This is a genomic window from Levilactobacillus tongjiangensis (assembly GCF_003946345.1).
Taxonomy (GTDB): Bacteria; Bacillota; Bacilli; order Lactobacillales; family Lactobacillaceae; genus Levilactobacillus; species Levilactobacillus tongjiangensis.
This window is the reverse complement of record NZ_RHNY01000002.1, coordinates 1-115343: the sequence shown is the minus strand read 5'-3', so window position 1 is coordinate 115343 and position 115343 is coordinate 1. Positions and strand designations below refer to the sequence as shown.

The window sequence follows — 115343 nt, the reverse complement described above, 5'->3', positions numbered from 1 at the left end:
TGGGGTTATCTTCTCTGGCGAAATGCTGTTGGGGGTAATCTGGAATTTGGCAGTTTCACACGGTATCGTGACAATGATTGTTGCGTTGCCGATTGAAATGGCTTGGCAAGGGTTCTCCGCTTTCTTGGGAGCAATTCAAGCCTTCGTTTTCGTTACGTTGTCATCAGTTTATATTTCTCAGAAATTAGAAGTTGAGGGATAGAAAAAGGTTTATTTAATTTAAGGAGGAAACACAGATTATGGGAGCTATTGCAGCTGGTATTGCTATGTTTGGTGCCGCCATTGGTGGGGGTATCGGTGATGGTATCGTCATCTCAAAGATGCTTGAAGGTATGGTTCGTCAACCTGAATTATCAGGTCAATTACGGACGAACATGTTTATCGGGGTTGGGCTGGTTGAAGCCATGCCTATCATCTCCTTCGTTGTTGCTTTGATGGTTATGAACAAGTAGTAACAATGAATCAGTTTGGTTGTAAATATCTGATAGCAAAAGGAGGTGTCAATAGATGCTCTCACATTTAGTGATTGGTCAGATGCTCTATTATGGAGACACAATTTTCTACGTTATTTCATTTGTTCTGTTAATGTGGATTATTAAAGTCCTTGCTTGGGGTCCTGTTACGAAAATGATGCAAGAACGTGCCGACAAAATCAGTAACGATATTGATTCTGCCGAAAAGTCACGGAATGATGCTGCTGGCTTAGTTCAGAAGCGGGAAGCCGCTTTGGCTAACTCACGTTCCGAAGCACAAACGATTGTGAACACCGCGAAGACCAATGGTCAACAACAGCGTGAACAAATCGTGACACAGGCGCAAGCGGATGTCCAAACGTTGAAGCAAAATGCCCAGAAGGACATTGAACAAGAACGACAAGATGCTTTGTCAGATGCTCGCAACGATGTGGCAGACTTATCTATTGAGATTGCTTCCAAGATCATTCAACGGGAATTAAAAGCTGACGATCAAAAGGCATTGATTGATTCTTATATTGAAGGGTTGGGGAAGCAACATGAGTCTTAATAGGGCAACGGTAGCAAGTCGCTACTCACGAGCATTATTTGATGTGTTGTCCGAACAAGACGAACTGGAGTCAGGCTTTTCAGAATTAAAGGAACTTCGGCGTGTCTTCCAGGACAACCCACAGTTGAGCACAGTTCTCTCAGATGCTAGCCTGAAGGCCGATGAACGAGCCGCATTGCTTGAACCTTTGTTGAAGCAGGCGTCGCCCCACATCAAAAATCTGATTCAAATGACTTATGACTACGGTCGCATGGAAAACTTGGTCGATATTATTGACCAATTCCAAGCCCTGTACGATGAAGCGCACAATACGGTGTATGCTGAAGTGACAACTGCGGTGGCACTTTCTGATGACCAATTGGCCAAGATTGAAGCCGCTTATGCTGAACGCGTCGGTGCTCAAAAAGTTATTTTGAACAGTAAAGTCGATCCTGATGTGATCGGCGGAGTCATTGTTAAGGCCGCTGATACGGTTCTTGATGGTAGCTTACGGACTAAAATTAATCGTTTACGGCAGCAACTGCTAGCATAACGAATTCGGTGATAAAGAGGTGAAACTTTCATGAGCATTAAAGCTGAGGAAATCAGTGCTCTAATTAAACAACAATTAGAAAACTACAAAGATGAAATCTCAGTTGAAGAAACTGGTACGGTTACTTACGTTGGTGATGGTGTCGCTCGGGCCCACGGTCTGAACAACGCTTTGCAAGGTGAGTTACTGTTATTTGATAACGGGGTTTATGGAATGGTCCAAAACCTCGAAGCCAGTGACGTTGGTATCGTTATCTTGGGTGATTTCACTGGAATCACTGAAGGCGATACCGTCAAGCGGACTGGCCGAATCATGGAAGTTCCCGTTGGCGATCAACTGATTGGCCGGGTTGTTAACCCATTGGGTCAACCAATCGACGGTAAAGGGGACATTTCCACGGACAAGACGCGTCCAATTGAACATAAAGCCCCAGGGGTTATGGACCGGCAAGGGGTTAGCGAACCTCTACAAACCGGGATCAAGGCCATTGATGCCTTAGTTCCAATTGGTCGTGGTCAACGTGAATTGATTATCGGTGACCGGAAGACGGGTAAGTCTTCAATCGCGATTGACACGATTATTAACCAAAAAGATCAAAACATGATTTGTATCTACGTCGCAATTGGTCAGAAGGCTTCTACGGTTCGTGCACAAGTGGCTACGCTGGAGAAATTTGGCGCCATGGACTACACCATCGTCGTAACCGCTGCACCATCTGAACCAGCACCATTACTGTACGTGGCGCCTTATGCCGGTGCAGCTATGGGTGAAGAGTTCATGAACAACGGCCAACATGTGTTGATCGTCTATGATGATTTAACCAAGCAAGCCGATGCTTACCGTGAACTTTCTCTGATTCTGCGGCGTGCGCCAGGTCGTGAAGCATATCCTGGTGATATTTTCTACACCCACTCTCGTTTACTTGAACGGGCAGCTAAGTTAAACGATAAACTTGGTGGCGGTTCAATGACGGCCTTACCTGTCATTGAAACCAAAGCTGGTGACGTTTCAGCTTATATTCCAACCAACGTTATTTCCATCACCGATGGTCAAATCTTCCTGAACAGTGATTCCTTCTATTCAGGTGTTCGGCCAGCCATGGATGCCGGGACTTCCGTTTCCCGGGTTGGTGGGGACGCTCAAATCAAAGCCATGAAGAAGGTTGCCGGGACTTTACGGTTGGACTTATCTGCCTACCGTGAACTGGAATCCTTCGCTCAATTCGGTTCTGATTTGGATGCTGCTACTAAGGCACGATTGGACCGTGGGGCCCGGACTGTTGAAGTCTTAAAGCAAGGCTTACACGAATCCGTTCCCGTTGCTAAGGAAGTTATTATCTTGTTTGCTTTGACCCATGGTCATTTGGACAAGCTCGAAATTGCTGACGTCTTACGTTACCAAAACGAATTGTTTGATTACATGGACGCTAGCCACCAAGATCTCGAAGACACAATTACCACGACTGGGAACCTGCCAGAAGGCGACTCCCTGGAAAAGGCCATTGCTGAATTCGATACGACTTTCCAACCAACTGCCAAGGCCGACGACTCGGCTAACGCGGCTGATTAAGAGTACTTGAAGGAAGGATGGTGAGAAATAATGGCTGAATCAATTCATGACGTTCAACGTCGAATTACGTCCACGAAAGCAACTCGTCAAATTACGGCGGCGATGCACATGGTCTCGACGGCGAAGTTAAATAAGATTCAGAAACAAGCAGTCGGCTACCAAGACTATGTTTCTAAGGTTAAGGCTGTCGTCATGCATCTTTCGCAGTCTCATCTGTTGGATAATTCCTCAAGTAACCTACAGTCGAACCGTCCAGTAAAGAAAACCGCATATTTAGTGATCACCTCCGATCGTGGTATGGTGGGAAGCTACAATAGCAGCGTCTTACGGGATGCCAATGCGTTCATTAAAGAACGGACGCCCAACCAAGACGACTACATGGTGTTAGCCGTTGGTGGTACGGGTGCTGATTTTTACCGGCACCGGGGTGTTAACGTGGCTTATGAATATCGTGGGGTCAGCGATGTACCTGAATTCAATGAAGTTCGGGAGATCGTGAAGACCGTTACCACGATGTTTAACAACGAAGTGTTCGATGAACTCTTCGTGTGCTACAACCATTATGTTAACCGAATCTCATCTCGTTTTCGGGCTGAGAAGATGTTACCAGTCGACAAGGAAACAATGACGACTGATGCGGCAAACGATACGCAAGTATCACCATTAACTGCTGAATACGATACGGAGCCCTCTGAAGAAGCTGTGCTCCAAGTTGTGTTACCACAATACGCTGAAAGCTTAGTTTATGGTGCTATCTTGGACGCAAAGACGGCTGAACATGCATCAAGTACCAATGCGATGCAGTCTGCCACCGATAATGCTGATGATTTAATTGCGACTCTGCAGCTGCACTATAACCGTGCACGTCAAGCAGCGATCACGACTGAAATCACCGAAATTACCGGTGGGCAGGAAGCCTTAAAAAACTAATGACGGGAGGAATTAACGAATAATGAGTGCTGGTAAAATTGTTCAAGTTATCGGACCTGTTGTCGACGTTGAATTCCCGTTGAATGATGAATTACCTGACATCAACACCGCCCTAAACATCAAAAAAGATGATGGTAGTGTCCTTGTAACCGAAGTTGCCTTGGAATTAGGTGACGGGGTTATGCGGACGATTGCCATGGACGGTACCGATGGTCTTCGTCGGGGACTGGAAGTAGAAAACACTGGTGCTTCTATTTCTGTTCCTGTCGGTGACGACACACTGGGTCGGGTGTTCAACGTTCTCGGAAATCCAATTGATGGCGGTGCCGAATTTGGACCAGACGCAGAACGGATGCCAATTCACCGTGATGCACCTAAGTATGACGAATTAAACCCTTCAACTGAAATCCTGGAAACGGGTATTAAAGTTATCGACTTGCTCGAACCTTACGTTCGTGGTGGGAAGATTGGGTTGTTCGGTGGTGCCGGTGTTGGTAAGACCGTTTTAATTCAAGAATTAATTCATAACATTGCCCAAGGCCATAACGGGATTTCCGTCTTCACCGGTGTTGGTGAACGGACTCGTGAAGGTAACGACATGTACTGGGAAATGAAAGGTTCTGGAGTTCTGAAGCAAACGGCCATGGTTTATGGTCAAATGAACGAACCTCCTGGTGCCCGGATGCGGGTTGCTTTGACCGGTTTAACGATTGCGGAATACTTCCGTGATGTTAAGGGCCAAGACGTGCTGTTGTTCATCGACAACATTTTCCGGTTCACGCAAGCCGGTTCTGAAGTTTCTGCCCTGTTGGGTCGGATTCCTTCAGCCGTTGGTTACCAACCAACGTTGGCTACTGAAATGGGTCAATTACAGGAACGGATCACGTCAACGAAGAAGGGGTCAATCACCTCTATCCAGGCCGTTTATGTGCCTGCCGATGACTACACCGACCCTGCTCCTGCTACGACCTTCGCCCATTTGGACGCAACGACTAACTTGGAACGTTCTTTGACGCAACAAGGGATCTATCCAGCCGTTGACCCATTGGCTTCTACTTCTACTGCCTTGGCCCCTGAAATCATCGGTCAAGAACACTATGAAGTTGCTACCGAAGTTCAACACGTTTTGCAACGGTACCATGAATTGCAAGATATCATCTCTATCTTAGGGATGGACGAATTATCCGATGAAGAACAAACAATCGTTAACCGTGCTCGGCGGATTCAATTCTTCCTGTCACAACCATTCTCCGTGGCTTCTCAGTTTACGGGTATGGACGGGAAGTACGTCAAGTTGGAAGACACGATTCGGAGTTTCAAGGATATTCTTGATGGTAAGTACGATGACTTACCAGAAGATGCTTTCCGGAACTGTGGTGCCATTGAAGACGCCATTGCTAAAGCTAAGCAAATGAATGACGCCGTTGCCAACAACTAGGGAGGGATTCTAATTGGCTGATAATCAATCAGTGTTATCTGTTAGTATCGTTACCCCTGATGGCCAGGTGTATGAAGAGAACGGCGATATGCTTGTCGTTAAGACGACTATTGGTGAATTAGGTATTTTGCCTAATCACGTTCCCTTGATTGCGTCACTCGTTGTCGATGAGGCACGGGTTAAGCACGGAGATAATGAAGATGAAATTGCTGTTAATGGCGGTTTTATTGAATTCTCTGACAACGTGGCGACCATTGTTGCAGACAGTGCGGAACGTCAAGACGATATTGACGTTAACCGGGCGGAAGATGCTCGGAAGCGGGCTGAAGCAACGATTAAGAAGGCTCAGGAAGCTCACGATACCGACACCCTTGCACGGGCAGAGGTTGCTTTACGGCGAGCTGTCAACCGGATCAACGTTGCCAAGCACTAAAAACAGTTGATGTTTCTTTGAAACGTCAGCAAGCGGTTCTCCCAATTGGGAGGCCGCTTTTTTAGTCTCATTTTTTGGTGCAGGTTTGTGTTGAGGGCGACCGTCGGTTAATTTTGACAGGTTTTACTACCAAAGATGAGCTTGAAAATTAGCTATTCTGACTACTTGGTAACTGGCAAAATGGTTTAGCTGACATTGCCAGCTGGCAGTATCCGCTGACCTAGAGTTGACTAATACCCCTACAATTTTTAAGGTGTTAGATGCTTTTACACTGGGGCTAAGGCGTGGAGCCGTAGTCAGCGGATGTTGACCTTGCGGAATTTGAACCGTTTTTTTTGACTGATCAAGTTGTGTAAAAATATGGTTGAATGAATCATGATTTAGCCCCTAAAAGCTTAAGGCTTTTTTAGGTTAGTCCAAGGGATATGTTAATTAATAAGCTTAACCAGGCTAAATGTAATATTACAAACGCTGATTTTATGGGAATCTCAAGGACAAGGGTGAGAATTTATGCTATAGTTAGTGGGAATGTTTAGGAAGGATTGAGGTAATGAGACTCATCGGGCTACAGGGTATCTTAACAATTGTCAGTCATTTATCGTTTATTGCTCTGGCTTTTTGGGCAATATCAGCACTCCATATTGAGCGTTTAATGACTTTTTACCCCCGTCAATCTCGCGTGTTGATCGTGATGTTAGCGGTCGCCATCGGATTTGGGTGTAGCTCATTCTTCTTAGACTTCATCGATAACGTTCGTAACCTGGGCTACCTGTTACGGTAGACCCTTAATAATCTTTGGAGGTATCCCATGGAAAAAATTATCGTTCATGGTGGGAACCGCTTAACTGGTGTGGTCCACATTGAAGGGGCCAAGAATGCCGTTTTGCCTATTTTAGCTGCGTCTATTCTTGCCTCAGATGGCATCACTCACTTAGCAAATGTTCCGGTTTTGTCAGATGTTTATACGATGAACAAGGTCTTACGCTTCCTGAATTTGAAAGTTGATTTTAACGAAGGTAAGCGTGAAGTCACCATTGATGCTACTAAGCAAGTATCTAGTGAAGCACCATTCGAGTATGTCTCGAAGATGCGCGCTTCAATCGTTGTTATGGGGCCATTATTGGCTCGGTTGGGTCATGCCCGGGTTGCGTTACCAGGTGGTTGTGCCATTGGTACGCGACCAATCGATTTACACTTGAAGGGCTTAGAAGCCTTGGGTGCTCGAATTGAACAACATGATGGCTACATTGAAGCTTTTGCCGATCGTTTGCAGGGGACTCACATCTACTTGGACTTTCCAAGTGTCGGTGCGACCCAAAACATCATGATGGCTGCCTGCCTCGCTGAGGGGACAACTGTCATCGATAACGTTGCCCGTGAACCTGAAATCGTTGATTTGGCTAACATCCTGAACAAGATGGGGGCTAACGTCCGCGGTGCTGGGACTGAAACCCTGCGGATCGATGGCGTTGCTAAGATGCATGGCGCTGAACACAGTGTGGTTCAGGACCGCATCGAGGCAGGAACCTTCATGGTCGGTGCCGCTGTGACCCACGGAAACGTGTTGATCAAGGATGGTATCGTTGAACATAACAAGCTTTTAATTTCTAAAATGCAAGAGATGGGTGTTCAGGTTACTGAAGAACCCGATGGCATTCGGGTTATCGGCCCAGAACACTTAGAAGCAACGGACGTCAAGACGTTGCCTTACCCCGGCTTCCCAACTGATATGCAACCGCAAATGACGGTCCTACAATTAGCTGCTGGTGGAACCAGTACTATGACGGAAACGGTGTTTGAAAACCGGTTCATGCATTTGGAAGAACTTCGGCGGATGAACGCGCAGTACCAAGTTAACGGACGGACGGTCGTTATGCACGGCCCAACTGATTTTAACGGTGCTGAAGTGGCAGCTACTGATTTACGAGCAGCTGCAGCCCTAGTTTTGGCTGGGTTAATCGCTGATGGATATACTCAGGTCACCAACTTGAAGTACTTAGATCGCGGTTACTATGACTTCCACAAGAAGTTAGCGGCCCTCGGTGCTGAGATCAAGCGGGTCTCCGTGCCAGATAACGATGCGGTAGTTTTAAAGAACTCGCACGTAAATAACTAGCAATCATTTAGAGGTGGCGTAATCAGCCGCCTTTTTATTTTGGTAACTAAAGGTTGAAAGCAATGAAGCACCCACTGTGCTTGATACAACAAGAATTGGGTATTGGGGTTTAATCAGACATAGTTGAAAATTACCGCCTTACCGTTCGCCAAATTTGGACTGGAACGCTGTGGGAAGGACGGGACAAGCCAAAGAGCGGTCTTGACCCTCACTTGAAGCCGCAAAACCCGTCTTCAAGTCGCCATTTTCAAGAAAATCACTTGAAAATTCCACGGCTGAGTCCAAATTTGACTCACTCTTGGCTACCTAGTGGAGCGCTAATAATATTGAGCAAGTGCGATCATTCAGGTATTTAAGATAGCTTAGAACCTATTTAACCGAAGGTGGTCAGAGGTGGAGCCAACTGTGTCGACGGTGTTAGCCGATTTTGGCTTACAGCGTGGGACGTGTTTGGAGACTGGTGGTTTTTCCAGACTTCAAACCGAGCCGAAGGAGCGTTTTTCAGGCCGGAGGCGTTCCCCACAGCAGGCGGAATCTCTGACCGCCGCAGGTGGCTGGGTGAGACTAATTTCAAGTCTATAACGCCTTATTATTCTTGGTTTGACAACGGTTTTTGAGCTTTCAACCTTTAGTTTGGTAATGTTTGCGTAAATTGGCTGTATCCCGTGAGAAACCATTTAGAGTTCGGGCCGTTTATGGTATAATGAAATGTTGAAAATTGGCAGAAAAATCAGGAGGACACATAAGTATGGCGAAAGATATTGGAATTGATCTGGGTACTGCGAACGTTTTAATCTTCGTGGTCGGCAAGGGTATCGTATTAAATGAACCATCCGTCGTTGCAATTGACACGAAGACTGACAAGGTTTTGGCAGTGGGTTCAGAGGCTTACCGGATGGTCGGCCGGACTCCTGGTAACATTCGGGCAATTCGTCCGTTAAAGGATGGGGTCATTTCTGATTTCGATATTACCGAAGCTATGCTCTCCTACTTTATCAATAAATTAAGCGTCAAAGGCTTCTTATCTAAGCCAAACATCATGATCTGTGCACCAACGAACATTACTGAGATTGAACGGAAGGCCATTGTTCAGGCTGCTGAAAAATCTGGTGGTGCCAAGGTCTATTTGGAAGAAGAACCCAAAGTTGCTGCGTTGGGTGCCGGGATGGACATCTTTAAGCCCAGTGGTAACATGGTGATCGATATGGGTGGGGGAACGAGTGACATCGCTATCCTCTCCTTAGGGGACATCGTTTCCAGCCGTTCCATTCGCGTTGCTGGTGACCGGATGAACTCTGAAATTGTGAACTACATGAAGCACAAGCATAATTTGATTATTGGGGAACGGACGGCTGAAACGGTTAAGATTAAGATTGGGACAGCCTACCCAGATCCTGATAATGAAAAGAAGACGATGGAAGTTCGTGGCCGGGATTCAGTGAGTGGTATGCCAACCGAAACCACCATTACGGCCGCCGAAGTGGAAATTGCTATCCACGATACGGTAGAACAAATCGTTGTAGCAGCCAAGACTGTTTTGGAAACGACGCCGCCCGAATTAGCTGCGGATATCATTGATCGGGGAATTATGCTGACCGGTGGGGGTGCCTTGCTGGATGGCATCGACAAGCTGTTCTCAGAACGTTTGACGGTTCCCGTCATCATTTCTGAAGACCCATTGGACAACGTGGCCAAAGGTGCCGGGGTTCTCTTAGAACATATGGATACCAAGACTGCTAAAGAAAATAACTAATTTGTGAAAAGGGGGGCTGACAATGCGTCACCTATTACGCTTTCTGGTCCGGGGCTATCAGCGGTTCATATCACCGTTGTTTCCACCGACCTGTCGGTATTATCCGACGTGTTCAAACTATATGTTGCAAGCGTTAGAGAAGCACGGGGCATTTAAGGGAAGCTTAATGGGGATTGCGCGAATTTTACGTTGCCAGCCATTTGTACGAGGTGGTATTGATCCTGTGCCGGATCACTTCACTTTGAAACGCAACGTTGCTGCCGAGCGCGCTTACCGTCAGGCAATGAAATTGGATGACCCCCCCGTAAAATAAAAGGAGAGTTGGCATGAGTAAACGAGAAAAATCAGTCCAAGTCACAATTGATGAGCAGAAACTACCTGATGGTGGGAGCATGTCCGTCTTAAAAATCGGGACCGAAACTATTGGGACCGTTACACCGGATGAAGATCGGTTTGAGGCCCAATTGAACGATGGGGACGTCTACCGGGTCAAGTCCGTTGACGAAGGTGTTGAGCTCCTGTTACGGGACTATCACCTGCATCGCGGTTAATAAATTTTAGTAAAGTTGGCCGGAGCGAAACGATGAATTTCACTTCGGCCTTTATAATTAAGACAAATCTTAGTTTTGATTAAGGAGCAATCATTGTGGCAAAGAATGCGACAGAAAAGCGGGGCGACAGCGAGTCACGCATCGACTGGGGGATCATCTTTTGTATCCTGATGTTGGCGTTGATCGGGTTAGCCTCCATCTACGTGGCGGCGACCCACGACAGTAGTGCAACCAGTATTACGTCCGCCGTGGTATCTCAGTTAGCTTGGTACGTGATTGGGACCGTTGCCATCATTATCATTATGCAATTTGATTCAGAGCAACTCTGGAAGGTGGCGCCAGTACTATATGGAATAGGAATCTTCCTGCTCATGGCAGTGCTGGTCTTCTATAGTCGTGCGTACTTTGCAAACACTGGTGCGCGGAGTTGGTTTGCGATTGGGTCATTGACCTTCCAGCCATCTGAAGTCATGAAGCCAGCCTTTATTCTGATGCTGGCCCGAGTGGTTACTGAACATAACAATCAGTTTCCAACACATGAAGTGCGGTCTGACTGGCTATTGATTGGGAAGTTGATTCTCTGGACGTTACCAGTGGCAGTGTTACTGAAACTTCAAAATGACTTTGGGACCATGTTGGTGTTTTTTGCTATCGTTGGTGGGGTCATCTTGGTTTCTGGAATCACGTGGAAAATCATTGCACCAGCCTTTAGCGCCATTGCGGTGGTTGGTGGTGGGGCGCTAGCCTTAGTCACCACGGATGGTGGGCGTCAGATTTTGGAGAAATTTGGGTTCCAAGCCTATCAATTCTCTCGGGTCGACACCTGGTTACATCCTGCTCAAGATACCTCCAACGAAGGTTACCAGCTCTGGCAGAGTATGAAGGCCGTGGGTTCCGGGGGAATCTTCGGAACGGGATTCAACGTTTCCCACGTGTACGTGCCAGTTCGTGAATCCGATATGATTTTTTCCGTAATTGGTGAAAACTTTGGGTTTATTGGTGGCTGTGTCCTGATCTTCCTGTACTTCCTGTTGATCTATCAAATGATTCGGGTCACGTTTGATACTAAGAACGTGTTCTATGCCTACATTTCAACTGGGGTCATCATGATGATTCTCTTCCACGTGTTTGAAAATATTGGGATGAGTATTGGCCTCCTACCATTGACGGGTATTCCGTTACCATTCGTCAGCCAAGGGGGGTCCGCGTTGATTGGGAACCTGATTGGGATTGGCTTAATCATGTCAATGCGGTATCATTATAAGAGTTACATGTTTAGTCGTAATGAATCGTTCAAGTAGAAGGAGAATGTTTACACATGAGTGAAATGGTAAAGTATTTCTGGACCAAGGCTGTTAACGATGGTACGCGAATCGGTTTGACCTCTGAAGGCCAAGACGAATTAGGAACGGTTAAGTTTGCCAAGTTACCTGAAGTTGGGGACGACGTGAAGAAAGGTGAAAACCTGTTAAGCGTTGAAGCCGACAAAGCGGTTTCTGATATTCCTAGCCCAGTTTCTGGTAAAGTAACTGCTGTTAACTCTGCCTTAGCAAGCGATTTCGATGCTTTAAACGGTAGCGATATCGATGCAGCTTGGTTTGTTGACGTTCAAGAAAACTAAGATCATCGATTGATGAAGCCGGTCGGACAATCCCGTTGGGGGTCCAATCGGCTTTTTTGTTATCGCAGATTTACTAAAATATGTAACCTTCTTAGGGGTTTCAGCCCGAGTCGGGTATAATAAAGAAGACCAGCTTAGTTGTGACTTTACTCACAGCTAGTTAGAAGTGCGGCAATTAGTTGACTTAAAATTAAGGGGAATGGAGTGAGTCACATGGCAGAAAAGAATGTGTTTCACATTAATGGGTATTTAGGCCTCATTATTGTCTTAGCGCTGTTACTTGTCGGTGGGTACTTGTTTGCAACGGCCCAACTGATTGTGCTAGCGGTTGTCCTGATCTTTGTGGCAATTTTAGCTGCTAGTAGTTTGACGATTATTAGCCCCAATCAATCAAAGGTATTGACCTTCTTTGGTCGGTATATTGGGACGATTCGGGAGGCCGGCTTGTATTTAACCGTACCACTGACGAACAAGGCGACGGTGTCCTTACGAGTTCGAAACTTCAACAGTGCTATTCTGAAGGTCAATGACCTTCAAGGAAATCCCGTTGAAATTGCTGCTGTGATCGTGTTTAAGGTTGTGGATACCAGTAAGGCATTGTTTGCTGTCGAAGACTACGAGCAATTCGTTGAGATTCAAAGTGAATCAGCCATTCGACACGTAGCTTCAGAATACGCGTACGATAATTTTGGGGATGGGGAAGCGTTAACGCTGCGAAGTAACCCAACAGAAGTCTCCAATCATCTGACTGAAGAATTGCAAGAACGGTTAGATGTCGCAGGTGTTCAAATTATGGAGACACGGTTGACACACTTGGCCTATGCGACTGAAATTGCATCGGCCATGTTGCAACGGCAACAATCACAGGCCATTCTGTCCGCTAGAAAGATTATCGTGGAAGGGGCTGTTTCCATTACGGAAGGGGCCATTGAACGGCTGTCGGCTGAAACCAGTCTGAACTTAACTGACAATCAAAAGATTCAACTGATCAATAACATGATGGTTTCGATTATCAATGAACGTGGCTCTCAACCGGTGATCAATACCGGTAAGGTTGCCGAGTAGGTTTAAATTAATGGAGGATGCTCGATGGATGAACAGATAGGAACGTTAATGCAGGAACTTGCCGCACTCAATGACCAGGTCAGAGGCGGGGATATTTATCAATCTCTCAGCACGCGATTGGGCAAACTGATGGATGATATTCACCGTCGCCGGCGAACTGCGGTCACCCTGCCAGATGACGATGATGGCGTCGCTGCCATTTTGACGGGGATGCGGCATCAACTAGAAGAAAACGTTCCGGTGACGCTGACGGGCGAAAAGCTAGACCTGTTATTAGCACATCTGTCGTCCACTGATCCCAAGGTCCGTTACGAGGGCATCAACTTCACTGTTTACGACGCGTTACAACAGGATGCGTTTGATTCCAATCAGATGAAGGTCTTGCTGGAGAGTCTTCAGAATCCGGACGGGCTATTTAACCACATCCTGGAGCCTGCCAACGTGGGTGTCTTTGGCCGAGCTGCCCGAGTGGCGATGCTGGCGGCGATTCTTCACTTTGTGCCAACTGATAACTATGGGGAACAGGAACTCCGCCACACGGTGTTATTAGCGGGCACATACATTTGCTTGGAGACCGATACCCGAGGGTTCGTGAACCAACAGGGCTGGGCGCATGCCTTTTCTGCTGCGACGGACCTACTAGCAGTGTTGGCTGGGAATGAATCGTTACCCCGAGCGGACAAGTTATTCCTGATGATGACCCTATTGGAACGAATTAAGCGACTGAATACGCCATTGATTTATGGCGAAAATGACCGGATGGCGACGTACTTCGTTGAACTGGTGAACCGTCATCCACTTTATGAAGAGGCGTTCCTGCTGTCCTTGAAGCAATGGCGGCAGCGAGTCGCGCTGCACCGACGTCCAGACACCATCGCCGGCTGGAATCGGTTCTTTAATCGAAAGCGGCTCCTGGATGCGCTACGACTTCATGGCGACCTGCCCAAGAGTATTCACGATTATTTGAATTCATCCATCGATTTTTTAGGATAATTTCATTCTAAATTATTTTGAGAAATGGTATACTGAAGGCTAACCGAAATATACGAGATAGGATGAGTGACAAAATGGATACAAAATCAAAGCTACACGTAGGTCTATTATTCGGTGGAAATTCCTCTGAACATGATGTTTCGAAGCGTTCGGCTCATAACATCTATGATGCAATGGATAAGGACCGCTACGACGTTAGTTTATTCTTGTTGACGCGTGATGGGTTCGTTCTGAGTGACGAAGCTTCCCGCCGCGTATTTGATGGCGAGGATGAATTAGAAGTTGCGGCTGAGGAACAAACGAAGGTAGACGCTGCAAACCCATTGGCACCCATTTGGAATTTGTCCCAAGCAAAGAACATTGATGTTTTCTTCCCAATTATTCATGGTAACTTGGGTGAAGACGGCACGATCCAAGGACTTTTCCGTCTGTTGAAAAAGCCCTTTGTCGGGAGTGGTGTCTTGGCATCAGCTGTGTCCTTTGATAAGGATATGACCAAGCAAGTCTTAACGGCGCATGGTATCCGGAACACGAAGTACCTCGTGTTGACTCCTGAGAATCGCGCGGACTTTGACTACGCAACCGTTCAAGCTAAATTGGGCGACAACGTCTTCATCAAGCCTGCTAACCAGGGTTCTTCCGTGGGAATTCATAAGGCTGGTAATGAACAAGAATTTGAAGATGGTATCGAAGATGCTTTCCGGTATGACTTTAAGGTCTTAGTGGAACAAACCATCGACGGTCCTGAAGAAGTTGAAATTTCTATTTTGGGGAACGAAAAGCCACTGGCTTCTAAGCTAGGCGCAATTCGCGTACCCAAGTCGGACGTTTTCTACGACTACAACAACAAGTTCGTTGATGCTAGTGGTGTGACTTTTGAAGTTCCCGTAACGTTGCCAGAAGACCTGACTAAGGAAATTACCGAGATGGGCCTGCAAACTTACGCTGCGTTAGGGCTTAAAGGAATGGCTCGGATCGACTACTTGGTTTCCAAGGATGGCGTACCTTACGTTGGTGAGGTCAACACTTTACCTGGGTTCACGAACATCAGTCTGTACCCACAATTGTGGCAGGCAACGGGTATTAGCTACGAGGACTTGATCGACCGATTGATCTCATACGCCATGAATGAATTCAATTACCAAGATGAATTGGCTTATGATTTCATCCCATTGGACGACAACTCAGCGGCTTCTACTTACAAGCCCAAGAACTAGATTACGTGTTAGTCGGTAGTGAACGGAGACGTTCCTACCGGCTTTTTTTGAACAATTGACAGGGGAGGTGTGAAACGTGCATAAATGGTGGCAAGAATTGCGACGGAGCTGGCGATTTGGCCTTATGAATCCAGGGTTGCTGTCAGGTTGGTTAGGGGTGGCCTTAGGTGGGCTGAGCCTGCGATTGGTGGGACAATTACCCAACACTGGCTGGTTGGCAATGGCTATGGTTATTTTGACTGGGGTATTAGTGGCTGGTCAGCTGACTCGCCTTGCGTTGGGATTGGTGACGGGGCGGCTACCTCGCTGGCGATTAACTGGCCACTTGGTTGCCAAGTATTGGTTGAGATGGGTCAGTGGCTTACTCGCACTGGCAGTGTTGGCTTTGCCATTTGGCATGTGGGGCTTGGGTAGCCAGTTCTTGGTTCACTTAACCTTACCGGCCGATTGGATTAACTTTGTCGGCTTAAATCGGCGGACAGTCTTGACAGTTGTCGCGCTGATTTACTGTGGGCTGGCGGGCTACTTTCTGTTATGGGGCCCGGTCCACTTTCACCATGTTCTACCAATTGGTTCTCGGCCGGGAACGGTTAAGCAGATGGCAACGGGCCTTGGTGTCAGTGCGCTCATCAGTGGCCTTTGGCTGATGGGGTCGGAAGTATTAGTCGTGATCAACCGGGACTTAGCGGTTAGTCGAGGTGTTGCTTGCTGGCTAGTGAGTGGCTCCCTCGCCGTGGTTCTGCTGGGTTATTTGATCGGGGTCGGTTTATTGACAGTGACCCTAGTCTGGTGTTGGTGTGGCCAACCAGTTATTTCTGGTCAGGTGAAGCCAACAGCCAGGCCGTGGTTACAGGTGAGCCTGGTACTGCTGGTGGGAGTTGCTATCGGTGGCGTGGCTTGGCAGACAGTTCGGCAACAACCACAATTCGTCCGAACGTTGACCATCAGCCACCGAGGCGTTGACCAGGGAGTTGGCGTGCAAAATACGTTGGGCGCACTCCGACACGTTCAGCATCATCATCCGGATTATGTTGAAATGGACCTCCATGAAACGCGGGACCATCGCTGGATCGTGCTTCATGATGAAAATTTGCGGGCTTTAGCCAAGCAAAACGTCACCCCACATCAAGTAACGCTGGCACAGCTAGAACGGCTGGTAGTGCACGAAAATGGCTATCAGGACCATTTGGTGGGTTGGCCGACTTATTTACGGACGGCCGAACGACGCCACCAAAAGTTGTTGATTGAAATTAAGACGACCCGACAGGACTCATCGGGGATGGTAGCCCGCTTTGCGAAAGAGTATGGCTCCCGGTTGATGGCGGATCACGATGCGGTACATTCATTGGATTATCGCGTCGTTCGTCAGTTACGGCAACGGGTACCTCAGTTACGAGTAGGTTATATTACGCCATTTAATTGGGTGGCTCCTCGGTCAGTGCCCGCCGATTTCTACTCTTTTCAGCAGATTTCGATTAGCCATCAATTTATTCAGGCAGCCCATCGCATGGGCGCACCGGCTTATGTATGGACGCCAGACTCGGTTTCGGCAATGACCCGAAGCTGGGCGTTGGGAGCCGACGGGCAAATTACCAATGAGGTGAGTCGATTGCAGCGGGTCCTGAAGGAGGAGTCATGGCATGCCAATTGGGCGGTCCTACAAAACTTCATTTTTAGCTATGCATAGATTGTTGGATAATCAATTGAATGGGTAATATACGAACTTAGACAATTAATATTTTGAATAAATTCGGACTGACGGCAGCCATTTATAAATTTATTTGTAGTGAAATGAAGAAACGGCCTAGACAAATTAGAGTTCTTTCATAATCTAGTATATTGCTTGTAATCCCTTAGAAATCCCTTATTATTAGACTTAATGATAAAGGCAACCGGACTAGGCCATTTATATTCCGGGGTAGGAATTTAGCGATTATTATGTCTTATAGTTAAAAATAATTGCCGCTCGTAATTCGAGTAATGTTCGGCTTTATCAGACAAACAGCCACTGCCAACGTTACCATACGCGAGGAGGAGCACATGCGATTATTAGGAAGTAAAGTGAAACAATATCGTAAGCAAAAGAATTTATCCCAGCAGGAATTAGCCGATGGTATCTGCACACAGGCCACGGTGAGCTTGATGGAAAAGAAAAATAAGGTGCCAAGTATCAAAATTATCTTGCAGATTTGTCGGCGATTGAACATCTCGCTAAGCGACGTCTTGTCTGGTCTTGGAAGTGGGATGGACGAACAGTTTGAGGCCATTTCTGTGGCAATTCGGCGGGAAGATTACTTGGTAGCTGCTAGCCTCTTGGGGAAGCTAGAAATGACCAACGTTCAAAACTCGTTTGACCGGGAACGGTATCACTACTACCGGGGCTTCGTAGAATTGGGAGCTCATCGTCGGCCAGACGAAGCCATTTTCCACTTTAACCTGTTGTTGCACAAGACGTTCAAGATGCCTTGGGACCTCTATGCCATCGTGGGGAATGTAGGGATGGCGAGTGCCTACTTGTCACGGCACGAATTGGATAAGGCCCGCTATTACTTGAATGAAGCCGTGTCCTACCTGGATGATTTCGAGTGGCATGACGAATCCACCTTTAAACGGTTGGTGTGGGCGCGCTACCAAATTGCCAAGATGTACTTAGAATTACAACTGCCGCAACTGGTTATTGAGAGTGTGGAAGCAGCTTTGTCCGCGGTTAAACACCAGGCGTCACTTTACCTGATTGACGTCTTGTATGAAGTGAAGGGGCAGGCGGAGCAGGCCTTGATGTCTAAAGCTGCTGCTAAGCGGAGTCTAATGATTGCGAAGACTTTGGCTTTAGTGACGCATAACGTGGCCTTACAAGAACGTTTGGCCCCGGCAGTGGGCTCAACCTTATTGGAGTAACACCTTAACTGATCTGAAATTGAACAGCTCATGGGACGCGTCCCATGAGCTGTTTTTGTCGTTGTTAACTATTTGCGGGTGGTAAACGTCGCTTATTCCCGATAGACCAACAATCCAAGACCAGGATTATTGGTCTATCGACGTTAATGCTGATTGACTAACTGCCTTTTTCTCACTCTCTACAGACAAAAAAACACCGTTGCTAAAGCAACGGTGTTGGGTTTATCAAAATTAACTTAGGCTTCCGGACGAGAAACCTTAGCGGGTTGGTTGTCCAAGTCAGTCCGAACAACGATAACGTCGCAGACAGCGGTCCGAGTAACGTATTCGGTCACGGAGCCAATCAGGAGCCGTTCAACGGCATTTAAACCAGTTGCACCAATCATAATCAGGTCAGTGTCGTTATCCCGTGGAACATCGCGAGCGATAATGGTCTTAGGAGCCCCATATTCGATAGCGTAGTCAATGCTCTTTAAGCCATCAGCCTTAGCATCAGCCACGTACTTGTCGAGCGTCTTCTTAGCAGTTTCTGTGACTTGTTCAACCATGCTGGTATCGAAGCTAGAAATGTTTTGGAAGGCCCGCGTATCAACAACGTGAACGAGATGTAAATCAGCATCGTTACGCTTAGCAACAGCGACCGCTTTCTTGAAGGCTAATTCTGCTTCGTAAGAACCGTCAACTGGAACTAAAATGTGCTTGTATTGTTGTAACATATTGTTCACCTCTCATTACTTTATACTCTTATCATACGTTATTTATCATGAAAAAAACAGCGAAATGACAAAAAAGGTGACAAATTTGTAAACGGTTACCCCTTGGGAAACCAATGTAACAAGATTAGTTGCAGGACAATAATAATGACAACACCTACTAATAGGGTGCTGGCTAAGAAGATACTGTTATTGATGATGGTAGCGGCGCCTGCCACGACCCCTAAAAGCATCAAAATAAGTCCGGCAGCTGTGACAACTCGACTGAGAGCGGGCGTCGTTTCTGGATGGAAGACGAGGAAGGGCCTTGAACGGTGGCTGAACAGGTACCAGCCGATACCAAAGGCCAAGAGGGTGTAACAAACCATTAAAATCGTAATAGCCAAGAGATGGATCCTCCTTAAATATTTTGCGTTAGATAAAGTTGGGATAATGTGGAAAAATTGGTCGTAGACTTCGCGTCACTCAGTAGGGAAGCTACCCAATCAATCACGTAAGTAGGTTTAAGTATACATGAATTTTGGGGGCTTGGGGCGAAGAAGTATGAATTCATAAACAGTGGTCGGAATTTTACGTAATTTGCTTAAAAAGAAAAGGACCATTCAATGGAATGGCCCTCAAAGCAAAGCTTTGGTTGATCTAAGTGGTGCCGTTAATTGTCCAGTCATGTTGACCCGCGATGACAATGCAGGGGGGAAAGCTAGCAAGAGCGTCTGACTTCCAAGTGAAAAGGCATGTCATGTTCTCAAGCATCTTGCGATCCCGTTTAAGAATTACTTGTTCGGCAACTTGTAGTGAGACAACGCGTACACCTTAGAACTACTTGTATATTAGCATACAAAAGATTAAATATCAATTTATCAATTTTGATTAGCAGAACGAAGCTTACGATACTGTTCAGCCAATTGACTTTCAAACCGGCCGTTGGTTTTCGGATGGTAGTACTCAGCGTGCTTCAAGGTATCTGGGAGATATTGTTGCTTGACCCAGTCCCCGGGGAAATCATGGGGGAATTGATAGTTGTTGCCATGGCCCAGCTTTTTGGCGCCACTATAGTGGGCATCCTTTAGGTGAGCTGGAACGGCACCGTTGTGGCCGTTTAAAACGTCAGCTAAAGCGGCGTCGACCGCCGCGATTCCAGAGTTGGATTTCGGTGAGAGGCATAATTCAATTACGGCATCGGCCAGGGGAATCCGGCCTTCAGGTAACCCTAGTTGTTGTGCTGCTTGGACTGCTTGGACTGTTCGAGCCGCTGCCGGTAAATTGGCCAGGCCAATATCTTCATAGGCAATGACCATCAATCGGCGGCAGATGGCCGGCAGGTCACCGGCCGCGACCAGTTGGGCCAGGTAGTGGAGGGCGGCGTCAGTGTCGCTCCCTCGAATGGATTTTTGAAACGCCGAAATAACATCGTAGTGGGCGTCCCCGTTCTTATCGCCGACCAGAGCTTTGCGTTGGAAGCAGGCTTCAGCCACCGCGAGGGACACGTGAATCTTACCAGATTCCGCATCAGGTGGGGTGGATTGGGCGGCTAATTCCAGGCCGTTCAAGGCACTACGCAGGTCGCCATTGGTGGCTCCAGCCATAAAGGCCAGTGCGTCTTTGTCCACCACGAGGGGTAATTTACCCAGCCCCCGTTCCTCATCGTCAATAGCCCGTTGGAGAGCAGTTTGAATGTCAGCTAGTGACAAAGGGTGCACCTCGAAAATCTGGGTTCGGCTCCGAATGGCAGGATTAATGTTGATGTAGGGATTTTCCGTCGTGGCGCCGATTAGGATAATCCGGCCACTCTCCAGGTGGGGGAGTAGAAAGTCTTGCTTGGTCTTGTCTAGGCGATGAATTTCATCTAATAAGAGAATCACGGTGCCACTCATCTTAGCTTCTTCCGCGACGACCTGGAGGTCTTTCTTAGTGTCCGTGGCGGCATTCAGCTTGCGAAAGGCGTATTTAGTTGAGCCGGCGATGGCGCTGGCAATACTGGTTTTACCAGTGCCAGGCGGTCCGTAGAGAATCATGGATGATAGTAATTTAGCCGCAACCATCCGAGCAATGATTTTACCCGGACCGACCAATGCTTGTTGGCCGACGACCTCTTCTAGTTTCCGAGGTCGCATGCGGTAGGCTAATGGGTGTTGAGCCACAAATGGGACTCCTTTCTCAGTGATGTAATAATTTATCGAGCCAGGAGGTCTTGGCCGGTGTTTTAGCGTTCGTAGTGGTCAGGTCCCGATTAGCGGGATACTTCTTGGCCAGTAAAATGGGATTTTCGTTGATGGCGTGGTCACTGGCAACGACTAATCCCAAATCAGTGTCATTGACACCGTAGATTTCGTCTTGCTTGATGGTAAATTTCAAGTTATGTTGGCTTGCCAGTTTCATGTAAGGTCCTAGATCAGTCTGGTCAATGTGGCCGTTTAAGATGACTTGAAAGTCTGGGTGAGCGGAAATCTCAGTGATGAAGGCGTCCAAATTTTTTCGGTCAGTCACCTCGGAAATGGTCATCGCCAGCGAGACGCGTTCCCGGAAAGTTCCGAGGTAGTGGCGTTGCTCATCGGGATTGATTTTCGGTGTGCCGTAGACGGAATTTTGTAAATGTTGTTCCATTTGACTCTTTTCAGCCATACAGTTCCCTCTTTTCAAATTAGTCTTACCAGTATAACATGGAATCAGAGTCACGTTTAGCAAGGAGGCCTTGTCATGTATCTGGATCAAGATTTTCACGTTTTTGACGACCCGACGTTACCAGGACGGTTGGGGAAGATTCAAGCTCAGATTGATCCTAAGTTTCTAGAAACAGTGGCGGATCTGCAGGAAACATTTGCGCAATTGGCGGTGCCCATCTATGATCACGTTTCACAGCACCGTCGGCGAACCAAGAATCCACCAACTGACACGTGGGTGGCTTTTAGTACCTCTAAACGGGGGTATAAGATGCTACCACACATTGAAATTGGGTTCTGGGATGACCGTTTCTTTATCTGGTTGGCGGTGTTGCAAGAGGCCAAGAATCGGCAGGCACTGTTGAGTGGCCTCAAAGAAGATCTCGTTTTACAACTGCCAGCTGGTTTTGCGTGTGGTGGTGATCACACGGACAAGAATAGTGGGGTGCCGTTGAATCGGGAGACCTATCAAGCGTTGATGGCGACTCAAGCCAACCGCCATGCAGAGTGGCAGGTTGGTCGGAACTTTCTGCGCGGGAGTGACTTCTTCACGGGGTCACCGGCGGAACAAGCGCGCGTGATTCGAGCGACCGTGCAGGCTTTGCTGCCAGTGTATGATCAATTGATTCGGGTGTGAGTCGTCGCCGATATGCGTAAGTCTGAGACAAACTAATCCTTGATGGAAATCATGGCTTAGAAAATTTGAGGGGGAGTTTGTGTGTTTGAATTGATGAAACGGTTGTGGCGCAACCCATTGACCGCGTTTTACATAGCTTTGGTATTGTTAATTTTAATTGCCTGGGAAGCCCGGGCATTTCTGTCGCTGGCATTGTTCACCATCATTTTTATTTATCTGGGGAATGCCGCGATTACTAGAATTGAGGGACGCCTGCACCTGCATCACTTGTGGGCGACGCTACTGGTTTATCTGTTATTTTTAGTAGTCTTGGTGGCGGCGTTCTCGCAGATTATTCCACCGTTGGTGTCGGAGGCGGCTCACTTACCGCATACCATTGATAAAATAATTGTGACGTATCCGCAGTTACAGACGATGTTTACAAAAATGGTGAAGAATCTTTCCCAGAATGCCTCTGTCATCAGTAACGGTAAGACCTTGTTTACCAGTGGGCTGGGTCAAATCTCACGGTTTAGTTCGGGGGTTGAAACGATTTTGTTGGCCTTCTTCTTTGGATTTATCTTTAATTTAACGAAGGGGCAGTTGCAGGTGTTTGCCCACGCCTTCACCAAGAGTCGTTTTGCCGGATTGTTCGTGCCTATGGGCCAATTGATTATGAAATTTGTTCAAATCTTTGGCACGGTTATCGAGACGCAACTCTTAATTTGTACAATCAATACAATCCTGATGGTCTTAGGCTTATGGCTCATTGGTATGCCTAGTCTTCTAATTTTAGGGATTATGGTCTTCTTCTTAGGATTGATTCCGGTAGCGGGAGTCTTGATTTCACTGATTCCGTTAAGCATCGTGGCTTTTGTCACGGGTGGCCTTATCCGGGTGATTGCGGTTCTAATTATCATCGTGTTGATTCACATGTTTGAATCCTACTTCCTGCACCCACGGTTGATGGCCAATGCCACCAATTTACCGATCTTCGTGACGTTCATTACGTTAATTGTGAGCGAACAGATTTTTGGTGCTTGGGGCCTGCTGGTCGGTGTCCCACTGGTCGCTTTCTTACTGGACGTGTTCGATGTTCAGCTGAAGCCTAAGCACGTGGCGGCGGAGTCGAAGGATGCGTAATTTTCAGGATTAACAAATAAAAATCCCTGCCAATTGGCGGGGATTTTTTAATCGGTTAATTGAAAAGCGGATGAGTAAGACCTTAATTTAGGCTTGATCGTGATAGTGCTTGCCAGTCTTTAAATTAACGTAGTCTAAACCGTAGGCGTTGCCGCCATCAAATGTTTTTGATCTGAACATAGCATAGGTGCCCTTGTGATGAATGGTAGGGAAGGCATCGACGTCGGTTGAACGGTGTTGGTAGGCGCCTTTGGTCGTAATACCATAAAAGTAATTATCTTTGGTCGTATAGCCATAAAATTTGGATTTTTTATATTTTAAATGATACTTCTTACGCATCTGTTTGATTGTATATTTTGATTTGTATTTTTTGCAATGCCATTTGATATAGTGAACGGATGCATGAGCATCTACGGGCGTCGTTGTGGTAGCGGTGAAAATACCGCCAAAGGTTAGCACGGCGACGAAAACCATTAGGGTTCGTTTGAGCATTACTAGAACTTCTTTCTTGAAACATGAAAAGTATATAGTTTGGAGAGCGTGAATCTCATTTATAGTTATTTAATTTTCGTCATTTTATCTGCTTCGTTGTAGTAAATTCTAGAGGGGTGCTTATACAATGTGCCTGAACTGACAGTCAGTTTTTTCTTACTATGTTTGATGACCTTAAGCGATGGGTAACCTTCAGCGTTCTTATCAAACTTTCCTCTGATAATAAAGTGCGTGCCCTTCTTAGTGTACTTACAATTCGAGAGCTTCATACTGTATTGGTGACCACTGAATTTAATGGTTGTTTTGTATGTATGAATTCCTTCGTACAGACGACTCATGGTTTTGTATTTCTTGCCGTCAATTATATGATACTTTGGTTCAAGCTTTGTTCGATAAAAGCTGTGTTTTAAAAATGACGGGACACCTTTGTGCCAAGTGGCCGCTTGTGCATTAGTTTGGAGAAAGACTCCAGAGAATGATAAGCCAATCCCAATGAGAAAAAACAGTTTAAACTTTTTGAGACGCATAGTAATGGTCCTCCTTATGTATTAATAACCTTAATCATGCTAAAAATAATAATAGGTTATCCTGATTGATTGTGCAACTGCAAAATTGTTTCTGGATTCTCTTTTTAAGGGGAGGTTAGATTCAGAAGCTATGGTGATTGTTTTGCAGGCTGCAAATAAATGGCGAACTTATTGCAGAAATAAGAAGTGTCGTCCAAATGGTTAACCAACAAAAAATCCCCGCCAAGTGGCGAGGATCTTTTCAAACCAATTAAAATCGAAATCTTAACGGTTGTAGTATTCAACGATAAGAGAATCGTCGAGTTCTGCATCGAGTTCTTCACGTTGAGGGAAGCGGGTAAGGGAACCTTCCAGCTTGTCAGCGTCGAATTCGACGTATTGTGGACGACCAACAACGGCTTCAACAGCGCCCTTGATGATAGCCATGTCCTTGGACTTTTCACGTACGGAGATGACTTGGCCAACTTCGACTTCGTATGAAGGGATGTCAACGCGCTTGCCATCAACAGTGATGTGACCATGGTTAACCAATTGACGAGCTTGACGACGAGTCGTTGCCAAACCCAAACGGTAAACCATGTTGTCCAGACGACGTTCAAGTAAGATCATGAAGTTCGTACCATGGGTACCTTCAGAGATCTTGCCGGCACGCTTGAACAAGTTGTAGAATTGACGTTCAGTCATACCGTAAGTGAACCGGAGCTTTTGCTTTTCACGCAATTGCGTACCGTATTCAGATAACTTTTGACGACGACCTTGACCATGATCACCAGGTGCGTAAGGACGACGGTTTAATTCTTTACCAGTGCCGGAAAGGGATACCCCTAAACGACGGGAAATACGCCAGCTTGGGCCAGTGTAACGAGACATAGATAGTTCCTCCAATAAAATATTATTTGGAGTAAAATAAGCTGTATATAAGTTTAGTATTCGTGCAGGTTGCTTTGCAGGTTTCACCGTATGCAGCCGCAGGTTACTTCCTGAACCAATCGAACGGCAACAATCTGTTGACGAGCTTACCACTTATCGCTGCATTATTTTACACAACGACCAGTATAACCAGAAACCCTAGTCCTTGTCAACGTGTTTCAACAGAACCTGGGCAAACTCTTCGAGAACGGCTTGGTCTACGACACTAAACCGGTCCTTGGTGGGGGAGTCAATGTCCATGACCCCCAGCTTGGTACCATCAGCTAAGGTTAGTGGCACGACGACTTCGGCGTTGCTGGCGGAGTCACAGGCAATGTGGCCCTTAAACTGATGAACGTCGGCAACCCGTTGTGTTGTTTGCGTCGCTAGTGCGGTACCGCAGACACCACGATTATTTTCAATGTGAACACAGGCAACGTTTCCCTGGAAGGGTCCCAAGATGAGATCGTCGGTTTCTGGTTGATATAGGTAAAAACCAGTCCAGTTGACGTCAGTAAGTGTTTGCATCAATAGGGCAGAGGCGTTGGACAAGTTTGCCACTAAGTTCTTCTCTTCATATAGCAATGCATCGAGTTGTTCCGTAATTATGGGGTTAATTGGGTCACTCATAGAAAGGCCTCCAAAGTTTAGTACATAAATTATTCGATTATCGTAAAAACAGCCAGAGAATCACGAAAACCTAGTGAAGCCCAAGTGTTACTTATGCTATAATCGAAATTAGATTAAATTGTAAAATTAACTGGGCTGTTTTGCAACCCATGAATGAAACGTTGAAATGTGGATGAAGGATGGGGTCAATATGATAGGTGTGTTAATCGGAATCGTCATACTTGCCATCGTTGCCTACGTGGGTGTGCTAGCCTACCAGCAACGGGTACGGCGGCAGGTCGCGACGTTAACCGCAAAAAAAGAAACCATGGTGGCTATTCCCTTAACGGATGAGCTGGAACTGGTTGGGCAATTAAGCCTCACTGGCCAGTCCCTGGAACAGTATCAACAACTTGAAGATGACTTCACTGACATCACCGAGAACCGGTTTACGCGTATCGATGAAGCACTTACCAAGTTGACTGCTGATTCACGGGGAATCAATTTGGTACAACTTCGACAGGATCTGAACAAGGTCACCCTGTTGGTTAGCCAAACTGACGAACTCGTGCAATCGGTTCAAGCCAAATTGGCCGGCTTACAAGAAGTGGATAAGCAACACCGACAAGCCGTTCATGACTTGGAACAAAAGTACCAGGGGTTGCGGAAGACGTTGTTGGCTAAGAACTTTGCGTTTGGCCCCAGCATTGACGGCTTGGAAGAACGCCTCAGTCAATTGGAAGATAATTTTGATACGTTTACCCGTTTGACGCAAGAAGGGGACCACGAGCGAGCAGCTGATGTCCTGAGTCAACTAGATACGGATACCGATGAGCTGGAAGGTTTAATTAAAGCCATCCCACCACTGTATAAGGATTTAACGGTTGTTTATCCGGATCAGCTGAAAGAATTAAAATCAGGTTACGACCAACTGACCAGTCAGCATTTCCACTTTGGTGAGCAAGATATCCCGCAAATGGTGACGGACATTAACAACCACGTAACCGAAAACTTGGAAACGTTGGGTGATTTACGGCCTGACGATGCCAAGGTCGTAAATGATCGCATTGCTAAACAAATTGATCAAATTTATGATCTGATGCAAACGGAAATCGATGCCAAGACACCGGTCGAAAAAAATCTGGATAACGTGGCCAAGTTTATTGGGCACGCGCAGAATCAGAGCCACGCCTTGTTGAATGAGTTGGACCGATTGAGTCAGAACTATACGTTGGATCACCAAGAACTGGAAACAGCCCGTGAGCTCAACGAGCAGTTACGGAACATTGATGGCACGTATCAACGGGATGTGCAGGACCTGACCGGTCAAACGGCGACATATTCCGTTATTTTGGAACACCAGCAGCAACAGGAAAAAGATCTACAGCAGATCGAAGAACAACAGGCTGACATTTTAAAGAGTGTGGCTGGGTTGGCTGATGAAGAGCGGCAGGCCAGAGACACTTTGCAACAATTTGATTTTGATCTACATAGTTTACGCCGTCAGGTTGAAAACTTGAATCTGCCCGGGATTCCCCAGGAGTACTTAGACTACTTCTTCGTGGTACGGGACGAAGTGGCCCAATTAGCGACTGACATGGATCAACCGCAGATCAATATGGAACGGATTACCAAGCAACTATTGATCATTCAAACTGATTTAGATACTCTGCGGGAAAAAACAGAGGATCTAATCGACAGCTCGCAATTAGCTGAACAGTTGTTACAGTACGCTAACCGTTATCAGACTAGTCACGACAATGTGGCTGAAGCGAGTGAAAAAGCAGCCCAATTGTTTGAACATGACTTCCAGTACGCACAGGCGTTGGAAACAATTGCGACAGTGCTTGATGAAGTGGAACCTGGTTCTTACAAGCGTTTAGAAGATGCCTACTATGCCCGTAAAGGGACGGCTAAACCTAAGCGACGAACTGAAGAAGAATAGCCAAAAGGCTTACCCAAACGGAAACGGGGGTAAGCCTTTTCATTTATTTGCTCGGCGTGAAAAGCTTGTGGTTGGTTGCATTTGTGTTTATAATGAAAAAGAATTTCTATCGGAGTCGAACCAATAGAAAAAGATAAGAGGGTTCAGTATGATTTATTTTGATAACAGTGCAACGACCAAGGCAGCGCCCGAAGTTGTTGATACTTACGCCAAGGTCAGTGAGCGGTTCTGGGGTAACCCATCAAGCCTGCACAACGTTGGTGAACAGGCCTTCAATCTGCTTGAACAGTCGCGACAACAGATTGCTGACCTCGTCGGTGCCAAGCTGAGTGAAATTCTATTCACTAGTGGTGGCACCGAGGGTGATAACTGGGTCATCAAGGGGACGGCCATCGCTAAACGCGAATTTGGTAACCATTTGATTACGACTGAGGTTGAACATCCTGCCGTTTACAACACCATGGCACAGCTGGAAACGCTGGGCTTTGATGTGACTTATTTGCCAGTTGATGAGAATGGCCGCGTGTCCGCCGAAGACTTGCGGGCTGCCATTCGCCCATCAACGATCCTGGTATCCACAATGGCCGTGAACAATGAAATTGGGGCCATTCAACCACTGGATGAAATTGCCGCTGTGATGCGCGACTTTCCTCGGATTCATTGGCATATCGATGCCGTTCAAGGTATTGGTAAGGGGCTGATGGACCATATCTTCAACGACCGGGTGGACTTTGTGACCTTCTCTGGTCATAAATTCCACGCGCCACGCGGGATTGGATTCATGTACAAGCGTCAGGGTCGGAAGATTGCGCCACTCATGACTGGTGGGGGTCAGGAACGGGATTTACGTTCCGGCACTGAAAACCTCCCCGCAATCGTGGCGATGGCCAAGGCGTTACGGTTATTGCTGGACGATGAGGATGAAAAGGTCAAGCGCCAACGCGAGATTCGTTTAGCCATTCTCCATCACGTCGAAAAGTTTCCCAAGGTGACAATTTTTTCAAAGGAGTCGCCACTATTTGCACCGCACATTCTGTGTTTTGCCATAGCGGGGGTTCGAGGAGAAACTATCGTGCACGCCTTTGAACAACATGAAATCTACATTTCTACAACGAGTGCTTGCTCGTCCAAGAAGCACATGGAATCCAGTACGTTGAAAGCTATGAAGATTGACGACGGCATCGCTACGAGTGCCATCCGGATTTCTTTGGACGAGCATAACACGATGGCCGAAGCTGAAAAGTTCAATCAAGTCTTTGATGAACTCTACACGCAATTTGAAAAATTAAGCTAATTAACGAAAGGGGTCGCGCCATGGAATACAGCGAGATTATGGTTCGTTACGGCGAGTTGTCGACGAAGGGAAAGAACAAGAAAGACTTCATCAAGCAACTTGGCCACAACGTTCGCAAAGCTCTGAGTAAGTTTGACGACTTAGATATCAGTGCACAACATGACCGGTTACACGTTACCCTGAACGGTGCGGATTCGACAGCCGTTATGGCCCGGTTAAAAGGGGTCTTTGGGATTGAAAACTTTTCCCCTTCTGTGAAGGTCGAGAAGGATATTACGGCCGTCAAGGCTGCAGCCATTGCCATGCTGAAAGAAAACTATCAGCCGGGAATGACTTTTAAGATCAATACACGGCGACAGGACAAGGAATTCCCTTACGATACGTACCAGCTGAATGAACTTTTGGGTGATACGCTTCTGGATGCCTTTCCTGACTTAGTGGTCAAGATGAAGCACCCTGACTTGGAACTCCGAGTTGAAGTCCGAGTAAACGGGGTCTTTCTTTCCGGCCAAACGATCCATGGAGCCGGCGGACTGCCCGTTGGGACCGGTGGCAAGGCTGTGATGATGTTGTCTGGTGGAATCGACTCTCCAGTGGCTTCCTACTACGCATTGCGTCGTGGGGTCAAAATCGACATGGTTCACTTCTTCAGTCCACCTTACACGTCGGAGCAAGCCTTGGCTAAGGCCAAGGAGCTGACGGCACGGTTAGCTGGGTACTCTGGTGGCATTCAATTCATCCAGGTACCGTTCACCAAGATTCAAGAAACTATCAAGGAACAAGTTCCTGAAGGCTACCTGATGACGGTTCAGCGGCGTTTAATGCTCCGGTTGACAGCAGCAATTGCTGAGAAGCGGCATGCTAAGGGGATTTTCAACGGAGAATCTCTGGGACAAGTTGCCTCCCAAACCTTGGAAAGTATGGCGGCCATTAACGATGTGACCTCGATGCCAATTTTGCGGCCACTGCTGTCAATGGATAAGACGGAAATTATCAAGGTTGCCAAAGACATCGACACCTACGATCTTTCTATCCTGCCATATGAAGATTGCTGTACCATCTTCACGCCGCCGGCACCTAAGACTCACCCTGACTTGGAAAAGTCACGGCGGTTTGAAAGTTTTATTGACGTAGAAGGCTTGATGAAGGAAGCACTCGATGGCATCACCGTTACGGAGATTCGACCAGGGGATAACTACCTGAATCAAGACGAAGACGTCTTTGCAGAATTACTTTAATATGAACGTGTGACGCCAGGCGGTTGAGAGTAAATCTCAGCCGCTTTTTTGTCTGAAAACTGGGACTTTAAACACCAGTTAGGTTTGTTGTACCAACCATGGTAGCAGCTAAATTAGGCAACCTAGTGTGTTTTCACCTTAGTGGCCGCCAGCTTATGTAGTTAACTTTATGATCTACACAAAATCTATTACTGGTTGGCTTGTACAGAGTGGCATATTGGAGCATCAGTGGTTGTCATGATAAAAACGCAATCAGAGTCGGAGGAGGCCAGGGATGTAGCCCGTCGTGAAGGTGGTGTTGGCTGGTGATTTTCCAGCGTACAGCACGGGCGACTTTGAAGACGCGTGAATTTTCGCGGCTTCAAAGCGAGCGAGAAGCCCGCTCTTTGGCTGAAGCGTCCCCGCGGCAGGCGGAATCCCTGGCCACCGGAGCACAACCAATTTGTCTTTAACTTGAGTTTTTCGTGATTTTATATCAAAACGCTTGTCAGGACCCCCTATGTTGCGTGATAATTGAACCAATCAATCGGCATAGGGCCGATAAACAACTTGAAGGGGTTGATCTGCGTGGAAGTTACACGACTCGGCGATACATTTTCTCTCTCTGGCACGTTACCAGAAGTGGGGAATCAGTTACCTAAATTTAAAGTATTTGATCAGGAAAACACGAAAGTAAAAACGGCCAACTTGATTGGTAAAGTTACTTTGATCAGCGTTGTTCCCGACCTCGACACGCCAGTTTGCACGCTACAAACGCGGAAGTTTACCCAGCAGGCGGACCATTATCCAGCAGCACGGTTCTGTACGATTTCTAACAATTCAATCGCAGAACAAACCGGCTGGTGTGCTGCTCAGGGTGTGGAAAACGTCGACCTGTTATCCGACGAAGAGTTATCATTCGGTTACGAAATGGGCCTGTACGTTCCTAACCTGGGAAACTTAGCACGGTCCATCTGGATCATTGATGACACGGGTAAGATCGTTTACCGGCAAGTGGTCACTGAACAAAGTGACGAACCAGACTACCTGGAAGCTATCGAGGCCCTCGAAAAATTAGTTCCCCGAGTTGACGTTTAGGGAAAAGTTGAGTAGACTATCTAAGAATAGCTAAGAACAAGTCAGTAGCGAGAACGAAGTTGTCTAGAGAGCCGGGGATGCTGAAAACCGGTCGGCTTGGTTCACGTGAACGTAGCTTGCGAGCTGACGGACTGAAATGAAGTAGGTCCGTTCCGGAGCACTCTCCGTTAACAACGATGTTAAGTGGGGCATGAACGCCCAATTTAGGTGGTACCGCGAAGAATCTTCGTCCTAATTTTTAGGACGGAGATTTTTTTGTGTCCATCCACTAACGTCAAATCAGAAAGGAATTGATTTCATTGGCAGACAAGCAAATCGACATGCCAACCAAGTACGACCCAACAGCCGTTGAAGCCGGCCGTTACCAGTCTTGGTTAGACGAAGACGTCTTCAAGCCTAGCGGCGACAAGAAGGCAAAACCTTACTCAATCGTTCTCCCACCACCTAACGTGACTGGGAAACTCCATTTGGGGCACGCTTGGGACACAACTTTACAAGATATGATCATCCGGCAGAAGCGGATGCAGGGCTTTGACACGCTCTGGATTCCAGGGATGGACCATGCTGGTATCGCCACGCAAGCCAAGGTGGAAGCCCGGTTGCGCGAACAAGGTATTACGCGGTACGACTTAGGTCGGGAGAAATTTGTGGATAAGGTTTGGGAGTGGAAGGACGAATACGCCGCTACCATTCACAAGCAATGGGCCAAGATGGGTCTTTCCATGGACTACTCTCGTGAACGGTTTACGTTAGACGATGGTCTTTCAGATGCTGTTAAGAAGGTCTTTGTGAGCCTCTACAAGAAAGGCTTGATCTACCGTGGGGAATACATCATTAACTGGGATCCCCAAGCACGAACTGCGTTATCTGACATTGAAGTTATTCACAAGGATGACAAGGGTGCGTTCTATCACGTGAAGTACCCATTTGCTGATCCTGACTTCACCTTTAACGGTAAACACTACATCGAAATTGCGACGACGCGTCCCGAAACGATGATGGGTGATACGGCGGTTGCCGTGAACCCCGATGATGACCGGTACAAAGAACTGGTGGGCAAGGAAGTTGTCTTACCACTGGCTCATCGGAATATTCCAATCATTGCTGACCAATACGTTGATATTGACTTCGGAACTGGGATGGTTAAAATTACGCCAGCCCATGACCCTAATGACTTCTTAGTTGGAAATCGGCACAACTTGGAACGAATCAACACCATGAACGAAGACGCAACGATGAACGCCCGTGCCGGCAAGTATGAAGGCATGGACCGGTTTGAAGCGCGGAAGGCCATGGTTGCTGATTTGGACGCAGAGGGTGTCTTAATCAAAGTTGACCCAATCGTCCATTCCGTTGGGCACTCAGAACGGACGGGTGTTCAGGTCGAAGCTCGGCTCTCCACCCAATGGTTCGTGAAGATGAAGCCATTGGCTGAAGCCGCCATCAAGAACCAAGAAGGCGACAATGCCGTCGACTTCGTCCCAGAACGGTTCGAACATACCTTTACGCAGTGGATGGAAAACGTCCATGATTGGGTTATCTCACGGCAACTCTGGTGGGGTCACCGGATTCCAGCTTGGTACAACAAGAAGACGGGTGAAGTCTACGTTGACGAACAGGCACCTAAGGATCCCGAAAATTGGGAACAAGATCCCGATGTTTTGGATACCTGGTTCTCTAGTGCCTTGTGGCCATTTTCCACGATGGGTTGGCCAGATGAAAATAGTGCAGACTTTAAGCGCTACTTCCCAACGGACACGTTGGTTACTGGTTACGATATCATCTTCTTCTGGGTTTCCCGGATGATCTTCCAAAGTCTTGAATTTACGGGTAAAAAACCGTTCAAACACGTCTTGTTACACGGCTTGATTCGGGATGAAGAGGGTCGCAAGATGAGCAAGTCCCTGGGTAACGGAATCGACCCAATGGACGTTATCGACAAGTACGGGGCCGATGCCTTACGGTGGTTCCTGTCTACTGGGTCGACCGCGGGCCAAGATGTTCGGTTCAGTTACAAGAAGATGGATGCTTCCTGGAACTTCATCAACAAGATTTGGAACGCCAGCCGTTACGTCATCATGAACTTAGGTGACAATACGAAGCCGGTGGTCCCTGATGCTAGTCAATGGGACTTAACTGACAAATGGATTTTGAGTCGGTTGAACGACACCGTTAAGCACGTCACCGGAATGTTCGACAAGTTCGAATTCGGTGAAGCTGGCCGGGCCCTCTACAACTTCATCTGGAACGACTTCTGTGACTGGTATATCGAAATGAGTAAGGAAGTTCTGACCGGTGATGACGAAGCCGCAAAGGGGCCTAAGCAGGACCTGTTGGCTTACGTGCTGGATCAGACTCTGCGTCTGTTACAACCAATCATGCCATTCGTGACTGAAGCCATTTGGCAAGCAATGCCACACAAAGGCCATTCTCTGGTAACGGCGGCTTACCCAGTCGACCATCCAGAATTTGACAATCCAACGGCAGAAGCTGACATGACCAGCTTGATCGACCTGATCAAGGCTGTGCGTAACATTCGGGCAGAAGCCAACGCGCCAATGTCTACACCAATTGACCTGCAGATCAAGACGCAAAATGCCCAACTGCAAAGTGTCTTTGAGAATAACCGTGATTATATTGACCGGTTCGTTCACCCTAAGGACTTTGCGATTGGTGCTGATCTGGTTGCACCAAAACTGTCGATGACCTCCGTGATCACCGACGCTGAAGTTTCCGTACCGTTAGCTGAATTGGTTGATTTAAACGATGAAGCTGCTCGGCTGGATAAAGAAGTTGCCAAGTTCACGGCTGAAGTGGATCGGGCGACTAAGAAGTTAGGTAACGAACGCTTTGTGGCCAACGCGCCAGAAGACGTGGTGAACGCTGAACGTGAAAAGCAAGCTGATAACGAAAAGAAGTTAGCCGCAACGCAACAACGTTTAGCTGACATTAAAGCACAGCTTTAAACCGCCTTGAATCGGGTTTTGTCGATGAGTAGGCTTGATGACGATGTGGTTCCTCTGACGGGAACCACATCGTCTTTTTGTGTTGTGAGGGCCGTCTACTTAAACTAACGAATTTGTCACCGGGTTCAGCTAATTTTCGTAATCAATCAATGATTAGTGAGGTGACTTAACTATCTCATCATCACTGGGGTCAGGTTGGTAAGGGAAGTGTTTGCAGAAAATAGCTAGCCGCCAAGTTTGACCATAAATTGGCTGGTAAACTGGCGTTCTTTTTCAAATGAAATCTGCTAAACTGGAAGGCAGTGACAAATCGGGAGGTTTTAAATTTGGTGAAGACGTACGCCGAAGCTTTACAGTTTATTCATGGTCGTGATCGGTTTAAGAAGAAGCCCACGTTGACACGGATGCGTGAGTTTATGCGGTTGCTTGGTGACCCACAAGATAAGTTAGAAATGATTCACGTTGCTGGGACAAACGGCAAGGGGTCCACAGTGGCCTTTTTACGAGATCTGTTCATGGCTGACGGGCAAACGGTGGGCACGTTTACGTCGCCATTCATTACCCGGTTCAACGAACGAATCAGCACGAACGGCGTTCCTATCAGTGACGCGGATCTGTTGGCCACGGTCAATCAGATTGAACCAGTGGTTGCTAAGCTGGACGCGGAGTTGGGGGACCAGGGACCCACAGAATTTGAGATTGATACAGCACTGATGTTTTGCTATTTTGCACAGCATCCAGTCGATTTAGTTGTGGTTGAAGTTGGCTTGGGTGGGCTCTACGACTCCACGAACATTATGACACCAGCCATCTCGGTCATCACCACGATTGGGTTAGACCATATGAAAATATTGGGGGACACCATCCCCGAGATTGCGGCCCAAAAAGCGGGAATCATCAAGGAAAAAGTCCCTGTGGTTTGTGGGCGCTTAACGCCCGATGCTCTGGCAGTAATGGATGAAACGGCCCAACGCCAGAACACTCAAGTAACGGCTTTGGGACGGGACTTTACGGTCCAGAATCAACCAGAATCGACGTGGGGCGAGCGTTTCGCCTATGAATTTGGCACGACCCGCTGGCAACACTTACAGGTCGACCTCTTGGGTCAGTACCAGATCGATAACGCTGCGGCGGCGCTAACCGCTTATTTGACTTACCATGCGTTGCGGCAATTGCCAGTGAGTGCTGCCACGGTGCGACAGGGACTGCAACACACGGCTTGGCCGGGTCGCTTCGAGCGCTTGAACGAGCAACCCTTAATTGCCATCGATGGGGCACATAACGAGCCGGCGATGGTCGAAATGGCCCGGCTCTTGCGGCAACATTTTGCGACCAATGACGTGTATATTGTGCTAGCCGTGTTAGCTGACAAACAGTATCAACAAATGGTCCAAACGTTACTAGCTGTGCCGAACGTTCACTTGATTTTGACGCAGTTCCAAGGACCCGGCAAACGGCAGGCAGCCACGCCACTCGAGTTGGAGGATGCAGTTGCCAACCACGACCGGATGACGGTTGCGTCAGACTGGGCGGCGGGGTTGAAACAAGCCTTGAATACGATGTCGGCGGAAGATCTACTCTTATTGACTGGCTCGCTCTACTTTATTTCAGAAGTACGGCAATACTTTAAGGGAACCGACGTGTAAATCAGACTTTCTTACGGAGTTAATCTGTAAGGGGATGAGAGAATGCAATGGTGTCAGGTAACGGTTAAGAACGAACGACAGCTGGTAAGTCGCGTACTAGCCAGTTTAGGTTTAACCGATGTTCAGGAATGTGATCGATTTTTCCGGTACTTCCAAACGGTCGCCCGCCTGCGTTATGCTAGTCAACGACAGTGTCGGGCTTACGTAGCGGGACAGCATCAGCGGCAGGCCTTCTTGCAGGCATTGGCACTGGGACGCTGGTCACAGCGCGCTCCTCGTGAAATTCTGGGAGAAGTTCAAGCCAGCAGTCAGATTGGGCAGGCTTTGATGGACGACTTGCGATTCTTACCGCAGGAACAGTTGGAGGTGCTGGCGTTAGATGTCAAACACCAGATCATTGATCGGCAAACGGTGTTTCGGGGTACCCTGGACAGCTGTCCCGTGCATCCTCGTGAAATTTTCCGAGTCGCTCTGGTGACTGGTGCGGCTGCCTTGGTCGTCGCACACAATCATCCTAGCGGGAATGCAACGCCATCGGCGAATGACTTAGCATTTATGAACCGGTTGGCTAAGTGCGGCCAATTGATGGGTGTGCCACTACTAGATGGCTTTGTTGTGGGCCTGAGTAGCTATTTTAGTCTCCGCGAAAATGGCCAGTTACCCGTCGAAATTGACCAAAGTATCTCAGAACCTTTAAAAACTGATTAAAATCACTTTTAGGTATTTCTTTCTCGTTAAAAGTTCGGTATTCTTAACCTTGACGACGTGTTCTCACGTAGATAGGTATGTTATAATACGTCTATCAATGAATAAGACAAAAATCCATTAATAATTTTGTTGACAATGAAGGGATGAAACACAGTGTTCGGATTAGGAACGAAAAATATTGGGATCGATTTAGGTACCGCCAATACAATTGTATACGTTGACGGTAAAGGAATCGTTCTTCGCGAACCTTCTGTTGTCGCCAAGAACACAAAGTCTGGGGAAATTGTGTCCGTTGGTGAAGACGCTCGTGCAATGATTGGCCGTACGCCGGCTAGTATCGTTGCCATTCGGCCCATGAAAGATGGGGTTATCGCTGATTATGATACGACTGTTGCCATGATGAAGTACTTCATCGAAAAAACGGTTGGTAAATCCAGTGGTAAGCCTTACGTCATGGTCTGTGTACCGAGTGGTGTAACGGAAGTAGAAAAGCGGGCCGTCATTGACGCAACCCGTGTTGCTGGTGCTCGTGACGCTTACGTCATCGAAGAACCATTTGCTGCAGCTATTGGTGCCGGCTTGCCCGTCATGGACCCAACCGGGAGTATGGTTGTTGACATGGGTGGTGGAACGACCGACGTGGCAACGATTTCCCTAGGCGGAATTGTTTCCAGTCGTTCAATCCGAGTTGCTGGTGATAAGCTGGACGACGCTATTGCGACGTACGTTCGGGCCAACTTCAACCTGTTGATCGGTGAACGGACTGCTGAAAAGCTGAAGATGGACATTGGTTCCGCTTCAGTTGAAGATGCAGAAAACATTGAAGGAACGACGATTCGAGGTCGTGACTTGATTACCGGTTTACCTAAAGGTGTTGAAGTATCTGCCGTTGATGTAGCTAAGGCCATCCAAGAACCCGTTCAGGATGTCATTACTGCTATCAAGGAAACCTTGGAAGAAACGTCACCAGAAATTGCTGCTGACGTCATCGATCATGGGATCGTCTTAACTGGTGGGGGCGCTTTACTGAAGAATTTGTCTGAAGTAATCGCTGATGCCACGAAGGTTCCGGTATCCATTGCCACCGATCCACTGGATTGTGTTGCTGCTGGTACTGGTGAATCATTAAAGAGTATCGATGTCATGAAGAAAAAATAGGGACTAGCGGGAAGGCAGCTTCCCGCTTCTTTATTGTGACGGTATGCTAATTACCAACATACCGAATCAGATGGAGGTCAAACATGCAGAAATTTTCTTTCAATCGGCGACTGGTCATCATCATTGTCTGCGTGATTGTTAGCTTTGCTTTGATGACGGTATCCGTAACCATTCGGAATAAGAAGTCCACGCCACCATTGATTCAACAATTCGGTAACGATATTGTTGGCTTTGTGGACCGCGTCGTCGCCATCCCAACTAACGGTCTCAGTGGTTCTGTCAGTTCACTGTCAGAGCTATTGAACACGTACCAAGAAAACCAGCAATTGAAGAAACAAGTCAGTGAGCTCGCCCAGACCAAGGTGCGCGATCAGACGTTAGCTAAAGAAAACAAACAACTCAAAAAAGAAATTTCATTGAATAATTCATTAACCGACTATTCAGCCGTTACAGCGGCAGTAATCACGCGGACGCCATCTTCTTGGCAAAACCAAGTGGTGATCAACAAAGGATCATCCGCAGGGATTGTGAAGGATATGCCAGTTATGTCTGGATCTGGACTGATTGGTCGGGTTGCCGAAGTCAACAAGACGAATTCTAAAGTTGAATTGATTACGGACAACAATGATACGGCTAACCGATTTGCTGTTCAGATTACGACTAAGTCTGGCAGCACCGTTAATGGTGTTCTAAGTGGCTACAAGTCCACGACCGGTCAGATTACGATGAACAACATCACCACGAAGGCTAAAATCAACAAGGGTGATAAGGTCGTTACCAGTGGACTCGGCGGTGTCACGCCAAAGGGTTTGTACGTTGGTAAAGTGGCGAAGGCTAGTGGGGATGACTACGGTCTGTCTACGAAGCTGTACATCACACCCGCTACTGATCTGAGCGACCTGAACATTGTGACGGTTGCCGTCACGAAACAGTAGGGGGGAACCAATCGTGTATCGATTATCCAAGTTGCGCTTTGGCTTTCCCGTAGGTCTATTCCTCATGCTGTTGATTGACGGGGCCATTAGCCAAGTATTTAGTGTTCACATGTTTCGGGCACCAACAGCCATGGTTAGCCATTTGGTGGTCCTATGGCTAGTGTGCGGTGCAATCTTTGAGGCTGATTCATCGGCATTTGAGATGCCGTTGGCTCGGTGGGCAGCGGTTGCCGGGGTAATTTTTGACTTGTACTATACGGGGATTTTTGGGATTTATATCTTCATTTTTCCCGTAGTCATTTACCTGACCCGGTTGATGGTGGCCTACATTCGGCCCAACTTTTTAAGCGGCTTGTTGATCTACTTTATTGACATTACCGTTGTAGAAGCGCTAGGTTACGTGGCCAGTCGTGCCATTCATCTGAATGACATGGCAGGGAGTACCTTTTTGGTGAACACGTTGGGGCCAACATTGGCCTTTAACTTAGCAATGTTTGTCCTTTTATATTTCCCGATTCGTTGGGTGTATAATTGGCTAAAATAGGTGTGGAGGGAACGAAAGCTATGCAAGCTGCCGTATTACGTGGAACACAAAACGGCTATGATTTGGTGCTCAAGCAATCAGCGAGTTTAGACCAAATCCTGGTTGACTTAAAAGCATTATTAGAAAATCTGAAGGTTGATCCGCAGGCGTTGGCGTCGGCCAAGGTGTCTTTGGACGTGTTGACGGAAGATCGCATTTTAACCGCCGATGAGCGAACCCGTATCGAGCAGCTTGTGGCTAACTACCCACGCTTCGAGATTCACAAGATTTCGGCCAACGTCATGACGATTGACGACGCACTGCAGTTGAAAGAGCGTGACAATGTTCATTTGTTGAGTAAGATTATTCGTAATGGGCAAGAAGTCAACATGAAGGGGGATATCCTGTTCCTCGGAACTATTCATGAGGGCGGTAAGCTGGTTACAACGGGGAACATCTTTTCAATGGGGGACGTTATGGGTATTCTCCAAGCGGGATACCCCGATGACGAATCCAAGCTGATTATGGGGAATCTTCAATCAGCCCAACAGGTTCGAATCGCAGAACAATTTGATATTATTGAACCAGATCAGTTGACCGATTCTGGCCAGACGATTGCGTACGTCAACGACTTACACGTCTTGTCGTATGGCAAGTTGGGCCAACTTAAGAAGATTAATCCAAAGTTGTATAACCAGATTGGAGGAATTTAGACATGGGAAAAGCAATTGTTATCACCTCCGGTAAGGGTGGTGTTGGGAAAACAACCACGAGTGCCAACATCGGAACGGCCTTAGCCTTAATGGGCAAACGGGTCTGCCTGATGGATTTGGATATCGGCCTCCGGAACCTGGACGTGGTCTTAGGCCTCGATAACCGCATTATTTATGATATTGTGGACGTTGCTGAGGGCAGAGCTAAGTTGCCACAAGCACTGGTCAAGGACAAGCGTTTCGATGACAAGCTGTACTTGTTGCCAGCTGCTCAGAACACGGACAAGACTGCCCTGGATCCAGAACAAGTCAAAGAAATCGTTGATGAATTAAAACCCGAATACGATTACGTCTTAATTGACTGCCCAGCCGGGATCGAGCAAGGGTTCATGAATGCCGTTGCGGGTGCTGATGCTGCCATTGTTGTGACGACACCAGAAATTTCCGCTGTACGGGATGCCGACCGGGTCGTGGGTTTGTTGGAACAACATCCGTTGACTGAGGCACCTCGTCTGTTGATCAACCGGATTCGCCGGAATATGATGCAGGACGGGTCGATGATGGATATTGATGAAATTACCCATCACCTTGGTATTGAGTTGTTGGGAATCATCTTTGATGATGACGCAGTGATCACGACGTCTAACCAGGGTGAACCAATCGTGATGCAAACTGACAATCCAGCTTCTCAAGGCTACCGTAATGTAGCTCGCCGGTTGGAAGGTCAAACCGTGCCACTGATGAAGATTGAGGACCAGGAATCTACTGGTTTTTGGCACCGGGTCAGCAGTTGGTTTCACCGTGGTTAGAAATTAGGGGTTGACGGTGAGTCAAAAAACTCGTACTATATTGGCAATGAAATAAAAAACTTTGAACGGAAGAGTAGACTGACTAAGAGACGACAGAAAGCCCGGTAGATGGAAACGGGTGGTCTTAGTTGGTCGAACCACATCTGTGAGTTGATCGTCTGAAACAAGTAGGATGGTTCGGGGTAGCCCGTTATCGCTGGAGTTGCTTGCAACTCGCTGAGGTCGTTTTAGTGATAGAACGACAAACAGAGGTGGAACCACGATGTTATCGTCCTCTTAGGTCCTCGGGCCTAAGGGGACTTTTTTAATCCCACTCTTTCTTCAGCGGTGCTGGCAACTCGTTGAGTCGGCGTGGCGTGAGCTTCGTCGAGAACATGAGGTGGCACAGCGTACAAACGCCCTCTTGAGAAATTTTCTCAAGGGGCTTTTTTTGTGGCAAAAGGAGGAGAATTGTTATGCACTATGTTGAACAGATTTTACCATCACTGATTTCCGGGACCGGAATGACGTTGTCGATCTTCTTCTGGACGATTATAATCTCAATTCCATTAGGAATTCTGGTAGGTCTAGGAATGACGACCAAATTTAAACCCCTAACTTGGTTGATCAATGTTTATGTCTGGTTAATGCGAGGAACGCCATTATTACTGCAATTAATTTTTGTCTTTTATGGTCTTCCCATCGTGGGCATCGTCTTTCTGCGTTATGATGCAGCACTCTTCGCCTTTATCCTGAACTATACGGCATACTTCGCCGAAATCTTCCGGGGTGGGCTACAAGCTATTCCAGTTGGTCAGTACGAAAGTGCCCGGGTGCTGCGGTTAACGAATTGGCAAACGTTACGGCGAATCGTCATTCCGCAAGTGGTCAAAATTGTGTTACCTTCCATTGGGAATGAAGTTATCAACCTGGTTAAGGATTCATCTTTGGTTTACGTTATCGGGTTAGGTGATTTATTACGGGCCGGAAATGTGGCTATGGCACGCGACGTAACGTTGCTGCCAATGCTGTTGGTCGGGGTCATCTACTTACTCCTGACGGCGGTGTGCACGTTGGTCCTGAAACGGTTAGAGAAGCACTATAGTTACTGGCGTTAAGGAAAGGATGGGTCAAACATGTTAGAACTTAAAGGAATTACGAAAAAATTTGGTGGTAAGACCATCCTTGACGACGTGAACTTAACCGTTGAAAATGGTCAGATCTTGACGATCGTTGGACCCTCTGGAGCCGGTAAGACGACCTTGCTGCGGTGTATCAGTGGACTAGCCACGGTGGATGCTGGAACGTTTTTGCTAGATGGCGAAGCCTTTGATCCTGCTACAAACCGGAACAACGATGCCGTGATTGGGGTCGTGTTCCAGGACTTTCAATTATTTCCAAATTTAACGGTTTTGCAGAACGTTACGTTGGCACCAACCATGGTCTTGAAGAAGTCTGCTGCTGAAGCGGAAAAAGAGGCCCGACAGCTGCTTCATCAGCTGAACTTGGAAGGGAAAGCAGACTTATTCCCGTACGAACTGTCCGGTGGGCAAAAGCAACGGGTCGCGATTGTTCGGGCGTTGGCTATGCATCCTAAATTGTTGTGTTACGATGAACCGACTTCAGCGTTAGACCCCGATCTTCGGCGGGAAGTTGAGCAGATTATTTTAGACCTGAAACAAGAGGGAATGACCCAAATTGTGGTCACTCATGATATGCCATTTGCTGAATCAATTGCTGATCAGATGTTGCGGGTCGAACCCAAGAGCTAGGAGGGACCAATTGAATGAAATTTAAAGCAATTCGAATTTGGGCCCTGTTAGGACTCGTGGTTGGATTGGCAGGCGTTTTAGCCGGTTGTGCAACGGTCACGCAGCGGGCAGATACAGCGGATACCTGGTCGACCATCAAGAAGAATAAAAAAGTGGTAATTGGGCTGGACGATAGTTTTGTTCCTATGGGTTTTCGGCAGAAGAGTGGCAAGTTAGTTGGCTACGATATTGACTTGGCCCGCGCTGTCTTTAAACTTTACGGGGTGAAGGCTGACTTTCAAAGCATCGACTGGAACATGAACGTTACTGAATTACACAATGGCACGATTGATTTGATTTGGAATGGTTTTTCCATTACCCCCCAACGGGAAAAGCAAGTGGCATTCTCGGATACTTACCTGAATAATGATCAGGTGTTGGTTACTCTGAAGAAAGACAACATTACGTCCTATGCTGGCATGCAGGGGAAGGTTTTGGGCGCCCAAACCGGTTCGTCGGGAGCGAACGATATTGATACGTATCCCAAACTGTTGAAAGACCGCATCAAGAATCATGAGGCAGTGACCTATGATTCCTTTACCAATGCGTTTATTGACCTGAATGTTGGCAGAATTAAGGGACTGTTGATCGATAGTACCTACGCGAACTACTACATCAAACACCAAGCACATCCCGAGGATTATCGGGTGACTGTGGGTTCCTTCCCCAAGGAAAAATTTGCCGTGGGCACGCGGAAGGGCGACGTGACGATGCGTCGGAAGATTAATGCTGGTTTGAAGCGGTTAGCCGCTAACGGCCAATTGAAAAAGATTAATGAAAAGTGGTTCGGTAGCAATGTCGATACGCCACTTTTGAAAAAATGACGGACGTGTTGTTTAGACACGTGACGCAGTGAAGGGACCGGACGAAATACGTCGCGGTCTCTTTTGCATTGGTATGAGGAGTGAAAGATAAATTGATCGCACTCTGGTCTCGATTGCGTTTTAGCATACTCGCCGCTAAAAGGCTAATGCACGGTCATGTGTTCTAGGCTAACTGATATAGTTGTCAGAGGAATACTGTGTACGCCGAGAGATCGCCAGATATGGGGTCAGATGCGTCGTTTTGTTAAGAATGGGCCTTTAGAAACTTCCAACTGTTAGACATTAGTTAGGGAGCACAAGCTTCGCCGACATCTGGGCATCGTCAGGTACTTTTTACTTGATAATGGACTGACCCTTCTGGATGAATTTAGTCGGCTCGCTTGTATTTAGGTGGCAGTTCCCTTAGAATTAAACATCGATTAGTATTTTGTCAGAGGAGGCAATAACGCGTGCATTTTCGCATTCGAGATGGGGTAACTTTAGACTTGTTACCCTCCAAACAATTTAAAACTATTGGGATTAAGGTGGACTTTGTTGCGCCCTTAAGTGTCGACGCCATTACGGCGCGGGCGTTACTAGCTCAGGTCTTAGAGACAAGTACGGCCGCCTACCCGACCCAAACTGCTTTAGCGCGGCAACTTTCCCGAATGTATGGTGCGGTCTTTGGAATCAGCGTCTTAAAGCTCGGGACCAAGCACGTGATTCGGTTGACCTGTTCAGTGGTTAACGAACAGTATCTCAATCAATTTGCTGAGAAACAACCTTTATTTGAACAAGCAATGGACCTATTGAAGGCGGTTATCTTTGAACCGCTCTTACCAGCTGGAAATTTTGATGCACCAACCTTTACACAACAACGGCAAAATCTGCTGGCTGCCATCAAGTCCTTGGACGATGACAAACAGTACCTGGCTAACCGCCGGGTACAGGAATTAGTCTTTACCGAACCCGCCCAAGCCATGAGTGCTTTAGGGGATACTGAAAAGTTGGGTCAGTTGACGGCGACCGATATTTTACAGACGTATCATGAAATGTTAGCCAATGATGACGTTCACGTGGCAGTGGTAGGGGATGTGGATGCCGACCGGGTTCAGAAGTCCCTCGCTACTTGGCCACTGACGGGTCGCACCGTGGTAGACGCTTCGCCGTACTATCACTGGGATGCCCGTTCGACCGTGACCCAAGGGGATGACCAGGCAGATGTGGTTCAAGCAAAATTGAATCTGGCGTACCACCTTCCCGTTTATCGTGATGACCCAGATTTTCTGGCCGCCGTTGTCTTTAATGCGGCCTTTGGGGGAACCCCCTTATCACTGCTCTTTACCAACGTGAGAGAGAAGGCCAGTTTGGCTTACTATGCTAGTAGCAGTTACAACCCGTTCACAGGAATTATGGGTGTGCAATCAGGAATTCAAGCAAAAAATCAGGAACGGGTCGTTGCCATTATTGGTGAACAGCTCGCTGATTTACAGGCTGGGAAGCTCTCTGCAGAACTTTTGCATGAGGTTAAGGCCAGTTTACTCAATGCTCGTTTAGCGGGGTTGGATAGTCCACAACGACGATTGACCGGCTTGTTGAATACTCAGCTCACACATATGACGGAACCACTTAAGAGCTGGCAAGCCAAGTTAGACGCAATTACGGTGGCGGACGTTCAGCGGGTCGCACAAAAAGTCACGCTTCAAGCCACATATTGTTTACATGGAGGTGACCAAGATGCTGAATAAACAAGCGTATACTCGACTGGGGGAAGCCGTTTACCAGACGACATTAGCAAACGGGTTGAAAGTTATTTTGGTTCCGAAGCCGGATTTTCATAAGACCTTTGCAGTCATGACCACTGATTATGGTTCCATGGATAATGAGTTCGTGCCCCGGGGTGGCAGCCAACCGGTCCGGTTCCCCGATGGGATTGCCCATTTTCTGGAACATAAATTATTTGAGAAAAAAGACCATGATGCTTTCGACCTGTTTGGTCAGTATGGGGCCAGTGCCAATGCCTTTACCAGCTTTACTCAGACGAGCTACCTGTTTGCGACGACTAGCAAACTTCGTGAAAACCTGGATATTTTACTCGATTTTGTGCAGGACCCATACTTTACGCCGGCAACGGTGAATAAAGAAAAGGGCATCATCGGTCAGGAAATTCAGATGTACGATGATGATCCGGGCTGGCAGAGTTACTTTGGCATGATTGGGCGGTTATATCCTAAGGAACCGTTGCACATCGATATTGCAGGTACAGTTGACTCAATTGATAAGATTACAGCCGATGATTTGTATGCAGCATACAAGACGTTCTATCATCCTGGTAATATGAGCTTGGTCGTCGTGGGGCAGCTGGATCCCGAAGAAACGTTGTCGTGGATTACAGCTAACCAGGATCAAAAGACGTTTGCGCCGAATGAACCGATTCAACGGATACCTTCACCACAGGCCGAGCCGGCTGAGATTATTCCGACTACGACACGTCACCTGACTGTTACCCGGCCAAAAATCAGCATCGGTCTCCGTGGATTTGATCAGGTTCCAACTGGTCGGGCGGGATTAAAATATAGTGTTGCCGTGTCGCTTGCGATGGACCTGCTATTTAACGATACCAGTGACCACTACTTGCGTCTGTATGATGCAAATGTTATTGATGATAGTTTTGGCTATGATTTCCAGGTTCAGCGGGGGGCGCACTTTGCTCAACTCGCGGGCGATACGGATCAACCAGAACAATTTGTTAAGGAATTGACGGCGATTCTGAACGATGCCCCGGCACAGTTGCAAGCTGCTCGAGACCAGTTTGAACTCGTGAAGCGTGAAGCCATTGGCCGCATCGTTGGGGCCATCAATTCCGTCGAAGCCATTGCGAACCAGTATGATGGACCGTTATTTGACGGGGCCACGATTTTTGACGAACTGGCCACGCTCGAAGGCCTGACGTTCGCTGATATCTTACCAGCGGCTGAAGCATTCTTGGGCCAGGGTCGCCAAACGGTTTATACGATTCTGCCCTAAATGGGGAAGTTAAGAAACCGTTAAATCCCGAAAACTGGGTGCTGTCGCTAAAAATGTGACGGTGCCTATGCTATACTGCATTGTAGAGAAATTTTGAACAGGTGGAGAATTTAAAATGAGTGATAACAGCAAAATAACATTGGGAAAAACGCTGCGCGATGCACGAATCGCGAAGGGGTACACGCTGGATGATCTGCAACAGACGACGAAGATTCAAAAGCGTTATCTGATTGCCATCGAAGATCAAAACTTCGATGAATTACCTGGCGATTTTTACGTGCGGGCATTTATCAAGCAGTACGCTGATATGGTGGATCTGGACGGTGCCGAACTGTTGAAGCAGTTTGACAGCACCCTACCAAGCACCCAGACACAGGAATATGTGGACAGGGTCAATGAAAACAATCCGGAGACCCGTTCACAGCAACGTCAAGTCGATGAACGCTACGTTAAGTTACGCCGCATGGTTCCCATTGTGGGAATTGTCATCGTCGTCTTAGCAGTCTTGGTGGGTATCTGGATTGCTGCTTCTCGTAACAGCAGTTCTTCGACCAACAACAATGTGGATAGTAGTTCAGTCAGCGTTTCTGGTAGCAGTTCAAGCGCTAAGAGCAGTTCTAAGAAGAGCTCATCCAAGAAGTCTTCTTCTAAAAAGACTTCAACGGCCAGCTTTAAGAAGATCAGTTCCACGACGTCTGGTTCAACTTGGGAAATGAAGAACGCTTCCTCGAAACCTAAGCTTAGCTTATCTGCCACTGGGAGTGCCTGGATGGCCGTTAAGGTCGGTGGGTCGACTACTTGGCAAGGAACCTTGTCTAGTTCGACAACCCATTCCTTGACGTTGCCAAGTGGAACCACCAGCGTGACGTTTAACTTCGGTAACGCACCGGCTACTTCTGTAAAGGTGGACGGCAAGAAGTTTGACTTTACGACGGCTACTAGCACCAGTGCCGCTTCGAGTTCAAGTACGACGACCACGTCTGATTCAACGACTGGGACGACTACGACTAGTAGCAGTACGACTTCTCAGGTACAAACCGTAACTTTAGAGTTCAAGTAGACTCAAGGCGGGTCGGTCCGTTGCGGCCGGCACGCCTTTTTACGTTGAGATATGTTTAAGGAGGAAAATTTCGTGAATCTACCAAATCGCTTAACCATCGTTCGTATCATCTTGATTCCAGTCTTTCTATTGCTGCTGGTATTGCCGTTGAACTGGGGGGAAGTCACCTGGTTAGGAACGGCTATTCCGGTCACCCAAATTTTAGGGGCGATTGTCTTTGCAGTTGCGTCAATCACTGACTTTTTGGATGGGCAAATTGCACGGCGTCAACATCTGGTCACAAACTTCGGTAAGTTTGCGGATCCATTAGCGGATAAAATGATTGTGATGACGGCCTTCATTTTGTTAGTTGCCATGAAGGCCGTCCCAGCCTGGGGCGTCGCCATCATTGTTTGTCGGGAACTGGCTGTGACCGGATTACGGTTGATCGTGGTTGAAACGGGTGGCCAAGTGTTGGCTGCTGCTTGGCCAGGTAAAATCAAAACGACCACACAAATGGTCGGAATCATTTTACTACTGCTGAATAACATTGGCTTTGGCGCAATCAACGTGCCAATGGCACTGATTTTCTTCTACATCTGCTTATTCTTCACGATTTACTCCGGTATCGATTACTTTGTTCAAAACCGACAAGTATTTGCAGAATCTTCAGCTGAATAAAAATTAAAAAAAGAAAAAAATAACGCTTATTTTTTACGGAGTTAACCTATGTCATCTCAGGAGGGGTAGCATGCAAGCAGAAGTTATTGCGGTTGGAACGGAAATCTTACTCGGACAAATCGTGGATACGAACTCAGCATTCATTGCCCGAGGACTAGCAGATGCTGGTATTGAAGTCTATTATCATTCTTTAGTGGGCGACAACGCGGATCGGCTGACGACAGTCGTCAACCAAGCCCGTTCTCGCAGTGATCTGGTCGTGATCAGTGGTGGTTTAGGACCAACTAAGGATGACCTAACGAAGCAAACGGTGGCCCATCTCTTGGGTGTGAAACTAATTGAGGACGCTGCTGCAATGAAAAAAATCCAGCAGCACTTTGAAATCACAGGACGAGAAATGACGCCTAATAACCGGTTACAGGCACTTTACCCGGATGGAAGCCTACCACTCAAGAATGAGACTGGCATGGCTGTAGGAGCCTTCTATCGCGATCCAGACGCTGCTGATATCATGCTGCTGCCAGGGCCTCCAAGTGAAGCTGAACCAATGTTTGAACACCAAGCCTTACCACAGATTATTGCGGCTTATCATCGGCATGAGTTCTTGGTCTCGAAAGTGCTACGGTTCTTTGGCATCGGCGAAAGCAAGTTGGTTACGGAGTTAAGTGATCTAATTGACCACCAAACGAATCCAACCATTGCCCCATATGCTAAGGTCAACGAGGTCACGTTGCGCATCACAGCGCGGGCAACGGAAAAAGCAGTGGGCGAGCAACTTTTACGTGATATGACGACCACGATTATGGCGCGGGTTGGTGATTACTTCTACGGTTTTGGTGATGACAACAGTCTGGCACAGGTCGTGGTCAACGAATTGATTGATCGCAAGCTAACAATTACCGCTGCTGAGAGCCTTACTGCTGGTAAGTTCCAGAGCACGTTGGGGGATGTTCCCGGTGTTTCAGCCGTCTTTCCTGGTGGCTTTGTCACTTATGCCAACGATGCCAAGCGCGACCTCTTAGGGATTCCCCAAGAGGTGATCGACGCGCAAGGCGTGGTCAGCGAAGCCACTGCTAAGGAAATGGCCGAACGTTCTCGAACAAAATTGAATACGGACTTTGCACTCAGTTTCACTGGGGTTGCGGGTCCCGATTCGTTGGAGAATCAACCGGCCGGGACTGTTTGGCTGGGGCTAGCGCAACGAGGTAAGGCACCAATGGCGAAGCTGGTCCATTTTACGGGGAACCGTGCTAAGATTCGGGAGCGGTCTGTCTTGGCTGGTCTCGATTGGTTACGCCGAGTTTTACGGGACTTAAAATAAAAGGGGAACTATTGTTCTACTTTTACTTGCATTTTGCGAACAAAACCCGTATAGTGTTACTTGAATATTGATGCATTTGAGGAGGATTTGAATGGCTGACGAACGACAAGCAGCGCTGGATAAGGCGCTGAAAAAAATTGAAAAAGATTTTGGTAAGGGCTCCATCATGCGGCTAGGTGACAATGCGAACATGGAGGTTGAAACCGTGCCATCCGGCTCGTTAGCCCTTGATGTGGCTCTGGGCGTTGGGGGATATCCCCGCGGTCGAATCGTAGAAATCTACGGTCCAGAATCATCAGGTAAGACGACGGTTGCGCTTCACGCCGTTGCTGAAGTACAGAAGCAAGGTGGGACGGCAGCTTATATTGATGCCGAAAACGCTTTGGACCCTGCCTATGCAACTGCGTTAGGTGTTAATATCGATGATCTCTTGTTATCTCAACCAGATACTGGTGAACAAGGTCTGCAAATTGCAGATGCTTTGATTTCCAGTGGTGCGGTTGATATCTTGGTTGTCGATTCCGTTGCCGCTCTGGTTCCTCGAGCTGAAATTGAAGGCGAAATGGGTGACGCTCACGTTGGGTTACAAGCCCGTCTGATGTCACAAGCCTTACGGAAATTGTCTGGGTCCATTAACAAGACGAAGACGATTGCTTTATTTATTAACCAAATTCGTGAAAAAGTTGGGGTTATGTTTGGTAACCCTGAAACGACTCCTGGTGGTCGAGCTTTGAAGTTCTACGCAACGGTGCGACTTGAAGTTCGCCGTGCAGAACAAATCAAGGACGGTACTGATGTTATTGGTAACCGGACGCGAATCAAAGTTGTTAAGAACAAGGTGGCTTCACCGTTCAAACGTGCCGAAGTAGACATTATGTATGGCCACGGGATTTCCCAAACTGGTGAATTGATCGATATGGCCGTCGAAAAGGATATCATCGACAAGAGTGGTTCTTGGTACTCTTACGGTGAAGATCGAATTGGTCAAGGTCGTGAAAATGCCAAGCAATACATGGCTGATCATCCGGACATGATGGCTGAAGTTAACAAGCGTGTGCGGGCTGCATACGGTGTTGGCGACCCAGCTGATGATGCGAAGGATACGGATAGCGCTAGCAAAGCTGCTACTGACGATAAGAGCAAAAACACGAAGTCATCCAAGGATGGCAAGGGTAAACCTGAACAGATTGAGTTAACTCCAGGAAAGACTGGTAAGTAACTCGGTAAAAGCCTTTCCATGCAGAGACGTGGGGAGACTTTTTTATTTACTGAGCGAATTAGACGATGGTTTTTTGGACGGAAAGGCAATGTCGGCCAACTTGGTGATGAGAATCGATGGAGTTTAGTTGACAGGGTTAGTGGCAACCATTAAAATTGAAGTTGCGTCAGTTATGAAATCAACATCTTGAAAAGTCTGATTTTTAAATTAGTCATTTTTGATGATGCGGAGGTGGAATCATGAGTGTTCCAAGCATAATCCTCGCAATCATCGCTATCGTTGTTGGTGTTGTGGCCGGGTATTATTTACGTAAATCCGTCCACGAACGGAAGTTAGATGCTGCTAAGTACACCGCAGAAGGTGTGTTAGTAGAAGCTAAGAAGCAAGCTGAGACTGCTACCAAAGAGGCCTTGTTAGAAGCCAAGGAGGACAGTCATAAGTACCGTGCAGAGGTCGAACAAGAGCTGAAAGAACGTCGTGCCGAAGTTCAGAAGCAAGAAGATCGCTTGATTCAACGGGAAGAAACGTTAGACCGGAAAGATAACTCTCTGGAAAAGCGTGAAAATTCGTTAAATCGTCGGGACAAAAAGCTAAGTGCGGAAGAGCAAAATTTAGCGAAGAAACAGCAACAAGCAGACTCACTGATTGAGAAACGCCAAGCAGCGGTTGAAGAAGTCGCTGCGTTATCCCAGGACGATGCACGTGACCTGATTATTTCGGAGGCCAAGACGGCTCTGGCGGGGGAACGCGCAAAAATGATCAAGGAAAGTGAAGAAACAGCACGCAAGACGGCCCAGGCTAACGCCAAGGACTTGATTGTGTCTGCCATTCAACGGAGTGCCGCTGATATGGTCACCGAGACGACGATTACCGTGGTCACGTTGCCAAATGACGACATGAAGGGCCGAATCATCGGTCGTGAAGGGCGAAATATTCGGACGTTAGAGACGCTGACCGGGATCGACCTGATCATCGACGATACGCCAGAAGCTGTTGTATTGAGTGGCTTTGACCCATTACGGCGAGAAGTTGCCAAGATTGCTTTAGAGAAGTTGATTCAAGACGGGCGGATTCATCCGGCTCGGATTGAAGAAATGGTTGCGAAGGCCAAAAAAGAACTGGACGAACATGTCCGGGAACTTGGCGAGCAAGCAACGTTTGACCTAGGGATTCATTCTATGCACCCCGAATTGGTCAAGCTGGTTGGTCGCTTGAACTTCCGCATTTCTCACGGGCAAAATGCCTTGGCCCACTCAATTGAAGTTGCCAAGATCACTGGGGTGCTGGCTGCTGAATTAGGTGAGGATGTTGCGTTAGCAAAACGTGCAGGATTACTACATGATATTGGCCGTGCTGCCGAGCACGAAGACGATAGTTCTTATATCACAACGGGAACGGAACTCGCCAAGAAGTACCGCGAGAGTTCTGTTGTGGTCAACGCTATCGCTGCTCAGGCGGATCAAACGGCGCCGCAATCCGTGATTGCGGAACTGGTCGGGACCGCTGACATTATCTCAGCGACGCGGCCAGGCGCACGCTCAGATTCCTTGGAAAGTTACATTCATCGTTTGGACAAGTTGGAAACTGTTGCGAATGCCTTTGATGGTGTTGACCACAGTTTCGCCATCCAAGCGGGCCGAGAAGTTCGAGTGATCGTGCGGCCAGAAAAGATTTCCGATACGGATGCCGTTGTCTTGGCACGAGACATCAAGAAACAAATTGAGGGCGACTTGGATTATCCAGGTCACGTCAAGGTTTCCGTCATCCGGGAAGTCCGGTCAGTTGAATATGCGAAATAAGTCAGAGAAGCTAGGCCATTGTGGTCCTAGCTTTTTTACGTTGTTGACGCTGATGAGCTGGTAAGTCGACAGTCATTGCTAACTAGGATGGCAATCGGGGCGTCAATCGCTCGGTCCAGCGGATTTAACTCACGCAGAATCCAAGGAACCATGGTAAAATAGATGTTATTTAATAATACTGGAAAAACCAGCTAGACCTTGTGAGGTCTAAGATAGGGGAACGAAGATGCGAATTCTGTTTGTCGGTGACGTTGTTGGGAACTTGGGTATGGATATGATTCACGAGTACCTCCCACAATTGAAACGCGATTTGAAGCCACAGGTCACCATAGTTAACGGGGAGAATTCGACCCCGGTTGGTCGCGGAATCAGCCAAAATATTTACAAGCAACTCTTGAAAGATGGTGCAGACGTTGTCACCATGGGAAACCATACCTGGGACAATGCCGAACTGTATGATTTTATTGGTGATGCCAACCGGTTGGTGCGGCCCTTGAACTTTCCTGGTGATACACCGGGACAAGGGTGGACTAAGGTAAAGGTCAACCAACAGGTGCTTGCCGTGGTCAACCTGCAGGGACGGGTATTCATGAATCCCATGGATGATCCGTTTGCGATGATGAAGGACCTATTGCCCAAGCTCGACACGGACTTTGTCTTCGTAGATTTCCATGCGGAAACGACTAGTGAAAAACGGGCCTTTGCTATGCGTTATGACGGCCAGCTGTCAGCCGTCGTCGGGACTCACACCCACGTCCAAACCAGTGACGCACAAGTATTGCCACACGGAACGGCCTTCTTGACCGAAGTGGGGATGACTGGTCCCGCCAACAGTGTGCTGGGTATGCAGGCTGATAGCGTGATTGAACGCTTTGAAAACCAACGACCAACCCGGTACACGGTGCAGGAGAAGGGCCCAGGGCTCCTCTCAGGCTGTGTGATTGATATTAATGATAAGACGGGGCACGCAACGCGGATTCATTCAATCTTGATTAGTCCGCAACACCCGTACCAGAGCTAAACGACAACGGAAGGATGAACCATTTTTCATGACGAAAGCGAACACGACGCCCATGATGGTGCAGTATCAAAAAATTAAAGATCAGTATCCCGATGCCTTTTTGTTCTACCGGCTTGGGGATTTCTATGAAATGTTTAATGAGGATGCCGTCAAAGGCTCCCAACTCTTAGAATTAACGCTGACGACGCGGAGTCACAGTGCTAAGAATCCAATTCCTATGTGTGGGGTACCACATAAGGCTGTGCAGAGCTATATCGATATTCTCGTCGATCAAGGTTACAAGGTCGCTATCTGTGAGCAGATGGAAGACCCTAAGCTTGCTAAAGGCATGGTTAAACGGGAAGTTATCCAACTGGTGACACCTGGGACACAGACCGATACGGGTGCGGCCGGTGCGAAGCGCAACAATTACCTGACTGCACTAATCATGCCAGCTAAGGATAACTTTGGCTTAGCCTACACCGACCTGTCGACTGGTGAGCTGAAGGCTGCCGAGTTGAGTAGTGTGGATGCAGTGGTGAATGAATTAATGAGTTTGCAAACGAAGGAAGTCGTCGTGGATGATACGGTGACGACTGAGTTGCGGGATCGACTCAAGCAATTAGGAATCTTGATTTCTACGCAAACGGACGTCCAAACTAGTTCTGAGCTGAGTTACGTCGAGCAGGACCTTACCACGGATCGCTTACGTGGCGTGGTGGGCGTCCTAGTGACCTACGTTACGGTCACTCAGAAACGTAGCCTGGCTCACCTGCAACGAGCAGTGGCTTACCAACCGACTGCCTTTTTGAAGATGGATCATTCTTCTCAGACTAATCTGGAGATCACGCAGAACCTGCGCACCAAGAAGAAGTCTGGGACGTTGCTGTGGCTGTTGGATGAGACCAAAACGGCGATGGGGGGACGACTTCTCAAGCAGTGGCTTGACCGTCCTTTGATCAATCGTCAACAGATTGAAGACCGACAGGCCAAGGTCGGCGCTCTATTGGATCACTACTTTGAACGTAACAATCTACAGGGTGAATTGGTCAAGGTCTATGACCTGGAACGGTTGGCTGGACGAGTGGCCTTTGGGAGCGTCAACGGTCGAGACTTGATTCAGCTGCAAACGTCGTTGGAGCAGGTTCCACAGATTCAGCATACCATCGCGGAATTGGGCGAAACGATTTTTGATCCGATGCTTAACAACCTGGATCCCGTGGCAGACGTAGCGGATACCATTCGAGAGACCATCGTACCGGAACCCCCACTGTCAGTTGCTGACGGGGGCGTCATTCGCGACGGGTTCAACGAGCAACTGGACGAGTACCGTGATGCGATGCGTAACGGGAAGACTTGGTTAGCTGAGATGGAAACCCACGAGCGTGAGGTCACGGGGATCAACAACCTGAAAATTGGCTATAACCACGTTTTCGGTTACTACATTGAGGTGACGAAGGTCAATCTCGATAAGTTACCAGCTGATCGTTACGAACGTAAACAAACCTTGGCGAACGCGGAACGGTTTTCAACCCCGGAATTGAAGGAAAAAGAACAGCTCATTTTGGAGGCTCAGGAGAAGTCCAAGTCTCTAGAATACCAATTATTTGTCGACCTGCGTGAAGAGGTTAAGAAGGCCATTACTCGTTTGCAAAAGCTGGCTGCGACGATTGCTAGCTTGGATGTTTTGCAAAGCTTTGCTGTTGTCAGCGAAGACTATCACTTCGTTAAACCAACGTTAGTGGCAGGTCACACGCTGAAGATTACACAGGGGCGGCATCCCGTGGTCGAAAAGGTATTGGGTCGGCAGTCATACGTGCCAAACGATGTGACGATGGATCAAAATACCAATATTCTGCTGATCACTGGGCCTAACATGTCTGGGAAGAGTACGTACATGCGGCAGCTGGCTCTGACTGTGATCATGGCACAGATGGGGTGTTTTGTGCCTGCTGAGGCTGCCGAAATGCCCATCTTCGATCAAATTTTCACGCGAATTGGTGCGGCGGACGACCTGATCTCTGGTCAGAGTACGTTCATGGTTGAAATGCAGGAAGCCAATCATGCCTTGAGTCAGGCGACAGCCAATAGCCTGATTTTATTTGATGAAATTGGCCGGGGGACGGCCACCTATGATGGGATGGCGTTAGCACAAGCCATCATTGAGTTTGTGCATAATCGGGTGCACGCTAAGACACTGTTCTCGACCCACTATCATGAGTTGACGGCACTGGATCAGTCGCTCAAACAGTTACGTAACGTCCACGTTGGTGCGGTGGAACGTGACGGCGACCTAGTCTTCTTGCATCAAATGCAGCCAGGTCCAGCCGACAAGTCTTACGGGATTCACGTGGCGAAGCTGGCGGGGATGCCAGATAACCTCTTACAACGGGCTGAGGTCATTTTGCAGCACCTGGAAGAGGAAGCCGCTGAACAGCCTGCTGTAGCAGTTGAGTCGACGAGCACGCCGGTTGCGACGCCCGAATCACAGGCGACCGTGTCGGTTGAACCAGCTCAGGACACGGCACAAACGTCGGCTTCGAGCACGCCAGCACAACCCGAAAGTGCAGCGCCTGATCAGGATCAACAGTTGTCTCTGTTCTCAGACGCACCAGAGCTAAGTCCGGCACAGAGTAAGGTTCTTGGTCAGTTATCTGAATTGAATCTAATGGGGATGACGCCCATGGCGGTCATGAATCAGGTCTATCAATGGCAGCAGAAGTTGGGCAAGAAATAGTGTGAGTTGCCTCTAACTGGCTGGTTCAAAATCAAAGTATGAGGAAATCATTTTAAGAAGGGAAGGGTCGTTATGGCCAAGATTCATGAGTTAGCGTCGGTTCTGGCCGACCAAATCGCAGCGGGTGAAGTGGTTGAACGGCCCGCCTCAGTAGTTAAAGAATTAGTTGAAAATGCAGTGGACGCCCACAGCCAGCAGATCGACATTACGGTCGAAGAGGCTGGTTTGAAGCGGATTACCGTCGTCGATGATGGGGATGGCATTGCGGATGAGGATACTGAAATGGCCTTCAAACGCCACGCTACCAGTAAGATTACGGAACGCCGCGATTTGTTTCGAATCAAGTCGCTGGGGTTCCGGGGTGAAGCTCTGCCGAGTATTGCGTCCGTGGCCGATGTGACGTTGTCCACGTCTACAGGTGGGGTTGGCACACTGATTCATAACGTTGGCGGTATCATCCAGGAACACACCGCTGCGGCGGCTCGTAAGGGGACAACGGTCACGGTGAAGGATCTCTTCGGTAACGTGCCAGCACGCTTGAAGTATTTGAAGTCACCGGCGACCGAATTGGCTCGGATCACTGACATTGTTAATCGCTTGGCTTTGAGCTACCCCAACATTGCTTTTTCCCTGGTCCACAATGGTCGTGAGTTAACCCGGACGACCGGACGCGGTGATCTTCAACAGGTGATTGCCGGTATTTACGGAGTTCAGAGTGCCCGCAAAATGGTTGCTATTCAGGGTGAGAATCCGGACTTTAAAATTCACGGTTACGTGAGTCTGCCAGAACTGACTCGGGCTAGTCGGCAGTACATTTCGCTGTTGCTCAACGGTCGATTTATTCATAACTTCCAGCTGAGTAAAGCGTTGATTGCTGGGTATGGCTCCAAATTGATGGTCGGGCGTTATCCGTTGGCGGTGTTGGACATCACGATGGATCCACTCTTGGTTGACGTGAACGTTCACCCAACCAAGCAGGAGGTTCGCATTAGTGAGGAACCAGAACTGACGCAATTGATTCAGGACACAGTTTTTAAACGGTTATCGCAAGAAAACTTGATTCCGGATGCGCTCAGCGAAGGGGCGCCTACCAAGCGGGAAGAGCGCAATACAGATCAGCTGACCATGGCATTGAACGACGTATCAGCTAAGTATGAGATGCCGACCCAGGCGCGTTTTCAAACCCCTGAACCTCAGGTTGCTCAACCCATTCAGCCAGTGTATCCGGCTGCTGATCCGGAGGCTCCCGTGGCGGGACCGCAACCGCTACAGACCCCTGAAGAGGTGCCGGTGGCGCCAGTTGTGGTTCACGACCGGGCGGACTTTTCACAGCCAGCTGTGAAACAATTCGACGAAAAATATCGAACTGAAACGGTGGCTGCACCGCTTGGAAGCTCGCAGGCAACTGCTAAGGAGGCAACTGCTACTACGGTGGCAGCGACCAACCATATGACCGCGGAGCCACCCGTCCAGCGTTTTCCACAGCTACGTTATTTGGGTCAGGTTCACGGAACGTATTTACTGGCGGAAGCGGATGATGGTCTCTACCTGGTTGACCAACATGCCGCGCAGGAACGTGTCAACTACGAGTTTTACCGTCAAGCAATCGGTGAGGTCAGCGATGACGAGCAGAAATTGTTAGTTCCCATTGTCTTAGACTACCCAACCACAGATGTTTTGGAACTTACCAACCATCTGGAAACGTTGAGCAGCGTGGGGGTTCACCTGGAGTCATTTGGTCCCAACAGTTTTATCGTTCATGAACATCCCACTTGGTTCAAGGCTGGTCAGGAAACGGATACGGTTAAGGAAATGGTGGATTGGGTGCTGAAGGATGGCAAGATTTCCGTGGCAGCTTTCCGAGAAAAGGCGGCCATCATGATGAGCTGTAAGCGCGCTATCAAGGCTAACCATCACTTGGACGATCAGCAGGCCCGAGCACTGCTGAAGAAGCTGGCAACGGCTGAAAACCCGTTCAATTGCCCTCATGGGCGACCTGTCTTGGTCCACTTCACTGATCAAGACTTGGAAAAGCTCTTCAAACGGATTCAGGATCCGCATCATAGCGGTGATGACTGGGAAGAATAGATTTCTTCCAGTTTTATTGGCCAATGTGGTACAATTTGTAGAGCAAACATATGTTTTCTTAAAGGAGATTAGACGGACCATGTATGAATACCTCCACGGGACCATTACGGCTGTTTACCCGGATCACGTCGTTGTTGATGTTAACGGCGTGGGGTACCTGGTAAATACGGCCAATCCCTACCGCTACCAAGTGGGCAGTGAAGCCACCACGATTTACGTGTATCAAGCTGTTAGTGACAGTGCCCAAACGTTGTACGGCTTTGTAGATTTTGCAGAAAAGCAACTCTTTTTGAAGCTGATCAACGTGAACGGTATTGGCCCCAAGAGCGCCTTGGCCATTCTGGCAAATCCGGATCACCAGGGATTGATGTTGGCTATTAAGACTAACGATACAGGTTTTCTCACGAAGTTTCCCGGTGTCGGTAAAAAGACGGCTGGTCAGATTGTATTGGATCTGCAAAATAAGTTGGATGATTTAGCTCCGGCTGATGATGGCACGCTTTTCACACCGGAAGTGGCGACAACGGATGGCGAGAATCCTCAGTTGGCCGATGCCATTGCTGCCTTGACTGCACTGGGTTATCGAGCCACCGCAGTTAACAAAATTAAACCCAAACTCATGAAGTTTGCTGGCGAGTCCACGAATGATTATCTGAGCGAGGGCTTACGATTATTAACCAAGTAATGATGGAAAGGAGGGGCAGTTATGGCGGATGACGAACGAATCGTTTCACCGGAACCTGAAGATCAAAAAGAAGATTCTATTGAAAAGTCTTTGCGGCCGCAGACGTTGGCACAGTACATTGGGCAAGCTCCCATCAAGCATGAGCTGTCGGTTTATATTCAGGCGGCTAAGCAGCGTGAGGAATCGCTTGACCACGTACTACTATACGGGCCACCTGGTCTAGGGAAGACGACCCTCGCCATGGTGATCGCCAATGAGATGGGTGTTCAGATTCGCACGACCAGTGGTCCGGCCATTGAAAAGCCAGGCGACTTGGTGGCACTCCTAAATGAGTTACAACCGGGCGACATTCTCTTCATTGATGAAATTCACCGATTACCTAAAATTGTTGAAGAAATGTTGTATTCAGCGATGGAAGACTTTTACATCGACATTGTGGTTGGCCAGGGGCCAACGGCGCATCCCGTTCATTTTCCCCTTCCACCATTTACCTTGATTGGGGCCACCACGCGGGCTGGCCTACTGTCCTCACCGTTGCGGGATCGTTTCGGTATCGTTGAACACATGGCATACTACGAGACGGCTGACCTGCAAGAAATTGTGACGCGTTCAGCAGACATTTTTAACACGACGATTGCAACCGAGGGGGCCCATGAAGTGGCGCTCCGTTCGCGGGGGACGCCGCGGATCGCCAACCGTTTGTTGAAGCGGATTCGTGATTTTGCAGAGGTTTCGCCAGACCATTCGATGATTGATTTGGCCATTGTTGACCACGCCTTAAAACTGTTACGGGTGGATTCAGCGGGCTTGGATTCCACAGATATCAAATTGTTGGAAACCATGATCGATTACTATAATGGGGGCCCAGTAGGCTTGAACACGTTGGCGGCTAACGTTGGGGAAGAGACGGAAACGGTCGCGGCGATGTATGAACCCTACCTGCTACAGCGCGGCTACCTGAAACGAACCGCTCGGGGGCGAGTCGTGACCGCCGCTGGTTACGCCCACCTAGGCCGGGAACTTCCACCGACAGCCAATTCGTAAACGCACCGCCGCACCAGTGTGTGCTGTCAGGCAGGATGGTTGCTGAATTTAGATACTAAACCGAACTAATTAAGAATTTCTAGAAATAATTGGACGGATTCCCGGTATTCTGGTAAAGTTGTCCAATAGATAGATTATAAAGGGGTGAACGAACGTGTTAGATAGTTTTAACGTTGCCGCATCAACTGGTGGGTACTCAACGCTGATCATTTTGGTGGTCTTCTTAGGCTTGATGTACTTCTTAATGTTACGGCCACAACAAAAGCAACAGAAGAAGCACAAGGACATGATGAGCGAGCTTAAAAAGGGCGACCACGTCATCACGATTGGCCGGTTACACGGTGTGATTGATGAAATCAACCAAGCCGACCAAACGGCTACCTTGGATTGCGATGGAATCTACTTGGTCTTTGACCTTCGGGCCATTGCGCAAGTAACTTCCCAAGCACCACAAGCAGTAACTGCCCCAGCTGCTGAAGAAGCAACTAGTGAAGCTGCTACTGAAGACAAGCCAGCTGAAAACGATACTGACGATGCTGCCAGTGACGAAGCTGCTGAAAAAACTGACGACGAATCAGCTAAATAGTGTCAAAAGTTCGGTCTCTCGGAGGCCGTTTTTTTTTGCTGAATTTTAAAGATAAACAACCGGTGATGTTATTGGTTGGGCTTAAACAAGTGAATCGTTAATAGAATAAGCCACTATGGGTAGCAGGGAAAATTGGTGACTGAAAAAAAGGATGATGACAAGTTGTGAGACAGTATCATCATTGTCAACAATGTAAGCGGAGGTGGTCAGGACGGGCGCCAGCGGTGAAAATGGCGTTAGCTAACGGTTTTGGTTAGCTTAGGCCATGGGCGCATTTAAAGACACGGGTTTTTCGTGGCTTTAAATCGAGCGAGAAGCCCGCCCTTGGGCTGAAGCGTCCCCACAGCAGGCGCCCGCCCTGACCACCGGAGCGGATGTTATTAGCAACACCTATTGACTATTCAATCAAAACCGTTGAAGGCAAACGGATGTTTGGGTACAATAGGATTAGAAATTTGCTAAGCTGGGAGGTGACCGCGGTGGTACCCGCAAAATATACGCAACGAAAGATTATTCACGTTGATATGGATGCGTTCTACGCATCGATTGAGGAACGGGACCACCCGGAATTTAAGGGTCATCCCCTGATTATTGCGCGGGACCCCCGGCGCACGGGTGGGCGGGGGGTTGTGACCACCGCTAATTATGTGGCGCGCCAGGCGGGGGTTCATTCTGCTATGAATGCTAATGAGGCGTTAAAACTCTCACCCAATGCCACCTTTAAGGACCCAGATTTCTCCCATTATCGAGAAATTTCGGACCAAATTCACGCTATTTTTCATGAATATACGGACAAAATTGAAACTGTGGCGTTTGACGAAGCCTACCTTGATGTGACGGAGAATAAGCATCACATTCATTCGGCGGTTCAAGTCGCTCATGCCATTCAGGTAGAAATTTTTGAAAAGACTCACCTGACGTGTTCAACGGGGATCTCGTACAGTAAGTTTTTGGCCAAGGAAGCCTCCGACTTTCGGAAGCCAGTCGGGGTCAGTGTGATTTTACCGGAGGATGCCCACGATTTTCTCATGGCGTTGCCGATTGAGCGGTACCGGGGCGTGGGTAAGAAAACGGTGCCTAAGATGCACGAACTGGGGATTATGAACGGGGCGGACCTTTTTCAACGGTCACAGTTGGAGTTGATTCACGATTTTGGTAAATTTGGCTATGTCCTGTACCAACGGGTTCGTGGGATTGACGAACGGCCAGTGGAGTATTTACGAGAACGTAAATCGATTGGCAAGGAGCGGACGTACGGTCCGCCTCTGACCTCAGTGGGAGAAGTTGAAAATCAATTACAACGGTTAGCAGAAATGGTCGCCACGACTGTCAAGCAAAAACAACGTCATGGTAAAACCCTGGTACTGAAGTTCCGGGATAGTGAATTTAATACCATCACTAAGCGGATTACCCAGGATGACTTCATCGACAACGACGCCCAGGTGTACTATGATTTGGCGCTGGACTTGTACCATAGTGTGGCTAAGGATGAGGAACCGGTCCGTTTGCTGGGAATTACGATTACCGGCTTGGCGGCACAGACGTTTGAAAATTTAAAATTACCGTTATTTGGCCAGAATCGTGAGAAATAACAGACTTTCTTTGATATTACCCCGTAAAACTTGTATACTGAAACGCGGTATCGACGCGTCTTGGTCGAAAAAAACGGATAGAAAACGGGTGAACTATATTGGCCATTGAAACTGCCATTTTAGAAGAAATTAAAAAGTATGAAACGATTATTATTCACCGTCATCAACGCCCAGATCCTGATTGTATCGGGGCTCAATTGGCTTTACGGGACATTTTAAAAGCCAGTTTTCCTGATAAAAAGATCTTGGCTGTTGGGAAACATTATCCTGGCTTTGACTGGATGGGTCAGGCCGACCAGGACGTGGCTGATGAGGCCTTTCAGGATGCTTTAGTCATCGTGGTCGACACGGCTAACCAGCCGCGGATCGATGACGAACGGTGGCAGTCGGGGAAGGCGGTCATTAAAATTGACCACCATCCTAACGATGACGCCTTTGGTGACCTTCAGTGGGTATTGGATCAAGCGTCCAGTACGTCTGAGATTATTTATGACTGGTACGATGTGAACTCAGCTGAACTGACCATGCCTGACGATGCGGCTCGACTACTGTATGCCGGCATCATTGGGGACACGGGTCGGTTTATGTACCCGGCTACTTCTGCCAACACTTTTGCGGTAGCTAGCAAGCTTCTGACCTACAACTTTTCCATGACCGCCGTCAACCAGGCGGAAGATGAAATTTCGCCGGCCATGGCCAAGTTGTCCGCTTACGTTTACCAGAACCTCGAAATTCTGCCTAGTGGGGCAGCGTACCTGAAGCTGACCGATGAAATCGTCGAGTCCTTTGGCTTAGCAGCCAAGGATTCAACGTCTGCCGTGGTACCATTGCCCGGTAAGATCACGTCGGTCGTTGCCTGGGCAATTTTCGTTGAATCTAAGGACCAGACCTTCCGCATTCGGTTGCGGTCGAAGGGACCTTCCATCAATGAACTGGCGAAGAACCACGGTGGGGGCGGTCACGCTCTGGCCAGTGGTGCCACTGCCCACAATCAAGCAGAGATTGACCAAGTTATCCACGAGCTCGATGAGTTAGTGGCTAACGGTAAAGGAGAAAATGAATGAGCAAGGATTTTAAAGAATTTAACCTGCAGCCGTATTTAATGACGGCCTTGCACAAGATTGGCTTCGTGAAGCCTACGGCGGTTCAGGAAAAATTAATTCCCATCATCGCTTCGGGTAAGGACGTTGTCGGCCAATCACAGACCGGGAGTGGGAAGACCCATACGTTCCTGCTACCGATTTTTAATCAACTAACTGAAGAGAACCAGGTTCAGGCGGTTATCACGACCCCTAGCCGGGAACTCGCTTACCAAATTCACACGGCTGCGGAACAATTAGCAGCCGAAGCACCTTTTGAAATTCGAATTGGGAATTACGTTGGGGGTACTGATAAGAAGCGGCAGATTGAAAAGTTGCATCACTACCAACCCCAATTGATTATTGGGACACCTGGTCGGGTCAAGGATTTAATTGACTCACAAGCGCTGGACGTGCACACCACGCGGCAGTTTGTCGTCGATGAAGCCGACATGACGCTGGACTTAGGTTTCTTGGACCAAGTCGATAAAATTGCTGGACGGATGCCAAAGAACCTACAAATGATGGTCTTTTCAGCGACGATTCCTCAACGACTGAACCCGTTCTTACGTAAATATATGAACCATCCAGTTGTTGAAGAGATCCCAACTGATACCATTATTTCAGACACCATTGATAACTGGTTGATTTCAACCAAGGGGCAGAACAGAAACCAACTGATCTATTCCCTGATTACGATGGGCGAACCTTACCTGGTCTTGATCTTTGCGAATACCAAGACGCGAGTTGAACAAATTCACGACTTCTTGAAGAATCAAGGCCTCAAGGTCGCTATGATTCACGGGGGTATCAAGCCTCGTGAACGGAAGCGGGTCATGCGTGAAGTTAAGAACTTGCAGTATCAATTTGTGGTGGCAACCGACTTGGCTGCTCGGGGAATCGATATTGAAGGGGTTTCTCACGTGATCAACGATGATATTCCAGAAGACTTGGACTTCTTTATTCACCGGGTTGGCCGGACGGGCCGTCAGGGGATGCCTGGAACGGCCATCACCCTGTACTCACCAGATGAAGAAGCGAAGATCAGCCAGATTGAAGCGTTGGGGATCAAGTTCCAACCTAAGCGCATCAGCAATGGCGAAATTGTTGACTCCTATGACCGGAACCGCCGGACTAAGCGGGCTAAGAGTACTGCTAAGCTGGATCCAACTCTGATTGGGATGGTCAAGAAGAAGAAAAAGAAGATCAAGCCTGGTTACAAGCACCAAATCAAGCAGATTATTCACGCCAAGAAGGACCAAGAGAAGCGGATTGCGGCACGTCAAAGTGCGCGTAACGAGCGAAAACGGCGGAAGCGCGAATCAGACCGGTACCAATAATCTGAGATTCGTCAGTGAGCTGGCGCTTCAGAATTGACAAGGTCAGCTCGGCCACCTATAATTTTGAATGGACAATTAAATATATCTCGAGGACATACCCCCGGTTACGGATTTTAAGAAACGTTTTGGTTGCTGTGAAAAACGAGTCGGTGACGGGGTGGCGCTCCCTCAGTAACATCGCGACTCAGCGTTATGAGTTCAAGAGGTAAACGATTAAAACATCGTTGCAAGTAAAGTGGTACCGCGCTTCGGCGTCTTTACGGGCAACGGTGTTTTTGACATTTTTTGGAGGTTTTTAAGAGATGAAAGAGTTATCAAGTAGCGAAATTCGCCAGATGTACCTCGACTTCTTTAAGTCGAAGGGGCACGCAGTGGAACCAAGTTCTTCACTGGTTCCCCAAGATGATCCCTCATTATTGTGGATCAACTCCGGGGTTGCCACGATGAAGAAGTACTTCTCCGGCCAAGTTGTGCCAGAGAATCCCCGTATGACGAGTTCTCAAAAGAGTATCCGGACGAACGATATTGAAAACGTTGGGAAGACGGCGCGTCACCACACGCTGTTCGAAATGCTCGGGAACTTTTCTGTGGGTGACTACTTCAAGAAGGAAGCCATTGGATTTGCTTGGGAATTATTGACGTCACCGGATTGGTTTGGCTGGGACGCTGATAAACTGTACATGACGGTTTACCCTAAGGATACGGACGCCAAGGATGCTTGGGAAGCTGTGGGCGTTGCCCCTGACCACATCATTGCCGTTGAAGATAACTTCTGGGATATTGGTGAAGGTCCTTCGGGTCCTGACTCTGAGGTCTTCTATGACCGTGGTGAAGCCTTCAATAATTTGGCTGCCGACGACCCAGAGAACTACCCTGGTGGCGAAAATGAACGCTACTTGGAAGTTTGGAACATCGTGTTCTCCCAGTTCAACCACGAGCCAGATGGTAGTTACAAACCATTACCTCGTAAAAACATTGATACGGGGATGGGCTTAGAACGGGTCGTTTCCATTTTCCAAAATGCTCGGACGAACTTTGAAACCGACTTGTTCCTGCCAATTATTCATAAAACGGCTGAATTAAGTGCTGGTAAGAAATATGGTGACAACCACGAAGACGACGTGGCCTTCAAGGTGATTGCTGACCATGCACGGGCCATTACGTTTGCCATTGGTGATGGCGCCTTGCCTAGCAATGAAGGTCGGGGCTACGTTATCCGGCGGCTGATTCGGCGGGCAATCGTTAACGGCCAGAAGCTGGGCATTAACGGGGCCTTCTTGGACCAACTCGTCCCAGTGGTTGGTGAAATCATGCAGTCCTACTACCCAGATGTCTTGAAGCAAGCGGACTATATCGCTAAGATCGTTCGCTCTGAAGAAGACCGGTTTGGCGAAACGTTAAACGATGGGTTGAACCTGCTGAATAGCGTGATTGCTGATTTGAAAGAACAAGGTGGTACGCAAATTGACGGTGCCGATGCTTTCAAACTGTATGATACCTATGGTTTCCCCGTTGAATTGACTGAGGAATACGCGGATGACCAGGGCATCACGGTCGACCAAGCTGGTTTTAAGGCTGAAATGCAAAAGCAAAAGGACCGGGCTCGTAACGCGCGGGGTAAGCAAACGGCGATGGGCCTGCAACACGACCTGTTGATCAACGTCAAGACGCCTAGCGAATACGTCGGTTACACGGAACTAGAGACGACCAGTACGTTAACTGAGTTAGTGGTTGATGACCAATTGGCTGACGAAGCTCCAGCTGGTGCGACTGTAGAAGCAATGTTTGATACCACACCGTTCTATGCAGAAATGGGTGGCCAAGTTGCTGATAAAGGAGACATCTTGACTGGTGATGGGACTGTCGTTGCCCACGTAGCTGACGTCCAACACGCACCTAATGGTCAAAACCTCCACACGTTGACACTCGTTGCGCCGATGGAGAAGGGTACGAGCTATGAGCTGAAGGTTGACCGGAAGTTCCATAGCAAAGTTGAAAAGAACCATACGGCAACCCATTTGTTGGACAAGGCTTTACGCGAAGTGTTCGGCGAACATACGCAACAAGCTGGGTCATTAGTTGAAGGCGACTACTTGCGGTTTGACTTTACCCACTTTGGTGCCGTTGATCCCGCTGATTTAGCCAAGGCTGAAGCCATCGTTAACGAGAAGATCTTTGCTGAAATGCCCGTTAAGACGGTTGTGACCGACATCGAATCCGCTAAGAAGATGGGCGCCATTGCACTGTTCAGTGAAAAGTACGGGAAGACCGTTCGGGTCGTCAGTGCTGGTGACTTCGTGACCGAATTCTGTGGTGGGAACCACGTTAAGAACACCAATGAAATTGGACTGTTCAAGATTACCTCAGAATCCGGGGTCGGTGCCGGGGTTCGGCGGATTGAAGCCGTGACCTCAGCCGCTGCCTACAAGTATTTGCACGACCATGATGACATTTTACATGCCGTAGGGAGCGCTCTGAAGGTTACTCAGGTTACTGAAGTGACTCAGAAGGTTAGTGCCTTACAAGCACAAGTAAAGAGCTTAGAACAGCAACAAGCAGCCTTAGAAGGCAAGCTGGCTAGTCAAGAGGCTAGTGCCGTGTTCGATAAGATTACGACCGCTGGGAATTACCAACTGATCAGTGGGACCGTGCAAGTATCCAAGATGGACCAGTTGCGGGCTTTAGCAGACACTTGGCGTGACCAATCCTTGTCCGATGTGTTAGTATTGGGAGCCGAGGTAAACGGGAAGGCTAACCTGATTGTTGCGGTGTCTGCGGACAAGCAAAAGCAGGTCAAAGCCGGTGACCTGATCAAAGCCATTGCGCCTAAGATCAATGGTGGCGGCGGTGGTCGTCCTAACTTAGCACAAGCCGGTGGGAAGAATCCTGCTGGGTTGCCAGATGCGATGACAGCCGCGGTTGATTGGCTGAGTGAACAAGACTAGAATTAAGGCAAGCGGTGGTCATTTGATGACGGCTTGCTGAATAAGATTGTTAAACAGCGGAGCCTGGGAAAGTTTCTCCCGGGCTCTTGCCACCGGCAGTATTACGAATAGGTTACATTGAGAATCGTTCATTGTAGTTTTGTCGGCAATCGAGTAAAATTGAGGCTAAGTGAGAAGTGCGGGGGTGTTTATAGTGAGTTCATTAGACAAAACGATGTATTTTGACTTTGGGGCTAACCAGCCAAAGGATGTCCACGATACGCTGGTAACGGTCTATCAAGCACTAGAGGAAAAGGGTTATAACCCAATTAATCAGATTGTCGGCTACCTACTATCGGGCGATCCTGCATATATTCCACGTATCAATGATGCGCGGAACTTGATTCGTAAGCACGAACGCGATGAGATCATCGAGGAACTGGTGCGGGTTTACTTGAATCAGAATGGACCGGTGAAGCCTAAATGAAGTTAATGGGATTAGATGTTGGTTCCCGTACCGTGGGGATTGCCATCAGTGATGCGTTAGGTTGGACAGCACAGGGTGTTGAAATCATCCGGATCAACGAAGAGGAAGAAATTTTTGGGATCGACCGTGTGGCCGAGTTGGTCAAAGCTCACGAAGTTCAAGGCTTTGTGGTGGGCCTTCCCAAGAACATGAACAATTCGCTAGGTCCCCGGGCCGCTGCTTCCAAGCGGTACGGTGAGATGTTGACCGAACGTTTCCATATGCCCGTTGATTTTGAGGACGAGCGGTTGACAACGGTTGAGGCGGAGCGTATGTTAGTTGAACAGGCGGATACGTCTCGCCGCAAACGTAAAAAAGTTATTGATAAATTAGCAGCCGGGTTGATCTTGCAGAACTATTTAGATCGGCGAGGAAAATTAACCCGAGAAAAGTGAGGTTTCCCATGAACGAAGACCAAGAACAAATCACATTAGTTGATGAAAACGGTAATGAAGAATTATACGATGTCTTATTTACCTTTGAATCTGATGATTTTGGTAAGTCATACATTTTGATTTACCCATCCGGCAAGAGCGAAGACGAGGAAGTTGACATCCAAGCCTACGCTTTACCAGCCGATGATGACCCAGCTAACCCATCCGGTGGTGACTTGCAATTAATCGAGTCCGATGAAGAATGGGACATGGTTGAATCAGTTCTGAACACCTTCTTGGCTGACGGAACGATTGATCCTAACGCTGGCAAGAAAGACTAGTCAGTGACGAGGAAAGGACGGAGTATTCCGTCCTTTTTTGTTTGGCATGAGTTTACGGAATATTAAGACGTCAAAACGTGCGTCCGGCCCCCCATTAATGGTAAAATAAGGCATTGTGCAAAACAGGGGGAATTTAAAATGACCGAAGAAACACACCGTTTCAAAGCCGTCATTGCGGGCAAGAGTTACACGATTGTGGGCCAAGCAACGGACGAGCATATGCGAGCAGTAACGGAATTACTCAATGATCAATACAAACAACTAAAAGAGTTATCACCTAAAATCAGTAAGGAAGACGCTGCGATTTTGATGGCGTTTAATGCCATTTCCGATCAGTTGAAAATGGCGGCGGCCAGTGATCAATCAGCTCCCAAAAAGGATAACGCGGAAACGGGGGACTAGTTTGGTACTCAGTTTAATAATTTTGGCAGTTCTCTATTTTGGTTTTCGCCGGGGCTACCGGCGGGGATTAGTGCTCCAGATACTGAACACCATTGGCTACATTATCGTGTGGCTAGCAGCCCGATTTGGTGCTAAACCATTGGCAGCAGGGATTGGCCAGTTTGTGGGTAACCTTTCGCTCAATAGTTCAGTGAGTGCGGTGACGGCCAGCCAGAGTAGTTCCTTTTTCCTAAATGGGATTGCCTTTTCTGCTATTCTAACGGTGGGTTTCTTTATCACACATCGCATTGCCTACACGTTAAACAAGGTGACGTGGCTGCCAGTCATTCATCAAGTAAACTCGTTAGCAGGCGGTCTCATTAATTTGGTCATCCGCTACATCGTGATTTTTTTAATTCTAAATTTAATTATCCTGTTACCAAGTACGGGATTACAAAAAAGTTATCAAGCCTCGCCAGTGGCCCAGTTTATCGTGAAACAAACGCCAGTTTTATCAAAACAGGTGTATAGCTGGTGGTTAACTGAGCAGGCGGCTTAACAACAATCGGTAGAGAGGAGAGCCCGATGAATCAAAAAACATTAAAAATTATGGAATACGATCGCATCAAGCAAGCGTTACGGGGCTACTTAGTCTCCGCAGCGGGTCAGCATGAATTGGCCCAGCTAGCGCCAACTGCCGATGCTAAAGAGCTACAGATTTGGTTAGACGAAACACGTGATGGTGCGGATATTTACCGTTTAGAGAGTGGCATTCCGTTGCCTAAACTCGATGATATTCGACCCCACCTCCATCGTTTAGAGATGGAAGCGGCGTTAAACGGGCTAGAATTGGCGCAAATCAGTCGGGTTCTTTGGACGACGGGGTCCGTGGTGAAATTTTTCCACGACCTAGCTGAAAAAGAGGTTGATTTACGTCGGCTCAATCGCGTTGTCAAAGAGTTAGTGACGCTGCCAGATGTGACGCGTCGGTTGCGGACGTCCCTGGAAGATGATGGTCACGTTACCGATGAAGCGTCACCAGCCCTGCGGCAGATTCGTCAGCACATTACGTCGACGGAAGCTGAGATTCGGCGAACGATGGATCAGTACACGCGCGGCAAAGACGCCAAGTATTTGAGTGAAACCATTGTGACGATTCGGGATGACCGGTACGTTATTCCCGTGCGTTCTGAATATAAGCAACGGTTCGGGGGCATCGTCCATGACCAAAGTGCCAGTGGCCAAACGTTGTTTATTGAACCGCAAGCAGTGGTTGGTTTAAACAACCGATTACGGCAGAATCAGATTGATGAGCGACATGAGGAACAACGGATTTTGGCCGAATTGACGGCATTATTGGACCCTTACCAGGAAGAAATTTTACGCAACGCTGAGTTGTTAGGCCACTTTGACTTCATTAACGCTAAGGCCAAGTATGCGCACCAACTAAAGGCCACAGAACCTAAGTTGTCGGTGGAAAATCAAGTGAGTCTGCGTCAGGCCCGGCATCCATTGATTGATCAAAAGAAGGTCGTGGCTAACGATATTGCGATTGGGAAAGACTACAAGGCAATCATCGTGACGGGGCCCAACACTGGTGGGAAAACGATTACCCTGAAGACGCTGGCCTTAGTGCAACTAATGGGCCAATCAGGTCTCTTCATTCCGGCTAATGAGAACAGTGTTATCGGTGTGTTCAACGATATCTTTGCGGATATTGGGGATGAACAATCTATTGAACAGAGTCTGAGTACGTTCTCGGGGCACATGGAAAATATCGTCGCTATTCTTCAGCAAGCTGACGACCACAGTCTCATCGTGGTCGATGAACTGGGTGCCGGAACCGATCCGCAAGAAGGGGCAGCCTTGGCCATCGCTATTCTGGATGAAATCGGCACGTTGGGCAGTTACGTGATGGCGTCGACCCACTATCCAGAGCTGAAGGCGTATGGTTATAACCGGCCTGATACCATCAACGCCAGTATGGAATTTAACGGCGAAACGTTACGGCCAACCTATCACCTGTTGATTGGGATTCCTGGACGGAGTAACGCGTTAGACATTGCAGCACGCTTGGGAATGCCTTCGCAGGTAATCGACGCGGCTCGCGGCCTGACGGATCAGGATAGTCAGGACTTAAATGCCATGATTTCTGATTTGACGGAACAGAAGCGGCGGGTCGATGCGGATGCTGAAAATCTTCAAACGCAACTGACTGAAGCCGAAGAGTTACACGATGACTTGCGGAAGCAATTCGACGCTTATCAACATCAAAAGGATCAGTTGATGACGGATGCGAAGCGTGATGCTAACCGATTGGTTGATGAGTCCCGTAAGCGGGCCAACCAAATCATTTCAGACCTCCGTAAGAAGCAGTTAGCGGCTGGTAAGAGTGTCGTTAAGGAAGATGAGTTGATTGCGGCTCAAGGGGCCTTAAACGCCCTTCAGCAGGACACTAAGCTCAAGAAGAATAAAGTCTTGCGTCGGGAAAAGGCCAAGCTGGACTTCCACAAGGGTGACAGTGTTTTGGTCAAGTCATACGGCCAAATCGGGGTGCTGATGGAGCAGCTTGATGAGGGCCATTGGGAAGTGCAATTGGGAATCTTGAAGATGAAGATTGCCAACAATGATCTGGAAAAGGCTAAGGATCCAGCTAAGTCGGCCAAGCAACCACGGGCAAGTGTCAAACGTAGTGGGTCTAGCGGAATGTCGCCAACCCTTGATCTGCGTGGTCACCGTTATGAGGAGGCCATGGCTGAGGTCGATCGGTACATTGACTCTGCCTTGCTGGCCGGTTACCCATCCGTGACAATTATTCACGGTAAGGGGACCGGAGCCTTGCGCACCGGGGTCACTAATTATTTGAAGCGGAATAACCGTATCAAGAGTTTTGGCTTCTCACCAGCTAATGCTGGGGGCGACGGCTCAACCGTTGTACGGTTTAAGTGAGGATAAATTTAGGTTTTCAGAATTAGTTTTCAAGTGCTTAGAAGGGTCTGGGACCAAAGTCCCAGACCCTTCTGGCGTTCCGACTAGATACTTTGAAAGAGCTATTAGCGGCGAGTGCATTTCAAGGATATGACGATTAATCAACACGAATAAATTGTAAGCAACTTAGTTGTGATTTCAGAATATTCTGGTAGACTGGAAGCTATAGCAATGATGAACTTTGAGAGGGAGGCAATACAATGGTTTCTGAGACAACTGATAAAACCTTTGAACAGGATACCGCTACTGGCGTTACCCTGACTGACTTTTGGGCAACTTGGTGTGGTCCTTGTCGGATGCAATCACCCGTTGTTGAACAATTATCTGAGGATATGGACAACGTGACCTTTAACAAGATGGATGTTGATGCTAATCCGAACACGCCACAATCTTTTGGCATTATGAGTATTCCAACCTTGCTGGTTAAGAAGGATGGCCAAGTGGTTGACTCCATCGTGGGTTATCACTCCAAAGATCAATTGAAGAAGATTTTAAACCAATACGTTGAAGCTTAAGCCCTAATTACGGTGCTTGTATTGATGCAAAAAGGAGTTGAGACGTGGTCTCAGCTCCTTTTTTGAACCATACTGTCAATTTTGACGAAAAAAACTGGTCAAAGACCCGTCGGTAGGTATTCTAAATTTGTGAATGAAGTGGTCAGTGGGTCTGCTATTCGGTCGGGGTATCATTCTCAGAATTAGCTGGCCGAACTAACTTCAGGGGTTCTGGGGCGTCATAGTCTGTAATGACGTCATCTGGATCAGTGTATACCTCAAAGGTGACCGCCGTTGCTTGAAGCTTGCGGGGACTATCGACTAGTTCGGCTTCCGTCGCGACGCCAAGTTGTTGCGCCATCATTTCAGCCAGAAAGCCAGCCTCTAAAGTAAAGTCTGTTTCACCAGTCACCTGTTTTCTAAGCTTAACGGGTTCTCCCGCGAGCTGCCAGCGGGTCATCTGCATGGTTTGTTTGACCAGAGTTAGTTCACCAAACCCTGCTTGGTCAAAGAAGAGCGCCGCATCCTTGGGGTTGCCAAGTGGAAAATGGCGGGCAAGGGCTTTACCAGCCCAATAGTTGATGTCACCCTGGGCGTCACCCAACAATTCGGGTAAGAGGGTTTCCCGCAGTAACATTTGTGGTAAATAGGCAGCGCCGTTGGCTTCACCCATGACGGTTTGATATAAGTTTTTCACGATGGTTGGCTCCTTCATCCGAATAGATTCTGATTATATTATACCGTATATTTTTAGGGAAGTTGGACTGTCAGGAAATTTAACCATTTTTTAGTTGTCAGAAGCGTTTTGGCTGACCCGAAACTTGAAAACGATTCATAAAAAGGCGATAATATAGTTTCAAGTAATTCGCGAAGGAGCGTTGATTCATGCAAAAAGATCCAATTGGACTGATGGATTCAGGAGTCGGCGGCTTAACGGTTTTAAAGGAAGTTCAGCGACTCATGCCGAACGAAAATACGGTATTTCTAGGGGACCAAGCACGATTGCCATACGGGCCACGGTCGGTGGCGGAAGTCACGACCTTTACGCGGCAAATTGCCAGCTACTTAAAACAACGGGCAAATATTAAAATGTTGATCATCGCCTGTAATACCGCAACCGCAGCGGCGTTGCCTCAGATACAAAAGGAATTTCCCTTTCCCGTGGTGGGGGTCATTGCTCCCGGCGCACAGGCGGCGGTTGCGACCACTAAGAACCATCGGATTGGTGTGATTGCGACTGAGGGAACGGTGAAGAGTGATCAGTACCGCCAAGATATTTTACGCGCGGATTCCCAGGCAGTTGTGAAGAGTGCTGCGTGTCCAGCAATGGTGACGTTAGCCGAACAGAATGATTTGACTTCACCCCACGCGCTAACAGTGGTCAGCGAGAGTTTAGCGGCATTACGGGGCCAGCAGTTAGATACGTTGGTGATGGGCTGCACGCATTATCCACTATTGGCGGGGGTAATCCAACAAGCAATCGGGTCCGACGTGACGTTGGTTGATCCCGGAACGGCAACTGCTCAGCGAGCCCAACAAATTTTGGCTGAGCAACAGCTGACAAATACGAGCCACGATGGCGTGACAGCGGCTTACTGGACCACTGGTGATGCCCAGCAGTTTGACGAGTTGGCCACCGATTGGTTGGGTAAGTCAGTACACGCCCAACATTTACCAGTCGCAGAGTTAGCGAGTTTAACGGAGGAAAACTAACCATGGAAAATACAATCGTGATTGCCACGAATAATGCGGGAAAAGCGCGGGAATTTCGCGCCATTTTTGAGCCCAAGGGTCTGACAGTTAAGACACTGGCAGATTTTCCAGATCTCGATCAGGTTCAAGAGACCGGAACGACTTTTACTGAAAATGCAACGTTGAAGGCAACAGCAGTCGCTCAGGCGACGCAGTTACCCGTGTTGGCTGACGATTCAGGGTTGATGGTGGACGCGCTGAATGGCGAACCCGGCATCTATTCGGCTAGATACGCTGGAGATCATGATGATGCGAAAAACAATGAAAAATTGTTAGCGAACCTAGCTAACGTGCCAGCTGACAAGCGGACGGCAGCCTTTCACACCTCATTGGTGTTGGTTAAGCCCAATGGTCAGCAACTGGTGAGCACTGGGGAAGTGCGTGGTCAGATTCTTACGGCTCCGCGTGGCGCAGATGGTTTTGGCTACGATCCCTTATTCTTCGTTCCCGCTGAGGGCCAGACCTTTGCTGAAATGAGTTTGGCAAAGAAAAATCAGCACAGTCATCGGGCCAAGGCGACCGCGGCGATGTTACCTCAGTTTGACGCATGGTGGGAGGCCTAGGCAATGACAAAATGGTTAGTGGTCAGTGATAATCACGGTGATCGAGACATTCTGGTCAGCCTAAAAGCGACGTTACAACCAGACACGATCTTTCACTGTGGGGATTCTGAAATGGCGGCGGATGATCCTTGGTTTAAGGACGTCTATGCGGTTCAAGGAAACATGGATTTTGGCAGCACGCTACCAATGGTGGAGACGCCCTTGGTTGACGGTCAGCAGGTCCTGCTGACACATGGTCACCATGATGACGTGAACTGGGACTTGACTAAATTAAAATTGCGGGCGGATCAAGAAGAAGCCGCCTTTGTTTTCTACGGCCACACGCATCAGTTGGCCGTCGACCAGGAGGGTGGACACATCTTCGTTAATCCTGGCAGTATTAGTCAACCACGTGGGGAGTATGAACGCCTCGGTGGGACGTGTGCTTTGATTACGTTAACTGATAAAGCGTGGACGATTCAATACTATGATCGCCAAGCCCAACCCGTTTCAGAATTAATGTTTACGTTTAACCACGCTTAGTTGTAGAAAGGATGAGACTCCCATGATTGACCCCGCTGTTGCGCGAATGCTGCGTAATGATCCCAAGAGCTATGTGATTTCCGCTGACATTGTCGCGAACGTGACTGCGACAAATACGTTGGAACACGCCTTTATGGTCCTGTCGAAGGTGGGCTATAGTCGGATTCCCGTGTTGGATGCGGACGACCACCTGCAGGGGATGATCTCCTTGGCGGTGATTACGGATAAACTCTTGCATGTCCCGGGCGCCGCAGTTGATCAGTTAAGCAATTATACGGTCGCCGATGTGATGTTGCCGGTGGAGCACTGGGTCGATGATCCGACAAAACTCGAAACTATTTTAAACTATATGATTAACGAGCCGTTTATTCCGTTGGTTGATGAGCATAAAGTCTTCCAGGGGATTATTACGCGGCGTGAAATTTTAAAGCGAATTAACTACTTAGCACATAACTTAGCTAACTATTATGAAGTTATTCCGCGGGAAAATGTGGTGGAAGAAGATAAGTAGGGTGTTAAGTGTGTCACGCTTTCTTCGTTAATAAATTGAATATTACTATGAAACCCCCAAGGTTGGACGGAAGTCTCAATCTTGGGGGTTTTAATATGGTCATGTTTAGTAGTTAGTCTTCCTGAAGCGGGATAGAGACCCGCGTTAAATATTCTTGCGGAGTGGCCGAGAGAGTTTCGTCAATAAAGCTTTGTTCATAACTGTAAGGTCCCAGTTCGAAGTGATGTTGGTGAGCATAGCGCCGAATCTCCATGTAGATTTTATAAGTATCCCGGTAGTCACCATGATAGAATCCCGTTAAATATGTACCTTGTGGTTTGATGTAGTTGCTATCTTCGGCACGAACTTCGCAATAGTAGTAATTGTAAACTGTCTTACCACTTAAAAAATTATCTTTCCCAACCATGGCGCCTAAAGCACTGCCAAATTGATTTGTTTGGTAACGGAAATTTGTGATTTTCGAGATTTCAACGGCTTGTTCTTCCGGCGAAATATCCTGAAAGCTCTTTGAGCGGAATAAAAACTGTGCTGGCTGGCTTTCGATATGAATGGTTTGTGTATCAACTGTCTTGGCGCTTTGGATAATTTGGATACGTTGTTGAAGTGAACTAGCCAGGTTTTCTCCAAGTGTAATTTCTTTTTGGACCTTTTTTAACTGTTGTGAAAAAATTTTTTGACTGGACTGAGGGTTACGATTTTGTAAGATGTTTTTGATCTCTTCCAAGGACATACCAATGCTTTGAAAACTACGAATGACGCTAAAGAGATCAAACTGATTCAGTGTATAGTAACGATAGCCATTTGGTCCAATTTCAGCCGGATTAAAGAGTCCAATCTTGTCGTACCACAATAGCGTTTGTTTCTTAACGCCTGTAAGGCGGGCAAACTCACCGATTCGATATTGTTTTGTGTTCATTTGCACATTCCCCTTTACTCTATAGTTACCGTAGGGTTTATCTTAACATTGTAAATGATATCACAAATCAGGAGGGAATATTATGAATTTTCAATTTAATCATCAGACCCGAATCATTTCTGGTGCGGGTGAATTAGATAATGTTGGGGATCACGCACATGGACTATCTGCAACTAATGCATTGATTGTCTGCGATTCCTTTTTCAAAGGTTCAGCAGTTATGGCGCGAATTCAGAGGTCTTTGAGTAGTATGGGAATTAAGTCACAAGAATTTGCCGATGTTCAACCGAATCCCCGCGATTATGATTGTGAAGCAGGGGCTAAGCTAGCTGAGGAACAGAACGTTGATTTAGTCATTGCTTTAGGTGGTGGCAGTGCCATGGATGAAGGGAAAGCTATCGCAGCGTTAGTGACTAACGGGGGAACGTGTTCTGACTGGGATGCCAAACCGTTAGCGCAACACATGCTACCCATAATCTGCATTCCAACTACGGCGGGAACGGGTAGTGAAGTTACTTTCTGTGCGGTAATTGATGATACTGAACGTCATTTCAAGATGGCTTTTCAAGATGAAGTTAATCTGATTCCAACGATTGCGCTATTGGATCCTGAGCTGACATTAACCTTACCAGCTAAAGCAACCGCTGGCCCAGGGATGGATGTTATGACTCATGCAATTGAGGCATACACGTGTAAAGTACATAATCCGATTTCAGATGCTCTAGCTCTACAAGCGATTCGACTAGTTCACGAAAATCTAGTGCAGGCGTTTAAATCACCACAAGATATTACGGCTAGGGAAAATATGTTAGTCGCATCTTCTATTGCTGGCATGGCTTTTATCAATGCTAATGTTGGATCCGTTCATGCTTTGTCTGAAACTATTGGGGCACTCCATGATTTTCCTCATGGCTTAGTGAATGCTCTGTTGTTGGTACCGACAATTGAATACAATTTGGATTCAAATTGGAAACGGTTTGCCGATATTGCCGAGGCATTAGGAGTGTCTCAGTTGGATTCGGCTGAAGAAACTGCCCGTGCCGGTGTAGAGGTTCTTCGTCAGATGATTCGCCAATTTGATTTACCAAACTTAAAAGAACTAGGCGGTCTCAACTCGGATGAATTTGTTGGAATCTCAGAGAAGGCCATGAAAAATGACCTAACATTGGATAATTCGAAAACGATGACAGCATCGGCATATGAAGAAATTATTGAAAAAGCCTACAACCTCTAATAATTGAAAGGAAGTAACTCTCATGAATATCAAACAATTTGATGACCTCTCCTTAGATTTAAACGATGACACACCGATTTATCCGGGCGACCCAGAGCCTCATTTCGAAGTGGCCACGACCACGGAACACGATGGGTACAATTTATCTAGTATCCACCTAGGGTCTCAATCCGGATCACATGTCGACGCACCGTTTCACTTTCGGGATGAAGGCACTCGAGTAGATGATATGCCACTCGACCTCTTCTTTGGAAAGGCAATGCTGATTGACGTTACGGGGAAGGGTGAAAACGAACCGATTACATTGGACGACGTCGCCCCATATTTGGAAAACGTTACGACACACCCGTTTGTTTTATTTAAAACTGGGTGGACGGATAAGTACATTCATACAGAGACTTACTTCAAGCACCCATTTGTTAGTGGTGAAGTAGCTGAGGCATTGGTGGCACATGGAATTAAATTCTTAGGAATTGATACGATTAACGCCGATCAAACTGGTGGCACTGAATTTCCAGTACATGACCTTTTCAGTAATCGGAGCTTGATGATTGGGGAGAACTGGGGGCATTTTGACCGTATTCAGAGTGATAACTTCTATCTAGCTAGTTTCCCGATTCGGTGGCATTGTGATGGCTCTCCGGTACGGCCAGTGGCGATTGAGGTAGTGGATGATGACTAAAAATAAGATTGGATACTACTTGCGAAAATGTTTAGCCGTTGTTCCTTCTGTTCCGGTTTGTGCTTTGGGTGTGGATTTCTTCGTTAAGGCAGGATGGGGGACAGATCCCCTGACCATGTGGGAGTTAGCTTTATCCTCAACGTTTAATATCTCGTTAGGAATGGCGTCACTAACTTTTGAAGGTGGTATCTTCGTCTTATTTTTCTTCTTGAATCGCAAATTGGTTAATTTTGGATCGTTTGCATATTGTTTTGGGATTGGTCCTTGTCTAGATCTGATGTCACCGGTGGTTAATGCTGTGATTCCGGGCAGTCCCTCGGTTGCGGTCAAGATTCTTTGTATTATTATTGGAACAGCCTTAGTTTGTCTGGCCTTGGCGTACTATATTCCGATGGATTTTGGTTACCAGACTTCAGATATTTTGACCCTATCACTGGGGGAAATTATTCATAAGGGCTATGGCATCTCGTTGACAATTGTTTATGCAATCCTGTTCAGCGCCGCTTGGTTACTTGGCGGAGCCTGGGGGATTGGGACATTAGTAGCTATCTTTGGTTATGGGCCAATCGTTGACCAACTGATGAAAGTTCTGACACCATTTTCTAAATGGGTGGCTGAAGGCAAAGTGAGTAAGTTAAATTCTGAAATGGTGAACAATTAACACCCAAAAAACACCTGAGACACTGGTCGTTTCCGACCAGTGTCTCAGGTGTTTTATTTGGTATCTAAAGATTGAAAGTACTGAAACACCAATTATGCCTGATACAACAGGAATTGGGTATGGGGGTAGTCATTGGTAGGAAATTAATGCCTGCCTGTTTGCCAATAATATTGAGCAAGTGCTGTCAGCCAGGCATTTAAGCTAACTTAGTTTCCAAGAACCCGTTTAACCGGAGGTGGTCAGAGATGGAGCCAGCTGTGTCGACGGTGTTAGCCGATTTTCGGCTTACAGCGTGGGACGTGTTTGGAGACTGGTGGTTTTTTCCAGGCTTCAAACCGAGCCGAAGGACCGCTTTTCAGGCCGGAGGCGTTCCCCACAGCAGGCGGAATCTCTGACAGCCGCAGGTGGCTGGGTGGGACTAATTTTAAGTCTAAAATGCCTTATTATTAACGGCTTCTGTACTTTCAACCTTTAATTGGTATTTATGATTGAAAGGGTTACTTGCTAGGTGTCGTGGTATGCGTCGGCAGTTGAATGCCAGCCGTCCGAATCGCTTTTAGGTATGCGGTCAGGAAGGTCGCTTGTAGGGCGTATTGGCTGCCACTCTTAGCGACGACAATCACCTGGTATACCAGTTCTCCAGTAGGGAGGGTGACGACGCCAATCAGGGCTGGATCGCCGATGATGTTGGGGTGGTCGGGCTTGAGATGATCATTCACGTCGCGGATGATGCTAGGTAATTGTTCAACCGGAGTGGTAGATGCAATGGGAATATTAACGGTCGCCCGCATGTCATTACGGGAGCGGTTAGAGATGATGGTAATGTTGCGATTGGGGATGAAGTTCACGGTACCGTCAGCGCTGGTAACCTGGGTGGTCCGCAATCCCATTGCAGTGACGGTTCCTTCAATCGTGCCAATCTGAACAGTGTCACCAACGTCGAGCTGTTGTTCGAACAGAATAGAGATTCCAGTGACCAAGTCGCTTACAAAGCCTTGAGCTCCGAGACCTAAAGCTAAACTGAAAATCCCAGCACCAGCAATTAACGTTCCCACGGGTACGCCTAAAGTGGAAAGGAGTGCGTAAATCCAAAAGAACAGAACTGTATAGTGAAAGATGTTCATCGAGAGCATGCTGATGGTTTGTAGGCGATTGCTGGGGCCAGATTTTGGAACCAGGTAACGCTTAAAGCTGCGGTTCAAGATCCATTTTCCCACGATGTTGATCACTAGGAATAGCAGGGTCAGAAAGAGTAGCGAGAGAAAACGACTCGTGATCAGGTGCAAGAATTTTTCCCAGTCAAACGAATTGACGTAGTTTTGAAGCCACTTAGAAGAGGTGGCAGTGGAAGTAACTAGGGCCGTCAAGGGACGAGCCTCCTTTGAAAAAAGATTATGTTCCCAGTTTAGCAGATTTTAGCGGGGGTGCCCACAGCTCCGGGAGAAAACACACGTGAATTAGGGGTTTTAATTGCGTGTCGTGCGCGAGAATGCTATTCTATTGGTAAGTAACGAGTACAAGGAGGGGTTGTCATGACCGGTGGACAAGTAGCGGGCCTGATTGCAGCAATTGCGTTTCTAATCTTGGTTCTCTTCATTGGCATGTTCTTAGTAAAGATGAATAAAACGTTGAGTGAGGTTAACCGCTCAATGAAAACGATGACATCGGACGTTGACGTAATTAGTCATCAAGCCGAAGACATCATGGCAAATGCCAACGAGCTGTTGGAGGACGTCAACAAGAAGGTTGCGACCATTGACCCAGTCTTCCAGGCCGCCGCTGATTTGGGCGAGAGCGTGTCCGATTTGAACACTGCGACCCGTAACTTGACTGAGCGCGTAAGTGATACTGCCAAGACGACGGCAAAAACGTCCTTGGCTGCGCGAGTTGGCAAGACCGCTTTTGATTTATACAAGAATCATAAGAATAAAGATTAATCACGGAAAGGGAGTCATGAGAATGGCAAAACACAAGCTCTTAGCAGGATTATTATTGGGTGGGGCTGCGTATGCAGCATATCACGCCATGGATTTGGAACAACGTGAAGCCTTAAAGGACGCCGCTCGTGACCGGTACAACACCTTAAAGGACCGGGCCGTAGATTACGCCTTCTACGCCGCTGATGCTGTCGATGATTTCAAGGAAACCATCGATGACCATTTGGCTGGCAAGGACAGCGCGCCGGCTTGGCAAAGCGCTGCATCCGATGAAACGAGTGATGATGCCGATGACGATATCGTTCTGAGTAGTAATGAAGTTGCTGACTTACCAGATGCCGAAACTGCTGATGCATCCAGTAGTGAAGCTGACGAGCCAGCTGCTAGCGACGACTCAGCCAGTGACCAACCCGTTTAATTAAATGAAGTTAGTTGCCGCGATGTGAATCGCGGCTTTTTTGTTGGCTAATTTATCAAGTTGCTCTGCCAATCCGTAGCGGACATTAAAAAGACTTCCTCTACAAAAAGATGTAGAGAAAGTCCAAGTGTCAGTATTTAGCCAACGTAAGTTAATTCTTTAGACGTGTGGGTGAACGGTAAGCTACCGTCAGCCGTCACGTGGATGCAGTCTTCAATCCGGACACCGGCAACACCGGGGATGTAGATACCGGGTTCAATCGAGAAGCACATGCCGGGTTCCAGTACCAAGTCGTTTCCAGCCATAATGGATGGGAATTCGTGGTCGCTCATCCCCATACCATGACCGGTCCGGTGAATGAAGTATTCGCCGTAACCAGCTTTGGCGATGATGTCGCGGGCAATTTTATCCACGTCTGCGGCAGTCATCCCAGGTTTTACCGCTGCCTGAGCAGTGACTTGGGCTTCCAAACAAACAGCGTAGATTTCCTTTTCCTTGGCCGTTGGGGTGCCTAAGGCTACCGTCCGGGAGGCATCGGAGATGTAGCCATCGTAGACGGTTCCCAGGTCAAACAAGACGAGTTCATTGTTCGCAAATTTCGTATCGTTGGTGGCACCGTGGGGTTCAGCGGCGTGAGCACCAGCTTGAACCAAACTCCCGAAGGACATTTCCATGATGCCTTCCTTCATTAGAGCGTATTGGAGTTCAGCAACGGCGGATTGTTCCGTCTTGCCAGCTTTAACGGCCGCAAAACCGTGTTCAAAAGCAAAGTCGTCCCACTTGCCGGCGATTTCTAGTTTCTTGATTTCATCGGCAGACTTGATTAACCGGGTGTGGTCAATAAAGCTCGTGATATCGAGGTCAAATTGTGGGTTTGTGAATTGCGCGGCCAGAGCTTCCATCCGGGCCACTTGCAGTTGGCCCTTTTCGAGTGCGATGTGGTCGGGGGTCACGTGACGGGCCTTGATTTGGTCCGCAATCATCGCCCAAGGATCTTCGTGGTCTAAGTAACCGATAACGGGGAAGGCCCAACCGGTCTGCTTAATAACTTCGACTTCTAAGGCTGGTGCAAAAATAAATGGATCTTGGTCTGGGAAGATGACGAGTGCCAGGACCCGTTCAATCGGGTCACTCCCAAATCCAGTGAGATACTGGATGGTTTTGGGATTGCTGAGATAGGTAAAGCTGGCGTGGTGTTCTGCTGTCCATTGCTGAATCTGTTCGAGTTTTGTCATTCAATCACCCCTTAAAATTATGAGTTAATTATAGCATATGAGATGGTCAGCCTTGAAAATTACATGAAATTAAGGTATTCTTTGATATGAAAGCGTTTTCAGTTGTTGCGTGAAAGTCCAGCTTTCTGTATACTGGTCAAGTTGCTTGAAAACGAATGAAAACATATTAAAACAAGAAAGAAAGGGCTATCGCTATGGAAAAACAAACTGTAACAATTTATGATGTAGCGCGTGAAGCAGCGGTCTCAATGGCCACAGTTTCACGGGTTGTCAATGGGAATCCCAACGTTAAGCCGGCGACGCGGAAGAAAGTTTTGGAAGTTATTGATCGGTTAGACTACCGACCAAACGCCGTTGCACGGGGGTTGGCTTCAAAGAAGACGACCACGGTTGGGGTCATCATTCCCGACGTGACAAACGCTTACTTCTCCTCACTCGCACGAGGAATTGATGACATCGCCATGATGTATAAATATAACATTATCTTGACTAACTCCGATGAAAACGGGGGCAAGGAAGTTCAAGTCTTGAACACCTTAATGGCCAAGCAGGTGGATGGTATCATCTTTATGGGGAACCAAGTGACTGATGAATTGCGTGAAGAATTCCGTCGTTCAAAAGCCCCAGTCGTATTGGCTGGTTCCGTGGATGAAGAAAAAGTTCAGCCAAGCGTGAACATCGATTACGTTGCTGCGGTAGCGGAAGCTGTTAAAAACTTGATCGACCACGGGAATCAAAAGGTGGCCTTTGTTTCTGGTTCCATGGACCAGGCCATTAACCATGATTACCGGTTGAAGGGGTACAAGAAGGCGTTGAAGGATGCTGGCATTGCCTACGATGACAAGCTGGTCTTTGAGACTGATTACACGTATAAGGCGGGCCAATCTTTGGAACCAGCCTTATCTGCTGCTGGTGCTACGGCTGCGTTTGTCGGTGACGACGAATTAGCTGCTGGTGTGATGAACGGGTTGACCGATGCTGGGGTAAAAGTCCCAGAAGAATTCGAAGTCATCACGAGTAATGACACGAAGCTGACCGAATTAGTTCGGCCTAAGATGAGTTCAATCACGCAACCACTGTACGATATTGGTGCCGTGGCAATGCGTCTGTTAACGAAACTCATGAACAGTGAAGCCGTTGAAGAAAATACCGTCATTTTGCCTTATGGTTTAATGAAGCGGAGCTCAACGAAGTAGCTACACTTATGAAAAACGTTGCCGTGAAAGCGGCAACGTTTTTTATTTAAATGTCGCGATATTTGGCATGAAAATCGGTTGAAAAAGTATAAATTTTCATGTGATTAAGGCGTGCTTAAACTTTATGCCCGACGAGTATGCTAGAATAGTGGATAATCAATTTATGAAGAGGGAGGTGCTGAGTTTGGAAACACAGAGTCGAATGTCTCGTTACCATTCCGATGAGGAACCAGAGGCGCCTCAGCAACCAGCGCCCACCAAAACTTATCAGCGACGACCGAGGCTGGCACGATGGCTGGCGCTGCTATTTGCCGTCCTAACGATTACGCTGGGATTGCGGTTCACGGCCTTCAACGCCACGTACACGGCGGGAGTTGTTTCCCGGTCCTCGGTGGGCGAGAAAATTATTAATCGCTTAAACGATGATTTAGATAGCTATGGTGTGAGTGGGAGCCCCGTGACGACGAGCGTTGCGGAGCCCTTCATTGCTCAGGGAGTCGAGCGCTTATACGGTCAATCCGTAACGGCAATCGATAGCACAGATCTGGCGACAGCTATTAAGACGCAGGCTGCTCAGACGGGTGTCACAGCGAGCGACAAGTTTATTAACCGGGTCAGTCAAGATGCACAAAAGCAGACTAAATCGACCTTAAACGCGAGTGCCATGATGGCCGCGATGACCAAGGTCCAGCTAGCTCGGCGGGTGAATTACTGGTTGATGTTGGCGAGCGCCTTGTTGGCGGTTGTGACGCTGATCTACGCAGTTGGCATGCACCATTTTCTCGGTAGCTTGGGTCCTGGATTGACCCTGGGTGGTTTGTTAGCAGGGGTGGTCAGTACTGGTGGCTTCTTCTTTGCACCGTTTGCGATTACCTCGACCAGTGTCATAGCCACGACGCTCATGAAGACGGTCAGCCGCAGTGGTCTCAGCGTGGTCATCTTTATTGGCGTCACGGAGATTATTTTAGGCCTGTTAGTCATGTTGGGTCACCGCACGTTCCGACGCGAATAATCGGGCAGCATATAATAGGAAATAACCTTTAAAAAGTTCACCCCTTAAGCAATTAGTTAAGGGGTGAATTTTTTTGTGTTTATGAATATTTTTGGTATTTATTGATTGACCCACGAGGCAGCTGGTAATATTATATAAATCAAGGGTTTAATGAGTAAACGTGAATTCAACAGATTTGGTTGGCTATTTGGTAATGTTTAGAGACTAACTTGGTTGCACAAATGACATTTAGTTGCACTCAGGGATTAAGGTATTAAAATGCCAAGTTGAGGAACATAAACCGTTGATCTGAAATGGGAATTATTTTAGGGGGACTGGCTAGCCCGCTTTTTGAGAGGAGTAAAGCAACGATGCAAGAAAAACGGCACTTTAAAATGTACAAGGATGGCAAGCACTGGGTTTTTGCAGCTATCACGGTGGCAACAATTGGTTTAGGAACACTCGCCGGACAAGATGTTTTAGCTCATGCCGATACGGCATCGGCTGGCGCAACCAGTGGTCAAACAGCAGCTGAATCTTCGGCAAATGATAGTCAACAACAAACATTGAAGACGGCAGCAACATCTGGGTCAACGACTAATGGTCAGGAACAATCTGATTCTAAAGTTACCGGTGAGACTAGCACTGTTAACGGGACTCAGGATAGTTCGGCTACCAATGATCAGACGACAACGGATACGTCTTCGGACCAAATTAATAATGGTGGCACTGGGACCAACGATGAGTCAGTAACTGGCGGTGACCAGAGCACTGATGGAACGGGTGCGGGTAACAATGCGGCTAACGGCTCAGATTTGGAAACACCGGGTAATGTGAACTCAGGTTCAGGTCAAGATACTTCGGCTGGGACGCCTGCCAACGATGACACTACCGGAGCGGATACTGGCAAACAGACTAGTTCCCCCGTCGACACGGGTAATGATGCCGGGACCGGTAATAAACTGGCCGGTGACAGTACGTTGGGCAATGATACGACTGGCAAAGCAGGTTTGATGAAGGCGATGACCTTCAAAGCCGCAGCGGTTACGCCGACCGACTACGTAGATAACAACTTTCAATTTACGATAAATGATGATGGTACGGCCACACTGACCAGTTTAGTGGGCGTCAATGATTCGGCTACGTTGGTGATTCCAACGACCGTTAGTCGTACGGTAAATAATGTAACGACGACGTACGCTGTCTCGGCCATTGGCAGTGGTGCCTTTGCAGCTAGCGGTAATAAAATGGGTAACGTCACCAAAGTTGTCATTGGTGATGGTATCAAGACCATTGGCGACAACGCTTTTGCTTATAACGGTAACATTCAGGTAGTGGACCTAAGCGAAAATCATACGTTGGAAACGATTGGGACGCGCGCCTTTGTCAGCACTAAAATTACGAGTTTGACGTTACCCGAGAGTGTGACGAGTATTGGGGATGAAGCCTTTAGCTACGTTCCTTTGCAGACTTTAGATTTGAGCGCCGCAACCAATCTTCAAAGTATTGGTAGCCAGGCCTTTCTAAGTAGTCAACTGACGAGCTTGACGCTACCCGATAGTGTGACAAGCATTGGGGACCAAGCATTTGAATACAACAATAACCTAACTGACGTTAAACTATCAGCGAACCTCACCTCAATTGGGGCGAGTGCTTTTGCTAGGGACGAAAAGTTAGCGACCGTTGATTTTTCATCAGCAACCCAATTGAACACGATTGGGGCCGGGGCCTTTGCTGGCGCTAACTTGACGACTTTATCGTTGCCCAGCGCCACGACGATTGGTGCTGGGGCCTTCTCCGGGAACCAAGCCTTAACGACGGTGACCTTCGGCAATGGCGTTCAGTCTATTGGCGACTCGGCGTTTTCTGGATACACTGCCCCTGATGGTTCCTATGTGATGGGCAACGACACTGCCTTGACCTCAGTTACGTTGGGAAGCAACGTGACGTCCATTGGCAATAGCACCTTTGCTGGTGCAACGGCCTTAACCACGCTGACCGTTCCTAAAGACAGCCACTTGACGACGATTGGAGACAATGGTTTTTATGCGTCCGGTTTAACGGCTGTTCACCTGCCAGCCAGCCTGACATCAATTGGTGATGGGGCTTTTGAATCTAACTTGAGCTTGGCAGACGTGACCTTTGCAGGTGGCGTGGCTGACGCTGATTTGACGATTGGTGCGAATGCGTTTGCTTATGATGGCCACATTACCACGCTGAACTTGCCAGCAAACCTGTTGGTAATCGGCAATGGTGCTTTTACGGCGGATAACTTGAAGGATGCCGATGGTAACACTACCGGTGGCCTGACGACCGTGACGTTTGCTGACGGCAGTCGGTTGACCACGGTGAGTGAAAATGCCTTTATTTATGATTCCTTTCTAAGCGATATTACGTTACCCGATACGGTGACGACGATTGGTAAGCGGGCCTTCCTAGCTAATTCTGTGTTGACTAGCTTTGTCTTACCAGCCAGTCTTCAAAGTATTGGTGCTAACGCTTTTACCTACGATGATGGCCTTACAACCGTTGATACTCGCAAGGCAACGAACCTGACGACGATTGGTACCGGGGCGTTTGAATATTCTGGGGTCGAAAGTTCTGGTCAAACGGACGCAGATGGTAATCCGCTCTTTGTTCTGCCTGACAGTGTCACGACCGTTGGCGACTTCGCCTTTGCCGGCAGTCACCTGGAAAACATTGACTTGAACGAGGGCTTAACAACAATTGGCGAGGGTGCCTTTACCTATAATGAATTGAGTGGCAACCTGGAATTGCCAACTACGGTGACCTCAGTTGGCGCGAAGGCTTTTTATGGGAATCAACTCAACGGTGTGATCGTACCCACTGGCGCCACGGTTGGAACGGATGCCTTCAGTTACAACCGAATCACGCAATTGCACTCGGGTGTGGGTGATAGTTCGTTGGCGATGAACCAATACGCCGCTTACTTCGGCAAATCGAGCAACGTGACGATCGACACCTTGTTCGATACCCAGGTGGGTAGTTTGACGAACAAGGACTTGGTGCTAACGTCACTGACTAATGGCGTCACGTATAACCCCGCTGACGGGACATTTAAAAATCTAAATCAAACGGATAGTTTCCGGTTTGACTGGTCCTTAAAGGATGCCCAGGGTGTGACGTACGCCGGGGCCTACCAAGTCATTCTGAACGACCCGAAAATTAAAGTAGTGGATGGTCAGGCTTGGTACAAGGATAATTGGACACCGGAATCGAACTTTGTGAGCGCAGAAATGACAGATGGTACCAGTTTGAAGTACAGTGATTTAACGGTCACGGTCAAGAACGCTGCTGGTGATTCCATTAATGCCGACCAAGTTACGCAAGCAGCAGGTGTTTACCAGGTCACCTACATGTATCAGGGTGATACGGAGAATGCCCAGACGATTACATTGACGGTCTCTAAGCGTAAGGGAACGTATACTTTAACTGGGAATCAACAAGTGACCTACAATGGTGAGACGCCAACGTTGCAGGCTAGCGATTATCAAGTTACTTTTTCCGACGGGTTTGTCTACACCTTAAAGGATGGTGACTTACAGCTCGTGCCGACGAATGATACGAATGCTAATAGTCTTCTTGATTCTGTAGGGGCGACGGCAACCAGCAGCGTCCCTAACGTCGGCGACTATCAGGTTGTGCTCGACCCGGACGCCATTGCACGGGTTCAAAGTGAAGCAGTGGGGGCCGACCTCTTTGATTGGACGGAGCAAGGTTCAAATGCAACTCTGAGCATTGTGCCAGCTAGGTTCACGGTAACCATGAACGATGACGGAGCGACTAAGGTGGCCGGTACCGCTGATCCAGTGCCAACCTTTACGGTCACTGACGACAATGGTACGTCAGTGGTCGATTTCCCATTCACCGTATCCTATACGCGGGTGGCTGGTGAAACAGTCGGGACATATGATTACACGTTGTCAGTTCCAGCCAGTGATAATTACGTGGTCAGCTTCAAGTCAGGCAGTTTGGAGATTAAGCCAGCTGACGTGACATTGACCGGGAAGGACGGCACCATCACAGTGGGGGATGCCACACCAACGGCCAGTGTCTTTGGGGCGACCGCCACTGATGAAAACGCGCTTGCCGTACCGGCTGATCAGATTGCGGTGGATCTTCAGGGGGCAGATTTGTCCGTTCCCGGGACCTACCCCGTCAAGTTAAGCTTTGGTGGGCAAACGATTACCGTTAACCTAACTGTTAAGGCTGCTTCAACCGGGGGCAACGGTAATGGAGGTTCTGGTGACAATGGTTCAGGGACGGTTGATCCGACTGATCCAATCGGCCCAACTGATCCCGTTGACCCCACCGATCCAGTAGACCCAAGTAAGCCGGGCGACAAGGATAAAGAGCACGTAATCAGTGATCAAGATGTTCGTTATCCCAGCTCAGCGGCCAAGCCAACGCAAACAGCACAAAAGTCAGTTGATCAGTACCTGCGGATTCACGATGGTGGTTCGGCAGCCCTGATTACACCGGTTGCCAGCCGCGCTGGCCATGATACTGGCGCTACTGGCATCAAGACCAGCGGTGCGGGGGCCACGGTTGAAACGAGTGGACACGCAACGGCTCAGACCCAATCGCCTACTGACAAGCAGGCGACGGCAACCTTGCCGCAGACGAGTGAAGCACAGACACCTTGGTGGTCCGTTCTCGGACTAGCATTGGGTAGTTTGAGCCTTGCTGGTTGGCGGAAGCGACGGCACAACTAAATTTATTGCTAAAATCAATTTCTCATTAAAATTTTTAAGAATTCACGAAGGGACTTAGCCATGACTAAAACATGGCTGAGTCCTTTTTGCGTTGGATAAATGAAGGCTGAAAATGAAAGGATGGTGAAAGCGGGAAGGATTGGGATTTAAAAGGTTGTGTCACATAACCTGACGACCCGCTTTGTCCTGAACAATGGACGTTACATTACGGCTAACAAGCAGTTGGTTCAGGCTGGAAAGCAGACCATGCCTAAGCGAGTTAAGGTTAAGCGCGGCCTCAACCGTTATCAGACGGCGAACTTCTCCAAGCGTAATCATCATTACAGTGCTGGAGCGGTCCTGAAGGTTAAGGGCTGGACGTATTCCAATGCCAATAACTTTAGCAAGGGCGATAGCCTACGCTACCAAGTTAGTGGGGGGTATATTACGGCCAACCAGCATTTTGTCCGGTCAATTAAATAATTGTTTAAAGATTCGGCTTCGGTCGAATCTTTTTTTATAACCATTTAGGAATAGTCTGATGGGTACTAGGCTATGCTTTACAAGAATCAATCCAGTTATCACCTGATTATGACAGTGTTGGTAATGTGTGGGGGCCAGTAGTTAGTTGGATTTCCAAACGAATAATAGTCTAAAAACCGCTCTATACCAGTATTGAATAATGAAATTGTTTACCAAATTCCGTTCATTATATGATATACTGCTATTAGATGAACATGATAAAAGTAAACGGGGTGAGCTAAATGAACCGCACAACTAAAAAACTAACAGTTTCAGGATTAACGCTGTTGTTATTAGGGGGGCTCGTTAGCCCAGTGACCGCCAATGCCGAGACGACTGACTCGGATTTGCCAGTTGCACAGGGAACGACGACCCGCGAAGGACAGACATATTCAGTTGGATCAATGGAAATGCCGTACACGTTGATGGGGAGTAAAACCGGGAACGTCAAAGTTTACTGGTTCCCCAAGTTGCCAACGACCTTGACTGCTGACCAGCTTGAAAATCAAACGTATTTACACGAGTTGGCTGCTATATATCCAGATACACCTGATCTTGAGGATGTTCTTAGTGGCTACCGGCAAGCTCTTCAAGATATCAATTTACTGCCAGGAGAATCTTTCATTGAATTTGAGTATAGACATGCAGAGGAATCCGGTGACATTCCCGATGGTATGACCAAGGAAAGCTATCTTGAATCGATGGGAAACGCTGCCTATGTGACATCGTGGCTGCTCAGTGAATCTGGCAAATATACGGCGAAACAAATTACGCGGGAGGAGTTACAACAAAGTTATGAGAACAATCTCAAACCGCGGTTAACCAAGATGCCAGGTGGTGACGAACAAATTGTCACTTTTGACAGGATATTTGCCTTGGATAGCTCGCAGGAATCGTCATTTGACGCGATATTTAAGGCTTTTTATCAAGGTGGCCGGACCAGTGCTTACTTGAACGATGTACCTGAAGCAGACGTCTTAAAAATCGACCCAGCCGCCACTGAACGGCAAACGCTTGCCCGGGCCAAGCAACCAATGACCGATTTCTTAAAGAAACAAGCGGATGGAACGTACCAGCTTGATGGTGGTTTTTTCACGAACTTTGCCACGTATAGTTCTTGGTTTGAAGAAATAGTAACGCCGCCAGCGACTGAGAAACCAACACCAGCCCAGAGTCAGCCCGTTACCGTCCATTACGTTGACGCTGATGGCAAGACGATTGCAGCTGATAAGACCTTGACGGGTGAGCTCGGCGCTGAATATAAGTCCGAGTCGCAAACGATTTCGGGTTATAAGCTGACCAAGACGCCAGCAAATGCGACTGGCAAGTTTACCAGTTCAGCCCAGTCAGTAACCTACACTTACGATGCCGTGATTCAGACGGGATCAGCGGGGGCAACCGCTGTGCCAAAGGGGACCGTTATTTACGCTACTAAGAAAATTGGCCTCTACAAGCAGGCTACTTTTACCAACAAGGCGCGTAAGCAGTGGTACCACCAAAAATCCCGGACGAATCGGCCAATGTTTGTGGTTACGGGCTACGCAAAATCTAAAAATGGGGTTAAGCGATACAAGGTGAAGGACGTCAACCATCACAGTAAGACGGCCGGTAAGACCGGTTACGTGACGGCTAAGGCGACCTACACGACGCCCGTCTACTACGCAACGACGCACAAGACGGTGACGGTGATCAATCCTAAGGGAATCAATGCTTACAGTAAGAAGTCGTTGACTGGCAAACGGACCCACTACCAGCAGGGACAAGTGCTGAAGGTCAAGAAGATTGTGTCGCAAAACCTGACGACCCGCTTTGTCCTCAGTAATGGTCGTTACGTTACCGGGAACAAGCAATTGGTTCAGGCGGGGAAGCAACAGCGAGCAAAGACCATTCGCGTTCAACGGGGGATCAACCGTTATCAGACGGCTAATTTGACCAAGAAAAATGGGCACTATCGACGCGGTACGGTCCTGAAAGTTAAGGGCTGGACATATTCTAATGCCAACAACTTTAGTAAGGGTGACACGCTTCGTTACCAGGTTAGTGGCGGATACGTGACAGCGAATGGCACCTACGTTCGCAGCATTCGGTAAATAATTTGTGACATGAAAATAGGGACTAGTCAACGGACGTTCTAAGCAAGTGAACGTTGTTGACTGGTCCCTTTTGTTGTGTTGGTGAAGGGGGGATAGACGGCTATTTGGGGACTATTAGGGATCTTAACTTGTGACTTGGGCAGGTGGAGATGAACTGGCTTGAAACGACTGACAGGCCAGTTTTTAGGGCCTGACTGGTCGCTGGTTATGACCAGGGCACAAAGAAAGCGCCACGCAACTGACTGGAATCAGTTGCGTGGCGCTTCAGTGTAAGGTTACATCAAAATCTTAGAGAGGAAGTCCTTAGCCCGATCCGTTTGAGGATTGCTGAAGAACTCGTCTGGGGTGTTGTTTTCTTGAATATAACCATCGGCCATGAACCAGACGCGGTCGGCCACGGACTTGGCAAAGCCCATTTCGTGGGTAACCACGACCATCGTCATGCCTTGGTTAGCTAATTCCTGCATAACGTTCAATACTTCGCCGACCATTTCGGGGTCCAAGGCAGAAGTAGGTTCGTCAAACAGCATCACCTTAGGGTCCATTGCCAGTGCCCGGGCAATGGCGACCCGTTGTGCTTGTCCACCAGATAAGTTGCTAGGGAAGGCGTCGGCGTGATCATCAAGGTTAACTTGGTCGAGCAGTTCGTGGGCCCGTTTGGTGGCCGCTGCATCGTCCATGCCTTTGACTTTCATGGGTGCCAGCTTGATGTTTTCTAAGACAGTCATGTTAGGGAAGAGGTTGAAGCCTTGGAAGACCATCCCCATTTGTTCTCGTAATTCATTAACTTTTTTGGTGTCGAGCGTGGTCAAGTTCTGACCATCGAAATCAACTTCACCACTGTTGGGCGTTTCCAACAGGTTGAGGCAGCGGAGGAAGGTTGACTTCCCACCACCGGAAGGACCAATGACAACGATGACTTGGCCAGGATTCACTTGTTCCGTAATGTCTTTCAACACGTCATTTTTGCCAAAGCTTTTGGCGAGGTTCTTGACCTCGATAATTGGTTTAGTCATGTTGCATTCTCCTTTCGAAGTAGTTTAAGATTCGGGACGCCGTAAATGTCAGGACAAAGTAGAGGACCATGATGACGGCGATTGGGGCAACCCCCCGGTAAGTGTCAGACCGAACAATGTTGCTTTGGAAAATCAATTCGGAGACCCCGATGATGGAAACAATGGAACTATCCTTGATCAAGGTGATAAATTCGTTACCTAATGAAGGCCAGATGTTCTTCAAGGCTTGTGGTAAGACCACGAACCGCATGGTAGCACCACTGGACATCCCCAGGCTCCGTGCGGCTTCCGTTTGACCATCATCCACGGAGTTGATTCCCCCACGAATGTATTCAGCCACGTAAGCACCAGAGTTTAATGAAATCGCAATGATCCCGGATGTCAGGGCAGGTAGGTTCACGATGAGGCCTAAACCGAAGTAGACAAACATGACTTGAACCATCATAGGCGTGCCCCGGATGAATTCAACGTAAGCCGTTGCTAACCAACGGAGACCAGTCCGGACAACGCCACCTTGTCCCATCCGTGCTAGGGCTAAGATAACCCCCATGATGAATCCAAAGAAGACGGAGCAGACGGTGATGATCAGGGTGTATTCAATCCCGGTCAGGAAGGCTTTCCAGTAGTGGAGCATACTGGTGTTGACGGTGTTGGTCTTTAAGTACTTCCCAGCAGCGGGGAGGTAATCCTTGTTGACCAGGTTCTGGTTCTTAATTTGGTCAACGGACTTGTTGGCCTTGGCAACCAGCGCGTCAGATCCCTTAGCGAAGGCAACGGAAGCACTGGTGTCGGAAGCACTTAAATCAAATTTACTTGGAATAGCGGCTAGTTCCTTGTTGTTAGCCACGTAGGCTTGAGCAGAAGGCTTTTCCATGGCCACCCCTTGAATCTTGTGGCTCTGTAAAGCCAGAATCAAGTCAGAAACGGAGGTCATGCCTTTGACGGTCGTACCTGACGTTTGCTTCTTGGATTCATTGTACATAGTAGAACCGGTTTGAGCACCAATAGTCTTACCGACGAAGGAATCCTTGTCTTTATAGATACCTTTGTCAGACTTGTTGATGACGATGCTGTACCCACCTTGATAGTAGGTGTGGGTGAAATCAACGTTCTTTTTCCGAGCGGGTGTTGGGTTCATCCCGGAGATGACCATGTCGACCTTACCGGTTTGCAAGGCCACCAGGAGGGAGTCAAAGGACATGGATTTAACGACGAGCTTCACGCCCATATCCTTGGCGATTTTCTTCCCAACGGCCACGTCCATGCCGACAATTTTCGACTTGCCGTGGACGGTAGCCTGGAATTCATAAGGTGGGTAGTCAGGGGAAGTTCCCATGACCAGGGTCCCCTTTTTCTCGACCTTCGTCAACGAGTTATCCGTGGCGGCATTGGCTGTCGTTGAAGACAACGCGGTAAAGCCAGTCACGACTGTTAAGACGAGGGCGAGCAATAAGATTAGTTTCTTTTTCATATATAATTGCTCCTCTTCATTTGTTGATGTATTGAGTATAGCGACTTTCGTGTATTTATGCAAGATTTATTTTAAATATCTAGTTTTTATACACAAAATATCCGAATAAACATGCGCAAATGCCCGATTGTAGCGCGGATGTCATAAATTTTATACATTTTAGAATGAATTTCAAAAAAGCCGAGTTATTTAATTGAATGAATTGAAAGTAAGTGCTAACATAAACAGTGTCTGTTTTATACGGATATCTAAAAAATTTTAGAAAAGAGGAGTTACGATGTCAGGACATTCAAAATGGCATAACATCCAGGGCCGGAAAAATGCTCAGGATGCAAAACGTGGAAAAATCTTCCAAAAAATCTCACGTGATTTGTACCAAGCTGCAAAAGCAGGTGGTCCTGATCCCGACGGTAACCCTCAACTTCGTTTGGAAATGGACAAGGCGCGGGCAGCTAACATGCCTAAGGAAAACATCAAGCGGGCTTTAGACAAAGCTTCTGGTGTTGGTGGCGCCAAGTTCGAAGAAATCACCTACGAAGGCTACGGTCCAGCCGGGACAGCAATCATGGTTGCTGCCTTAACGGATAACAAGAACCGGACGGCTGCGGCTGTTCGTTCCGCCTTCACGCACCATGGTGGCGCACTCGGTGCAGCAGGTTCCGTTTCATACATGTTCGATCGTAAGGGTTACATTGTTATCTTACGTGACGGTTTGGATACGGATGAAGATACGATGTTGATGGATGCTTTGGACGCCGGGGCGGATGACATGGAAACCACGGATGATGAGTTCAAGATCTACACGGATTCTTCGAGTGAAATCGCTGTTCGTGATGCCCTTCAAGAAAAAGGGTACTCACTGGACACCGCTGAAGTTCGGATGTTCCCACAAAACACGACTGAAGTTCCAGAAGCTAAGGCTTCTCAATACCAAGGTTTAATTGAAGAATTGGAAGACAACGATGACGTTTCTGATGTTTACGAAGCTGCCGTTTTACCTGACGGTGTGGAATAGATTTATTGAAAACTTTTCGTTAGCAAACCCGTTACCAGGATTGACCTGGTAACGGGTTTTGTTTTATCTCTAGTGAAAACGAGGCTTGCAATCCGAAAATGGAAGGCGTAAACTGCAAAGCTATGGCAGGGCTTTATGGCCCCGCGTTTTTTTTGATTAAAAGCAACATGCCGTATACTAATTTATTCTATTCGCTGGAAAAACGTTGGGTGCCATGCAGTCTAATACAACATGCCATATACTTTTGAGGGGTGTTATGAATTTGAAAAAACTGAGGAAGAATGGAACTACTGGGTGGGTGTTAGTCGCTAGCCTGGTGCTGCCAGTTATTTGTGCGGGTCTACTCATTCGGTCTTTCTGGGACCCATTTGGGCAAACTGCCAAGCTGCCAGTAGCCGTGGTTAATTTGGATCAGCCAGTCAGTTACCAGGGGAAACGACTGGCCGTGGGGGAAAATGTCGTGAGCCAGTTAAAGCAAAATCATGAACTAGGCTGGCACTTCCTATCTGCGAGTGAAGCGGCGACGGGGATGAAACAGAACCGATACTACACGGTCGTAACAATTCCAAAAAACTTTTCCCAACATGCCAAGACGGTGACGGATGCACAGCCCCAGCCTATGAAGCTGTCGTATGCGACGAATGATTCGCTGAACTATATTGGTGGCATTATCAGTCAAACTGGTGCTACCCAACTGAACCAGGCTGTGCGTCAAGCTGTGACGAAGGCGTACGCACTGAGCATGTTTCAGCAGATTAAACGCAGTGGTCAGGGCTTTCAACGAGCAGCGACGGGGGCCACGCAGTTAAAAAATGGGACCGTGACGTTATCTGATGGCCTAAATGCCTATACCACTGGAGTTCACAACTTGAATAAGGGGATGCTTCAGTTGTCAACGAAGGTTCAGTCGCTGCCAGTTGGTGTACAACGCCTCACCACTGGGGCTGGACAATTGACAACTGGGTTGGACCAGCTTCACGCGAAGACGCAACCATTAGCAAATGGTGTTTCACAGCTGGATGCCGGGGCTAGACGTTTGGCAACTGGCGCCACCAAAGTTTCTGATGGTGCAGAGCAGCTGACTACAAAGACGGGGCCGTTGGCACCTGGGGTTGAGCGGCTAACTGCGGGGGCACGCCGAGTGAATAATGGGATGCAGCAACTAGAAACAAAGGTAAAACCTTTGGCACCAGGTATTTCACGACTCGATAACGGTTCCCAACAAGTAACAACTGGATTGCAGCAACTAAATGCCAAGAGTGGCGCCCTTGCATCTGGCGTCGTGCAGCTACGAGATGGCAGTCAGCTCTTAGCCATGAGTACAGTTAAGTATGCGAATGGTGTTTACCAGTTGAATACTGGTCTTCAGGAGTTGAACACCAAATCCCAAACGTTAACCCAGGCAATTGATCAGTTAGCTGCAGGCTCTGATGAATTGGCTAAGAACGTTCAGGGCGGACAAGCAGGTATCACGGATCTGTCTAAGGGCGTTCAAGCTTTAGCTAGTGGTTCAACAGCTGGCCAGCAGAAGTTTATTGCGGTGACTGCCAACGCATCGGCTTTACTGACGCAGGACCTGGCAGCCCTGGAACAAGCAACGATTTCTGACGGCACGCCTTCAAGCGACTCGTTACAAGCCGTTCAGAATAACGTTGATCAGTTACAGCGTCAGGTGGGTAGTGCAGATTCAGTCGAAACTGACAATGCCACTTCCCAAGCAGCGGCAAAGCTGACGCAGGCGGTGGCTAATTTGGATGATTCACACGTAAGTGGTGCGGGGCTGTCGCAGAGCCAGATTGATGCTAAGGTGACGGCTGTTGCGACTAAGACCAAAATGAGCGCAGAACAGCAGGCGGCGATGAAATCAGCGCTAGCCAATGCTGGTACGTCACAAAGTAGTACTGATGCGACGGCCAAACAGGCAGTGACTGTGGCTGCTCAGAGGTTGGTGGCCGCTAGTGACCAACGGGCAACGGCACCGGCTGCGATGACTCAGCGAACCGTGGCTAAACTTCAAAATAAGCTAGCAGCACTTGATGACTCGTCAACTAACTCTTCATCAGCTTCGATTGCCTTGAAGAAGTTAAAGGCGGATGTACAGACGATTCAAGGCGGATTCAGCGAGTTGGGACAAGCATTAGCCTTACAGAGTGCCGCACTGAGTGGGTTAAATACGAAAGTGAATGTATCTGATCAGAGTTTGGTGAGTCAATATGCGGCGTTGATTAGTGGTTCTCAAAAATTGGCAGGTGGGTTAGATCAAGTTAAACAAAAAACACCGGGTCTTACTGCAGGGATTGGCCAACTTGCTCAGGGAAGTCGACAGCTGGCAGATAAAAGTCCAGCATTGACAGAGGGGGCTTCTAAATTGGCAGCAGGAACGGATGAGATGGCGCAAGGGATGCCGACCCTCACGTCTGGTGTTGGGAAGTTACTAAATGGCTCACAGCAACTGACGACGGGTCTGCAACAGATGAATGGTCAAATGCCGGCCTTCCAAGGCGGCATAACGAGCTTGGCAAACGGTTCGTTGCAAGTGGCCGATGGCTTAACCACATTAAATGCTCAGTTACCAGCCCTGACCAATGGGCTGCAACGACTTGGTGCGGGGACCGGTAGTGTTACCAATGGTGCGGGCCAATTACAAGGCGGCCTGGAGCGGTTGAACGGTCAAGTCCCTCTGCTGGTCGCCGGGGTATCGCAATTAACTACGGGTGGTCATCAGCTTAGTAATGGACTGACTACCTTGAATGGCCAGACGCCTGCTCTGGTCCAAGGGATTAGCCAACTGACTATTGGTTCGCAAAGACTGAATCAGAATTCAGACAAATTGGTTGCAGGAGCGAAGAAAGTCTCTGACGGCAATGGAACTTTGGCCCAATCGTTACAGGGCGGTGCCGATAAAATCAGTGCCCAGCCATTGACAAGTCGAATGGCAGAAATGTTTGCAGCGCCTTCGGACTTAGATCACCAACGCTTTAGTTATGTGCCGAACTTTGGTCACGCAATCGCGCCGTTTGTGGTAGCAATGATGACGTTCTTAGGCTTGACCGTGTTAGTCGCATTCTTTGACATTCATCAGTGGTTACGCACGCCAAGACAACTCTTGAATTTGACCGGTTGGGTCATCTTGCAAGGTTTACTGACCAGTGGTGGACTCGGGGTGCTGCTGCATGCCGTTCATCCGTTGGCCTTCATGGGCTGGACGACGCTCTTTGCCGTGACAGTGTTGGGTGTTGAACTAGCATTACGGGCGTACCTCGGACGGCTGGCAGTACTCGTGGTGGGAGGACTCTTCTTCCTGCAGCTTTGTGTAGCCAATGGCATCTTTCCTAGCCAAACAGTGAAGACGCTGTACGCACCGTTGGCGAAATTCTTGCCAGTGACGTACGCGAACCTTGGCCTATCGCAGGCACTGAGTGGAACGGGAATCAGCTCGACTGTTTTAACGGTGGGATTGAGTGCTGCTTGCGTCATCTTAGTTCTGAGTGTAGTGGCAATTAGCTTACGATTTATACGTCAGTTTGACGTGCAACAGTCAGAAACATTGGATGAGTAAATATGAATGAAGAAAAAGGTTCAGAAATTTCTGAACCTTTTTTGCTGTAATTAAAAATAAACAACTGACTTTTACGGAGTTAACTTAAAAGGGGCAGGAGAGTGAGCATGTGATAAAACGAGTGATTGATGAAATGCTAACAGCGGCAGTCGCAGTTCGAGCTTCCGATATATACGTGTTACCGCAAGCAACGGGGTATTTGGTACGACTACGCTATGCACAAACAGTTCAGTTGTGGCGTGAAGTTAGTCGAACGATGGGGGAGCAACTCATTTCCTATCTCAAATTTCAGGCCAATATGGCAATCAGTGACCAACGGCGGCCTCAGGTGGGCGCCTTGAATTGGACCGGGAAGAATGGTGACTTGGAACTACGTTTCTCAACGGTGGGGGATTATGCTGCACGTGAGTCATTGGTGATTCGGATAATTTATCCCTATTTTTCCGGAAACATGGCTTTTCTGGATGCCCGTCAGCCAGCCAAATTGACCCAATTGGCGCAGCAACGGGGGTTGATGGTTTTTGCTGGGCCAACTGGTTCCGGCAAGACGACTACGATGTATTTGACGGCCCGCCAATTAGAGCGCACCGCGATGGTATTGACCATTGAGGACCCGGTGGAAATTCGGGAGACTAAGTTTGTTCAGCTACAAGTCAACGTTGCCGCGGAGATGACCTACGCAGAGCTTTTAAAAGTGGGATTACGCCATCGACCGGACGTCTTTATTATCGGTGAAATTCGGGACGCGGTGACGGCTCAGGCAGCGGTGCGGGCAGCTTTGAGTGGTCACTTAGTACTCAGTACGGTGCACGCGCGAAGTGCTGGTGGCGTGCTGACTCGGCTGACAGAACTGGGTGTGTCACTGGATCAGTTACAGCAAGTCTTGACGATGACGAGCTATCAGCGGCTAGTTCCTAGAGTGACGGGTGGGCCAGCAGTCTTATTAGACATTGTCACCGGACGAGAGCTTCAAAAAGATCGGCAACTAGAATTTTCGGAAAGGTGGTGGGGAGCTCTTGAGACGGCACGGGTTAACGGCGAGGTTTCGCGCGAAGTGGCTCAGCAACTCCGCTACGGCTAAGTGGCCATTGACCAGTCAGTTGCAGTTTTGCCAGTTACTAGCTGACCAATTGGCGAGTGGCTTTTCTCTGCGCCAGGCGATTGCGTTCAGTCAAGAGGTAAAGGCAGACTTGCCAAAAAGTGTGGCGCAAGTAGCCACGGAACTTGCGGCAGGTACTGATTTTGTGGCCAGCTTGGCACCTTATTTACAGCCCAACGTGTTTTATCAGTTACGACTGACGACAACGTATGGTGACCTTGGTTCTGCGTTGAATCAGGCTGCCACACTATTAAGGTTAATGGCCACTCAGAAAAAACGGTTGCGCCAATTGCTTCTCTACCCGTTGGCTCTTTTGCTGGGGATGTTGGGGTTATTTGTCACGCTGCAGGTGGGGATTTTACCACAGCTCCAGCAAGAGATTGCCCCACAGCGAGCGACGTCCTTTGCTGCGGGGCAGTACTTGATATTCGTGAGTGTGATTGGGCTTGGGTGTTTTTTGGTGACTAGTTATCGTTGGTGGCGCCAACAATCCCGATTAGCTTTGGCTAGCTGGTATCTGCGATTGCCCCTGATAGGCCGACTCTGCCGGGCATACTATGCGTATTATTTGGCGGCTAGTTTGAGTCAGTTAGTGAACAGTGGGTTGAGCGTGAAGCAAATGGTTACCGTTCTCACCCAGTTACCAGACCAAGCCTTACTGCATCAGCTGGCCGTGACTTTATCTAGCCAATTAGCTGCCGGTCAGTCACCCGTTGGCTGGTTGCGGCAACAGGCATACGTGCCGACCCAACTCGTTATTTTGCTGCAGAAGGGGAGTACCAATGATCAGTTGGCTAGAGAGCTCCACCTCTACAGTGATTTACGCTATCGGGAGCTGGTCCAAGCCAGCGAACAAACGTTGGCCCTCGTACAACCAATCCTATTAACGGTGGTGGCGTTAATGATTGTCGGGGCGTATTTGAGCCTGTTGCTGCCTATGTATGCAAATTTGCAGGGGGTTATGTAGTGCAGAGGAGAAGGGGATTTACCTTGGTTGAAATGACAATTGTCCTATTCATTATTTCATTACTGATTTTGATTATTTTGCCCAATCTAAGTGGTCAACGACATCGGGCCCAAAGAATTCACAAGAGTGCGATGGAAACGGTGGTTCAAGGACAAGTTACGGCTTATCTGGACGATCATGCAGGGGCGGTCACCGTTAGTTACGCTGATTTGGAACGGGATCACTATTTGACGCTGGCTCAAGTTAAACAGGCAGAACAAGAAAAAATTCCGCCACGTGGTTAAGCGCCGGGGGTTCACGTTATATGAAATGTTGCTAGTCCTGGCAGTCGTGACCAGCTTGACCACCTTAGTGGGCTTTCAGAGCAATCGACGAACCAATATGGCTGCTGAACAAGCTTTTTGGCCAGCATGGCAACGGGTCTGGCAAGCCGGCCGTCAGCAAGCCATTCAATTAAAACAGCCGTTGCGTTTATCAGTTGATCAGAAGACGGGAACCACAACGTTGCGAGTGATACGTTCCGGAAAATTGCTGAACCGGTTACAGCCACCGACAACTTTGAAATGGCGTGGTGGGGAGTCTAGTTGGCAGTTCTTACCGCACCGTGGTACCGCACCAAGACTAGTGGAGTGGTATAGCACGACGTATCGCTGTTGGTGGTATCAAACAATTCAGTTGGGAGGAAACCTCATTCATGTGGAATCAGCGCAACAACGTCGGTCATCAGGGCTTTCTCCTGCCTGACGCGTTAATCGCGTTAGCTGTGGTTGCATTAACAGTGGGATTAGTCACCCAGACGGTTTTGGTCGTGCAGCGGCAAGCTCATGTGCGGGAGGAACGCCTGATGCGGGCCCGCCTCCGCCATGATCAGGCGCTGCTAATATGGTCGCAAAAGTGAAGCGCCGTCAGGGTTTTAGTTTATTTGAAGCAATCCTGGCATTAGGGATCGCCGCCGGAATGTTTGTCGTGGCGGGTGGGATTGACCGCGTCCTGCTACGTCCCGTTCGCCAAAATCCATTGGCTTGGTTTCAAGTAGTTACGGTGTTGGAACAGCCACAGCGGTACCGTATTCGACGGGTGTTGCCCACCGAACTGCAGTTGTGGGATACCCAAAGCACACCAAAAAATAAAGCCATTTCAATTTGGCGAGATGATCACAACGTTTTACGGTTAACTAATGAGCAGAAACAGGGTTATGATCCACTTTTGAAACGGGTGACGCAGGTTAAGTGGACCGAGGTTGATCGGCGCGGGTTAGTTCGGTTGACCCTCAAACAGGAGGGATTACCATGGCACAGCACCATCCTCGATTTACGCGGCGGGGATTCTTAACCTTGTGGGCATTATTACTTCTAGCAGGAGTCAGCCTGTTATTAACGGTGGTGATGGTTGCCACGACTGCCCAACGACAAGTGACCAACGTTTTAGTTAGACGGTACGATCAGGCGACTGAGACCGTTCACTGGCAAAATGCCCAGCATGTGAAGAAAACCACAGGTAAACCCGTCCGTAATCGCGCTAAATAAGGATTAGGCGCAAAGATTGCTTGAATAAGTTCGTAAAAATCGGTACTATAGATAGCGGATACAAAGTGTCACGGAAACTTCACAAGGAGGCGAAGCGTGCTGTCACAAGAACAGACCGAAACGCTATTTAAGGTCCTCGATGAATCAACGACGACCTTACAATCTGCGTTAAGCACATCTTATTTAGATGCGTTCATTGAAACGGGAGACAATCTCCTCAATGGACAAGTTCAAGTTGAAGACGGCCGGCCAGAGGCCAAGGTCGTTCAACAGCTGACCGACTTGTATCAACAAGTCGATTGGCAGACGTATGACGCCGAAACGGTTCGACGGGCAGTTCAATTGGCAATGTTGAAGGCGATTCGCGTCGACGACATCCAAGCCAATCATCAATTGACCCCTGATACAATTGCTTACATTATGGGGTACCTGGTTACCCGACTGGAAAAGAACAAGCAACATTTAACGTTGCTTGATTTGACCGTGGGTACGGGTAACTTGTTAACGGCAGTGATTTCACAACTGAAGGCGGTCGTAGCTGGTAAAATTGACGCTTATGGGGTGGACAACGATGATACGATGTTGGCCATTGCACAGACGTCGAGTGATCTCCAACGTTTACCGGTGGATTTGATCCATCAGGACGCGTTGGAGCAATTACTGGTGCCAGCTAGTGACTTGATTGTTGCTGACTTGCCAATTGGGTATTATCCAATTGATGAGAATGCAGCCAACTACCAAACCCATGCTGCTAATGGTCATTCATTCGTTCACCACCTGTTACTTGAACAGGCGGTCAATCAGTTGACTGATGGTGGTATTGGGGTTTTCCTGGTACCCTCACAGTTATTTCAGACGGATGAGGCCCACGGCATGTTGAAGTGGTTGCCAGGTCACGCCTACCTACAGGGCTTGCTGAACTTACCAAGTGAGCTCTTTGCCAACGCCAATGCGCAGAAGGCGATTCTGATTCTCCAGAAGCCGGGCGCAGGTGCCAAGCAAGTTGAACAAGTAATGTTGGGTGAATTCCCTTCATTTAAGAATCAATCAGCATTTCAAAAGTTTGTCGCAGAGATCGTTCAGTGGGAAGAACAGAATCTACTGACGGATCGCGCATAAAAAGGAGAAAAACACCACATGGGAAAATCATTAGCTATTAACGCCGGAAGCTCAACCTTAAAGTTCAAGCTGTTCGAAATGCCTGAAGAAAAAGTCATTGCCGAAGGTGCGATTGACCGAATCAGCTTAGGAAACTCATTAGTTGAAATCAAGTACGGTGATGGCCAAAAGTACGAAACTCATGAGGACGTTAATGACCATAACGCCGCCATTCAATTAATGTTGGACCAATTGACTGAATTGAAGATTATCACGGACTTCAATGAAATCACCGGTGTTGGTCACCGGGTCGTTGCGGGTGGACAAGAATTCAAAGATTCTGCGGTCATTGATGATGACGTCTTACAAAAAATTGAAGACTTGTCTGAATATGCCCCACTACACAACCCAGCTGCTGCAATGGGTATCAAGGCATTCAAGAAGATTCTGCCAAACGTTTTGAGCGTGGCGGTCTTCGATACGTCTTTCCACACATCCATGCCACAAGAAAACTACATGTACGCTATTCCTTACGAATACTACGAAAAGTTTGGTGCGCGGAAGTATGGGGCCCACGGAACGAGTCACCGTTACGTTGCGCACCGTGCCGCTTCTATGCTGGGTAAGCCATTGAAGGACTTGAAGTTGATCACGATGCATTTAGGCGCTGGTGGGTCAATCACTGCCATCAAGGATGGTAAGTCATTCGATACGTCCATGGGCTTCACGCCACTGGCTGGGATTGAAATGGCAACGCGGTCAGGGGACATTGATGCTTCCTTGGTAGCTTACCTGATGGAAAAGCTCAACATTGACAAGCCTAACGACATGATCAACATCTTGAACAAGAAGTCTGGTTTGGTTGGGGTTTCCGGTGTATCAGCCGACATGCGTGACTTGGAAAAGGTCCAAGCTAAGAACCCACGGGCTAAGTTAGCGCGTGACATGTTCATCAACCGAATCGTTCGTTACGTTGGTTCGTACCTGGCTGAATTGGGTGGTGCTGATGCTATCGTCTTCACTGCTGGTGTTGGTGAAAACGACATCATGATTCGCCAAGAAGTTGCTGATAAGTTGGCATACTTCGGTATCGGTGTTGATCCTGAAAAGAACGACATCCGTGGGGTTGAACGTGATCTTAGCAAGGAAGGGTCAAAGATTAAGACACTCTTGATCCCAACCGATGAGGAATTAATGATCGTTCGTGACATCGAACGTTTACGTAAATAAGCATTAACCGAGGCCTCCCAGGAATATTTGTCCTGGGGGGCTTTTGTGTTCACTAAAAGGTGAATGAATTTCATCTAAAAACTGTTAGAGTGAAATATATGACTCTATACCAGGGCTGCTCGCTACTTAGTTTAACGAACCAACTGTTACGGCTGGTAGCATTGTCCATGCGTCAGTGTATAATATATTTCAACAAAGGGGCGATTAAGATGAAAGATAGTCAACAGAATCAGGACCAAGAATTCTCACGTGGTCTGCAGAGTCGCCACGTCCAGCTGATTGCCCTTGGGGGGACAATCGGGACGGGACTCTTCTTGGGCTCTGGCCAAGCCATCCATTTGGCAGGACCATCCATATTATTAGCTTATCTAGCGACAGGTGTGATGTGCTTTCTACTCATGCGAGCATTAGGTGAGCTATTACTTTCCGATTTGAACGTGCACTCTTACATTGATTTTATTCACCGCTATTTAGGCGATAAAATGAGTTTCGTGGCCGGTTGGACCTACTGGGTCTGCTGGATTGCCTTGGCTATGGCGGAAGTTACGGCCGCTGGACAATACATGCAATTTTGGTTTCCCCGGCTACCTCAGTGGGTGACAGCACTAGTTTTGCTGGGAATCCTTCTCACGTTGAATTCTGTGGCAGTGGGCGCGTTTGGTGAGACTGAGTTCTGGTTTGCAATTATTAAGATCGTGGCCATTATCGGCCTGATCTTGGCGGGTGCTTACATGGTAGCCGTACGCTTTCCTACACCGGCCGGGCATGCTAGTGTGAATAATTTGGTTGCTAGCGGGTTCTTTTCTCATGGTGCTAAAGGTTTCTTTCTGTCATTTCAAATGGTGCTTTTTAGCTTTGTCGGAATTGAAATGGTGGGGATGACCGCGTCTGAGACGGCTAATCCGACCAAGGTTATTCCTAAGGCCATCAATGATATTCCCGTACGAATTATTCTGTTCTACGTCGGCTCCTTGCTGGCACTGATGTGTATTTACCCATGGCACGCTATCTCGCCAGACAGCAGTCCATTCGTACAGGTCTTTAAGAGTGTGGGGATTCAATCAGCGGCGGCCATCATTAATTTTGTGGTGCTGACCGCTGCAGCTTCCGCTTGCAACAGTTCACTTTTCACGACTGGTCGGATGTTGTTTTCACTCACGTATGACGGTGAGAGCCGGTTCTCTAAGAAGATGAGTACGTTATCGAAATCGCAAGTTCCCGTACCTGCGCTCCGCTTCTCGACGCTGGTCATTGCGGTGTCAGTATTTCTCAACTTTATTATGCCTGGACACGTTTTTGCCCTGGTCACCAGTGTGGCAACGACCTGTTTCCTCTTCATCTGGTGTGTCATTGTTTTGGCCCACATGAAGTTTAAAAAGCAGCAGCGTGAACAGGGAATTCAGGCGTCGAAGTTCCATTTGCCGTTCTTCCCGTATAGTGATTACTTTATCTTAGCCTTTCTGGCGATGGTGGCGGTGGTGCTGTTCTTTAAGACGGACACGCTGATTGCCTTGATTGGGTCGGTTGTATGGCTGGGCATCCTGATGCTGGTAAAAACGGTGAAGGATCGGCGAATGACGGCTACGTTAGGCGAGTCGGACGATGATCATGAGTAACGTTTCGGTAAGATGAAGGTCGGACCGGCAAGCTAACCAAATAGACTTTGTCAATGGCGCAGGCCGGGAATGTGAATTCCCGGCCTTTTTGAGCGAAAATTTTTATAAGCAGTAGCCACCGATGTCAGCGAAATTTACAGGGAAGTGCTACGATAAGACTATCTATTCAAAACGGAGGGTCCACTAATGAAAACAGTAAAAATTGCCGGTAAGACTGTCCCAGCCATTGGAATCGGAACTTGGCACATGGGCGATCAGGCAGATCAACGAGAGAACGAAATTGCTGCCATTCAGGCGGGACTCGCTGCCGGTGCACGGGTAGTCGATACGGCCGAAATGTATGGCTCGGGGCGATCAGAGACACTTGTTGGTGAGGCCTTGGCTGGCAGTAAGCGAGATGATCTTTTCTTGATATCTAAGGTATTACCTGAGAATGCGTCTAAACAACGGATGGAAGCCAGTTTAGATGCCAGCCTTCGTCGACTCCGAACGGATTACCTGGATCTCTATTTGTATCATTGGCGCGGCAACGTTCCGTTAGCGGAAACGGTGGTGGAACTCCAACGCTTGCAAACGTCAGGAAAAATTCATGCCTGGGGCATTTCTAACTTTGATGTGGCCGACCTTGATGAACTATGGGCATTGCCACAGGGCGATCAGGCGGCAGCCAACGAAGATCTCTATCATCTGGGCAGCCGTGGATTAGACTTTGCGGTATTGCCTTGGCAACGAGAACATCAGCTGCCATTGATTGCGTATTCTCCGATTGCCCAAGGGGATGCGTGGGGGCATCAATTAACCACTAACGCGGTGGTCAAAGAAATTGCTGCCGCTCACGGTGTTGGTATCTATCAAGTCTTGTTGGCCTGGGTCATTCGCAATCCGCAAGTCCTAGCCATTCCCCAAACGAGTTCCGTCCAACACATGGAACAGAACGTGGCAGCAGCTAGTTTAACGCTGACTGTGGCTGAACTTGCAGCATTGGATGAACAATTTCCCCGCCCAACTCATAAAGAATCATTAGATATTTTGTAAGGAGGACCAGCATGCAATTTTTTACATCGGACACGCATTTTTTTCATAAAGATCTTTTAGGAGACAATGATTTTGCACCGCGGCCCTTTGCCAACGTTGACGAAATGAATCAAACCATTATTGATAACTGGAACGCACGAGTGGCGCCAGGGGATACGGTCTACCATTTGGGAGACATTGCCTTGTACTTCACGCGGCCAGCCAGCAAGTCAGATGAAGCTGTGTTTGAGGTATTGAGCCAGCTAAATGGAAACCTAGAATTAATTAAGGGAAATCATGATAGCCGCGCGTTGTTCAAGCATTTGGCTGCGAACAACTATGTAGATCATGGTGAGGATAAATTCAAGTTCCACGATGTCGGTGCACTGATTAAGTATGATCACCGCCAGTACTATATGACCCACTACCCAATGATGCTGGGGATTGTTAATCAAATTATCAACTTGCACGGGCATATCCATCACTATGCAGTTCCCGTGAAGGAAAATATCAATGTTGGCGTGGATACGCCAGAGCAACGGTACCTTGATCAGAAATTACCGTTTGGCACGCCATTTTCCACCAGTGAAATTGAACAGATGGGGCAGAGTTTCGCGACAAGCAATAGCGCTTGACCGTTTCCTCACGATGCCGTAGGATTAAAATCAGTGTTAAGAGGAGATTGAGAGCATGGAACAACTGACCATTTTGCATACGAATGACCTGCATTCTCACTTTGAGAACTGGCCACGGATTCGTCGTTACCTGGCTAAAGAACGGCAAGAAGCAGTTGCTGCTGGGCATACGGCGTACACCTTTGACCTAGGTGACCACGTTGATCGGGTGCATCCCGTTAGTGAGGCCACGAATGGTCAACAGAACGTTCAGCTGATGAATCAGATTGGTTATGATGCTGTCACCATTGGGAACAATGAGGGCCTAGGCTTCATGCGGGCCCAGTTAGACCACCTCTACGATCACGCGAATTTTCCGGTAATCGTGGGCAATCTGCTGACGGCGGACACTCATGAGCGGCCCAGCTGGGCGGTCGACCATCGTCTCTTGACGACGGCAGCAGGGACCCGAGTCCTCGTGCTGGGCCTGACGGCGCCTTACCAATTAACGTACCCGTTGGCTGGTTGGAAGCCCATTGCAGCAATGACGGCGCTACAGGAGTTGTTAACGACCTATGCTGATCAGTTTGATGTTTGCGTGCTCCTATCTCATTTGGGATTAGACGTAGACCGTCAGATTGCCAAACGCTTTCCGCAGGTGACCGTTATTATTGGGAGTCACACGCATCATTTGTTACCGCATGGCGAGCATGATCAGCAGAGTTTACTGGCGGCGGCTGGAAAATTTGGCCGGTACGTTGGTAAAATCGAGCTGACTTTGGATGGCAACCACGTAGTGACTACTGCATCGGCCAGTGTTGTGGAAACGGCTACTTTGCCAGTAGAACCCAGCGACCAAGCAGAAATTACGGGGTTAGAGGATCTCGGAGAGTCGATTCTATCCGAGCAACGGGTAGCTGATTTACCGGTTGCCATGGAGGCAGACCCCGTGGGCCAACCCCGGTTGGTTCGTGAAGGCTTGCACGCCATTGCAGAATATGCGGGTACCCAGGCCGCTATCTTAAACGCCGGTTTATTTTTACAAGATCTGCCTAGCGGAATCGTGAATGCAAATCAGTTACATCAGTTGCTGCCACACAATATGCACGTCATGACGGTCACCTTGAACGGGTATGACTTGTGGCGCCTAGTTCAAGAATTTGAAATTGCCCGGCTGTTCTTGCGGCGGTTCCCGCAGAAGGGGATGGGCTTTCGCGGAAAGATTTTCGGGGAACTTAATTACCTGGGAATCGCTTATGATCCGCAGTCTCATGCCGTCACCTGGCGGGGAGAGGCTTTGTCTGCACACCGCCAGTATAAGATTGCTGTGCTAGACCATTATCTGTTTATTCCATTTTTCCCAACGATTCATATTGTGGGGAAAAACCATATTTTATACGAAGATTTATTGCGGGAAGTGTTTGCCAAGTATCTGGCGAAGCACTATCCCATTGACGAGAGAGGATGACGACGGTGGATCGAAAAGATTTAGAGGCGTTAGTCGCCGAACAACGAGAGAGTCGTGAGCCAGCCGCCGAAGTAACGCGGGTGGATGAGACGCATTTAACAATCAATGGTCACCCATATGAGTTGGTGACCGATGTTCGTGACGGGTTTGATTTCACTGAGTTTGCCCGCCGGTTCAGTACGATTTTGAGTAAATTTGACTATATCGTGGGTGACTGGGGTTTTGAGCAACTTCGTTTGAAGGGCTTTTATGCTGAGGACCGTGCCGGTGCCAAACAGAATCAGATTGAAGCAGTCCAGGATTACCTTTATGAGTCCTGTAACTTTGGCTGTGCCTACTTTATTCTGCACAACTTGGATGTAAAGTCGGCACCTAAGCCACGGCGGAGTCGCTCGCGGCGCCGGAATAAACCAGCAGCTACGACTGCGACGAAGGAAACTTCGCAGCAGAGTGTGAAGCCGCGTGAGACGGCCAAACCCCATGCTGAAAAGAAAGCGACTAGTAATGGGAACCATCCCACCAACGGCAATGGGAATACCCATCGTCGGCGGTCACGTCACTCACGGCGAAAGAACACGGCGCATCCATACACTGAGGAACGTCGAACGACGACTAAACAGCCAACTACTGACAAGGCCAAAACGGTCACAGTTGGCTCTGGCGGTCACGGTCGTCGTCACTTTACCATTAGACAGAAAAAAGAAGATTAGGGAGAGTTTGCGGTGAAAAAGTATCAAGCTTATTTAATTGACTTGGATGGAACCATTTATGCGGGTTCCAAGCGTTACCCTAAAGCTCGCCAATTCGTGGAACGGCTGCAGGCAGCTGGAACGCCATTTAAATTTGTCACCAACAACACCACCAAATTACCGGTTGATGTCGTGCGTAATTTAGCAGACAATCATGATATTCACGTGACGACGGACAACGTCTACACGGCGGGTTTAGCAACTGCTGACTATCTGGATCAATTGGCGGGCAGTACTGGTGAGCGAACCGTCTACGTCGTTGGTGAGATCGGTCTGCGCCAAGCATTGACTGCCAAGGGCTTCACGGTGGATGAAGAGCACCCCAAGTATGTGGTCGTCGGTCTAGATAGCGACGTGACCTACGAAAAATTTGCGAAGGCCGTTCTGGCTATCCGCAGTGGGTCAACCTTTATTGGAACCAATTCCGATTCCAATATTCCTAAATCTAGAGGATTGATGCCTGGTGCGGGGGCACTAGTTGACCTGGTCCGGTACGCAGTCCAGACTGATCCTATTTTTGTGGGCAAACCTGAACCGATTATTTTAAATAATTCGTTGCAACAAATGGGAATCGCGCCGGAAGATGCTTTGATGGTTGGAGACAACTATCTGACGGATATTTTGGCTGGTATTCATGCGGGGGTGGACACACTCTTGACCTATACGGGGGTTTCCACGCCGGAACTGGTGGCACAACAAGCCATTCAACCGACCTATACTGTACCTTCACTGGACCATTGGGATCTCGAGGGGGGACCAATTGCGTAGATTGAACCGCTGGGGAGGACTGACCGTGCTATTCTTAGCGTTGATCAGTCTGGTCGTTGCTCTAACTATTAACGCTTTTTGGCTGTATCGGTTGGACATTCACTGGTTGGGGATTTCCCAGACGGTGGGGATGGCGCCTCATAAGCTCATGCATAATTACTACCAGATGGTGGGCTACCTTGAGCTACCTTGGGTCACAGATCTCAATATGAGTGATTTTCCAACGTCCTATACGGGGATGGTTCACTTTCATGACGTGAAAAATTTATTTTTACTAAACAACGTTGTGTTGTTGGTGACCATTGTGCCCGCAGGATTGTTTTTGCGGCAACTTCACCGGCGCGCGGAACAGTGGCGATTACTATGGCCGGTACAAGTAGCAGCAGTGGTGCCATTGGTCTTAGGTGCGTTAATGGCAGTCAACTTTAATGGATTTTTTATCGCTTTCCATAAGGTACTCTTTCGAAATAATGACTGGCTGTTTGATCCATCACTCGATCCGATTATTACGGCGCTACCTGACACGTTCTTCTTACATTGCTTTGCCTTAGCTTTCATTTTATTTGAACTAGGGCTTGGCATTCTGTACTGGCGGGGACGCGTGGCTATCAAACGGGCTTAATTGAAAATTTAGTGCAAACAAAAAGCCTGACTGCAGTCAGGCTTTTTTAGTAGGATCAGTGTTTAGTCTTCTTCTGGGAGATTACTCGGTGCAGCGTTGTTAGGTGTGTGACGCCCCTTTAACCAACCAACGATGGCTGGAATCAAAGAAATCACGATGATGCCTAAGACAACGGCTGAGAAGTGGGCTTTGACGAATGGAATATTTCCAAAGAAGTAACCGCCGCCGCAGCAGATCAGCACCCAGGTAATTGCGGCGCTAATATTATATTTTAAGAAGCGTTGGTAAGGGAATCGTGAGCCGGCTGCCGTGAAGGGGACGAAGGTCCGAATGATGGGCATGAACCGGCCCAGGAAGATGGCCAAGGGACCATGCTTGCGGAAGAATTTCTCAGATTGTGCTAGCTTGTCTTTATTGATCAAACGGCCAAACCAGGAATGGTTGGACAATGCTGCCCCGGCTTTACCGCCGAGAAAGAAGTTCAGAGAGTCACCGGCAATCGCTGCTGCTAGGAAGATGGCCAAGAAGAGCCAGATGTTTAAGCCATAAACTGGATTAGCCGCTAGTGCTGCCGCTGCAAACAGAAGAGAATCACCAGGCAGAAATGGGAGAATCACGGCACCAGTTTCAACGAAGACGATGGCAAAGAGTATCAGATAGGTTGAGCCGCCAAACGTGGTGACGATGTTGGCCAGATGGCTGTCGATGTGAAGCACAAAATCGATTAAGTATCCCATTTTAATATAGTTGCTCCTTATGCGTTAATTTGTTTTCACTCAACATTGTAGTGGCTTTTGACCCCACAGTCAGCAGAATCCGCGAAGCTTAAACAAATTATGATATTTCTATTGAAAGGGTGTATCTTCTTCATTAACGTCGTCGTGAGCCAGTCGAGCTGCTGCCGCTGCGGCAATGGCACCTACCAGATCGTCTAGGAAGGTATGGATGATTCCAGGTTCGTGAGCATTGAGCTTAGCGAGGATACCTGGTTTCGTGCGATCGATATACCCGTAATTTGTAAAGCCAATGGAGCCGTAGATGTCGACGATTGAAAGAGCCATCGTTTCATCAACCCCATAGAGGCCTTCGTCACGTTCAACGATTGTTTGCAGGGGTTCTAAGAGGTCGTGATGTTCGGCGGCGATGTCCAGTTGAATCCCAGTAATGATGGCGTTTTGGACTTCCCGTTTGCTGAGAACTGTGGTGACGCTATGGAGGGCGGTTTCCTTGGTCAGGTCCTTGATGTAATCCTTTTGCAGGAAGAGGACGAGTTCGGCGATGTCTGTCAGTTCGACGCCGCGTTCGTTTAATAAATCAATCGTTCGTTTCTTTAATGCAGTTGCTGGTTTAGCCATGAAGAGGTCTCCTTTTTAAGAAAAATGTCGTGCTTCTAGTATAGCACCGAACCCCTGAGTTGCATTTTTGGTGGTAGGCGGTGATAATATAATAGATAAACAGAAAGTGTTTAAACGATATGGAGGATAATTATGACAAAGTTTCCACAAATTGATTTGGCTAACGCCAGGGGTCCGCAAGTAACTATTGAAACATCGATGGGAAACATTCAGCTGCAGCTCTTCCCCGAACAAGCACCAAAGACAGTTGAAAACTTTGTAACCCATGCCAAAGCTGGTTATTATGATGGCTTGACGTTCCACCGGGTGATTCCTAACTTTATGATTCAAGGTGGGGATCCTACTGGTACGGGAATGGGTGGCGAAAGTATCTGGGGCCAACCATTTGAAGATGAATTCTCTCAGGAGTTGTATAACTTGCGTGGAGCGCTCTCGATGGCTAATGCAGGTCCTAACACTAACGGTAGTCAGTTCTTTATCGTTCAAGATAAGGATATGACTAATCAGATGCAGAGCCAGATGCATGATGCTGGTTTCCCTGAAGAAATCGTTGATGCTTATAAAAATGGGGGTACTCCTTGGTTGGACTTCCGACACACGGTCTTTGGCCAGGTAATCGATGGGATGGACGTGGTTGATGCCATTGCCCAAGTTAAGACGGATTCCAGTGATCAACCAGCAACGCCAGTGACGATGGATAAGGTTACGGTTAGCGAGTAAGCGTTATGGAAGAGGTGACAAGCATGGCATTTAAAATTGGCCAACGCGTCACGGGTCAGATTACCGGGATACAACCATACGGCGCTTTTGTCAGTCTGGGTGGGCACCGGCAGGGTCTGATTCACATTTCGGAATGTCATTGCGGTTATGTAAAGGACATTCATGATTATTTGAAAGTTAATGAAGAGGTTGAGGTCGTTATTTTAGACATCGATGAGTTTACGGGGAAAATCAGCTTATCGCTCCGCTGTCTGGAACACCTTGACACTAGTGTAGAAGTTTTAGATCATCAACACCGTCATTATTGGACGAATCACCGTATCAATATTGGCTTTAAGCCGATTGGTGACCGTCTGACAGGGTGGAAGACGGAAGCGTTGAGGCAATTAGATGAACAGGAAACGTCCTAATTTTGGATGTTTCCTGTTTTTTTTGAATTTAACCTTGACCTTAGGGGGGATGATTGATAAGATATTAGCTGTTGCTGTTATCCGCAGTTAGTTGCATAAAAATGTAATTGATGAATAGCCATACAAATTAAAATTTGTGCTTGACGAGTTAAACAGCAACTGCTAGAATGATTTATGTTGTCAAAAAGCAAAACACGGCGCTTTCTGAGCGATTTGAAATCTTGAATATATATTCATTAATTTCAAAAAGATGTTGACATAATTTTGACAACATGATATACTTTAAAAGTTGTCACGGAGCGTTAATCGTTTCGTTAATAACTGGTAGACCTTTGAAAACTGAACATTGTTTCGACAAACCAAATATGTGTAGGGCGGTTTGATACTTGGTATCAAACCC

109 protein-coding genes, 1 pseudogene and 2 other annotated features (1 of these 112 running past the window's edge) are annotated in these 115343 nt (G+C 48.1%); of the genes and pseudogenes, 94 read left to right on the top strand and 16 right to left on the bottom strand.

What is annotated here, in order from left to right; genetic code table 11:
* From atpB to EKM75_RS01470, 20 genes are all read left to right on the top strand, one after another.
* Positions 1–202, top strand: the 3' portion of a protein-coding gene (atpB, locus tag EKM75_RS01565; RefSeq protein WP_125681912.1) for a F0F1 ATP synthase subunit A. Its footprint begins 518 nt before the window's first position; the window shows 202 of its 720 coding nt (coding positions 519–720); its start codon lies beyond the left edge, outside the window; it ends in the stop codon at positions 200–202.
* A 37-nt stretch (positions 203–239) separates the two neighbouring features.
* Positions 240–452 (top strand): F0F1 ATP synthase subunit C, encoded by a 213-nt coding sequence (gene atpE / locus EKM75_RS01560; protein WP_048732192.1) that lies wholly within the window; start codon positions 240–242, stop codon positions 450–452.
* Between the two features lie 55 nt (positions 453–507).
* Positions 508–1023 (top strand): F0F1 ATP synthase subunit B, encoded by a 516-nt coding sequence (atpF, locus tag EKM75_RS01555; RefSeq protein ID WP_125691465.1) that lies wholly within the window; start codon positions 508–510, stop codon positions 1021–1023.
* Entirely contained in the window at positions 1013–1555 is a 543-nt protein-coding gene (gene atpH, locus EKM75_RS01550; protein WP_125681908.1) for an ATP synthase F1 subunit delta, read from the top strand. The genes atpF and atpH overlap by 11 nt, the downstream gene beginning before the upstream one ends.
* A gap of 30 nt (positions 1556–1585) precedes the next feature.
* A complete protein-coding gene (atpA, locus tag EKM75_RS01545; protein ID WP_125691463.1) occupies positions 1586–3124 on the top strand; it encodes a F0F1 ATP synthase subunit alpha in 1539 nt (512 codons plus the stop codon).
* Positions 3125–3154: 30 nt separating this feature from the next.
* Positions 3155–4054, top strand: a complete 900-nt coding sequence (locus tag EKM75_RS01540) for a F0F1 ATP synthase subunit gamma (protein ID WP_125691461.1) — start codon at positions 3155–3157, stop codon at positions 4052–4054.
* A 22-nt stretch (positions 4055–4076) separates the two neighbouring features.
* A complete protein-coding gene (gene atpD, locus EKM75_RS01535) occupies positions 4077–5492 on the top strand; it encodes a F0F1 ATP synthase subunit beta (RefSeq protein ID WP_125691459.1) in 1416 nt (471 codons plus the stop codon).
* 13 nt (positions 5493–5505) lie between these two features.
* Positions 5506–5925 carry a F0F1 ATP synthase subunit epsilon gene (locus EKM75_RS01530; RefSeq protein ID WP_125681899.1) on the top strand — a complete coding sequence of 140 codons (420 nt, stop codon included), beginning with the start codon at positions 5506–5508 and terminating at the stop codon, positions 5923–5925.
* 550 nt (positions 5926–6475) lie between these two features.
* Positions 6476–6706, top strand: a complete 231-nt coding sequence (locus EKM75_RS01525; protein WP_125681897.1) for a DUF1146 family protein — start codon at positions 6476–6478, stop codon at positions 6704–6706.
* 27 nt (positions 6707–6733) lie between these two features.
* On the top strand, positions 6734–8041 hold the full coding sequence (murA, locus tag EKM75_RS01520) for a UDP-N-acetylglucosamine 1-carboxyvinyltransferase (protein ID WP_125691454.1): 1308 nt from the start codon (positions 6734–6736) through the stop codon (positions 8039–8041).
* A gap of 748 nt (positions 8042–8789) precedes the next feature.
* Positions 8790–9794, top strand: a complete 1005-nt coding sequence (gene mreB / locus EKM75_RS01515; RefSeq protein WP_125691452.1) for a rod shape-determining protein — start codon at positions 8790–8792, stop codon at positions 9792–9794.
* A gap of 22 nt (positions 9795–9816) precedes the next feature.
* Positions 9817–10107 carry a membrane protein insertion efficiency factor YidD gene (gene yidD, locus EKM75_RS01510; protein ID WP_125691450.1) on the top strand — a complete coding sequence of 97 codons (291 nt, stop codon included), beginning with the start codon at positions 9817–9819 and terminating at the stop codon, positions 10105–10107.
* Positions 10108–10120: 13 nt separating this feature from the next.
* Positions 10121–10345, top strand: coding sequence for a DUF2969 domain-containing protein (locus EKM75_RS01505; protein ID WP_125681889.1), 225 nt, complete (start codon positions 10121–10123; stop codon positions 10343–10345).
* A gap of 95 nt (positions 10346–10440) precedes the next feature.
* On the top strand, positions 10441–11646 hold the full coding sequence (locus EKM75_RS01500; protein ID WP_125691448.1) for an FtsW/RodA/SpoVE family cell cycle protein: 1206 nt from the start codon (positions 10441–10443) through the stop codon (positions 11644–11646).
* 17 nt (positions 11647–11663) lie between these two features.
* Positions 11664–11966 (top strand): glycine cleavage system protein H, encoded by a 303-nt coding sequence (locus EKM75_RS01495; protein ID WP_125681885.1) that lies wholly within the window; start codon positions 11664–11666, stop codon positions 11964–11966.
* 213 nt (positions 11967–12179) lie between these two features.
* On the top strand, positions 12180–13031 hold the full coding sequence (locus EKM75_RS01490; RefSeq protein WP_125691446.1) for an SPFH domain-containing protein: 852 nt from the start codon (positions 12180–12182) through the stop codon (positions 13029–13031).
* Between the two features lie 24 nt (positions 13032–13055).
* Positions 13056–14024, top strand: coding sequence for a DUF2785 domain-containing protein (locus EKM75_RS01485; RefSeq protein ID WP_125691444.1), 969 nt, complete (start codon positions 13056–13058; stop codon positions 14022–14024).
* 74 nt (positions 14025–14098) lie between these two features.
* Positions 14099–15241, top strand: coding sequence for a D-alanine--D-alanine ligase family protein (locus tag EKM75_RS01480; RefSeq protein WP_125691442.1), 1143 nt, complete (start codon positions 14099–14101; stop codon positions 15239–15241).
* Positions 15242–15317: 76 nt separating this feature from the next.
* Positions 15318–16928: a glycerophosphodiester phosphodiesterase gene (locus EKM75_RS01475; protein ID WP_225426622.1), complete on the top strand. Its 1611-nt coding sequence runs from the start codon at positions 15318–15320 to the stop codon at positions 16926–16928.
* A gap of 353 nt (positions 16929–17281) precedes the next feature.
* Entirely contained in the window at positions 17282–18139 is an 858-nt protein-coding gene (locus tag EKM75_RS01470) for a helix-turn-helix domain-containing protein (RefSeq protein WP_125691441.1), read from the top strand.
* A 236-nt stretch (positions 18140–18375) separates the two neighbouring features.
* On the opposite strand, the gene EKM75_RS01465 is transcribed toward EKM75_RS01470, so the two are convergent.
* The 4 genes from EKM75_RS01465 to EKM75_RS01450 all read right to left on the bottom strand — a co-directional run bounded on the left by EKM75_RS01465 (position 18376) and on the right by EKM75_RS01450 (position 21474).
* Positions 18376–18855, bottom strand: a complete 480-nt coding sequence (locus EKM75_RS01465; RefSeq protein WP_125681874.1) for a universal stress protein — start codon at positions 18853–18855, stop codon at positions 18376–18378.
* 95 nt (positions 18856–18950) lie between these two features.
* Positions 18951–19238, bottom strand: coding sequence for a hypothetical protein (locus EKM75_RS01460; protein WP_125691438.1), 288 nt, complete (start codon positions 19236–19238; stop codon positions 18951–18953).
* A gap of 474 nt (positions 19239–19712) precedes the next feature.
* Positions 19713–20966 (bottom strand): replication-associated recombination protein A, encoded by a 1254-nt coding sequence (locus EKM75_RS01455; RefSeq protein ID WP_125691608.1) that lies wholly within the window; start codon positions 20964–20966, stop codon positions 19713–19715.
* 43 nt (positions 20967–21009) lie between these two features.
* Entirely contained in the window at positions 21010–21474 is a 465-nt protein-coding gene (locus tag EKM75_RS01450) for a YueI family protein (RefSeq protein WP_125691436.1), read from the bottom strand.
* 75 nt (positions 21475–21549) lie between these two features.
* Here EKM75_RS01450 and EKM75_RS01445 point away from each other — a divergent pair, with 75 nt between their 5' ends.
* The gene (locus EKM75_RS01445) at positions 21550–22149 is read left to right on the top strand and encodes a DUF1054 family protein (RefSeq protein ID WP_125691434.1); all 600 of its coding nucleotides are present in this window, start codon (positions 21550–21552) and stop codon (positions 22147–22149) included.
* Positions 22150–22230: 81 nt separating this feature from the next.
* Positions 22231–23271, top strand: a complete 1041-nt coding sequence (locus EKM75_RS01440; RefSeq protein ID WP_125691432.1) for an AI-2E family transporter — start codon at positions 22231–22233, stop codon at positions 23269–23271.
* A gap of 87 nt (positions 23272–23358) precedes the next feature.
* On the opposite strand, the gene EKM75_RS01435 is transcribed toward EKM75_RS01440, so the two are convergent.
* The 4 genes from EKM75_RS01435 to EKM75_RS01420 form a co-directional block, all read right to left on the bottom strand.
* Entirely contained in the window at positions 23359–23763 is a 405-nt protein-coding gene (locus EKM75_RS01435; RefSeq protein ID WP_125691430.1) for a hypothetical protein, read from the bottom strand.
* 65 nt (positions 23764–23828) lie between these two features.
* Entirely contained in the window at positions 23829–24290 is a 462-nt protein-coding gene (locus EKM75_RS01430; RefSeq protein ID WP_125691428.1) for a hypothetical protein, read from the bottom strand.
* Between the two features lie 264 nt (positions 24291–24554).
* Positions 24555–25160, bottom strand: a complete 606-nt coding sequence (gene rpsD / locus EKM75_RS01425; RefSeq protein ID WP_125681860.1) for a 30S ribosomal protein S4 — start codon at positions 25158–25160, stop codon at positions 24555–24557.
* 198 nt (positions 25161–25358) lie between these two features.
* Complete coding sequence (locus EKM75_RS01420) at positions 25359–25829, bottom strand: GAF domain-containing protein (RefSeq protein ID WP_125691426.1); 471 nt, start codon at positions 25827–25829, stop codon at positions 25359–25361.
* Positions 25830–26019: 190 nt separating this feature from the next.
* Between EKM75_RS01420 and ezrA the strand changes: the two genes are divergently transcribed.
* The 39 genes from ezrA to trxA all read left to right on the top strand — a co-directional run bounded on the left by ezrA (position 26020) and on the right by trxA (position 72699).
* Positions 26020–27753, top strand: coding sequence for a septation ring formation regulator EzrA (gene ezrA, locus EKM75_RS01415; protein ID WP_125691424.1), 1734 nt, complete (start codon positions 26020–26022; stop codon positions 27751–27753).
* A 148-nt stretch (positions 27754–27901) separates the two neighbouring features.
* On the top strand, positions 27902–29047 hold the full coding sequence (locus EKM75_RS01410) for a cysteine desulfurase family protein (protein ID WP_125691422.1): 1146 nt from the start codon (positions 27902–27904) through the stop codon (positions 29045–29047).
* A 20-nt stretch (positions 29048–29067) separates the two neighbouring features.
* Entirely contained in the window at positions 29068–30285 is a 1218-nt protein-coding gene (gene thiI / locus EKM75_RS01405) for a tRNA uracil 4-sulfurtransferase ThiI (protein ID WP_125691420.1), read from the top strand.
* Positions 30286–30852: 567 nt separating this feature from the next.
* Positions 30853–31362 carry a thiol peroxidase gene (locus EKM75_RS01400; RefSeq protein ID WP_125691418.1) on the top strand — a complete coding sequence of 170 codons (510 nt, stop codon included), beginning with the start codon at positions 30853–30855 and terminating at the stop codon, positions 31360–31362.
* Positions 31363–31385: 23 nt separating this feature from the next.
* Positions 31386–31599, top strand: a binding site (T-box leader).
* A gap of 83 nt (positions 31600–31682) precedes the next feature.
* Positions 31683–34328, top strand: coding sequence for a valine--tRNA ligase (locus EKM75_RS01395; protein ID WP_125691606.1), 2646 nt, complete (start codon positions 31683–31685; stop codon positions 34326–34328).
* 326 nt (positions 34329–34654) lie between these two features.
* A complete protein-coding gene (locus EKM75_RS01390) occupies positions 34655–35974 on the top strand; it encodes a bifunctional folylpolyglutamate synthase/dihydrofolate synthase (protein WP_125691416.1) in 1320 nt (439 codons plus the stop codon).
* A gap of 42 nt (positions 35975–36016) precedes the next feature.
* Positions 36017–36682, top strand: a complete 666-nt coding sequence (locus tag EKM75_RS01385) for a JAB domain-containing protein (protein WP_125691414.1) — start codon at positions 36017–36019, stop codon at positions 36680–36682.
* A gap of 153 nt (positions 36683–36835) precedes the next feature.
* Complete coding sequence (locus EKM75_RS01380; RefSeq protein ID WP_125681843.1) at positions 36836–37840, top strand: rod shape-determining protein; 1005 nt, start codon at positions 36836–36838, stop codon at positions 37838–37840.
* Positions 37841–37923: 83 nt separating this feature from the next.
* A complete protein-coding gene (mreC, locus tag EKM75_RS01375) occupies positions 37924–38775 on the top strand; it encodes a rod shape-determining protein MreC (RefSeq protein WP_125691412.1) in 852 nt (283 codons plus the stop codon).
* A 13-nt stretch (positions 38776–38788) separates the two neighbouring features.
* On the top strand, positions 38789–39319 hold the full coding sequence (gene mreD, locus EKM75_RS01370; protein WP_125691410.1) for a rod shape-determining protein MreD: 531 nt from the start codon (positions 38789–38791) through the stop codon (positions 39317–39319).
* Between the two features lie 20 nt (positions 39320–39339).
* On the top strand, positions 39340–40011 hold the full coding sequence (locus EKM75_RS01365) for a septum site-determining protein MinC (RefSeq protein WP_125691408.1): 672 nt from the start codon (positions 39340–39342) through the stop codon (positions 40009–40011).
* 2 nt (positions 40012–40013) lie between these two features.
* Positions 40014–40820 (top strand): septum site-determining protein MinD, encoded by an 807-nt coding sequence (gene minD / locus EKM75_RS01360; protein ID WP_125691406.1) that lies wholly within the window; start codon positions 40014–40016, stop codon positions 40818–40820.
* Between the two features lie 52 nt (positions 40821–40872).
* Positions 40873–41099, top strand: a binding site (T-box leader).
* A 176-nt stretch (positions 41100–41275) separates the two neighbouring features.
* Positions 41276–41917 carry an amino acid ABC transporter permease gene (locus EKM75_RS01355; protein WP_125691404.1) on the top strand — a complete coding sequence of 214 codons (642 nt, stop codon included), beginning with the start codon at positions 41276–41278 and terminating at the stop codon, positions 41915–41917.
* Positions 41918–41935: 18 nt separating this feature from the next.
* A complete protein-coding gene (locus EKM75_RS01350) occupies positions 41936–42571 on the top strand; it encodes an amino acid ABC transporter ATP-binding protein (RefSeq protein WP_125691402.1) in 636 nt (211 codons plus the stop codon).
* 14 nt (positions 42572–42585) lie between these two features.
* Positions 42586–43434: an amino acid ABC transporter substrate-binding protein gene (locus EKM75_RS01345; protein ID WP_125691400.1), complete on the top strand. Its 849-nt coding sequence runs from the start codon at positions 42586–42588 to the stop codon at positions 43432–43434.
* 449 nt (positions 43435–43883) lie between these two features.
* Positions 43884–45161, top strand: coding sequence for an EF-P 5-aminopentanol modification-associated protein YfmF (yfmF, locus tag EKM75_RS01340; protein ID WP_125691398.1), 1278 nt, complete (start codon positions 43884–43886; stop codon positions 45159–45161).
* Positions 45154–46440 (top strand): EF-P 5-aminopentanol modification-associated protein YfmH, encoded by a 1287-nt coding sequence (gene yfmH, locus EKM75_RS01335; protein ID WP_382339030.1) that lies wholly within the window; start codon positions 45154–45156, stop codon positions 46438–46440. Before yfmF ends, yfmH begins: the two co-directional genes overlap by 8 nt.
* Positions 46441–46555: 115 nt before the next feature.
* The gene (locus EKM75_RS01330; RefSeq protein ID WP_125691394.1) at positions 46556–47500 is read left to right on the top strand and encodes a helix-turn-helix domain-containing protein; all 945 of its coding nucleotides are present in this window, start codon (positions 46556–46558) and stop codon (positions 47498–47500) included.
* Positions 47501–47572: 72 nt separating this feature from the next.
* On the top strand, positions 47573–48160 hold the full coding sequence (gene pgsA, locus EKM75_RS01325; protein ID WP_125691392.1) for a CDP-diacylglycerol--glycerol-3-phosphate 3-phosphatidyltransferase: 588 nt from the start codon (positions 47573–47575) through the stop codon (positions 48158–48160).
* Between the two features lie 70 nt (positions 48161–48230).
* Positions 48231–49481 (top strand): competence/damage-inducible protein A, encoded by a 1251-nt coding sequence (locus EKM75_RS01320; protein ID WP_125691390.1) that lies wholly within the window; start codon positions 48231–48233, stop codon positions 49479–49481.
* 91 nt (positions 49482–49572) lie between these two features.
* The gene (recA, locus tag EKM75_RS01315) at positions 49573–50700 is read left to right on the top strand and encodes a recombinase RecA (protein WP_125691388.1); all 1128 of its coding nucleotides are present in this window, start codon (positions 49573–49575) and stop codon (positions 50698–50700) included.
* Between the two features lie 239 nt (positions 50701–50939).
* The gene (gene rny / locus EKM75_RS01310; protein WP_125681819.1) at positions 50940–52499 is read left to right on the top strand and encodes a ribonuclease Y; all 1560 of its coding nucleotides are present in this window, start codon (positions 50940–50942) and stop codon (positions 52497–52499) included.
* Between the two features lie 226 nt (positions 52500–52725).
* A complete protein-coding gene (locus EKM75_RS01305; RefSeq protein WP_125691386.1) occupies positions 52726–53520 on the top strand; it encodes a TIGR00282 family metallophosphoesterase in 795 nt (264 codons plus the stop codon).
* A 28-nt stretch (positions 53521–53548) separates the two neighbouring features.
* Positions 53549–56236 (top strand): DNA mismatch repair protein MutS, encoded by a 2688-nt coding sequence (gene mutS, locus EKM75_RS01300; RefSeq protein ID WP_125691384.1) that lies wholly within the window; start codon positions 53549–53551, stop codon positions 56234–56236.
* 72 nt (positions 56237–56308) lie between these two features.
* Complete coding sequence (gene mutL / locus EKM75_RS01295) at positions 56309–58324, top strand: DNA mismatch repair endonuclease MutL (protein WP_125691382.1); 2016 nt, start codon at positions 56309–56311, stop codon at positions 58322–58324.
* A gap of 79 nt (positions 58325–58403) precedes the next feature.
* On the top strand, positions 58404–59009 hold the full coding sequence (ruvA, locus tag EKM75_RS01290; protein WP_125691380.1) for a Holliday junction branch migration protein RuvA: 606 nt from the start codon (positions 58404–58406) through the stop codon (positions 59007–59009).
* 21 nt (positions 59010–59030) lie between these two features.
* A complete protein-coding gene (ruvB, locus tag EKM75_RS01285; RefSeq protein WP_125691378.1) occupies positions 59031–60053 on the top strand; it encodes a Holliday junction branch migration DNA helicase RuvB in 1023 nt (340 codons plus the stop codon).
* A gap of 154 nt (positions 60054–60207) precedes the next feature.
* Positions 60208–60639 (top strand): preprotein translocase subunit YajC, encoded by a 432-nt coding sequence (yajC, locus tag EKM75_RS01280; RefSeq protein WP_125691376.1) that lies wholly within the window; start codon positions 60208–60210, stop codon positions 60637–60639.
* Positions 60640–61163: 524 nt separating this feature from the next.
* Positions 61164–62231, top strand: a complete 1068-nt coding sequence (dinB, locus tag EKM75_RS01275) for a DNA polymerase IV (protein ID WP_382339028.1) — start codon at positions 61164–61166, stop codon at positions 62229–62231.
* Positions 62232–62329: 98 nt separating this feature from the next.
* Complete coding sequence (locus EKM75_RS01270; RefSeq protein ID WP_125691372.1) at positions 62330–63295, top strand: DHH family phosphoesterase; 966 nt, start codon at positions 62330–62332, stop codon at positions 63293–63295.
* Positions 63292–64650, top strand: a complete 1359-nt coding sequence (locus tag EKM75_RS01265) for a DEAD/DEAH box helicase (RefSeq protein ID WP_125691370.1) — start codon at positions 63292–63294, stop codon at positions 64648–64650. Before EKM75_RS01270 ends, EKM75_RS01265 begins: the two co-directional genes overlap by 4 nt.
* Positions 64651–64952: 302 nt before the next feature.
* Positions 64953–67595 (top strand): alanine--tRNA ligase, encoded by a 2643-nt coding sequence (gene alaS, locus EKM75_RS01260; RefSeq protein WP_125691368.1) that lies wholly within the window; start codon positions 64953–64955, stop codon positions 67593–67595.
* 193 nt (positions 67596–67788) lie between these two features.
* A complete protein-coding gene (locus tag EKM75_RS01255; RefSeq protein WP_125681796.1) occupies positions 67789–68061 on the top strand; it encodes an IreB family regulatory phosphoprotein in 273 nt (90 codons plus the stop codon).
* Positions 68058–68495, top strand: a complete 438-nt coding sequence (gene ruvX / locus EKM75_RS01250; protein WP_125691366.1) for a Holliday junction resolvase RuvX — start codon at positions 68058–68060, stop codon at positions 68493–68495. Before EKM75_RS01255 ends, ruvX begins: the two co-directional genes overlap by 4 nt.
* Before the next feature lie 8 nt (positions 68496–68503).
* Positions 68504–68815, top strand: a complete 312-nt coding sequence (locus EKM75_RS01245; protein ID WP_125681792.1) for a DUF1292 domain-containing protein — start codon at positions 68504–68506, stop codon at positions 68813–68815.
* 138 nt (positions 68816–68953) lie between these two features.
* Complete coding sequence (locus tag EKM75_RS01240) at positions 68954–69217, top strand: cell division protein ZapA (RefSeq protein ID WP_125681790.1); 264 nt, start codon at positions 68954–68956, stop codon at positions 69215–69217.
* 1 nt (position 69218) lies between these two features.
* Complete coding sequence (locus EKM75_RS01235; protein ID WP_125691364.1) at positions 69219–69755, top strand: CvpA family protein; 537 nt, start codon at positions 69219–69221, stop codon at positions 69753–69755.
* 26 nt (positions 69756–69781) lie between these two features.
* On the top strand, positions 69782–72145 hold the full coding sequence (locus EKM75_RS01230) for an endonuclease MutS2 (protein ID WP_125691362.1): 2364 nt from the start codon (positions 69782–69784) through the stop codon (positions 72143–72145).
* A 239-nt stretch (positions 72146–72384) separates the two neighbouring features.
* Positions 72385–72699 carry a thioredoxin gene (gene trxA / locus EKM75_RS01225; RefSeq protein WP_125691360.1) on the top strand — a complete coding sequence of 105 codons (315 nt, stop codon included), beginning with the start codon at positions 72385–72387 and terminating at the stop codon, positions 72697–72699.
* A gap of 154 nt (positions 72700–72853) precedes the next feature.
* Here the strand turns inward: trxA and EKM75_RS01220 are convergent, their stop codons facing one another.
* Positions 72854–73375 carry a YslB family protein gene (locus EKM75_RS01220; protein WP_125691358.1) on the bottom strand — a complete coding sequence of 174 codons (522 nt, stop codon included), beginning with the start codon at positions 73373–73375 and terminating at the stop codon, positions 72854–72856.
* A gap of 188 nt (positions 73376–73563) precedes the next feature.
* On the opposite strand from EKM75_RS01220, the gene murI reads away from it, so the two are divergent.
* Genes murI through cbpB form a run of 4 tightly spaced genes read left to right on the top strand, consistent with a single transcriptional unit; the run spans position 73564 to position 76026 of the window.
* Positions 73564–74391: a glutamate racemase gene (gene murI, locus EKM75_RS01215; RefSeq protein WP_125691356.1), complete on the top strand. Its 828-nt coding sequence runs from the start codon at positions 73564–73566 to the stop codon at positions 74389–74391.
* Positions 74392–74393: 2 nt separating this feature from the next.
* Complete coding sequence (locus tag EKM75_RS01210) at positions 74394–74993, top strand: XTP/dITP diphosphatase (protein ID WP_125691354.1); 600 nt, start codon at positions 74394–74396, stop codon at positions 74991–74993.
* Between the two features lie 3 nt (positions 74994–74996).
* Positions 74997–75515, top strand: coding sequence for a YfcE family phosphodiesterase (locus EKM75_RS01205; protein WP_125691353.1), 519 nt, complete (start codon positions 74997–74999; stop codon positions 75513–75515).
* Positions 75516–75537: 22 nt separating this feature from the next.
* Complete coding sequence (gene cbpB / locus EKM75_RS01200) at positions 75538–76026, top strand: cyclic-di-AMP-binding protein CbpB (protein WP_125691350.1); 489 nt, start codon at positions 75538–75540, stop codon at positions 76024–76026.
* Positions 76027–76138: 112 nt separating this feature from the next.
* On the opposite strand, the gene EKM75_RS01195 is transcribed toward cbpB, so the two are convergent.
* On the bottom strand, positions 76139–76942 hold the full coding sequence (locus tag EKM75_RS01195) for a MerR family transcriptional regulator (RefSeq protein WP_125691348.1): 804 nt from the start codon (positions 76940–76942) through the stop codon (positions 76139–76141).
* An 82-nt stretch (positions 76943–77024) separates the two neighbouring features.
* Between EKM75_RS01195 and EKM75_RS01190 the strand changes: the two genes are divergently transcribed.
* From EKM75_RS01190 to EKM75_RS01180, 3 genes are read left to right on the top strand one after another with little or no spacing between them, the layout of a single operon-like run.
* Positions 77025–78176 carry an iron-containing alcohol dehydrogenase gene (locus EKM75_RS01190; protein WP_125691346.1) on the top strand — a complete coding sequence of 384 codons (1152 nt, stop codon included), beginning with the start codon at positions 77025–77027 and terminating at the stop codon, positions 78174–78176.
* A gap of 22 nt (positions 78177–78198) precedes the next feature.
* Positions 78199–78858, top strand: coding sequence for a cyclase family protein (locus tag EKM75_RS01185; RefSeq protein WP_125691344.1), 660 nt, complete (start codon positions 78199–78201; stop codon positions 78856–78858).
* On the top strand, positions 78848–79519 hold the full coding sequence (locus EKM75_RS01180; RefSeq protein WP_191988780.1) for a YczE/YyaS/YitT family protein: 672 nt from the start codon (positions 78848–78850) through the stop codon (positions 79517–79519). The genes EKM75_RS01185 and EKM75_RS01180 overlap by 11 nt, the downstream gene beginning before the upstream one ends.
* Positions 79520–80016: 497 nt before the next feature.
* On the opposite strand, the gene EKM75_RS01175 is transcribed toward EKM75_RS01180, so the two are convergent.
* Entirely contained in the window at positions 80017–80886 is an 870-nt protein-coding gene (locus EKM75_RS01175) for a mechanosensitive ion channel family protein (protein ID WP_125691342.1), read from the bottom strand.
* A gap of 165 nt (positions 80887–81051) precedes the next feature.
* On the opposite strand from EKM75_RS01175, the gene EKM75_RS01170 reads away from it, so the two are divergent.
* Positions 81052–81456 (top strand): DUF948 domain-containing protein, encoded by a 405-nt coding sequence (locus tag EKM75_RS01170; RefSeq protein ID WP_125681769.1) that lies wholly within the window; start codon positions 81052–81054, stop codon positions 81454–81456.
* A gap of 22 nt (positions 81457–81478) precedes the next feature.
* Entirely contained in the window at positions 81479–81874 is a 396-nt protein-coding gene (locus EKM75_RS01165; RefSeq protein ID WP_125691340.1) for a hypothetical protein, read from the top strand.
* Positions 81875–82011: 137 nt separating this feature from the next.
* Here EKM75_RS01165 and EKM75_RS01160 read toward each other — a convergent pair whose 3' ends face one another.
* Entirely contained in the window at positions 82012–83109 is a 1098-nt protein-coding gene (locus tag EKM75_RS01160; RefSeq protein ID WP_125691338.1) for an aminopeptidase P family protein, read from the bottom strand.
* 194 nt (positions 83110–83303) lie between these two features.
* Between EKM75_RS01160 and ccpA the strand changes: the two genes are divergently transcribed.
* The 5 genes from ccpA (at position 83304) to EKM75_RS01135 (ending at position 92623) form a co-directional block, all read left to right on the top strand.
* Complete coding sequence (gene ccpA / locus EKM75_RS01155) at positions 83304–84305, top strand: catabolite control protein A (RefSeq protein ID WP_125681759.1); 1002 nt, start codon at positions 83304–83306, stop codon at positions 84303–84305.
* A 184-nt stretch (positions 84306–84489) separates the two neighbouring features.
* Entirely contained in the window at positions 84490–85317 is an 828-nt protein-coding gene (locus EKM75_RS01150; RefSeq protein WP_125691336.1) for a hypothetical protein, read from the top strand.
* A gap of 350 nt (positions 85318–85667) precedes the next feature.
* A complete protein-coding gene (locus EKM75_RS01145; RefSeq protein ID WP_164508697.1) occupies positions 85668–90032 on the top strand; it encodes a leucine-rich repeat protein in 4365 nt (1454 codons plus the stop codon).
* Positions 90033–90188: 156 nt separating this feature from the next.
* Complete coding sequence (locus EKM75_RS01140) at positions 90189–90494, top strand: DUF5776 domain-containing protein (RefSeq protein ID WP_125691332.1); 306 nt, start codon at positions 90189–90191, stop codon at positions 90492–90494.
* Between the two features lie 281 nt (positions 90495–90775).
* The gene (locus tag EKM75_RS01135; protein WP_125691330.1) at positions 90776–92623 is read left to right on the top strand and encodes a DUF5776 domain-containing protein; all 1848 of its coding nucleotides are present in this window, start codon (positions 90776–90778) and stop codon (positions 92621–92623) included.
* 278 nt (positions 92624–92901) lie between these two features.
* Here the strand turns inward: EKM75_RS01135 and EKM75_RS01130 are convergent, their stop codons facing one another.
* Together EKM75_RS01130 and EKM75_RS01125 are read right to left on the bottom strand one after the other, a co-directional pair.
* A complete protein-coding gene (locus EKM75_RS01130; RefSeq protein WP_125691328.1) occupies positions 92902–93642 on the bottom strand; it encodes an amino acid ABC transporter ATP-binding protein in 741 nt (246 codons plus the stop codon).
* Entirely contained in the window at positions 93635–95113 is a 1479-nt protein-coding gene (locus tag EKM75_RS01125) for an ABC transporter substrate-binding protein/permease (protein ID WP_125691326.1), read from the bottom strand. The genes EKM75_RS01130 and EKM75_RS01125 overlap by 8 nt, the downstream gene beginning before the upstream one ends.
* A gap of 277 nt (positions 95114–95390) precedes the next feature.
* On the opposite strand from EKM75_RS01125, the gene EKM75_RS01120 reads away from it, so the two are divergent.
* The 17 genes and pseudogenes from EKM75_RS01120 to EKM75_RS01035 all read left to right on the top strand — a co-directional run bounded on the left by EKM75_RS01120 (position 95391) and on the right by EKM75_RS01035 (position 112458).
* Positions 95391–96128, top strand: a complete 738-nt coding sequence (locus tag EKM75_RS01120; protein ID WP_125691324.1) for a YebC/PmpR family DNA-binding transcriptional regulator — start codon at positions 95391–95393, stop codon at positions 96126–96128.
* Between the two features lie 262 nt (positions 96129–96390).
* Positions 96391–99687 carry a YhgE/Pip family protein gene (locus tag EKM75_RS01115; protein ID WP_164508696.1) on the top strand — a complete coding sequence of 1099 codons (3297 nt, stop codon included), beginning with the start codon at positions 96391–96393 and terminating at the stop codon, positions 99685–99687.
* Positions 99688–99793: 106 nt separating this feature from the next.
* Positions 99794–100768: pseudogene (comGA, locus tag EKM75_RS01110) on the top strand (competence type IV pilus ATPase ComGA); the annotation flags it as partial.
* Positions 100704–101753, top strand: coding sequence for a type II secretion system F family protein (locus EKM75_RS01105; RefSeq protein ID WP_225426620.1), 1050 nt, complete (start codon positions 100704–100706; stop codon positions 101751–101753). The pseudogene comGA and the gene EKM75_RS01105, both read left to right, overlap by 65 nt.
* Positions 101753–102037 (top strand): prepilin-type N-terminal cleavage/methylation domain-containing protein, encoded by a 285-nt coding sequence (locus EKM75_RS01100; RefSeq protein ID WP_125691318.1) that lies wholly within the window; start codon positions 101753–101755, stop codon positions 102035–102037. The genes EKM75_RS01105 and EKM75_RS01100 overlap by 1 nt, the downstream gene beginning before the upstream one ends.
* Positions 102030–102497, top strand: a complete 468-nt coding sequence (locus tag EKM75_RS01095; protein WP_225426619.1) for a pilus assembly FimT family protein — start codon at positions 102030–102032, stop codon at positions 102495–102497. The genes EKM75_RS01100 and EKM75_RS01095 overlap by 8 nt, the downstream gene beginning before the upstream one ends.
* 138 nt (positions 102498–102635) lie before the next feature.
* Positions 102636–103085, top strand: a complete 450-nt coding sequence (locus EKM75_RS01085) for a competence protein ComGF (protein ID WP_225426618.1) — start codon at positions 102636–102638, stop codon at positions 103083–103085.
* The gene (locus EKM75_RS01080) at positions 103043–103279 is read left to right on the top strand and encodes a hypothetical protein (protein ID WP_125691312.1); all 237 of its coding nucleotides are present in this window, start codon (positions 103043–103045) and stop codon (positions 103277–103279) included. Before EKM75_RS01085 ends, EKM75_RS01080 begins: the two co-directional genes overlap by 43 nt.
* A 96-nt stretch (positions 103280–103375) precedes the next feature.
* A complete protein-coding gene (locus tag EKM75_RS01075; RefSeq protein WP_125691310.1) occupies positions 103376–104398 on the top strand; it encodes a class I SAM-dependent methyltransferase in 1023 nt (340 codons plus the stop codon).
* Positions 104399–104416: 18 nt separating this feature from the next.
* Entirely contained in the window at positions 104417–105607 is a 1191-nt protein-coding gene (locus EKM75_RS01070) for an acetate/propionate family kinase (RefSeq protein ID WP_125691308.1), read from the top strand.
* A 209-nt stretch (positions 105608–105816) separates the two neighbouring features.
* The gene (locus tag EKM75_RS01065) at positions 105817–107223 is read left to right on the top strand and encodes an amino acid permease (RefSeq protein WP_125691306.1); all 1407 of its coding nucleotides are present in this window, start codon (positions 105817–105819) and stop codon (positions 107221–107223) included.
* Positions 107224–107409: 186 nt separating this feature from the next.
* Complete coding sequence (locus tag EKM75_RS01060) at positions 107410–108258, top strand: aldo/keto reductase (RefSeq protein ID WP_125691304.1); 849 nt, start codon at positions 107410–107412, stop codon at positions 108256–108258.
* Positions 108259–108269: 11 nt separating this feature from the next.
* A complete protein-coding gene (locus EKM75_RS01055; protein ID WP_125691302.1) occupies positions 108270–108872 on the top strand; it encodes a metallophosphoesterase family protein in 603 nt (200 codons plus the stop codon).
* A 55-nt stretch (positions 108873–108927) separates the two neighbouring features.
* Positions 108928–110319, top strand: coding sequence for a bifunctional metallophosphatase/5'-nucleotidase (locus tag EKM75_RS01050; RefSeq protein WP_125691299.1), 1392 nt, complete (start codon positions 108928–108930; stop codon positions 110317–110319).
* Positions 110316–111029, top strand: coding sequence for a YutD family protein (locus EKM75_RS01045; protein WP_125691297.1), 714 nt, complete (start codon positions 110316–110318; stop codon positions 111027–111029). The genes EKM75_RS01050 and EKM75_RS01045 overlap by 4 nt, the downstream gene beginning before the upstream one ends.
* Positions 111030–111041: 12 nt before the next feature.
* Complete coding sequence (locus EKM75_RS01040) at positions 111042–111836, top strand: TIGR01457 family HAD-type hydrolase (RefSeq protein ID WP_125691295.1); 795 nt, start codon at positions 111042–111044, stop codon at positions 111834–111836.
* The gene (locus tag EKM75_RS01035; RefSeq protein ID WP_125691293.1) at positions 111829–112458 is read left to right on the top strand and encodes a TIGR01906 family membrane protein; all 630 of its coding nucleotides are present in this window, start codon (positions 111829–111831) and stop codon (positions 112456–112458) included. Before EKM75_RS01040 ends, EKM75_RS01035 begins: the two co-directional genes overlap by 8 nt.
* A gap of 62 nt (positions 112459–112520) precedes the next feature.
* On the opposite strand, the gene EKM75_RS01030 is transcribed toward EKM75_RS01035, so the two are convergent.
* Together EKM75_RS01030 and EKM75_RS01025 are read right to left on the bottom strand one after the other, a co-directional pair.
* A complete protein-coding gene (locus EKM75_RS01030; RefSeq protein ID WP_125691291.1) occupies positions 112521–113195 on the bottom strand; it encodes a VTT domain-containing protein in 675 nt (224 codons plus the stop codon).
* Between the two features lie 108 nt (positions 113196–113303).
* Positions 113304–113813, bottom strand: a complete 510-nt coding sequence (locus EKM75_RS01025) for a phosphatidylglycerophosphatase A family protein (RefSeq protein ID WP_125691289.1) — start codon at positions 113811–113813, stop codon at positions 113304–113306.
* 132 nt (positions 113814–113945) lie between these two features.
* On the opposite strand from EKM75_RS01025, the gene EKM75_RS01020 reads away from it, so the two are divergent.
* Both EKM75_RS01020 and EKM75_RS01015 read left to right on the top strand, forming a co-directional pair.
* Positions 113946–114533 carry a peptidylprolyl isomerase gene (locus tag EKM75_RS01020; RefSeq protein WP_125691287.1) on the top strand — a complete coding sequence of 196 codons (588 nt, stop codon included), beginning with the start codon at positions 113946–113948 and terminating at the stop codon, positions 114531–114533.
* 23 nt (positions 114534–114556) lie between these two features.
* Entirely contained in the window at positions 114557–114943 is a 387-nt protein-coding gene (locus EKM75_RS01015; RefSeq protein ID WP_125691285.1) for a CvfD/Ygs/GSP13 family RNA-binding post-transcriptional regulator, read from the top strand.
* Positions 114944–115343 lie beyond the last annotated feature (400 nt).

Bases quoted from the DNA above. Each gene is read 5' to 3' on its own strand.
- atpD (WP_125691459.1), top strand. From the start codon at position 4,077: ATGAGTGCTGGTAAAATTGTTCAAGTTATCGGACCTGTTGTCGACGTT.
- mreC (WP_125691412.1), top strand. From the start codon at position 37,924: ATGCAGAAATTTTCTTTCAATCGGCGACTGGTCATCATCATTGTCTGC.
- ruvX (WP_125691366.1), top strand. From the start codon at position 68,058: ATGAAGTTAATGGGATTAGATGTTGGTTCCCGTACCGTGGGGATTGCC.
- EKM75_RS01330 (WP_125691394.1), top strand. From the start codon at position 46,556: ATGAGTGATAACAGCAAAATAACATTGGGAAAAACGCTGCGCGATGCA.
- EKM75_RS01485 (WP_125691444.1), top strand. From the start codon at position 13,056: ATGGATGAACAGATAGGAACGTTAATGCAGGAACTTGCCGCACTCAAT.
- rny (WP_125681819.1), top strand. From the start codon at position 50,940: ATGAGTGTTCCAAGCATAATCCTCGCAATCATCGCTATCGTTGTTGGT.
- EKM75_RS01195 (WP_125691348.1), bottom strand. From the start codon at position 76,942: ATGAACACAAAACAATATCGAATCGGTGAGTTTGCCCGCCTTACAGGC.
- EKM75_RS01060 (WP_125691304.1), top strand. From the start codon at position 107,410: ATGAAAACAGTAAAAATTGCCGGTAAGACTGTCCCAGCCATTGGAATC.
- ccpA (WP_125681759.1), top strand. From the start codon at position 83,304: ATGGAAAAACAAACTGTAACAATTTATGATGTAGCGCGTGAAGCAGCG.
- EKM75_RS01030 (WP_125691291.1), bottom strand. From the start codon at position 113,195: ATGGGATACTTAATCGATTTTGTGCTTCACATCGACAGCCATCTGGCC.
- trxA (WP_125691360.1), top strand. From the start codon at position 72,385: ATGGTTTCTGAGACAACTGATAAAACCTTTGAACAGGATACCGCTACT.
- EKM75_RS01495 (WP_125681885.1), top strand. From the start codon at position 11,664: ATGAGTGAAATGGTAAAGTATTTCTGGACCAAGGCTGTTAACGATGGT.
- EKM75_RS01465 (WP_125681874.1), bottom strand. From the start codon at position 18,855: ATGTTACAACAATACAAGCACATTTTAGTTCCAGTTGACGGTTCTTAC.
- murA (WP_125691454.1), top strand. From the start codon at position 6,734: ATGGAAAAAATTATCGTTCATGGTGGGAACCGCTTAACTGGTGTGGTC.
- EKM75_RS01210 (WP_125691354.1), top strand. From the start codon at position 74,394: ATGGAAAATACAATCGTGATTGCCACGAATAATGCGGGAAAAGCGCGG.
- EKM75_RS01455 (WP_125691608.1), bottom strand. From the start codon at position 20,966: ATGCGACCTCGGAAACTAGAAGAGGTCGTCGGCCAACAAGCATTGGTC.
- EKM75_RS01470 (WP_125691441.1), top strand. From the start codon at position 17,282: ATGCGATTATTAGGAAGTAAAGTGAAACAATATCGTAAGCAAAAGAAT.
- EKM75_RS01020 (WP_125691287.1), top strand. From the start codon at position 113,946: ATGACAAAGTTTCCACAAATTGATTTGGCTAACGCCAGGGGTCCGCAA.
- EKM75_RS01505 (WP_125681889.1), top strand. From the start codon at position 10,121: ATGAGTAAACGAGAAAAATCAGTCCAAGTCACAATTGATGAGCAGAAA.
- EKM75_RS01085 (WP_225426618.1), top strand. From the start codon at position 102,636: ATGGTCGCAAAAGTGAAGCGCCGTCAGGGTTTTAGTTTATTTGAAGCA.
- EKM75_RS01025 (WP_125691289.1), bottom strand. From the start codon at position 113,813: ATGGCTAAACCAGCAACTGCATTAAAGAAACGAACGATTGATTTATTA.
- EKM75_RS01045 (WP_125691297.1), top strand. From the start codon at position 110,316: ATGACGACGGTGGATCGAAAAGATTTAGAGGCGTTAGTCGCCGAACAA.
- EKM75_RS01125 (WP_125691326.1), bottom strand. From the start codon at position 95,113: ATGAAAAAGAAACTAATCTTATTGCTCGCCCTCGTCTTAACAGTCGTG.
- minD (WP_125691406.1), top strand. From the start codon at position 40,014: ATGGGAAAAGCAATTGTTATCACCTCCGGTAAGGGTGGTGTTGGGAAA.
- EKM75_RS01245 (WP_125681792.1), top strand. From the start codon at position 68,504: ATGAACGAAGACCAAGAACAAATCACATTAGTTGATGAAAACGGTAAT.
- rpsD (WP_125681860.1), bottom strand. From the start codon at position 25,160: ATGTCTCGTTACACTGGCCCAAGCTGGCGTATTTCCCGTCGTTTAGGG.
- EKM75_RS01135 (WP_125691330.1), top strand. From the start codon at position 90,776: ATGAACCGCACAACTAAAAAACTAACAGTTTCAGGATTAACGCTGTTG.
- EKM75_RS01070 (WP_125691308.1), top strand. From the start codon at position 104,417: ATGGGAAAATCATTAGCTATTAACGCCGGAAGCTCAACCTTAAAGTTC.
- ezrA (WP_125691424.1), top strand. From the start codon at position 26,020: ATGATAGGTGTGTTAATCGGAATCGTCATACTTGCCATCGTTGCCTAC.
- atpF (WP_125691465.1), top strand. From the start codon at position 508: ATGCTCTCACATTTAGTGATTGGTCAGATGCTCTATTATGGAGACACA.
- cbpB (WP_125691350.1), top strand. From the start codon at position 75,538: ATGATTGACCCCGCTGTTGCGCGAATGCTGCGTAATGATCCCAAGAGC.
- EKM75_RS01180 (WP_191988780.1), top strand. From the start codon at position 78,848: ATGATGACTAAAAATAAGATTGGATACTACTTGCGAAAATGTTTAGCC.
- EKM75_RS01015 (WP_125691285.1), top strand. From the start codon at position 114,557: ATGGCATTTAAAATTGGCCAACGCGTCACGGGTCAGATTACCGGGATA.
- EKM75_RS01480 (WP_125691442.1), top strand. From the start codon at position 14,099: ATGGATACAAAATCAAAGCTACACGTAGGTCTATTATTCGGTGGAAAT.
- EKM75_RS01430 (WP_125691428.1), bottom strand. From the start codon at position 24,290: ATGCGTCTCAAAAAGTTTAAACTGTTTTTTCTCATTGGGATTGGCTTA.
- EKM75_RS01365 (WP_125691408.1), top strand. From the start codon at position 39,340: ATGCAAGCTGCCGTATTACGTGGAACACAAAACGGCTATGATTTGGTG.
- EKM75_RS01165 (WP_125691340.1), top strand. From the start codon at position 81,479: ATGGCAAAACACAAGCTCTTAGCAGGATTATTATTGGGTGGGGCTGCG.
- EKM75_RS01160 (WP_125691338.1), bottom strand. From the start codon at position 83,109: ATGACAAAACTCGAACAGATTCAGCAATGGACAGCAGAACACCACGCC.
- EKM75_RS01435 (WP_125691430.1), bottom strand. From the start codon at position 23,763: ATGCTCAAACGAACCCTAATGGTTTTCGTCGCCGTGCTAACCTTTGGC.
- EKM75_RS01080 (WP_125691312.1), top strand. From the start codon at position 103,043: ATGGCACAGCACCATCCTCGATTTACGCGGCGGGGATTCTTAACCTTG.
- EKM75_RS01350 (WP_125691402.1), top strand. From the start codon at position 41,936: ATGTTAGAACTTAAAGGAATTACGAAAAAATTTGGTGGTAAGACCATC.
- recA (WP_125691388.1), top strand. From the start codon at position 49,573: ATGGCTGACGAACGACAAGCAGCGCTGGATAAGGCGCTGAAAAAAATT.
- EKM75_RS01525 (WP_125681897.1), top strand. From the start codon at position 6,476: ATGAGACTCATCGGGCTACAGGGTATCTTAACAATTGTCAGTCATTTA.
- EKM75_RS01240 (WP_125681790.1), top strand. From the start codon at position 68,954: ATGACCGAAGAAACACACCGTTTCAAAGCCGTCATTGCGGGCAAGAGT.
- mutL (WP_125691382.1), top strand. From the start codon at position 56,309: ATGGCCAAGATTCATGAGTTAGCGTCGGTTCTGGCCGACCAAATCGCA.
- mutS (WP_125691384.1), top strand. From the start codon at position 53,549: ATGACGAAAGCGAACACGACGCCCATGATGGTGCAGTATCAAAAAATT.
- EKM75_RS01190 (WP_125691346.1), top strand. From the start codon at position 77,025: ATGAATTTTCAATTTAATCATCAGACCCGAATCATTTCTGGTGCGGGT.
- EKM75_RS01490 (WP_125691446.1), top strand. From the start codon at position 12,180: ATGGCAGAAAAGAATGTGTTTCACATTAATGGGTATTTAGGCCTCATT.
- EKM75_RS01120 (WP_125691324.1), top strand. From the start codon at position 95,391: ATGTCAGGACATTCAAAATGGCATAACATCCAGGGCCGGAAAAATGCT.
- EKM75_RS01345 (WP_125691400.1), top strand. From the start codon at position 42,586: ATGAAATTTAAAGCAATTCGAATTTGGGCCCTGTTAGGACTCGTGGTT.
- mreB (WP_125691452.1), top strand. From the start codon at position 8,790: ATGGCGAAAGATATTGGAATTGATCTGGGTACTGCGAACGTTTTAATC.
- atpE (WP_048732192.1), top strand. From the start codon at position 240: ATGGGAGCTATTGCAGCTGGTATTGCTATGTTTGGTGCCGCCATTGGT.
- EKM75_RS01205 (WP_125691353.1), top strand. From the start codon at position 74,997: ATGACAAAATGGTTAGTGGTCAGTGATAATCACGGTGATCGAGACATT.
- alaS (WP_125691368.1), top strand. From the start codon at position 64,953: ATGAAAGAGTTATCAAGTAGCGAAATTCGCCAGATGTACCTCGACTTC.
- EKM75_RS01265 (WP_125691370.1), top strand. From the start codon at position 63,292: ATGAGCAAGGATTTTAAAGAATTTAACCTGCAGCCGTATTTAATGACG.
- murI (WP_125691356.1), top strand. From the start codon at position 73,564: ATGCAAAAAGATCCAATTGGACTGATGGATTCAGGAGTCGGCGGCTTA.
- ruvA (WP_125691380.1), top strand. From the start codon at position 58,404: ATGTATGAATACCTCCACGGGACCATTACGGCTGTTTACCCGGATCAC.
- EKM75_RS01420 (WP_125691426.1), bottom strand. From the start codon at position 25,829: ATGAGTGACCCAATTAACCCCATAATTACGGAACAACTCGATGCATTG.
- EKM75_RS01385 (WP_125691414.1), top strand. From the start codon at position 36,017: ATGCAATGGTGTCAGGTAACGGTTAAGAACGAACGACAGCTGGTAAGT.
- EKM75_RS01055 (WP_125691302.1), top strand. From the start codon at position 108,270: ATGCAATTTTTTACATCGGACACGCATTTTTTTCATAAAGATCTTTTA.
- atpA (WP_125691463.1), top strand. From the start codon at position 1,586: ATGAGCATTAAAGCTGAGGAAATCAGTGCTCTAATTAAACAACAATTA.
- EKM75_RS01305 (WP_125691386.1), top strand. From the start codon at position 52,726: ATGCGAATTCTGTTTGTCGGTGACGTTGTTGGGAACTTGGGTATGGAT.
- yidD (WP_125691450.1), top strand. From the start codon at position 9,817: ATGCGTCACCTATTACGCTTTCTGGTCCGGGGCTATCAGCGGTTCATA.
- EKM75_RS01395 (WP_125691606.1), top strand. From the start codon at position 31,683: ATGCCAACCAAGTACGACCCAACAGCCGTTGAAGCCGGCCGTTACCAG.
- thiI (WP_125691420.1), top strand. From the start codon at position 29,068: ATGGAATACAGCGAGATTATGGTTCGTTACGGCGAGTTGTCGACGAAG.
- EKM75_RS01540 (WP_125691461.1), top strand. From the start codon at position 3,155: ATGGCTGAATCAATTCATGACGTTCAACGTCGAATTACGTCCACGAAA.
- EKM75_RS01170 (WP_125681769.1), top strand. From the start codon at position 81,052: ATGACCGGTGGACAAGTAGCGGGCCTGATTGCAGCAATTGCGTTTCTA.
- EKM75_RS01185 (WP_125691344.1), top strand. From the start codon at position 78,199: ATGAATATCAAACAATTTGATGACCTCTCCTTAGATTTAAACGATGAC.
- dinB (WP_382339028.1), top strand. From the start codon at position 61,164: ATGGATGCGTTCTACGCATCGATTGAGGAACGGGACCACCCGGAATTT.
- EKM75_RS01320 (WP_125691390.1), top strand. From the start codon at position 48,231: ATGCAAGCAGAAGTTATTGCGGTTGGAACGGAAATCTTACTCGGACAA.
- EKM75_RS01050 (WP_125691299.1), top strand. From the start codon at position 108,928: ATGGAACAACTGACCATTTTGCATACGAATGACCTGCATTCTCACTTT.
- EKM75_RS01230 (WP_125691362.1), top strand. From the start codon at position 69,782: ATGAATCAAAAAACATTAAAAATTATGGAATACGATCGCATCAAGCAA.
- EKM75_RS01130 (WP_125691328.1), bottom strand. From the start codon at position 93,642: ATGACTAAACCAATTATCGAGGTCAAGAACCTCGCCAAAAGCTTTGGC.
- EKM75_RS01355 (WP_125691404.1), top strand. From the start codon at position 41,276: ATGCACTATGTTGAACAGATTTTACCATCACTGATTTCCGGGACCGGA.
- EKM75_RS01445 (WP_125691434.1), top strand. From the start codon at position 21,550: ATGTATCTGGATCAAGATTTTCACGTTTTTGACGACCCGACGTTACCA.
- EKM75_RS01145 (WP_164508697.1), top strand. From the start codon at position 85,668: ATGCAAGAAAAACGGCACTTTAAAATGTACAAGGATGGCAAGCACTGG.
- EKM75_RS01410 (WP_125691422.1), top strand. From the start codon at position 27,902: ATGATTTATTTTGATAACAGTGCAACGACCAAGGCAGCGCCCGAAGTT.
- EKM75_RS01065 (WP_125691306.1), top strand. From the start codon at position 105,817: ATGAAAGATAGTCAACAGAATCAGGACCAAGAATTCTCACGTGGTCTG.
- ruvB (WP_125691378.1), top strand. From the start codon at position 59,031: ATGGCGGATGACGAACGAATCGTTTCACCGGAACCTGAAGATCAAAAA.
- atpH (WP_125681908.1), top strand. From the start codon at position 1,013: ATGAGTCTTAATAGGGCAACGGTAGCAAGTCGCTACTCACGAGCATTA.
- EKM75_RS01450 (WP_125691436.1), bottom strand. From the start codon at position 21,474: ATGGCTGAAAAGAGTCAAATGGAACAACATTTACAAAATTCCGTCTAC.